The following is a 115343-nucleotide window of genomic DNA, read 5'->3' as shown; positions in this document are numbered from 1 at the left end:
AAACCTGCATCAATTTTTGTAAACGCTGTATATTATCTGGAGTTAAACCAACATAAACTGTTGTTTTAATCTTCTTGAACTCAAGTATATTAAAGTCAGATGATGCAGTAGCTGAGTCGATTAGCGGGTTTGCCCATAATTCTAAAGAAGAGTTCATTGTAGAGATGACACCTGAACGTTCTTTATCTGCTTTTTGTAGAAATGCAGCAATATTCATATAGGCCACAGGATGTATTACCTTGCCTAAAGTATCTAGAACTACTGCCAAGTTGTACACCACGTCATCACTACGCATTGTCCTGACCACTTCGCCAAAGGATTTAGTTTTTGTCGGGTCAGCAATTAAGTATAGTACCACACCAAGAAATAAACTGCGTGCTTCATTATTCCAAAAATCTTTTTCAGGCATAATCAGATTTGAGATTTTTTGTACGTCATCCACCATTTGACCTGGTTTGGTACTTACCCAGTCTATAGGATTGTAACAATGAGTTATCCCATCAGGATTGGAAGGTTCCCAAACAAATACTCGTTGTCCTTGTTTCTGCCGCCAGCCACTTGTAAGACCATGATTTTCTAGCTTAATGTCATGTACTATAATAGAGTGTTCCCAAAATAATAAATTAGGAATTACAAATCCTACACCCTTACCTGAACCAGTTGGGGCAAAAAGCAAAGCGTGCTGAAATCCATCAGCAACAAAATATCCTCCGCTATTGGTACCAAGCAACATACCATGTTTTGAACGTAGACCAGCTTTATCTACATCAGCTTCAGTAGCCCAACTAGCATCACCATAAACTTTTTCCGGTTGAATAAAAAATTGTAAATTCTTTATTCTTTTAAAATTTTTCCAGTAAAATATGATAACTGTAATTGTCGGTATAGTAAGGGATAATATTAACTTAACTTTTAAGTAGTTATATGCTTGAAAAGTTAATTGAGACCATACACTAACTAGCCAATAAGCCCACTTATAAGCTATATCTATGGCTGTTAAGTCAATATTTATAGCTCTAATCTCGTTAGTAGTAAATGCAACTAGTACTCCACTAATCCATATCGTACAAAATACTACCAAAGGATGTATTATAAAATGACCCAAGAGGTTACGGGCAAGGTTTACTATTCTCTCCAATCCCATCATTAGTCTTGCCTATTCTTACTATAATATATTTCTGAGACATATCTCTTCCCACCACTACCACGTTTTAATTGTATCACAATATCGACTACCGCTAATATATATTTTTTCACTTCATCTGGTGGCATGCCTAAACTAGCTTGCATAACCATTAGCTTAAGTTGTTCTATAGCCATTGCTGGTGCATCAGCATGTAAAGTAGATATAGAGCCAGGATGGCCTGTATTAATTGCTCGTAAGAAACTAAATGCTTCAGCTCCTCTAAGTTCACCTACAATAATTCTGTCAGGTCTTAGACGTAAACACGCCTCAATCAAATCCTGAGTAGTAACTTTTGCACGACCTTGCCCCCCTTTTGAAGCGAGGAGATGTAATTTATTAGGGTGATTTGCTAAGATTACCTCCCTAGCATCTTCAACAGTAATTAATCGCTCGCTATCTGGAATTTCTGCTAAAGCAGCGTTAGTAAAGGTTGTTTTACCAGTTGATGTACCACCACTAATAATAATATTTTTTTTAGAAATTACAGCATGTCGAATAAATTCTTTTATTTTATTTTCTTTTAAATAATTGTTTAAGATTTTTGCATTCTCGTCAATTAATTCTCCAGTAGATGTTGAATCAAAAGCTCCCATTTTATCATATTGATCTAATGTAAGATTCATTGCACTACCTTTCCTGATAGCATACCCGACATGACCTGGTTCACAAGCAGGAGGAAACACTATTTGGATACGATAGCCATTTGGTAGGGATGCAGAAAGTAAAGGTTTCTCCTCAGAAATTGTCTGATCAGTTGACTGAGCTACAAGCCTACCAAGCGATATAAGATGTTCAAAATCAAGTTCAGGTACTAATTTACAAAACTGATCTCCTTTCTTCTCAATCCATACTTCTCCTGGTTTATTTACCATGATCTCATTAACACCATCTTCTGCGAACAGTTCTTTAAATGGTAATAGAAAAGTCTCTAATGCAGCAAAATTATCACTCATTTTATCAATCTTGATTTTCTTAGTACAGCTTGAGGAAATTTATAATCTTTATTGACATAAATTTTAATTACCGTACCTTGATCTATGGTAATAGTTGGGTTAAATTCATGTTGCTGAATCATACCTTTCATAGTATCACTGATATCAGTAAAAGCTTGTTTTGAAGCTGTTTGTGCCTGGGTTGGAGTGCTAGCAGTTGCCGTGCTAGTTAGCAAACTAGCTGCTGCATTAGTTACTGCAGTCATTAATGCAATAATCCTTTGACCAGGCTGTGATCCAGTTGGATTTTGTGCAGTATTACAAGCCTGCATCATAGCAGTATAGGCTGTTGAGGTCTTATCGGGAATGGCGTTCATGACAGCAGAACATATCTGTGAAATTTTAACATCCTCAGTACCAGGACCATTATTAATACTTTGTGCTAAATTTTGTATATTAGTAGCGGCAGCAGTATTAGCGGCAGCAGCTTGTGAATTAACTGGCGGAGCTACCACTTTGTCAAGGGCATTGGCAAGTCCAATATTAAATGCCGATAATAATACAGCATTGGTTAATCGTTCTCTATATTTATTATCTACTCTTCCTTGCTCACCTTTCCTTCCAAGATTATCAACAGCTACAGCATCTAAGGTAATGGTATAACCGTTTGACAGATCAATACGATTCCATATTATTGCAATTCGACCATACGCTCCATTAATACCAGTTGTATAAGTACCAAAAATTTTTGATCCTTTAGGAACTAAAATAATCTTCTCCCTTTCAGAAAATACATCTCTGCTAATTATTGCCCTTACTTCCCCACCTAAATCACTATTAATAGCAGTCTCTAGTACCGCTTCAATTATCTTACCACGACCAAGAACAAATGCCATATCTCCACGATCTTGAAAATTTGCTTCTTCGGCAATTTGACTTGGTGTTTTTTTCTCTGGAACTCCTGCAATTAATACTATAGAAGATTTTCTCTTTGCTTCACGGCGTTTCTTTTCCTCGTCACTTTCAGCTCCTCCAGGAAGGGGTGATGATACAACGGAAGGAAGAGAAGCTTTGTCAGCACTATTATTATCTACTGAAGCAGTAGGTAAAGGAAGCTTTGGTACATCAGCAACCTTAGGGGGAGGTGGTGGTGGAGGCGGTGGAAGCTCCACAGGTGTTTCGAGTTTAGGTGCTTCTGGTAATTTTGGAATCTCTGGTAGATTTTGAGAATTATCTTGTGTCGGTTTAATAATATCAGTAGGTGCTGATGGAGCTACCACCTCAGCTGGTTTATTATCAGTAATAAAAAGTTTAAAAAAAATAAATATAAAGACAGCAGAAATGACAAGTAGAATCAGAATGCTTTGCTTAGGATTAGTGGCAACTTTTGATAGTTCATTTTGAACTTCTGGTATGTCTTGTTCCTCTGCACTCTGTGTACTGATTTGAGAAGAGGTATTATTTTGCTTTGCCATAGTTAAATTAATATCATTATTACGCGAAATTATAGAAACAATCAGATTTGAGACGGCTCTGCATCTGATTGTTAAATTAATATTTTTAGCTTTAGAAAGGTTTAAAATGCATTCGCGTTAGCCACTTTAAGAATGCATTTTTCCTTATATTAAAGCCAATTCGGGATAAGAATTAACTAATTCTTATCCCGAACTGGGGTATTATTGTGAAGTACTAAACCTTTTTTTAGGATAATAGAACCTAACTACATACACCAAGTCTTTTTCACGTCCTTCTTCTAATTCTTTGGACACAACATCGAATTGGTAAGTCCTTTTATTAGTTATGATAGTCATATTTGTTCTAATGTTTTTTTCCAATGGTTTAATGAATAATCTATTTGCCAACGGAGTCATTTTCCAAGCGTAGGATTCTCCTAGAACAATATTTTGGATCTCCTCATTTTTGGCGAATTCTATACTTGACTGAAAACCAAAATGCAGAACTAATAAGTAAACTTCATTAGGATTATGTATATAAGTTTTAATTCTGTTATCAGTAGTTATGGCTAGATCATCTATATCATTATCTATATGCATATTACCTGCACAAGCGTTGGCAATAACCGAATGTACTAATATTGCCGCTACGAAAAGAAGTCTAACTATTATCATCATCTACCCTATAATCATTAATTTGAAAACCTACTGGGTTAATATCTCGATCTGCATCTGTTAATTCCATTGGAATATATGCGTAACTTACCACGGCTATTTTATTGAAAACCGTTTTATTGCCTGCTGTTTCATTAATAGAGAACCTAACCATATATTTATTTTTTTCTACTCCTGACCAAGATTTAATTATTAAAAAAGTTGTGTTGTTTTGACCATACATTAAAACTGGATTTACCTCTTTATTTTGTATATATCCGAGATAGTTATAATATACTGAACTTGAAGATAATAATCTAACGCTTTTCCTTGCTTCAGTATCAAAATCAACAGGATTATATGTTTCTCTAGCTATGAGGTATTTTTTAATAAAATACCTTGAAAGTGCCTCATCACCGTTTAGTATCTCCGAAGATATTGGATTTACAATCGTTGCCATCCCCGTACTATCATCAATTTGGATAACAAAAGGACTAAACTCTCTTGAATTTACTACTATAGTTACCGCTGCTATAGATGCCATTATAAGTATTATTAGTAATATAGATAATACCAACAAGATATTACGTTGTACAATTAACCTATCAGATCTTTCTTCGTACCAATTCCTAGTAACTTTAACAAAGTTATTAGACTGAACGCTTTGAGCCTCTACCGCATTAGAAGGTGATTTTAGTATATTTAATATATTAGCTAACTTAAACATTATACATCCCCACTACTTGTAAAACCTAAGACAAGTTAGTGAATAAATTAATTCAAACATTATGATCATAACTTAATTTAACCTCAAGTATTGATGTAATAAATTAATAGTAGGCTCAAGTAATCATCCCTTTTAGGGGTGATGTCACCCCGGCGAAAGTAGCGGGGTCTAAAAATGCTCAACAACCTCGATCTACTTTTTTCAGATCCCAGCTTTCGCTGGGATGACACCCTAGGCTATTAAACCGATGTCTTACATCAATACTTGAGGTTAATTTAATAACAAAAACATTGACAATATAATTCATCAATTCTCAATATTTTTGCAGTATACACTAATTTCGAGCTACACTAATAGGTTATTTGTCATAATTCAAAAATATTACTTACGACCACTACCAAAGGAATAAATTAATTTACCTATTAAGGATTCAATATTAACTGCTGATTGGGTGTATTTTATCTGATCACCTCCAGCCAAATTTTCTTCAGATGAACCGGGAGTTACGGATATGTATCTACTACCAAGTATTCCACTTGTGACTATTGCTACACTAGTGTCTTTAGGTAACTTTATATCATTATTGATGCTAATGGTTAATAAGGCAAAAAAGCTAGTTTTATCTAGAGTTATGTTGGTTACTGATCCGATTTTTATACCAGCTAACATCACGCTACTGCCTTGAACTATCCCTTCTGCATTCTGAAAATTTGCCTTAAGTATATACCCAGATTCAACTTTTGATGAGTTACCAATTTTATAAGCAAAAACAAAAAAGCCTAAAGCAACTAGTATTACTATAAAGCCAACTAAAGTTTCTATAACATTCTGTTTCATTATTTTGATTTATCTAAAGGTTTCCAGCTACTATATTTAGCTTCAGTTGTACTATTTTTTATTAGGTTATGAGATAAGCTAGTGCCAGTGATATTAGGGAGATAATTTTGTTGCCAGTCAAATTTATTATTGTTAGTTGGCACTTCATTAGTCATATAATGTAACCAAGCATGCCACATAGGAGGAACTTTCGATGCTTCCACTTTACCTTTATAAACCACCTGTCTTCTAGCTTGACCTAAATAATTCTGCTTTTTACTTTGATAATATTTGTTACCAAATTGATCTTTTCCAATTTCCTTAGAGAAAATAGGTATAAAAAAATTATCTATGAATGACATTTAAGTATTTTTATAGCAGTTTCTTTTCCTTTCACAGCTAGTCTATCAGCCATTTCATTACCTTCATTATTATTGTGACCTTTAACCCAATTCCAAATAATATAGTGTTTACTTAACTCTTCGTACAATTTTTTCCATAAATCAACATTCTTGACAGGATCATTGTTGTTTTTATGCCAGTTATTTTTTATCCATGTGTTAATCCACTGTGTTATTCCAAGCTGTAAATACTTACTATCTGTGTAAAGTTCTACATAGCATGATTTTTTAAGAACTTTTAATGCTTCAATTACTGCTGTCATTTCCATGCGATTATTAGTGGTATATAGTTCATGACCAAATATGCTCTTCTGCTTTAAAGAAAAGCTATAGTCAATTGATGAGAATTTGGTGACGTCGTCACTCGTCGCTCGCCTATTATCTATAGGCTTCGCTCCATCGTTCCTAGCATCAAATTCTCCTGAATTGACTATATCACAAAACTTCGTGGAGTTCTCACATATATCTAACACGTTTAACTTTTTTTTGCTATACCAATTCTTCAAAGCATTTGGGTCTAGCTCTACACTAGCTCCATGAAACTGTAACAATGCCCCCCAGCCACCTGGTCCAGGATTACCTGAGCAAGCTCCATCAGTGTATATGATAACCTTAGGCAAAGTAGCTTGACTCTTTGAAATATTTGGGTCTTGTAGATTCATTGTAATTTAACCTACGCGAATTCGGGATAAGAATTTGTCAATTCTTATCCCAAATTCGCGTTTTTCGGGTTAGCTATAGCTTCAAACCATATTTGGCTAGTAAAGATGAAAGCTCTAATTTTATACTATTTAGTTTTTCCAAACTATCTGATTCGTATCTAGCAATAATGTTAGCTTCAGTATTCGAAGCTCTTAGTAACCACCATGCATATCCTTGAAATTCATTGGGTATATTATGTGAGTCAACCCTTATACCATCAATATCGTTGAAAGTGATATTTCTGCTGTTTAAATCCTCTTTTATTTGCTGAATAATATCAAATTTAAGGTTATCTGGTACAGAAATCTTAATTTCAGGGGTACTATAACATTTAGGTAACTCATCTATCATATCGTCCAAAGTTTTTTTTGACCTTGATAGTAAATCAACAAACCGTAGGGCGGCATAAATTGCATCATCATATCCATAATATTTATCAGCAAAAAATATATGACCACTAGTTTCACCGCCAAGTAACGCCTTAGTTGTTTGCATCTTATCTTTGATAAAGGAATGACCTGTTTTCCACATTATCACGTTTCCGCCATATGACTTAATCTGATTAAATATGCTACTGCTTGATTTGATATCCATTATAATAGTGGCATTTGGATTTTGATCAATTACATCTTTTGCCAATATACCAAGGATTTGGTCGCCTAAAATTATTCTTCCTTTCTTACTTATAATGCCTATACGATCTCCATCCCCATCGAATGCAATACCAATATCGCAATCCTGAGTCTTAACTATCTCTATTAGTTGTTCTAGATTCTTGGGAATAGTTGGATCTGGATGGTGATTAGGAAAATTACCATCAATTTGTGAATTGATAACGATATTTTTGTTAGGTAACCTTAACGCTAATAAGTCAATAATATTTCCAGCCGCACCATTGGCAGGATCCCATGCGACTTTTATTTGAGGATCTATAGTTATTCCTTGCAAAATCCTATCTAGATATTTATCGGTAACATTTAAATTGCGTATATTACTTAGTGCTAAAAATTTTTTTGGTATAATAAGATTGGTGGACCAATCTTGACTTAGAATATTATTCAGTAAAGCTTGTATTTGTTGGTCGAAAAAAGACTTTCCTTGTGATAACAACTTAAAGCCATTATCATCTTTGTGGTTATGGGATCCTGTTATCATTATGCTAGCTTGTGGCTTAAATATTTTATCAGCAAAATATAAAACAGGGGAGGGGACAATGCCTATTGAGGTAACCTTTCCCTTAGCTGAAATAATGCCATTAACCAAAGCATGGTAAAGGGCAGGGGAGCTTAATCTACCATCACGTCCTATAAATATTTCGTTCCCTTGCTTGGATATATGCATTTTGGTAAAACAAAAGCCAATTTTATAAGCAATAGTTGGATTAATATCTATTAGACTGCTGCCACGAATGTCGTACAGTCTAAAAATTGTTCTATTTATTTCCATTGTCATTATAATTGAGTATACTTACAAAACTTGAAATATTGATTATATTATAAATGAAAATTTTAGCATTTGATACGGCAAATAATAGTGCATCTGTTGCAATTTCTGAAGATCAGATTATTCTAGCCTATATTGAGGAATTAAGGTCTTCTATGCAGGCTGAAACTATAGTGCCAATGATTGAAGAAGCTCTGAAAATAGCAAAGCTTTCTTATCATGACCTAGACTATTTGGTCGTTACAAACGGTCCTGGCAGTTTTACAGGCATTAGAATAGGGTTATCAGTGGCAAAAGGCATTTTGCTAAGTACAGATATAATAGGCACTACTATATCTAATTTTGAGTTTTCCTGGTGGATGGCTAGCAGGCAAGTAAAAAATTATAATAAAATTTTTATTTTTCTCAATGCATATAGAGGGCAATTATATAGCCAAGTTTTTGACCAAAATGAACAAGCTTCTATTCCTTCACTGATAAATTATGACCAAGCTGTGGAGTTATTAAATACAGAAGATGCTACTATTAATGTCTGTGCAGGTAGCGGGGTAGAGATGATATACGACAAGATTAGGGATATAAAAAATTTAACAATTTTACCTCGTTTTACTAGAGTTAAGGCACTGCATATATGTAAATATATAGATGATAAAATAAGGAAGCACAATTTTTCTAACTCCATAGAGCCGTTATATATTAGACCAGCTGATGCGAAGATTAGACTTCTTACATAATTCTACTGCTACAAGAAGTCTATTAAAAAATTTCCTAACTTCTTCCTTTACCTTCCGTTTTTTCATTATGTGGAGGTGGTAACGTTGGTGCTTTAGATGACATATGTGATTTTGCTTTTTGTCCGACAAATTTTGCTTCATTCTTCAATTGTTCAGCCAATGGTAGTTTGCTCTTGTCATCAGAATATCCATGCCATTTATCTTTTAAATATTCACAAATTCTTTTAATAAAATTTTTCCTTGGCATTATCGTCTTCGATAATTTAGCTTGATCATTTACTAATTGCTTAGTAAATTTCTTTACTGTATATTTATTTGGATTATCGATAAACTTATTTAACTGTTCCGCAGCTTTTTTAGCAATGTCATTAATGGACTGTGAACTTAATTTCCCTGTCTTTGTATCTTTTTGAGCTGCGATTGCTTGATCAACTTGCTCTATCAATATGTCAGCTAAAGCCTCTGTAGCACCCTCTGCTTTTTTAAATGTGGGTATTACTTTAGGCTTATTTTCCTCAGAGGATATGATTTCTGAAACTCTTTCTTCCAAATAAGTTTTATATTGTTCATCAGTAAAAGGAGGAGTTAATAATTCTTTTGATAAAGCCTTATTACTATCAATAATTGCTTGAGGGTCTTTTGGCTCACACTTTGTTTGGATTGCTTGTATATCACTAATAAATCGATCAGCAATCTTACCAGTACCAGCCACATCAATTACTACCTGCGTTTTTGGGTCAGGATATCCTACTGTTCCCAACGAAGCGGTAATATTTACAGCCATATAATCTTGGCTATTAAATTTCGTACCCATCATCTTCCTAAGGTCACTATGTGGGGAGAAAGCATCCATACTACAATCAAATATGAAATTTTGTCCGCCGATATATGATACGTTATGATCTTTATCTATAGTGATCTTGGACATACTACCATCTCTTATCCATTCACTCCCAAGATCATATCTATCATTATTAACTGCTTTCACTTTTAGTTCAGTGAATCCAGCCATAGCACCAGCTATACTACCTTGGTGATTTGCAGCTAAAATATATTCTGTTTGTTTTTTTGATAAATGATAATCTTTTGTTAACATATCATGCATATCTTGATAAGTTACCTTATAGTCCGGATCTTTACCTAACTTACACTTAGCTAGTAAGTTTACTAGCTCTCCACCTTGGGTTTCAAGATAAAAGACACCGCGGTTTATATCCTTGTTAACCTGTTTTTCACTAGATCTAGGATTTTCTCGATAATCTTTGTCATGTTTAGGATCAAAGGACTCTGCTATATATTGTAAGACTTTATCTGTATTTTGTATAGCATCATCAGATGTAAAACTATGTGATTTCATAATACTTCCTTAATTAACTCATGTTATGTCACAATAAACTAGTTTTCAATAGTTTTTTCCACATTGACTATGATAATGGGTGATTTATTTATCTCATGTTTCAATGTTTTACGAATAGCCGACCTTACAGCATTCTCAATCTGTTCATTGAGAATGCTACCTTTTGATTTTCTCTGAATTTCTATCGTTTCAGTAATATCATCTTTAATCATATTAATTAGCTGTGCATCATCGTCAGAGTCAAGAAGCCCCGGCATAGATAAAATAGGTTTGCAACTAAGTCTACCATTTTTATTTATTACCAAACTTGCCACTACTATACCAGCATCACGCATACGTCTACGAGTTCTAAAAATTGATGATTCTGCTGGTAAAAGATAATTGCCGTCAACGGCTAAATAGCCTGTTGTTACCTTGGATAAAATATGAGGGTTATGAGGATCAAGTAATAATAAGCTACCATTTTCCACCTCAATAGCGTGTTTTATACCATTTTTACGAGCTAATTTTGCTTGCTCATGTATATGTACTGGTTCACCATGCACTGGCACACAAATCTGAGGTCTAATTAGGGAGTACATGTGTTTGAGTTCGTCAATTGATGGATGCCCAGAAACATGTACAAAGTGATCTCGTTCAGTTATCACTTCAACTCCTGACCTTACAAAAATATTAAACATACGGAAAATTTTCTTTTCATTGCCAGGAATAATTTTTGAAGAAAATATAATTGTATCTTTAGGAGCTAACTTTATACTATGGTGACTATTATTTGCCATTTTTGCAGTAGCTGCTAGAGGTTCACCTTGACATCCAGTAGCAATAACTAAAAGTTCTTGCCTTTTAAATCTTGCTATATCTCGTTCATCGATCAAAGGGGCAATATCTTTCATATAACCACTTTCCTGTGCTGCAAGCAAAATTCTATGCAAACTTCTTCCTGATAGGACAACTTTTCTTTTTGCCATCTGACCTGCGTGAATTAGAGTCTCAAGACGAGCCAAATTTGAGGCAAAAGTTGTTACCACGACCATTTGAGGACAACCTGCTATAATATCTACTAAACTTTTACGTACTTCTCCTTCTGAGCCAGAAGTTCCTTCATTAAATACATTAGTTGAGTCACAGACTAAAGCTAGAACCCCTTCATCACCATAAGATTTTAGTAGATTTTCATCAGCTTTCTTACCAAGTACTGGATCATCATCAAATTTCCAGTCTCCTGTATGGAGAATATTGCCAGCTTCTGTACGTATCATAATTGCTTGCATTTCTGGAGCTGAATGGGTTAATGGTATCATTTCTAGCTGGAATGGATCAAGATTTATTTTTGCCGAAGGTTTTACTTCATGAATTTTTATAGTTTTAGCAAAATCATATTCTGCTAATCTAAGTTTTAGAAAATTGGCTGTAAAGGTAGTGGCATATATTGGGCATTCTAGGCTACTCCACAAATATTGGATTGCCCCCAAATGGTCTTCATGAGCGTGAGTTAACACTAAAGCCAACAAATCTTTTTTGTGTTTTTTAATAAAGCTAATGTCAGCAATTATCATATCAACACCTGGTAAATATTCATCGGGAAAACCACTACCGCAATCAACCATCAACCATTTTCCTTGATAATGATATAGATTGACATTTATGCCTATTTCATTTGCACCACCAAGTGGTAAAAATAGTAAATCATTTTTATGGTTTTTAATGTTGAATGGCATATTAACTTCTATATTATGTAGGGTTTGAGTATACTTTTATAACTTATTTTTGGCTTGTAGTCTATGATTAATACTAATTTAGTTTATACTAGTATATTCACCTTTGGTATAGTTTTATTATTAACTATACTATTTCCTAATTTGGATATAGATTTCTCAAAATTATTCTACGACAGCAATAATGGATTTATCTATCGTAACAATAATATTGTACAATTATTATTTGAAGTTATTCCAATATTAAGTAAACTACTGACTATAGTAATATTATTATACCTACTTTACTTAATTGTTAAGTACAAAACTTTTAATAGGCTTATTATTTCAGGGGGCTTTTATATAATTTTATCTACAGCAATAGGTCCTGGACTACTAGTAAATTATATATTTAAAGAAAATTTTGGTAGGGCTCGTCCGCTGCAGATTAAAGAGTTTAATGGTACAAAAAATTTTACTAGAGCCTTCTCAATCTCTAATGAATGTTTACATAATTGCTCATTTTCATCAGGCCATGCAGCTATGGGGTATAGCTTAACTAGTCTTGCTTATGTTGCTCCTTTGATATTTTTCTCAAGAATTTACAGTATCACATTGATTTTTGGTACATTAGTTGGGCTAAGTCGTATATTAATGGGAGGACATTTTTTAAGTGATGTACTGGCTTCTTGTGTTGTTATATTAACAATTAATCATTTATTGTATTTATGTTGGCAAAAACTAAAATTAATTTAAATAAAATTGCGATTGTTTATAATAGTTCTACAAAATCATTAGAACTAGTTAGACAGCTTGAACTAGTTTATAAGTTTTGTAAGGTAGAAGAAGCAGAAATAATTGTTGTAGTTGGAGGGGACGGAGAATTACTACATGCGATACACCGTTATATGCATCTTGATGTTTCTTTTTATGGAATTAATTCTGGTAATATTGGGTTTTTAATGAATCCAGTTATTGTTGAAAAGTTAATGGATAATTTACAAGAATCTATAATTTCTCATTTATACCCTTTAAAAATGCAAGCAAAAAGCATAGACAATAAAACCTATACTGCCCTAGCTATTAATGAAGTATCAATATTTCGTAAAACCAACCAAGCTGCTAAATTTAGGATCGAAATTGATCAAGTTGAGCGTATGAGTGAATTAGTAGCCGATGGGGCAATGGTTGCAACCCCAGCTGGCAGTAGTGCGTACAACTTATCTGCTGGAGGTCCTATTTTGCCACTTGAGTCAAACGTATTATGCCTAACACCAATTTGTCCTTTCCGTCCAAGACGCTGGCATGGTGCGTTACTACCATTTTCTACTACTATAAAGTTTGAAATCTTAGAAAGTAATAAAAGACCAGTAAATGCAGCTGCAGATTTTCAAGAGTTTGATAATATTAAGTCAGTATTAATTAAATCTGTAAAAAACAAGAAGATAAAGTTACTATTTGATAAAAAAAATAGCCTTGAAAATCGAATTATTAAGGAACAATTTAATGAGTAATAGGGCAAACTCATAGTACCCTACATTTTTCTATAATCGTCATAGCAAGGCTCTTTAGATGCCGTGGCGATCTAGGTAAACAGCGAAGCTGTTTTTTCTAGTACGCTTCGCATATCCTAGATTGCCGCGTCGCCGCTTTCAGCGACTCCTCGCTAATAGACGATCAGTAGACATTTTAATAGTGGTTATATAAAAAATGTAGGGTACTATGGGGCAAACTATACCTATCTTTCACCTGAGTTCTATATATTCTTTAATTACACCACGTCTTTGCTTCCCTAAAAAACCTCAATTCGATGTAAGATATCGGTTTAATAGCCTAGGGTGTCATCCCTGTACCCTCGGATGTCATCGAACTCATACAATATTAAAAATGTGTAGAAAACTTTAGATGAAAAATTTGCTTTTCATCATAAGGTCTCTTTTTAATTGGCCAAGCCCAATCCATTCTGATAGGGGCAAAGCGAGTGACCCATATAAACCCCACCCCAACAGAAGCACGAAGTGACTTATCATTATAAAAACTATCAGATTTATAAATACTTTTAGAATTTAATCCTACACCCCAAAGACTACCAGCATCCATAAAAACAGCTCCAGTCAAATTAAAATCTTCTGGTAAACCAGTTGGAAAGTTGAGTTCTGTTGAAAATGTATAATATTTTTCTCCGCCAAGACCTTCATTTGTTGTTTTTTCTCTAGGACCTATTCCACTAGCAGCAAATCCTCTAAGGCTATAATCACCCAAATTAAACCGATCAGAAATTCTTACAGTTTTACCTCCTACACCCATAATATCACCGACACTACTTGAAAGTTTTAAAGTGAGTTTATTATTGATAAAAGATTTAAAATATTTACCGTCTAGTTCATGTTTTAAATATTTATTATTACCCCCAACCCCAGCAAATTCCTGAGTGCCGCTAATAACATAACCATTTTTAGGAATAATCCTACTATCAAGCTGATCATAAGTGATAGTATGTCCGATGGCGGATGTGATAAATTTTCCCATCTGTTCAGTTAAGAATATAGAACTTGAATTGCCTGGAGAGCTTAATACATCTCTCTTAATAGTATAGTCAATTTCATGACTTAAGTCTTCCGCAATATCATAACCAAGAGAAGTTTTGAGTCCTATAGATTTTAACGTATAATTTTGATCTACTTGTGAAAGAAATGAAGTCCCACGACCGCTATAATTATTGAAAACATTAAAACCTAGCGATAAATCTTTATCAAGAAAATGAGGTTCGGTTATGCCACCATAGTAACTAATACTCTTTTTTCCTACTTGTACTCCAGCATTTAACACTTTTCCAGTACCAATAAAATTGCGTTCTAAAAATGATATACGTCCAAATGGTCCTCCCGCTGTGTTATAGCCAGCATCAAAACTAATTGAAGATGTTGATTTTTCTTCAACATCAATATTAATATCATATTTGTCTTTTCGTGTTGTTGGTGTAACGCTAATAAGTACTTTTTCAAAATAATCCAAATTGCGTAAATTCTGATTACCTTTTTCTATATAAGAACGGTTAAATATATCTCCTTCAGAGATTTTAAATTCTCGTCTAATAACTTTATCTTCAGTTTTTAGATTATTCGTAATATTAATTTGATTAATAAATACTTTTTCTGCCTTATCTATAACGAATTTAATATCGGCAGTATGATCAGGGTTTTTACTACTTATATCAGGGTAAACATTAATTCCTGGATAACCTTTACTTGCAAAATGTGAAGAGATTTTATTTGCTATTTTATTCAAACTATTAATATTAAATGTATCACCCGACTTAACATTAATATATTTTTTAATTTCATTTATATCAATATTAGGTAATTTATTGTCAATAGTAATGTTGCCAAAATTATATTTTGCCCCTTCTTCAATAGAGTAAGTGATGGTAAAATATTCTTTGGTTGGATTGAGTTCTGCTGTAACAGAAATAACACGAAAATCGGCAAATCCTACTGACTGATAGAATTCCTTTAACAATTCTTTATCATACTCTAAGCGGTCTGGATCGTAGGTATCATTTGTTTCTAAAAAGTTAAACCATTTTGACTGTTTTGTTAGGATAACAGATTGTAGTTCTGTACTACGGTAATTATTATTTCCACTGAAATAGATTTGTTTAACAGTTGTTTTAGGTCCTTCTGCAATATCAAAAGTAACTTTTACTCTGTCATTTTCAAGCCTCTCAATTTTTGGCGTTACGGTTGTAGAGAAACGACCTGAACGTTTGTAGAGTTCTTTAATTTTTTCCACATCTAGTTGGATTGATGCTAAACTCATTGATTCACCAGACCTGGTAAGCAATTCTTTCGATAATGAAGATGTTTTGATTTTAGAATTACCTGTAAACACTATTTTAGTAATAAACGGAGTTTCTGATACAGTAACTATCAAATTGCCACCATTGACTAGTGTAATACTTATATTTTCAAACAAAGACGTTGAGTAAAGGTTTTTGATTGCTTCATCTCCTTTGGATGAAGTATATTCTTCTCCTACTTGAAGCTTTAAGTAATTTTCAATAGTCGAGTTTTCGATTATTTTATTACCTTGAATAGTTATTTTTTTAATATACTCAGCCGATAAAGCTGATGTATTATATAAAACAGTTGTTGCCAAAATAGCTAGTTTAATAGTTGATTTGACGTTTGTTTTCACAAGAACCTTCTTTTGTTTGGTTTTATAAGTCATACTGAACAGGAATAAATTACCTATTTCTACTAGACCAAGAAATAAATCTCGGTTAACTTAATTATTTAAAATACTAAGTTTTTTATATCATTTGACAGGGAAATTACAATAAGAAAAATAATTATCCCCATACCTAGTCTTAGTATAACATTTTTTATTGCCCCACTAAGTGTTTTTCCAAAAATTATTTGATATATTATGAACATTAAATGTCCACCATCAAGAACTGGAATCGGTAACAAATTAAGTAAACCTAGATTAATTGATATCATGGCTACAAATAGTGCAAAATTTGCTACCCCTTGTTCTAAAGATTTCCCTGACTCCTTAGCAATAGCAATTGGTCCTCCCATCTCATTTAAAGATCTTGTACCCATCAGCATTTGTCCAAAGTTTCTTAAAATTAAGTTGGAAATATAAATAACATCTTTCGATCCTTGATAGATACTTTGAAAAATATTCATTTTTATAAAAATAGGTTCATTCTTAGCAATAACTCCTATATAAGGTCTTTTTATCTCAGGTTGATTATCCAGTTTTTGACTAATCTCCTTTGGAGTTATAACAATATCAATAATCTCATCATGCCTTTCAACTAAAAGATTGATGGGTTTAGTCCCGCTCATGAATATATTTCTCTGTAAATCGACAAAACTATTAATTTTATTAGTGCCAATCATAATAACTTTATCATTTTCTATAAGCCCAGCTAATTCAGCGGGTGAATTAGCCACCACTTCACCAATTATAGGAGGTATCTCTACTTGACCATGAAAACAATAAATAGTTGTGAATATGATGATGGCTAACAAGTAATTAGCTATAGGTCCAGCAGCTATAATTAAGAATTGAACCCATAGAGGCTTGCTAAGAAAAGCTAGAGGTCTATTATCTTGGGTATTTTTAAGTGTTGCAGAGTCAAATCCATAAATTTTAACGTAACCACCGAAGGGTAGGGTGCAAATTTTCCATTTTACGCCATCTTTGTCTATTTTAGAGAAGAGTTCCTTACCAAAACCTATCGAGAATTCCTCAACCTTTACTCCAAATATTTTAGCTATGTAATAATGACCAAACTCATGAATAAAGACTAATAAGCTGATTGTTAGAATAAATCCGAATATTGATAACATACAACTCATTATTTTTTAAATAGGTTTACTAAGTTATGCTTTTTTGCTATAGCTAATACTCGATAATCAAGTTTTTCCTTAACCGTCATCGCGAGGCATCTTTAGATGCCTCGCGATCCAGGTAAACAGCGAAGCTGTTTTTTCTAGTACGCTTCGCGTATCCTAGATTGCCGCGTCGCCGCTTTCAGCGGCTTCTCGCAATGACGTATTTTTTAATAATTCTAAAAAACTTGATTATCGAGTAATTAGATTAAATTTTGTTACAAATATATCAAAAATTTTTATGACCTCAACCAAGATTAGTACCAAAACGATAGCACGTATTGCTGCGGTACAGGCAATTTATCAGTATAAACCGGAGAGTCCTGATCAAAACATAGACCGGATTATGCAGCAAATTGTTCAATTCTATCAAGATGAACGAGTAGCTAATGATTTAACAACCAATTTCAATAAACCAATAAAAGTGAAGTTAAGTATAAGTTATTTTGAATTGTTAGTAAAGTCTGTAGTTGTAAATTTACCTCAAATTGATAAGATGATATCAAGGCATTTGACATCGGAATGGCAAATTACCAGCTTACCTATTCTGCTTCTTGCTCTCTTGCGTGTGGCAATTTGTGAATTACAATTTCTTCCAAATGTTCCAAGTAAAGTGGTAATTAATGAATTCACCGACATTACAAGTGATATGTTGAATGAGAACGAAGTTGGTTTTGTTAATTCTGTATTGGATAGAATTGCTAAAAAATCTAGCGAGATCATGTGTCATGACATCTAATATATTAGGGTTTAGAGGTAAATTTGTTGCCGTTAAAACTACAAAAAAGCGTAAAAATTCGTCAAAACAGTGGCTCTCGCGTCAATTAAATGATCCATATGTTTCTAAAGCAAAGCTTGACGGTTATAGATCTAGGTCAGCTTATAAGTTGCTGGAAATCCATGAAAAATTTAATCTGTTAAAACCAGGGATGAAATTAGTCGATTTAGGTGCTGCACCAGGTGGATGGAGTCAAGTAGCTAGCAAAATTATTAAATCTGATGAATCGGCTGGCAATAATAGCACGATAATTGCAGTTGATTTGCTTGATATCGAGCCAATTATTGGTGTGCATTGCTTACAAAAAGACTTTTATGCTGAAGATACCAAAGAGATTATTATAAAGATGCTTGATGGTAGTGCTGATGTGGTAATGAGTGATATGGCTGCTAACACGACGGGTCATGCAACAACTGACCATATTCGGACTCTTGACTTATGTGAGCATGCGATTGACTTTGCCTTAAAAGTTTTAAGGCCGGGGGGGCATTTTATTGCTAAAATTTTTCGAGGTGGTACGGAGAATAATGTGCTAAACAGAGTTAAACTTAATTTTCATAAGTTCAAGCATTTTAAACCATCTTCTAGTCGTAAAGAGTCAGTAGAGGTTTATTTAATCGCTTTAAGTAGGAAATCTGTATAACTTTCGTTTAAAAAAATACCAAGAATAATAAAGTACAAAAGTTCCAACAACACTATATGTAGAAAATAGAAAACCCTGCCCATCATAGAGTCCATGGGATATATAAGAAGATAAAGCTCCAGAATAAATACCAATAGCACACATAGTGAAATATATTGCCAGTGCGGTTCTCAAATCTTGTGCTTCAAATTTACCGGATAATATTAATATATTACAAATAAAAATAGCACATAAACATACACCAATTATAGAAAGGAGATAGATGTTACCTATTAAAGTGACTCCATAATATGGTAAAAGAATAAAACTGGCTAGGAGGATAATTATCAATATTAAGTTCGCAAGATATTTATTGATTATTTTTAATGATAAAATAACAGGTGATATCAAGAAAAATATACTTATAAGAGTATAATGACTAATAGTGTCTATCTTTGATACAGGAAAGTTTTTCTCTAAGGCAAATTCTTCATAATACCACAATATATCGAAAGTAATATAAGATACCATAAAGCCTGTTAGGACCTGTAATTCTATATTCTCAATTAAGAATGAAAATCTAGAAACTAAAGTTGTATTTTTATTAATATTCTCTCTTTGTAAGCAAGTTATAATAATGAAGCTATAAAGTAATGTGCATAATAATAACCCATTTATAGCTGATTCTAGAAATACAGTTAGTAAATCAACGGTAAACTGTCCAGCTATCCATAACAAAGAAAAGATAATAAGAGCAAAATATTTATAATATTTATAGTTATTGGTTAACTCTACTATTTTGATGATAGTTGTGGTTATGTAAGTGTAGTAGGCAGATGCCATTACAATAAAATTGATTTTAAGAATGGTGTAATCCTTAATCATAATTAGGTTTAACATGCCTATTATAAGTAAGATTAAGCTAACAATAGTAGTTTTGTTATCGCTGATTTTGTTAATTAATGGGGTTAAGAATAAACCGGCTATTATATAACCTAACATTTCGATTGATTCGATATGGTCTAGTTGCTCCCCTGATAAGCCTTTACTTAGCAGAAAACTTGGCATTATAAGTGCATTGATGTAAGTGATACATGCAAAAAGAAATACGCTAAGAAACAATAGCAAAACTGTTTTTAAATGATTATTTTGGGTCATAAATAATTGTTTGCTAAACTAGATTACATCGTATATAAATTTGTTAGTTGAGAGGCGTTTAAGAGGTTTTTATATAACCAAAAGTACATTATATCACTCATTATGATTTGTCTAATTAATTTATTATTTTGACCATTAATAAAATATTATATAACCAAGTAGGTATAATAGTTATCGATGTCATCCCGCTTCGCTGCAGAATCCAAAAAACAGCCTGAATGACTGTTAGGTATCATGGATTTTCGCTTTTAGCTAGGAATGCCATCAACCCTGATGGGGGTGCTACCTAGATTGGTTAAGTTGACACCGATACGTCTATGGATCACTAGTATGTCATTCCCGCACAGGTAGCGGAATCTATAATATATAATAACCTTTGCAGGTTATTTTTTGGATTCCTGCTTTTAGCTAGGAATGACATCGTTTTTGATCCTGTAAATACCATACTAGTATTATGTTATATCGAATTTAGGTTAAGTAGAGTTTTTTAGTTATTTGTTAGGTTAATGTACTTGTTAAATGTTTTCTCATAAAAACTTAATATTAAGTTTTAAATTTGTTATAATATTCTCTAATATTGCTAATTTACGGAGCTTAGAGATATACCTAGAAATTTACGAGTAAAAAATTAATGAGTAAAAAAATTATAGTTGATGCTAACTTCCCTAATGAAACAAGGGTGGTTTTACTGAATCATAGTAACAATATCGAGGATATTGAATATGAAACAGCCATAAAACAACAAATCAAAGGTAATATATATCTTGCAAAAGTTATAAGAGTTGAGCCAGCGTTGCAGGCTGCCTTTATAGATTATGGTCCGGACAAAAGCGGATTTTTACCTTTCAATGAAATTCATCCATATTATTATAATATACCAGTATCTGATCTTAAATCTTTGACTTCTATAAATAAATTACAAGAAATTTCTCTTTTAGATATTACCCAAGATGATTTTGTAGAATCTGAAACAAAGAGGGATTATAATCCGATAATAGATAGTGAAGAAATTGATTTAAATGCCATAGAAAGATTAGTGGACGAAAAAATTCAGGTGGAATTTAATTTAGATGTCCTAGATAATGACATTGAAACAATAAGTGTAGACAAAAGTGATAGAGAAGAAGACAATAAACAAAAGCAATACAAAATTCAAGAAGTAATAAAAAAAGGACAAGTTATGCTTGTTCAAGTTACAAAGGAGGAAAGAGCTAATAAAGGTGCATCATTTACAACCTTTATATCTCTTGCGGGAAAGTATTGCGTTCTGATGGCTAATACTCCATTGCAGAATGGTGTATCGCGTAAGATATCCAATGCTGATGAGCGAAAAAGGCTTAAGAATATAGTCAGTAACATAACTGCAAATAATAACAGTAGTGGGTCAAGTATCATAATTCGTACAGCTGGTGCTGGCTGTACTACTTTAGACATAAAAAGAGATTATGATTATTTAGCAAGATTATGGAATAAAATTAGGGAGAGTACTCTTAAATCTGTAGCTCCCTGTTTTATACATGAAGAAGATGGCCTAATTCAAAAAGTCATAAGAGATATGTGTGATCATACTGTTAAAGAGTTGATAATACAAGGTAGTGGGGCTTATCAAAATGCTGTGAAATTCATGAAGGATATATTACCTATTGATTTGGCTAAGCTCAAAGAATACAAAAATAAGGTGCCAATTTTTACAAAATTTGCTGTTGAGGAACAACTAGCAAAACTATACCAACCAGTTTTTGCTTTACCTTCTGGTGGTTATATAGTGATAAATCCAACAGAAGCACTTATTTCAATTGATGTTAATTCAGGAAAAGCAACTTCTGAAAAAAATATTGAAGAAACGGCATTAAAGACCAACTTAGAAGCTGCTAGAGAAATTGCTAGGCAAATTAAATTAAGAGATTTATCAGGCTTAGTGGTTATTGATTTTATCGATATGTATGAGGCTAGAAATCGTAGGATTGTCGAGAGGTCTTTTAAGGAATTTCTAAGTAGAGATCGTGCAAGAATTCAAACTGCTCATATTAGCCAATTTGGTTTGCTTGAGATGTCTCGTCAAAGATTAAGACCATCATTTTTGGAATCAAATTCATCGATTTGTTCATATTGTAACGGTAAGGGTCTTGTTAGGGCAGATGAGTCAAATGCTATGTTGATTCTACGCACGGTAGAAAATGAAATTTTTAATGAAAATATTGATTTAGTAAATATTTTTGCTAATATTCATTCAGTTATCTATTTACTGAATAATAAACGTTCAGAAATATCTCTAATTGAAGAAAAATATAATTTAAAGTTAAAATTCCACGTTGATCCTTCTGCCACTTCTGATAATTATTCAATTGAAAAAATAAAATTGCCGAAGAAATCTAGCCATATAGAAGCTGGTAATAAGCCATTAATTCAGAATCAGTCCTCTAATTATCAAGAAGAAAAGAGTACTAAAGAGACTCCTGCTCCTAACAAGAAGAAGCAAAAATGGAAAATACCTGATAAATTAGAAACTAGTAGTGAATCAAATAAAGGTATAGAAAAAATTGATAAAGAGGTAATTGATTCTATTCAAGAAACTAATAAACCAGTAGTGGTAAATGAATCGGATAACGGAGATAATGACCTTGACACCAATAAGTCAAGCCGTAAATATATTGAGAAAAAATCAAATTATTCTCGCCCCTCTAGAGTACGTAACTATAATAAACGTAAGGTAGATGACAATGATAGTGGACAATCTCAGGAGGTAACTAATAGTTGAAAATGGTACGTTCAAATTTATTATTAGCTCTTGCTTACTTATTTTTATGTACCTCTTGTAGTTTAAAACCTGTATATAGTAATAAATATAACACGCAGGAATTAAGCCAATTAAGTAGCATTGAAATTGAGCCAATAGCATCTATTGAAGGTGCAGAATTTTGTTACTATTTATCTAGTATTTTACCAAATTCTACAACAGCTACAACAAAATATTTATTAAAGGTAAAATTTACCAACAAAACTTTACCACTTATTCTTCAAAAGAATTCTGATGTGTTAAGAGAAACAATCAGTCAAACTGTTCAATATAGGTTAGTTGATATTGTTACTAATCAAGAAGTGACAACAGGAACATTTAGTCATATAACCTCTTATAGTACAGCTTCTTTACCATATCATAGCTATATAGATGAAGAGGTAGCATTGAAAGATCTTACAAAACAAGGGGCAGATGAGATCCTAGCGAGATTAATTTTATATTTTAAGAGAGTGCCTACGAACTGAATAATTTTTGAGGAATTTTTAGGAAAAATGTAGCTGAGTACCGCAGCATACTTATATGTCTGTGAGGAACGGAAGCAAATTTTGACGACAAAATTACCAAAAAGAATCAGTTCGTTTTAACAAAATAGAATTAAAGATGAAGCTTTATCTATCACAAATCATTCAGCTACTTGATAAGGTAGAAAATGGACAAATTAAGGCTCTGTTGCTTTATGGTCCAGATAAAGGGTATATTGATAAAGTTTGTAAGAGTTTAGTGAAGAAATTTGACTTATTAAAAACCTCTATAGAATATTCTGAAATTAAAAATCGCTCGCTCGAGACGTTAGTTAATACCCAAAATTTCTTTATGCAAAAACAATTGATTATAGTAAGGTCAGTTGGCGAGTCTATAGATAAATCTTTAAAACTGGCTCTTGGTAAAGACTCATTGCATTTCTTAGTTTTTATTGCTGATGAATTATCAGCTACTTCTAGTATACGTAAGTTTTTTGAAACTGAAACTTATTTGGCTTCTCTAGCTTGCTACCACGATGATGAACACAAAATTACTAAGATAATTTTACAAAAATGTAACAGTGTTGGTAAGGTTATAAGTGAAGATACTGTTAACTATTTAACAGCTCGTTTAAAAGGTGACCATCAAACACTAGTTAATGAAATCAATAAGTTAATATATTTTACATTTGATAAAGATCAAATCACCTTGGATGATGCACTAGCTGTAGTTAGTGATGATTTTACAGGGAATGGGGATAATTTATGCGTTTATTTCTCCTCAGGAAATCTTGATAATTTTTTACAAGAATTCACCAAACTAAAACAACAAAATATTAATGAAGTGCTAATTATCAGAGCATTAATCAGGTATTATCTAAATCTATACACCGTATTGAATAAATTAGCAATGGGTGTTAATATAGATATGGCTATAAAATCACTATCTCCACCAATTTTCTATAAATATGTGCCAAGTTTTAAGCAAGCTCTAAATAAGGTTAACTTAGAAGATTGCATTAAAACATTGAAACATTTAGAGCAAGCAGAAATTGATTATAAGCTAAATCCAGCCGGCTTTGATATATATCAACAAGTTTATGCTAAAACATACTAATTCGGTAAAATTATATAACACTCCATTCAATATGTGATTTTAATTATTAAAATCACATATTGAATGATGAAAAAAGTTAAAATGCATTTGCGTCAGCCGCTTCAAGAGTGCATTTTTCCTTATGACAAAGCCATTTCGATATAAGAATTAATAATTCTTATATCGAAATGAGGTTAATATATTCTCAAAATATGACGATAAATGTATATGAAAACTACCTTACCTAGCCGTTCTATGATAATTCAAGAAAAGCTTGATGAGATTGTAAAAGAAATCTTAGTAGTTGGAAAAGATAAGATAGCGATGATTATTTTATTTGGTTCTTATGCTAGGGGAGATTGGGTACAAGATGAATATAAAAAAGGACACATTACTTATAGTTATCAAAGTGATCTCGATCTTATGTTGGTGATGAAGAAAGGCAAACATGCCCGTCTTGCCGGCTTATCCATAGAAGATAAAATAGAAAAAAGGTTGGAAAAAAAAATCATTAAGAAGTCCTTTTGAGTTATGGGTAACTTTGGTGCTAGAATCAATCAAGACGGTAAATAGTCAGTTAGAGAAGGGGCATTATTTCTTTTCTGATATAAAAAAAGAAGGAATTCTTTTATATGATAGTGGTGAGTTTCAGCTGGTGGAAGCTAAAAACTTACCCTGGGGAGAAAGAAGAGAGATAGCTAAAGAAGATTATGAATACTGGTTTGCAAGAGGCACAGGTTTTTTTATTGAATGTAAATACCCAATAAAAAGGGGGGAATATCCTTTATCAGCCTTTTTAGTTCACCAAGCTACTGAGTGTTTTTATAATGCTATCCTGTTAGTCTTTTCTGGCTATAAACCTAAACTACACGATATAAGAAAATTAGGTAGTATAGCCGGAAATTACAATGAAGAATTATGGCAGATATTTCCTCATTCTAGCGTTGAGCAAAGGCAATGTTTTAGATTACTTGAACAGGCTTATATTGAAGCTCGCTATAACAAAGATTATAAAATAACTAAAGAACAGCTACTTTACCTTATTGATCGAGTAAAGAAGTTAAAAACAGTGACGGAAAAAATTTGCTTGGAAAGGATTAATGGAAAAGAAGTAACGTGATTTGGCTTAATCTTACTATAATAAAAACAAAGCAGTTAAGAGCAGGAGAGCATAATACCCTACATTTTTTGTATAATCGTCATCGCGAGGCCCCTTTAGGTGCCGTGGCGATCTAGTAAAGTGAGGCGTAATACTGCATAAAGATTGCCACGTCGCTGCTGCTCCTCGCAATGACGATTGTGGTGTCTGTAGGTGCGATTACACAAAAAATGTAGGGCACTATGGCAAGAGAGTCTTTAAAGACTAAAAATAACTGAATTATCAGTATTAAGTGAAGAGAATGATAATTTTTATCGATTAAATATTAAATATTGCTTAGTGGGTGTATTAATTGTGATATAACTAGTATACTGCTCGTAAATGAAGAGTTGATAGACGAAGATCAAAATCATGAAGTGCTAGGAGTCGAAGGGTCGAGGAGCGGAGCGTACATATAGTACGTGAGCACCGAAAATCCCTGAAGACGACAACGCAATTCTTGATTTTCATCGAGTATATTAAACAAAAAAACGTGGAAAAGTGATGTATCCAACAGTACGATTAAGAAGAAATAGAAAAACGCGGTGGCTAAGAGAATTAGTAGCGGAGAATAGGCTTGGCGTGGATGATTTGGTGCTAGCATTATTTGTGGTTGAGGGCGAGAACCAGCGTCAAGAGATCAAAACTATGCCTGGCGTATATAGATTATCTATTGATCAAGTAGTGTTGACGGCTAGGCAAGCTTATGAAAATGGCATAAATGCTATAATACTCTTTCCTTGTATAGATGCAAAATTAAAAAGCGATAATGCTGATGAGGCATATAATCTAGACAATTTAATGTGCAGAACTATACGAAGTATAAAAAATGCCAACATCGATATTGGTATAATATGCGATGTTGCCCTAGATCCTTACACTACCCATGCACATGATGGTATTCTACATAATGGGGATGTAGATAATGATAAAACTGTTAAAGCTTTGTGCAACCAAGCTCTAGTTTTAGCAAAAGCTGGGGTAGATATTGTAGCCCCATCTGATATGATGGATGGTAGGATTATGGGCATACGTCAAATATTGGATTCAGAAGGGTTTATTAACGTTAATATACTATCTTATGCGGTAAAATATGCTTCAAGTTTTTATGCCCCATTCAGAGATGCATTGAACAATAATAAGATAGCTTATCTAAATAAAGCGACCTACCAAATGGATATACGTAATAGCAGGGAAGCTATGTTAGAGATAGAACATGATCTTGCCGAAGGTGCAGATATGATTATGATTAAACCTGGTATGATGTTTTTGGACGTCATAGCACAAGCGGCCAATAACTTTAATACTACTATATTTGCCTATCAGGTAAGTGGTGAATATTCTATGTTAAGATTTGCGGCAGATGCCAATGCCTTAAATTGGCAAGCAAGCATAATAGAATCATTATTATGTTTTAAGCGTGCTGGTGCTAGTAGCATTGTTACTTACGCTGCATTAGAAGTAGCACAAATATTGAATGCATAACATATAAGTTTAAGTACTGAAGGTGCAGGGATGAGATCGAGATTATTAAATACTCACCTTACACATGGCATTTAAAAGTCATAGGGAGAATAGCCTAAAGTCATTGCGAGGAGCCACTTTGGTGGCGACGAAGCAATCCAATAAATGTGGATTGCCACTACACTTACGTGGTCTCGCAATGACGTCTTGTACTTTTCTGCAATTTTTAAATTGCCATGGGGATTATGCGTAAAGTTAAATATTTTATACCAAATTGAGCTTATAATAACCCTATAAATGAAGGATCTAATGCAAGAGAGATGTCAGACTAAGAAATGTCAGGCTAATATTATTATAAAAATTATTTTAGCAGTAGGTTTATTGATAACTATTACGTCATTGTATCTTTGGTTATCTTTTGATGTGCCGCAAAAACCCCTTGCTGGAAAGGGAGGAGGGGATAATATTGACGTGCAAATTGGTGGAAATTTTGAGTTAACTGATCAAGATGGTAAGACTTTCAATAGTGATAGTTTGAAAGGAAAATTAAGTTTAATTTATTTTGGTTTTACTTATTGCCCTGATATTTGTCCTACTTCTTTGCAAAAATTAACAGAGGTCATTAATACTCTTGATAAATATAAAATTGATGTTGAATTTGTTTTTATTACTGTAGATCCTCAGCGTGATACTCCAGCAGTGCTTAAAGAATATTTAAAGCATTTTAATCCTAAATTTATTGGTTTAACGGGTAATGAACAACAAATTAAAGAGGTTGCTGATAAATTTAAAGTGTATTATGCTAGAGCAAATGATGGTGAAAATTATATGATTGATCATTCTTCTTTTAGTTATTTAATGGATCAACAAGGGAAATATATAAAGCATTTTTACTTAAATAGTTCAGCTCAAGAGATTATAGATTTTGTTAGAGTGAAGCAGCAAAATCAAAAAAGAGATTAAGATGTTTTATTATCTACTAGCCTCATACCTGTTTGCTCTTGGTGCTCTTGCCTTATTGTTAATAACAAGTTGGCTAGATTATAATAAAATTAAAGTTAGATCAAATAATGCAAAAAAAGGTAAAAAATAGATTAAAGTTTATATTATTTTACCTTTTATGCAGTGCTGGGGGAATATATATGATATTATACAATCTTGAAGATAGTATAGTATTTTTTTACCCTCCGTCAAAAATTAACGAGTCAAAACTTGGCAAAGAATTGAGGGTAGGGGGCTTAGTTAAAGTAGGTTCAATCAGAAAAGTGACTGCTGATAAAGTGCATTTTGTCATTACAGATAACATTAAAGACCTAGAAATATCTTACCAAGGGGTTTTACCCGCCTTATTTCGTGAGAATCAAGGGATAGTAGCTGTAGGTAAGTTATCAGGTAATATATTCATAGCTCGTGAGTTATTAACTAAGCATGATGAGAATTATTCTCCTTAGGCATTAGGGTAATTTAAAAGTCACGCTTTAAAGTTGAAAAACCAAAATAATTTTAGGTGGATATGTGCTTACAAACGTCATTGCGAGGAGGTTGCTTGCTGCAACCGCCGAAGCAATCCAGCAAAAATACGGTAATTTAATTTTTTTTTGTTTCCTGGATTGCTTCGGCGGCACTTCGTGTCTTCTCGCAATGACGTTTGATGTTCTTAATAATTACTTATTTCAACTCTAGAGTGTGACTTTTAAATTACCATAAATAACAGGAGGTATAAAATGGGAACAAATGAAAAAGAAATTGCTTATAGTGTAATTACAAAAATTTTTAATGAGAAAGGTATAATACTTAATGAAGTTAGTGATGGAACATTAAAGGAAATGATTCAGACAGTTGACATTATCAGTAGAAGAACTGACCCTATTAAAGATCAAGATGAATTAATTATCTCAAAGTATGAAAAAGGTCTAAGCCGTATGCTATCAGACTACCCGGAGCTTAAGCCCTCAGTTGCAGATATAGCTGCAGGCTTTGAGCAAATTTGTACTGGAGCAACAGAAGAAAGGTCTAATTTTATAAAAAACGTAACACAAAAAGCTCTGAATGAAAGCATAGCTAAAGACTTCGCGAAAATTAAAGAGATAGTTGATTCAGTTTGTCAGCTAACTATGAATACGGATAATTTTGGCAGCTTATCTATATTAATTGGTAAACAAAATGCAAAAGAGTTACAAGACCATAGTAAGTCAATATACTCTCAATTTCAAAAGTGTAATATCAATAGTGTTGAAAAAGAATTTAAAAAATTAGCTGAATGGTGTGAAAAAAAACAAGAAGTAATAGATGCTCCAGTGTTTAAGAAAATTAAAAGAGTAATTTCTTCTGCTGTTTCAGTCATTTCAGCTGTTATTAGTAATAAACCAAACGCTAGTGAAAAGGTGAATGAATTTAAACAAAATATTAGCTCACTAGTGGACGATAATGAATGGTTTTCTAAATATTTAGCAGATACTAAGTCGATTATCAGAAACAGTATTAATAAAGTTCCTTCCAATGATTCACATCAAGAGACAAAAATAAAAGCAATAACAGGTAAAGCAGATAATGTAACTTCTCCTCAACATCTAAAACCAAATATTAAAGGTGGATTTACCCGTAGTTAACAGGGTAATGTAAAAGTCATAATTAATAGTTGTTATAGATATAAATTACCCTGCTAAAAATATGCCATGAGACAATAATGATTATTCGAATCATCTTAATTTTAACATGTTTTTTTGTAGTTAAAGTACAAGCTTTACCTGTTACTCATGATACAGGTAGCTTACATGATACTGAAATCTCTAGGTACGAAGTTATTCCTAGAGAGGATAGTATTGAGTATATAAAAAAAATAATTAACAAAGCACAAGATAAAAAGACTCATATTACTGTGAAAGGAACGCAGCATAGCCAAGGAGGACACAGCTATAGCCGAGGGGGTATAGTTCTAGACTTATCTAATCTTAATAATATAGAACTTTTAGGAACCAGCTTAGTGAGGATACAAGCTGGAGCAACATGGAAACAAGTGATTGAATACCTAAATCCTCTAGGCTTATCTATTGCTGTTATGCAATCAGATTATGATTTTAGCATAGGGGGTACAGTCTCAACTAATGTTCATGGTTGGCAAGCTAATAAACCACCAATGGTTTCTACCATTCATGGTTTTCATATTTTAACTTCTGAAGGGAAGGTAATTTACTGTAATCGAAGCGAGAATTATGATTTGTTTAAAGCTGCAATAGGTGGTTATGGAATGTTTGGAGTTATCATAGATGTTGATCTTAAAATAGTTCCAAATAGATTATATCGGTTGAAACAAGAGATTTTTAATATAGGTGAATTTCCTAGTTATTTTCAGAGAGAGGTTAAAGATAATTCAAAAGCCCATATGTTCTTCGGTAGGTTTTCTATTAGCAAAAGATACTTTTTAAAGAGGCTTATTGTAAAGATATATGAAGATTATGATTTACCAATTGCTAATTCTTCTCTTTCCGTTTTAAACGGAAGCGATGAATTTGTTAGCTTATTATTTGCCTCCACTTATAATAACCAATTTTTTAAGAAGATTCGTTGGTATATTGAGACAAGTAAAGCGGCTAACAAAGTTTTTAAAACAGCATCACGAAATCAATTATTATACCAGTCTACAAAAGTCTATACTACTAAAGATCCCAAAAAAATAGATCTGTTACAAGAATATTTTATTCCTATAAACCGTTTTAATGAATTTGTCAGTTTCTTGCAGACTCTTCAAAAGGATATTAGCCCTTATCTTATGAATCTTACCTTGAGACATATTGAGGGAGATTCTGAAACCTTGCTAAATTATGCAAAAGAAGAGATGTTATGCTTTGTGATGTTATTACGCGGTCCTAAAACTGAGAAATTTGATCAAGATATAGGCAGAGCGGCAATGAAGATAACTAATAAAGCTTTACAGTTAAACGGCAGTTATTATCTTCCTTATAGGCCTTATCAAACAAGGTCGCAGTTTATACAATCTTACCCAAAATTTCATCAATTTAAAACAATAAAGAATAAATATGATCCAAAGATGATTTTTGTTAATGAATTTTATAAAAACTACTTAGAAGAGTTATAATCAAATTTAGGTTATTTATTATGTAATGATGTAAAAATATGCTTTGCAAGAGTTTGGCTGATACCTTTTACTTTAGATAATTCCTCAATAGTAGCATCGCATATTGCTTTATATGAGCCAAAATAATGTAACAAGGCTTTTTTTCGGATAAGACCAACTGAATTTATGTCATCTAGACTAGAAACTTTAATGGCTTTGGAACGACGTAGCCTATGATTTTTTATAGCAAAATTATGTGCTTCATCACGCAGAATCTGTAAATATTTCATAACTGGCAGGTTTTTGTTGATGGTAAAAGACTCTTTACCAGGCATATGAAATTGTTCGCATCCAGCATTTCTGTCAGGTCCTTTTGACATACAAACAAATGGAATTGCAAGGCCAAATTCTACCATTATTTTTTGTACTACTGATAGATGTCCTTTACCTCCATCAATAATCATTAAACTAACTATACTCTTTAGATGTTCTTTTTTTAATCTTGTAAATCTTCTTGTTAGGACTGTTCTTAGCATTTCGTAATCATCACCTCCTTTGGCATCTCCCTTGGCAATAGCTATATTAAAGATCCTATATTCTTTTTTATCGAATCCGGATTTAGTCGCAACGATCATACTACCTACGGCAAATGTTCCCATAATGTGACTATTATCGTAAACTTCGATTCTATCTGGTAGTAGTGGTAGGTTGAATAATTGTTGTATTTGTTGGAAGATCATTTGATTTTTAGCAAATTGTTTTAAATGCTGATCAAGTGCTAGCTGACCATTCAATTCAGCATTTTCTAATAATTTTACTTTATTACCACGGATAGGGTGTATTATAGACAATTTATTATTAGCACTAAGTTGTTTAATAGCTTTAGTTACTAATTCTATATCAATGATTGGATGATTTATAATTATCTCATCTGGAACTGGATTAGTTTGATAAAACTGATTGATAAATTGTGTTAGAATTTCAGCTTTGCTACTTTCATCCGTTTGAAACGGAAAGTACGCTATATTTCCATAAGATTGACCAAACCTGTATACAAACAGTTGAATACAATAACAATTATTCTTTTCAACAATGGCTATAACGTCAGCATTTTTTATAGGATTACTAGATAAGGTTGATTTTAGTTGGATATAACTCAGTGCCTTTATTCGGTCTCGTATTTCGGCAGCAGCTTCAAAACGTAATTGTAGACTTAATTGTTCCATTTTGTCAGACAGAGTTTTTTGTAGTTCCTTAGTTTTGCCAGTTAAGAAGTCTCTTACTTGGTTAACCAGCTCACTATAATCTTCTTTACCAATTTTGCCAACGCATGGGGCAGAGCATCTACCAATTTGGTATTGTAAACAAGGACGCTTGCGGTTCTTAAAATAATTATCACTACAAGAACGTAGTTTAAAAATTTTTTGTAATTCTTTTAGGGTAGTATCTACTTGCTCTGAAGAAACAAACGGACCAAAGAATTCACCACTAGATAAATTTTTTCCTCTATATTTAATTAATTGTGGGTAATCAGTATCCAAACGTAATTTGACATAGGGAAAAGATTTATCATCTTTAAGTAATATGTTAAATTTTGGCTGAAACTTTTTGATTAATTGTGCTTCAAGTAATAAAGCTTCAATTTCGGAGTTAGTAACATTATACTCTAAATGATGTGTTAGAGATACCATGCGTATTGTTTTATTGTCAAGATCAGTTTTAATATAGTTAGTAAGGCGTTTTTTTAGATTCTTAGCTTTCCCCACATAGATAACTTGCTGATCAGCACTCAGCATTTTATAAACCCCAGGAAGATTAGGAGCATTCTCAAGATGAGATTTTATTAATTCACTACCTATAAGTTTAGATTTTTGTAACATAATTTACCAAACAACCTGAGTTCGACATAACATTAACTGTACGTACGACTGTACCCCTTATTTATCAAGGCTTATAGCTCAACTTTCAAATTCGGGGAATTACCTAGCTTTTTGGTAATTAATCCTATGCAGAAGACTAACAAACTGCACATAGTACCAACAAAGACCCCCTTTAGACGAGAATTATGAGTGAAAAAATATGTCCAAATGAGAAAAAATGTGATCCCGCTTAATCCACATAAAACCATCATTCTTTGTGTTATAGTAATGTTGAAAAGAGCAAATACTAGAGGGACTAATATTAGTGGCCCCCAAAATCCGGTAATAAACATTACTAAATCAATTACATTATTAAATTTTAAGGCAATAATTATTGCAAAGCTGCCAATTACGACATTAGTAATTCTAGCAATTAACAATAATTTCTTTTGATTTTGTATTTTAAAAATAGGATTTAATAAGTCCTTCACTAAGGCTATTGAGGTGACATTTAAATCAGAATCAGCGGTAGACATAACTGCTGCAAGTAAGCCAACTATCACAAAGCCTTGTAACCCTGAGGGTACTATTTGATCAATTAAGTGTGGTAATGCAAGATTAGAAGAATAGTTGGGATAAAGATTATAGGCAATCAGACCATTTAAGGTGATAAATATTAAGAATATAGCATATATAACTGATTTTATATATATAGCGGTACTAGTCTTTTTTGCATTATTATTAATTAGAGCCCTCTGAATAAAATTAGGATATAAGTTCATTACACAAAAACCTAGCATGGCAGTTATCGTATTAATAAATATCTCACTGGCAAAATTATTATTATAGATAAAATACACTTTTTCACTAGGTAGTTGTTGGATAAATTCACTGATGCCAACTTTATTGAGACCACATATGGCAATAACTGGAATAGCCATTATCATTGCAAAGAATTGTAATAAATTAGTAAACATAATCGATTGTAATCCTCCAATAGTTGTGTAGATGATAACAATTCCATAACTTAATATTACTCCTTCTAAATAATTAATCTTTAAAATATATTGAAAAATATAACCACTAACGCTAATTTGGGCAGCAACAAAGCCTATAGATACCATAACAGACGCAGTGCCAGCAATAAAACGGCCTGATGTACTATAATATTTTACCATTATATCGCCGACACTTTCTGCTCCATAATGTTTAGTTATTTGGGGTACAAGATAAATAGCTATGAGTATATCGATTGGTAGAGTGAGTATTAGTCCGTAGCTATACGATAAATCACCGGAAAAGGCTTTTTCAGCAATACCAAAAGTAGCACCTCCCCCAACAGATGAAGCGAAAATAGTTGCAACCAATAATAGTTTACTATTGCTGGTCTTACCTTGAACGGTAGCATAATCTGTAAAACTTATAAGTTTAGATCTGTAGTATGTACCAATAACAAGTATTGATACCAAGTATACTAATACAATAATATTATCAAGGGTCATTCTAATTATTTTTATTGAAAGTGGCAGAGTATAGTACAAAAAACTTTTTTGTATCACTTAAACTACGCTTATATGTTTGGAGTTCTAGGGGTAATATCATCCTTATGACGCGAATTCAGGATAAGAATTATAATGCTTATCCCGAATTATGGTTTATGCATATTTGCGTATTCAATAACTGCAATCATATATATATATCTTTTCTATGTTTTATAGCGACTATGAAAATCGTTTTAATTTCCGCCTCAATTCTATAGACAATACGATAATCGCTAACCCGGAGGCGTCTATGGCCTTTCAGGCTGTAACGTAAAGGTTTTCCAAAACCAATAGGGTCGATCATCAAACGCTCTTCAATAGCTTTTTTAATAAGTGCCTTAGCTTTTGTAGAGAGAGAAGGAATGTGTTTGTTTATTACTTCTTCTAAATAATGTACTTGATATTTTACTTCCATGCATCGTCATGGCTATAAGTTTTGACACCGTCCTTATCAAGTTTCTCTGCTACTTTAGATAGATAGAAGTCCTCACGCATTTCTAAAGCTTCAAGAGCTAATTCACGCACTAAACTCGCAACAGACTTATGCTCCTGATGAGCTAAATGTGAAAGTAAGCCAGCAGTTGTTTCTTCAAAAGTTACATTGATCCTTGGGTTTTTTGTTGCCATGATGTATAGTTTTATTAATGTTTTACTCGATAATCAAGTTTTTCCTTAACCGTCATCGCGAGGCATCTTTAGATGCCGTGGCGATCCAAGTAAACAGCGAAGCTGTTTTTTCTAGTATGCTTCGTGTATCATGGATTGCCGCGTCGCCGCTTTCAGCGGCTTCTCGCAATGACGTATTTTTTAATAATGCTAAAAAACTTGATTATCGAGTTTTAGGATAAGTGTAGTGTAACACTTTTACATCACTTTGTCAAGGGATATCAGAAACAAGCAATGCTACAAGATCGTTTGTTACCTTCAAGTATTTGTAAGTGAATTTTGGTTATAGGTCTAGGTAATATTTTTTCAATTAGTTCTGGCCATTCAATTAGACAAAGATTACCTTGGAAGGCTTCTTCTATACCTAGTTCATAAATTTCTTCTAAGTAGTTTAAACGATAAAGATCAAAATGATAAATCGTGAATTTTGATGTCGTATAAATTTGTAGCAAATTAAAAGTAGGGCTGATGATATGAGTAGCAGGACCACAAAAATACTTTATAATCTCTCGACATATAAATGTTTTTCCGCAGCCTAAATCACCGGAAAAAGTTATAATTTCACTAGATTCTAAATTTTTAGCAATAGTTTGCGCAAACGATATAGAGTCTTGTTCATTGTTTAAAATAATAGACTCTTGTTGAAACTTCATTGGATCTTCAAATTTGGGGGTGAGGTGAATCAATAGAAGCTAGGAAACTGGCTGTTTCTCCTCTTCTAGGCGATCAGCCTTAGTTAAGAACCAATCTGTATTTTTAGATATAAGGCTTCTAGAAAACGTCCATTCTTCTTGCATATATTCTATACTACTAGTTATTTTTTCACCTGTGAATAATACTTTTATGAAAATATTATTAGCGAATGTATAAGCTTCAGAAATTTTGGCATCTAGTACACTGCCATTGACAAATTCTCCATAGGTTTCAGAAAAAATATGGAATTCTTGTATATATCTTTTATCCACCAATGTAAGTAAATCTTCAATATCATCATCATTAGAGGCTTCAATGATCAGTTCCAAGGCTGCTTTTGCACTATGTAAAAATTTTCTTGCTTTAAATGATGGAAGTTTAGCCGATACAGCTGCAAGACCGGCTATTATAGCAGTGGAATTCTCTTCAACTATTAACCCATCAAGCTCCATAGGGTTAATAGGATGGATTTTTACCACGCTATGAGGCAAATTATTCTTAAAAATATTACCAGCAGCAGTTTTTGCTGTATAAGTAACGTCTTTGATTCCTGTTTCACCGAAAAAGGAAGATTTGCGTTTAGCTGGATCATCCTCTGATGTAGAGCCAAGAGTAGCAATTAGCCTATTTATAATAATAAAAGCGACTCCAGCAAAAATTAACAACTCTATTATTTGAGCAGACATTAATATAACTCTATTAGTTTGAATTCTTTATACTATTACCTCAGCGTCATTCTGAACTTATTACTCGATAATCAAGTTTTTCCTTAACCGTCGCGAGGAGGCATAATACCCACAACTGTTGAAAGTTAAAAGATCGTCATTGCAAAGTGCTGTTGTAAGTCTTAAACCATCATTGCGAGCGAACGTACGTGAGCGTGGCAATCCATAAAGCTTGTCATATAGATTGCTTCGTCGACCTACGGTCTCCTCGCTAATAGACGATTTTTTAACTTTCAACAGTTGTGGCGTCATTGCAAGGAAGCCGCTGAAAGCGGCGACGCGGCAATCCAAGATACGCGAAGCGTTACTCTAAAAAAACAGCTTCGCTGTTTATCTAGATCGCCACGGCGTCTGTCGACGCCTCGCGATGACGATTTTTTAACTTTTAACAGTTGTGATCCTAATTACACCATTTTCAACAGATTCTGAAATAAATTCAGGATGACATTCCATGATAATAGTATTCTATTGTAAAATTTAAAGATTTGGAAGTTATTTATGCACCAAAATACTTAGTGCAAGTACAAAATATGTTATAAGTGTTAAAAAGCGTGCAATAATGACCCACTAAATGGGTTAATGTGCGTTGAAAAATGACCCACCTAAGAAGTGGGAAAAGTAGTACGTTATTAATCCATTATTATCAACCTATACTTCTATTATTTTCAGAATAAATAATAGGAGTATAAAATCAGAGATGTTAATAATGGAAAGTAAGAGAAAGATATTAGGACGTTATCGTCGTGGAGAAGGTATACGTTCAATAAGTAGAGAATTAAATATATCACGTAATACAGTTAGAAGTATCATTCGTACGCAAGGAGAGATTAAATCTGATTATATACGAATAATTCAACCTATACCTAAACTCGGGAAATATATTGAGAGTCTTGAGAGGATGTTGCGGGATAATAAGAATTCAAAGCCTAAAAAAACAGGGAAAGCTTTATTTGAGGAGTTAAAGATTTATGGGTATCAAGGCAGTTACTCTGCTGTTAGTCGTTATATTAACACTTGGAATGATAGAAATTTTGAGATTAATATAAAAGCTTGCGTACCTTTATCCTTTGCTCCTGGGGAAGCTTACCAATTTGACTGGAGTAGTGAGCAAGTAATATTAGCTGGAGAAATAATAAATGTTAAAGTAGCTCACTTTGTTTTGTGTTATAGCCGTAAAAAATTTATCTATATTTATCCTACTGAAGCTCAAGAGATGGTATTTGATGCACATGTTAGAGCCTTTACTTTTTTTGGTGGTAGTCCAACTAAAGGGATTTATGATAATATGAAGACTGCTGTCAGTAAGGTTTTAAAAGGCTCTAATAATAGAGAATGGAATCCAAAGTTTGAAAAGCTCTGCGCACATTATCTCATTGAACCGATAGCATGTTCTCCAGCTCGAGGTAATGAAAAAGGTAGGGTTGAGCGACAAGTACAGATTGACCGGGAACAGTTCTTTACTCCTATGCCAAAAGCTTTAACCTTGCAAGAATTAAACGATATATTAACCAGCAGATTAGTTACTTATAATAGCTCTCATAAACACCCCGAATATAAAGATAAGACTATAGATGAAGCATATCAACTAGAACGTAATTTTTTAGTATCCGTGCCTGTATTATTTAACGGTTGCAAAGAAATAGATATCAAGGTTTCTATTACTTGTTTGGCTAGATATGAAAGCAATAATTATAGCGTTCACTGTAGTTGTGCTGGGAAAATAGTACAATGTAAGATATATGCTGAACATCTAGTATTTATTTATAATGGTCAAGAGGTAGGTCGTCATAAACGGAAATTTACTAAGGGAGAAACTTGTTATGACGTCAATCATTATCTGCCAATATTAAGGTATAAACCCGGAGCATTAAGAAATGGTGAACCATTCCTTAATATGAATTTACCAGAAGAGCTCATAGAAGTTAGAAGACGTCTTGAGAGCAGCCCAGCAGGTACAAGAGATTTTGCTCATATATTATCGTATATAGCAATGGAATCCATAGAAGCAGTAGTATCAGCATGCACCCAAGCACTAAAAATAGGAACTGTTAGTAAGGAGGTAATTTTAAATATTATATTACGTAATAAAGATGAGTTAAAAGTAACAGAGCCAAGTAATTACCAAGAATATCATACTTTAAAACATATCCCGAAAGCTAATTGTGAGATATACGATAATTTTCTCAAGTTAGGAGGTAAGTAATGAACAATGTATATCAAGAATCTACTAGAGAAGATATTATAAATGTTATGAGAAAGCTAAAATTTACAGGGATGCTTGAGTCTTATGATGAAATTATATCTGATGCCATAAGGCGTAAAGAAGCCTCGAATTATATTTTACATAATTTATTAAAATCTGAACTAACAACACGAACTCTTAGGTCTATTCAAAGTAGGATTAGCGCAGCAAAGTTTCCTGAGAAAAAAGATATAGATAATTTCATATTTATCGATACCCCAATAAACCAAGAACAAATTATGCATCTATATAGTTGCGAGTTTATTAAAACATCTAGAAATATAATCCTAGTTGGTGGTACTGGTAGCGGTAAAACTCACCTAGCTATTGCATTAAGTACAAAAGCAGTACGAAAAGGTTATAAATCAAGATTTTTTAATCTTGTAGATCTTGCTAATCAATTAGAATATGAAAAGAACTCTGCTCAGGTAGGAAAACTAGCAGCTTCCTTGCAAAAAATAGATGTACTAGTCCTAGATGAGCTTGGTTATCTACCATTTTCTAAGAATGGCGGTCAACTTATCTTTCATCTATTATCTAAAATACATTCCAACACTTCAATTATTATTACTACTAATCTTATATTCTCAGAATGGTCACAAATATTTGGTTGTAATAAAATGACTTCAGCGCTACTTGATAGAGTTTGTCATAATTGTGATATCATTGAAACGGGAAATGAAAGTTATCGTATGAAAAAAAAACAATAGTTCTAGACTTATGTGGGTCATTTTTCAACGCTCTTCCTGGGTCATTTTTCAACGCTTATTGACAATGTCACCCCTGCGAAAGCAGGGGGCTAAAATATCTAATAGTCTTCTTGGCTATTTTTGGATTCCCTCCGCAACTCGGATGACATCTATAGTGGTTATGCTTGTATTTATATCAACTATTGATATGACTTTTGAATTACCATACTAATCTCACGACCATAAGTTTTTCATTTTATTAAAAAAACTAGCATCATCCTCATCTTTGTCGCTTGTAAATTCTTTATCCAGCAATTCTAGTAATTCTTTTTGTTTTTTAGTAAGATTTTTTGGTATCTCAATATGTATGTGGGCAAACATATCACCTCTAATGCTTGATCTAACCTTAGACATACCTTTGCCTTTTAACCTAAGTTGTTCGCCATTTTGTGTACCAGCGGGTATTTGTAATTTTACCTTACCACCTTCTATATCTGGGACTTCTACTTCTCCACCTAAAACAGCTTTAATAAAGCTAATTGGTAGTCTGCAATGCAAATTAATTCCATCAACTTTATAGAGGTCATGCGGTTTAATAGTAACAAAAATATACAAATCCCCGTTATTGCCTCCTCGTACTCCGGCATCTCCTTCACCAGTAAGCCTTATTCTAGTACCTTCTTCAATACCAGCTGGAATATTTACTAATAAATTTCTATGTTGTGAGTAACGCCCCTGACCATGACATTTTTTGCATGGATTTTTAATGATTTGTCCTGCACCTTGGCATTTTCCACAAGTTTGTTCTAATGTAAAGAAGCCTTGTTGTCTTCTTGTAACCCCTTGTCCTGCACAAGCGTCACATTTGGTCATTCCGGCATTACTTTCTGACCCGTTGCCATTACATGTTTGGCATTTTACTTCACTGGTAAAACTAATATTTTTGTCGATACCACGAAATGCTTCTTGCAGAGTAACTGTGATATCATATTTTAGATCTGAACCTCTAATAGTAGTTGATGGTCGTTGTCTTCTTGCCCCGCCACCCATAAAATCATTAAAAAACTCACCAAATATATCATTTATATCAGGTCCACTATTGTTATGTCTTCCAGTTGACGATGCTGCACCTGAATTCTGAAAAGCATCATGTCCAAAACGATCATAGGCAACTCTTTTTTGTTCATCTTTTAGGATATCATAAGCACTGCTTATTTCCTTGAACTTTTTTTCTGCTTGTTTATCCTGTGTATTACGGTCAGGATGATATTGCATCGCCAATTTATGATAAGCTTTTTTTAGCTCTTCCTGGGTAGCAGTTTTACTAACCCCAAGTATTTGGTAATAATCTTTTGTCGACATAATAAGAATATCTGATTTTAAATTTAGTTAAATTATCCTTTTAAGCAGCATCACCATGATGGTTGGTGTCCATAGTACCCTACATTTTTTGTATAATCGTCATCGCGAGGCATCTTTAGATGCCGTGGCGATCTAGTAAAGTGAGGCATAATACTGCATAAAGATTGCCACGTCGCTGCTGTCGCAGCTCCTCGCAATGACGATTGCAGTGTCTGTAGGTACGATTACACAAAAAATGTAGGGTACTATGGTTGGTATCACCCTTGCCGTCACCCCGCAACTGTCGAAAGTTTACAAACACCTATACCACAGCGTCATTGCGAGCGTAAGCGAAGCAATCTAGGAAACAATCTATAGCTTAAATGATGTTACTGGATTGCTTCGTCGCCCTTACAGCCTCCTCGCTAATAGACGTATAGGGAAGCTGTATTTACTAACTTTCAACAGTTATGCGATCATCACCCCTGCCGCCATTATGTCTCCCTGCTAGGGTTAATGTTATTCCCGCGTAGGGCGGGGAATCTAGATCCCGCACCGAAGCTGGGATGACATCTCAGAGCCTAAAATTCCTACTTGTTGCTGACATCTTCGTAGTTAGCATCAACTACTTTGTCATCATTCGTCCCAGGTTTTTCCTCACTATGATCATCTGGCTGAGATTTATACATAGCTTCTCCTATTTTCATACTACTAGCCATAAGAGCATCAGTTTTTGCTTTAATTTGTTCAAGATTATCAGACTCTAAAGCTGCTTTTAACTCTGTTATGCTATTTTCTACTTCTTGTTTATCACTAGCTGATATTTTACTATCATGTTCTTTTAGAGTTTTTTCGGTTGAATAAATTAAGCTATCAGCACCATTTCTAGCCTCAATTAATTCACGACGCTTTTTATCATCCTCAGCGTTTTTTTCTGCATCTTTTACCATTTGTTCAATTTCCGCATCACTAAGACCTCCAGAAGCTTGAATAGTTACTTTTTGTTCCTTACCACTAGCTTTATCCTTGGCAGAAACATGAACTATACCATTAACATCTATATCAAAAGTTACTTCAATTTGCGGTAATCCTCGTGGTGCAGGTGGTATCCCATCAAGATTAAATTGACCAAGTATTTTATTATCAGATGCCATTTCCCGTTCACCTTGGAATACCCTAATCGTTACAGCATGCTGGTTATCGTCAGCAGTAGAGAATACCTGACTCTTTTTAGTCGGAATAGTAGTATTACGATCAATCAGCCTAGTAAATACCCCACCAAGAGTTTCAATACCTAAAGATAAAGGGGTAACGTCTAGCAATAATATATCAGTAACTTCTTTATTTAACACTCCTCCCTGAATAGCAGCACCTAGAGCCACGACTTCATCAGGGTTGACTCCTCTATGTGGTTCACGACCAAAGAATTCCTTTACTTTCTCAATAACTTTTGGCATTCTAGTCATACCGCCAACAAGTACTACTTCTTGAATATCCGAAGCTTTTAGCCCAGCATCTTTTAAAGCTTTCTTACATGGTTCTATTGTATCATCAATTAACGTTGCCACTAAGGATTCTAATTTCGCCCTAGTAAATTTTATATTTAAATGCTTAGGGCCTGAGCTATCAGCCGTAATATATGGCAAATTAACATCAGTTTGAGGTACAGATGATAATTCTTTTTTAGCTTTTTCAGCAGCTTCTTTCAGACGTTGCAAAGCTAAAGGATCTTTGCGTAAATCTATACCACTTTCTTTCTTAAATTCATCAATTAAATAATCTAGAATTCTAGAATCAAAATCTTCGCCACCAAGGAAAGTATTACCGTTGGTAGATTTAACTTCAAATACACCGTTACCTATCTCTAAAATTGATACATCGAACGTACCACCACCAAGATCATAAACAGCAATTATTTTGCTCTCAGCTTTATCGAAACCATATGCTAAAGCGGCTGCTGTTGGTTCATTGATTATCCTTAATACTTCCAAACCAGCAATTTTGCCAGCATCTTTGGTTGCTTGACGTTGTGCATCATTAAAATATGCTGGTACAGTAATGACTGCTTGTGTTACCTTCTCACCAAGATAATTCTCGGCTGTTTCTTTCATTTTTTGTAAAATGAAAGAACTAATTTGGCTTGGAGAATATTTTTCGCCCTTAACTTCAACCCAAGCATCGTTATTAGCAGCTTTTACTATCTTGTATGGTACAAGATCTTGGTCTTTTTTTACCATAGGATCAGAGAAACCTCTACCTATCAATCTTTTAATGCCGTATAAAGTATTCTCTGGATTGGTTACAGCTTGACGTTTAGCTGGTTCGCCAATTAATTTTTCACCGTCATTACCAAATCCTACCATTGAAGGAGTAGTCCTAACTCCTTCAGCATTTGCTATGACTCTTGGCTCTTTTCCTTCCATTACCGCAACGCAAGAATTTGTTGTTCCTAAATCTATACCTATGATCTTTGCCATATACACTCCTAATCCCAATTTAATAAATCAACTTGATAAGTTTTGATATAGTGTCTTCTCGTCCATTTTACAAGAGGTAGATGTGAAAAAAAGTTATATCATATCCTTATGCTTAATTAGTTTTATAATGATGATTTATAGCCTTGTTTATAATTGACACCGGAGCAGAACACTTGGACGAGTCACCTATTTCACTTTGCACATTTCTGCGATTTTGAATTCCTCTAATTCTCTCTTTATTAGAATTTTCTCTTACTTCGATTAATCCTTGTGCTAAATATTTTAACTTAGAACTTTCAGTATAAAGAACCATATGCTTAAAAAACTTGGTAAACTTACCCACTAGCTTATTACCACCATTCCAATACAGATCCTCAATCATCAGCATCTCATTAGGTTTTAACTTATCCCAAGACTTGCCATAAATATTTTTTAGCTCTAGGCGATTAACAGCACTCTTACAGTCATATATCATTCGAGATTGTTGTATTGTAATAGCTTTATCGCCATTATAAACTTTGTCAAATGATATCAACCCCTGAAATATTGTCTGCCACACAATTTTTGCTTTTGGATTATCCATGTTAAAGCCTATCCCTATAGTGTTGTACCCCTTAATGTCTTTATATACTTGTAATATTTCATTTTCATTACCTTTAATAAAAATAAATACCATTTCTTGGTAAAATTGTAGATGTTTTGGGTCAGAAAGATTTAATCCATATAATTTATCCCGTAATTCAGCGGCAAATTTTATACTCACTACCATAAATTTAACTATTATTATATTGAAAAGATCAATAATAGCAGGTTTTTAACTAGCACTAAGTGATCTAATAAAAAAAATCATTGACGAGACAACTATATTAAAACATAATCACTTCGATGGTCGTGCAGTTGCGTAAAGATCTATACTAGAATTTACGAGGAAAGTCCGGACTCTACAGAGATATGGTGCTGGTTAACGTCCAGCGGAAGAGTAATCTTTTAGGGAAAGTGCCGCAGAAAATATACCGCCAAACTTTGTTATCAAATTTTGGTAAGGGTGAAATGGTGTGGTAAGAGCATACCGGTAGGTTGGCAACAAGCTACGCATGGAAAACCCCACCAAGAGCAAGATCAAATAGGCATTACAGAACTTACGTGTTCCTAGGCATCTCTGACTAGCAGTAATGTGGGTGGATCGCTTGAGATAAATGGTAATATTTATCCTAGATAAATAACTGCAGTAGGTAATAGAAATATTATTTATACAAAATCCGGCTTATAGACCATCATATTTGCAACCTCAGTTTTGGATTAAAATTTTTAATTTTAATCCAAAATGAAATTAATCCGAAATTGAGTTTTTGAAATAATAAATTGTGAACATGAATTGCTATACAGAGTTTTTGCGTAAATATTACCCTGTCATTTTGTGTTTATTCTTAATGTCTTTACATTTTGCCTCTGCCTATCCTGGGGGGATGTCGTTTGATAGTTTCGATCAATATGGACAAAGCGTTAGTGGGAGCTATTCTACACATCATCCACCTTTAATGTCAATGGTATGGTCGTTACTCAATTATATCTATCAAGGTCCACAGATAATGCTATTATTGCATTTAGTGTTTTTGTGGGGAGGTATATTATTGCTTTTTTATGCTGACTCACAAAATAAATATAGATATCTTTATTTTGTAATACCATTTCTACCTAATGTATTATCCCAATCTGGAACAATTTGGAAAGATGTAGCTTTTACCTTTGGTAATTTTTTTATAGTAGCTACTTGTATTTTTTATACTTATCGCCAAAAACCTGCTCCTTTATTGGTAGTTATTGGATTATTGTCAATTGTTTTTTATATTGTTGGTGTTAAATTTCAAGCACAATTTATAGCTCCAATTCTGATTTTGTTTGTATTGTCAATTTATCTTAAAACTAGCTTGTTAATAAGAATAATACTAACCTGCATCATTTCGCTATCAATAATGTATGGTAATGCTAAACTTACTAAGCATTTTTCCGCTGAAAGTCATGCAGAGCAATTACGTCAATTATTTGATATTGCTGGAGTAAGTGTTGCTATCAATAATGATGATTTAGTGCCAAAATATGTTAAAGAAGACCTAGATTTATATAGTTTTGAAAAGCTTAAAGTTCATTATACTCCTAGGTGGGTTGATCCATTAATTTTTGGTGATACTAGGATTTATGCCTCTACAACAGATCCTATAAAGTTACAAGAAATGGAATCTGCTTATAAACAAACCATTACTTACTATCCACTAGATTTTCTTAAACATCGTACAATGAATTTTGTTATGTTAATGAAAAACTGGGGATTCCATCATTACGCCTTTATTGAACTTAACGAAGCTCAAAAACATGGTATGGATATTAAAAAGAATTACTTAAAAAATTGGACAATTAAATATTTAAAATTATATCCAAAGATTTTAACAATAAATCTTATTAGTTTTATACTAACATTTGTGTATTTAATATCTATTCTAACAAATAAACAATCTAATAATCCAGAGAAAGTTATTTTGGCATATATCGTAGCAATATCTATTGTTTTTTCAATAGTACTATTTTTTGCTACTATGGCATCCGATTATCGTTATTATTATGTTATAAGGGTTCTAACGCTATTTAGCCTGCCAATTTATCTGAAATTCAGGCAATCTAAAAAAAGATGTTATGTATAGCTAACCAGATTAGTATTTAGCCATAGTAAAATTGCGTCATTGCGAGGAGCTGCGACGCAGCGACGAAGCAATCTAATGAATGTGGATTGCCACTACACTCACGTGGTCTCGCTAATAGACGTCTTGTACTTTTCTGCAATTTTTAAATGCTATACGTAAGGTGAATTATTAAATACTTACAATAAAATCTCAACCAACATTACGTCAAATTCACAAACGTCTATAGTTAATCGGGTTATAGCTACTACTTGGAAAAAAATAGCTTTTCCAGCTAGTCTACGCTCATTCAGCAATAGATTTTTTTCGGAATATGTAATATACTTAAACTACTCTAATATTACTTTAATAAATGTAGGTTCTAACTGTGACTAATTTAGATCGTCAAAACTTAATATCTATTAGCATTGAAGATGAGATGAAAGGCTCTTACTTAGATTATGCTATGAGTGTAATTGTTAGTAGGGCAATTCCAGATGTACGTGATGGTCTAAAGCCAGTGCATCGCAGAATCCTTTATGCAATGTATGAAGCATCTAATTACTTTAACAAACCTTATCGTAAGTCAGCAAGAACTGTCGGTGATGTGATGGGTAAATACCATCCGCATAGTGATGCTGCAATTTATGACTCATTAGTGAGGATGGCACAGGACTTTTCTTTAAGAGTACTGCTCGTTGATGGGCAGGGTAATTTTGGTTCACGAGATGGTGATGCTGCTGCTGCTATGAGGTATACAGAGTCAAGACTTGCTAAAGTTACTCATACATTGCTCGAAGATATTGATAAAGAAACCGTTGATTTTACGCCAAATTATGATGGCTCTGAGAGGGAGCCTACGGTATTGCCGTCAATGTTTCCCAATCTCTTGGTGAACGGAACTAATGGTATTGCTGTTGGCATGGCTACCAATATTCCTCCTCATAATCTTGGAGAAATAATTGATGCTTGCTGCCTATATGTTGATAATAATGATGTAGAAATATTAGAACTTATGACCGTAGTTAAAGGACCTGATTTTCCTACTGCTGGTATAGTACTTGGTACAAGCGGTATTAGGTCGGCTTATTTAACGGGTAGGGGGAGTATTCTAATTAGAGGACGCAGCGAAATTGAAGAGATTGCTAATAATAGGCAGGCTATTATTATTACAGAAATACCATATATGGTTAATAAAGCGAAATTGGTTGAGAAAATTGCCGAACTAGTCAAGGAAAAACGTATTGAAGGTATCAGTGATCTTAGAGATGAATCAAATAAGGATGGTATTCGAGTAGTAATTGAAATAAAGAAAGATGCTGTAACAGAAGTGGTGCTGAATCAAATATATTCCTATACCCAGCTACAAACTAGTTTTGGTGTGATTATGTTAGCTCTAAGAGATGGGCTACCAGAAGTTATGAACTTAAAAGAAGTGATAGCTGCTTTTGTCAATTTTAGAGAAATAGTAATAACTCGCAGGACGATATATTTGTTAAATAAGGCTCGTGATAAGGCTCATATTTTATTGGGACTAATGATTGCGGTTAGTAACATTGATGAGGTTATTAGAATAATTAAATCTTCCAATGATCCGGCAAGTGCTAAAGAGCAACTAATGCAAAGAACTTGGGATGCGTCATCTATAATAGATCTAGTAAAACTTGTTGATGATAGAGCAATGATAGCAGATGATGGTAAATGTTATTTTACTGAAACACAAACAAAAGCAATTCTTGAAATGCGATTGCAACGTTTAACTGCTATGGAGAAGAATAAATTAGAAAATGATCTTGCGGAACTAGCTACGGAGATTAGGGGTTATACTGACATTCTAGCATCACGTGAGAAACTTCTAGAGATCCTAAAAAATGAGTTAATTAGAATCAAAGATGAATTCGCTACCCCCCGCCTTACTAGCATTGAATTAGGTGATTTTGATCAAGATATTGAGGATCTTATCCAAAGAGAAGAAATGGTTGTGACCGTGACATTGGGCGGTTATATTAAACGTGTACCTCTTGCTACCTATAGAGCACAGAAACGAGGAGGGAAGGGGAGGTCAGGGCTGTCAATGAGGGACGAAGATATTACCACTCAAATATTTGTTGGCAGTACTCATACACCTATGTTGTTTTTCTCAAATACCGGGCAGGTATACAGCTTAAAATTATATAAACTGCCACTTGGTAATCCTCAGAGTAAAGGAAGACCAATAGTCAACATTTTACCTTTAAAAGAAGGAGAACGTATAAATAATATTATGCCATTGCCTGAAAATCAGGATGAGTGGGACAGTTTGAATATTATTTTTGCTACAAGCCAAGGTAATATTAGAAGGAATGATTTATCAGACTTTAAACGTATTCAATCAAATGGTAAAATTGCTATTAGGCTTGATGATAATGACCATTTAATAGATGTTAAAGTTTGTAAGGATGAAGACCATGTTTTACTGGCAACCAAAGCTGGTAAAGCTATAAGATTCCCAGCTAGTTCAGTTAGGGTATTTAAAAGCCGTACTTCTGATGGTGTAAGAGGTATGAGGATTGCTTCTAGCGACTACGTTATTTCTATGACAATATTAAAAGGAATATCGTGTACAATGGAAGAAAGGGAAGCCTATTTATCAATTCCTATAGAGAATAGGTTGCTAATAGCGGGTGGCAAGGAATTTACCCCGGAAGAATTTGATGTACAGTTAAATAAAGAACAGATTTTAGAAATGGCTGTTTCAGAAGAATTTATTCTTACTGTTAGTGAAAATGGTTTCGGAAAAAGAAGTTCCGCATACGAATATAGGATTACTAACCGTGGTGGTAGCGGTATTGTTAATATGGATGTGTCTGACAAAACTGGATTAGTTGTTGGAGTAATGCCGGTTGATATGTCTGATGAGTTGATGTTAATTACTAATAATGGCAAACTAATTAGGTGTAAACTTGAATCTGTACGTATAACTGGTCGTAATACTAGTGGTGTAATATTATTCAAAACCGAACAAGAAGAAAAAGTAGTTTCTACCGCATTGATTGCTGATAGCCCTGAGGAAGAGGTAGATGTGGATATACTCGAATGATAATATATAAATATAACCTGAGTTCGGTTTAACAAGTTATCAGTATCATCCCTGTTATGGTTGATGTTACCCCTGATTCCCCTTCGATGTCACCCCTGCGTAGGCAGGGGTCTAGAAAAGTTTAAATAGTTTTCTTGGCTATTTTTTTAGACCCCGCTACCTTCACAGGGGTGACATCGAAGGTGCTTAGAATAATAATTATTTTTATAATGACATCAACCCTCACGATATAAGAGCCTAGAACGATAATTTTAATTTAAGTGAACCTTGATGGCTTGAATATTTATTATTAGACGCTAAATAGTTATATACTGCCATGATTTCTGTTGATCCATGTTTTATAGTGATAGTTCCGCCAATTTTATAGTTGTATTTAGCAGGTTTTTCAAGCAGCAATATTTCCTCTTTACTGCTTGGGTCGGACATGACCTGCATATGAAGCTTCTGCTGCTTATTATGTAAAAACTTTTCGACTTCCATATACAATCTAGGAATCACTTGGGTAGTATCACTAATCTTCATTGGCATAATTGCTTCAAATCCTATAAGCCCCGAATATCTTCGGCTGTTAGTAGCAGCTACCGATAGACTTTGTGTTTCAAAGCTTGCCTCATATCCAGCAATATCCTGTCCCCCATATTTAAGCCCAATATGGGGAATAATTAAAGCTTTACCAACCTTTGATTTGTAAGCAACTACTATCTTACTACTATATGAGCTATTAGCAAATTTAGCTTTAGCTAGCTGGTTTTGTACTGGTAATTTTGCAGAAACATTAGCAAAAGCACGGGAAAGAAATCCTTGTAATATTAGTTTCTCAGACAAGTTAGTTTGACCATATATAGATATTACGTGGGTGTGGGCAGCAACTTTGTCAGTATGATTCTTGTATTTAAAGTGAGAGAGAACATAATTATAAGCCCCTCCAATAATGTTGCCATTAGGTAACTCTAAATCACCCCCAATAGTTGTGGTACTAGTTCTGCTAGTATAGCTACTTAACAAGCCTTTCCCATTATATTTGGTTATACCTATCGTACCACTAACCCACATATTTTTAGGAACAATATTATCTTCATCACCAGCAGCGGGAGGGGAAAGATTGTTTAGATGTTTTAAATCGCTTAATCTTAAATCAATAGATGAGTTTGCGAATTCATGAGACAAGATAATTATTTCATTCAGTGCTAAGGCAATATTTCTTACTGTTTCTTTTTGTTTTTGTAATAATTCTTCCGCTAATGCTGCTGTTACCCTTGCTACCTGTGCAACTTTTTCTTGTGGTGCTATAGCTTCTGCTGGCGATGTAGGTACTTCTTCTTTTAGCGGTACTCCAACAGCTCCATCTCCCCCTGCTGGCGGTACATGTTCTTCTTCTACTTCTTCTGCTGGCGGTGCAGGTGGTGGTGCATGTACTCTTCCTGCTGGCGGTACATATTCTTCTTCTGCTTCTTCTACTGGTGGTACAGGTAGCGGTGCAGGTACTCTTCCTGCTGGCGGTACATGTTCTTCTTCTGGTTCTTCTACTGGTGGTACAGGTAGCGGCACAGGTACTCTTCCTGCTGGTGGTGCATGTTCTTCTTCTACTTCTTCTACTGGTGGTACAGGTAGCGGCGCAGGTACTCTTCCTGCTGGTGGTACATGTTCTTCTTCTGCTTCTTCTACTGGTGGCACAGGTAGCGGTGCAGGTACTCTTCCTGCTGGCGGTACATGTTCTTCTTCTGGTTCTTCTACTGGTGGTACAGGTAGCGGTGCAGGTACTCTTCCTGCTGGCGGTACATGTTCTTCTTCTGGTTCTTCTACTGGTGGTACAGGTAGCGGCGTAGGTACTCTTCCTGCTGGCGGTACATGTTCTTCTTCTGGTTCTTCTACTGGTGGTACAGGTAGCGGCGTAGGTACTCTTCCTGCTGGCGGTACATGTTCTTCTATATCTACTTGCAAATGATCTTGTTGTTCTTGATGATCTTGTGGTACATATACGTGTATTGGTGGTCTTCTAACTTCGTCTCCATCTTCTCTTTGTTGTTGTACATTATTAGGAAATAGAAGTGGGGCAGGATTATATCCTGCTCCAACTCCTTCTAATCCTGCTTGTTGTGGTACATTAGCTACTGGCATTATTGGTTGTTGTCCATCGGTTGTATCCTCCTGATTTTTTTTTTGTTTTTTCTATATTCACATAAGGTTCATCAGGGGCTATATCATCATAAAGTTCAGAAGAAGTAAGTTCAATATTCAGCTCTCCTAGTGGGAATTCATTTTGTCCTTGTTTTTTATAGAAAAAACTAGCCACCTTAGTTAGGTAAGAGTTGGGTCGGTTAACACCCAACTGTTTTTTAAACTGTTCAAATGCTCGTTTTTCATTAATAACCAATGGAGTATTAAAAAGTGCTACTGCCTCATGCCTAGATGAATCACCAGTTCCATATACCGTAACTGGTATAATAATTACAGTCCCCAATGCAGATATTACAAATAGCACCTTTGCTATAAGTATTTTAACCTTAGATAAGCACATAGAACCTGTTTTAAATAGCTAATTTATTACAGTAACACAAGGGATCAGTAACACAAGGGATTTGTGAAATAATCATTGACGGAGTGATTATATTTAAACATAATCGTCCAAACTCTTTGAAGATATCTAATGAAATTATCTGATTTTGATTTTACCTTACCGACTGAGTTAATAGCTCAGAAACCAGAAAAAAAACGAGATGAGTCTAATTTGTTGATAGCTGTACCAAATAATCACTTAGTGCAGACCAAGTTTTATGATATAATTGACTATCTATGCCCTAGTGATTTAATGGTGTTTAATGATAGTAAAGTTATTAAAGCCAAATTGCTATTGAATAAAGATGGGAAAAAGATCGATTTATACCTAAATAAGCCAATAAATAATAATTATTGGCATGGTTTTGCCAGGCCTTCAAAAAGACTTAATGAAGGAGATCAATTTGATTTTGGTTGTAATAAGATTATTATAAGTAAAAAACTTGTAATGGGGCAGGTTGAGGTCGAATTTTTTCTAGATAATATTTCAGTTTTTGAATTTTTAGAGAAATATGGTGAAATTCCGTTACCTCCTTATATAAAGAGGCACGAAAATTTACTAGAGGATAATAATAGATACCAAACAGTTTATAGTAAGAACCTTGGAGCAGTAGCCGCTCCAACTGCAGGGCTACATTTTTCTGATGAATTACTTGCATTAATTAAAGCAAAAAATATTGAAACTGCTTTTATTACTTTGCATGTTGGGGCAGGGACGTTCCTACCAGTTAAAACTGAGGATTTGGATCAACATAAAATGCATTCAGAATATTATCATATAGATAAAAAAACTGTAGATATCATTAATAAGGCAAAAAAAGAAAACCGACGGATAATAGCCGTGGGAACGACGTCCTTACGGGCGTTAGAAAGCAGTATCATTGATGGACAAATACAAGACGGAGAATTTGAAACAACCATTTTTATTAGACCAGGATTTAAATTTCAAATTGTGGATATGTTAGTTACCAACTTCCATTTGCCAAAGTCTACATTATTCATGTTAGTTTGTGCGTTTGCTGGTTATCAGGAAATAACTAATATCTACAAATATGCTATAGATAAGAGAATGCGGTTTTTTAGTTATGGTGATGCAATGCTTCTTTATAAAAAGCTATAAGAAAGATAAGAATTATTATTTCTTATCTTTCTTACAAAGAGCTCTTAATGCTTTGAAAGCATTAAGAAATATCCATGGTAAAAATACAAAATATGCAGCTTTTCTATTCATATAGCAATATTCAGACCAACTGCTTAAAGGTTTGTTATCGTAAATATCTACGATAATAAATATAATTGTTATTCCTAACCAGCTACATAACGCAAAAGTGCTTATAATCAGGAAATCTAAAATAATATAGATTTTTCCACTCTTATTTTTAAGATAATATTCATTAGCCAAAATCAATAATATAAACGAACAAATAGTTAGTAATATACTAAGCCCCTGAAAAAGAGGGGAAGCTTTAGCAGCATAGTGAAGCAAAATAAGCTCACCTATACAAACCATAAATATTATTGCTACATATTTTTTAATCATATTTAATAAACGTATAAAAAACATTTTAGAACCTTTGAATAATAATATACTGCTATGATTTCAAGAGTTGGGTAGACGTGAGCAGCACATATCTTTGGTTGCGGGAACGCCAACTCTTGAAGTTAACTGAGTATATGCCAATCAATTCCTATAGTTCAGCATAAGATCATCATGCCAATCATAGATAGTTGCACCCGCTGTCTCTACAGAAGAATGATTCGTACAGGTAGCTTGATAATTGTCTACAGCATAGAATCATTCTATATTTAACAATAGAGTAATTTATTATATATAACAAATCAATATTTTTTATAAAGAATTTTATTTTCCATAATATATATTATAGAACATTCATGTATCTGACGTCATTTAGATTGCTTCGTCGCCACCAAAGTGGCTTCTCGCAATGACTCTAGGCTATTCTCCCTATGACTTAAGATAAGCAATTTACTATCACCATATATTTTTTCTTTAATTAGCTGTAAAGAATCATCAAAGAAATCATCGATTTTAGCAAGTTCGACTACAATAATGCTACCATCTTTTAACCATTGACCTTTTTTTAAAGCATTTACTGCTTTTGGGGCAAGATTATGACCGTATGGCGGATCAATAAAAATTAAATCAAAGCTGTGATAAGCCGAAGGTAGAGCTACTGCATTAATATTTAGGAAAGTCATTTTATCCAGCTCACCTATTTTACTAGCAAACTCTTTTGCTACCCGCAAATAATCACTATTTATATCAATTAGTGTAATAGCCCCAGCACCTCTAGAACAGCTTTCAAAAGCTAGACTACCTGTGCCGGCAAATAAATCGAGAACTTTAGACTCCTTGCTAAATAATCTGCCATCACTAAATTCTCCTGAAGTTAGTATACTAAAGATGGCCTCTCGTATTTTCCCTGTGGAAGGACGATAGTTAGAGTTTTTTAAGGTAGGTATGATCCGATTTTTATGTTTGCCTGCTATAATTCTAATCATAAAAATTTTTTAAATTTTTCGAATGGCTGTTCTTTATACTGATTTGGTTGCAAATTACCTAATAAAAAATCTCCATAGCTAATTCTAATTAACCGGTTAACAGTCAAGCCAAAATGTTCAAATATCTTTCTAATTTCACGATTTTTACCTTCAGTCAAAACTACTTCAAACCAACAATTTGTCCTGCCTGATTTTATTAATTTAATTGATTTGGGATCATAACGTATTTGATCAATTTCTATATTTCTATAATTTTTTAGCAAAAGATTTGGGTTACCATATGCTCTGACTTTATATACACGTTCTATTTTACTTGATGGTAGCTCAAACTTTCTTGCTAAATCACCATTATTGGTTAGTAATAATAGCCCTTCACTATTGATATCCAGTCGCCCTATTGAGATTACTCTAGGCAGATTCAGCTTTGCAAGACTGGCAAATACCGTTTCTCTACCATTTGTATCTTTATGCGAAGTAATGAGTCCAATAGGTTTGTAATATACCCATAAACGTGGGATATGTTGTTGATTTATTAGTTTTCCCGACACCTCAATAATACTAGTTTCATCAATATTGGTTGCTGGTGAATCAATAATAACACCATTTACTTTTACTTGATTATTTTTAATAAGCAGTTCTGCATCACGTCTTGAACATATCCCTGCGTTACTAATCGCTTTTGCTAGTCTTTGCATACTATCCTGTCTCAAATAAACATCCTATATTTTTTACTTACTAGATATGTCATTGCACATAGGCGTCAACTTAAGGAGTCATAAATTGGCTACAACCGTCATCACGAGGCGTCGCAGACGCCGTGGTGATCCAGGTAAACAGCGAAGCTGTTTTTTTAGAGTAACGCTTCGCGTATCCTAGTTTGCCGCGTCGGCGATTCCATCGCCTCCTCGCAATGACGAACAACAGCCATTTTATTTGTTTCATAGCAATGTATAACTACAATAATAGTCTTAATTTTGATAATATAACATTTATGAGTATTTTGTCTAATGTAAGAATTTTAGTTGTTGTGCGGGCTTTCCAATCCATAGATCGTACTTGATCGCATAATACTGCTCCCTTTATTTGTTCAAAGTTTATTATCACTTCAAAAGGATAGCCCTTAATTTGACTAGTGATAGGTACAAATAGAGCAAGACCACTCTTAAGGTTATATTTATAAGGAGTAAGAACTACCGCTGGTCGTGTTTTTTGAATCTCTTTGCCTTTTTGAGGTTCAAAATTAAGCCAAACTACATCCCCTCTTTCAGGTATGAATGTTACCACGATTCATTACCTACAGCAATGTCATCATTTAATATTTCATGATGACAGTTAGAATCTGTAATATTATCCAATAATATATCTAATTCTGATGTTTCTGTACTGATAATCAAATAGTTATTAGCTGTTTCTAAATTAACAAATGTACCTTGTTGAAAATGTAACTTATCAGCTAGATGTTTAGGAATTCTAATTCCCAAGCTATTTCCCCATTTTTGGATTTGAGTTTGCATAATATCATTAATATTGTTACTGTATAAACAAGTATATACAATAAACCTACATTCTGCAAGTTAAAAATTCTTTTTCGTCATTGCTTGGAGCTATATCACCCCCCTACCCAGGGTAATTTAAAAGTCGCGATCATTAGTTGTTATAGATACAAATTCAACCACTACCGATGTCATCCCAGCGTAGGCTGGGATATATATTACTTAATAGTCTTTCAGACTATTTTTTTAGATTCCCGCCTACGCGGGAATGACACCGAGTACATATCAAGCACTTTTTCCCTTATCTATTAGGCTTACAATCCGACTTTTAAATTACCCTGCCCCTTCCCTATTTACTTCGTATTTGCAACATCCCCAAAAGGAGTAAAAAATAGGCAAACATCTGTATAAAAGATACCATGCCACTCAATTCTGGTAAAAATATAACGATAATAGGTTGTAATAAAATGGCTACTCCACTTGAAAATAATACTATCCTAGTACATGTTTGCCAAGAAGATTTAGGACCAAAATAGTTAGTTAACAAATATACTAATGTGATAATAAAGCTTTTTTCGAATAAAATTGTTACAAAACGAACAACTATCATTATCGGCATTAAAATGTAAATAAATACCTTCGGTACTTGTGTAAGGATTCCGGAAAAATGCTTTTTAATGACGTCTTCAGTTAGAATTTTTTGATCAGAAGTAAATAATTTAGAATATCCAATACTAAATGCACTCTTTTTTTTATCAGTTATTTCAATCGTAGTAAGGGTTATATTATTGCTACTAAAGAGGATAGGAACTTTAATTTTCTCGCTATAAGGTAGTTGATTCTTTGAGTCTATAACAGCAATTTTATTACCATTTTCATCGAGTAAATATATAGGTTCATCTTGATTAACTAAAATTTTACTACCATCATAATAGATTTCCGGTAACTGTTTTAATATATATTCAATAGTTGTGGTGCTTTTTGTAGTGCGGTTTTCAGTAAAATAATCCGTCAAAGCCAACAAATAATTAAATATAAAAAGACAAAAAATCAATGATGATATAAAAGATACCGTAAATATGTACTTAATTCCATACCCTGTATATGATCTATAAACATCTTGGTAAAAATTTATTGAACTAATTGATAACCGTAATTGATGAAATAAAGTAGCAAACCACGAGAAAACGGATAATAGTTTTGTTGTCATAATATCTATTTTGATGTAGATTCGTAAAAAAATTTTATCAATGTATTCCAATTCTTGAAACTAGGAAAGTAACCAAGTGTGTGAGTTTAAGTAAGTATAATAGTTTTTAAGGGTTGATGTTATTCTTAGCAACGGCAGGAATCTAAAAAAATAGCATAGATAATATTGTTATTTTAGATCCCGCACCGAAGCAGGGATGACACCGAGGTTACTTAAGTTAATAAAACTTGCACACTTGGTAAAGTATATATCTTTTAACATAAAATTAATATTTATTATAATGAAGTTTAATAAAATACCAAAATATTCAGAAAAATATTATAAATTAAGTGACTGTATTAGAGTTTTAGCAAGTGATAGCATAGAACATGCCAAGTCAGGGCATCCGGGTATGGTACTTGGTATGGCAGATGTGATGACAGTTTTAGTGTTTGATTTTCTTAAATTCAATCCTAATGATCCAACTTGGTTTGACCGTGATCGCCTAGTTCTATCAGCTGGGCATGGATCTATGTTGCTTTATAGTTTTTATTATTTAACAAATTATAAAAATTTTCACTTAGAAGATTTAAAACAATTTCGAAAATTACATTCAAAAACTCCTGGACATCCAGAATATGGGGCATATGAAGCTATTGAGGCTACTACAGGGCCTTTAGGTCAGGGATTTGCTACTTCAGTGGGTATGGCGATTGGTCAAAAAAAATATCAACAAAAATTGGGCAAAGATCTTAGTGATCATAAGATTTATTGTATAATTGGAGATGGATGCCTAATGGAAGGTATAAGCTACGAGGCTGCTTCTTTAGCTGGGCATTTATGCCTTAATAACCTAATAGTTTTATTTGATGATAATAAAATTTCCATCGATGGCCCTAGCAACCTTACCGTATCTGAAGACCATTTGCTTAAATTTGCTGCCATGGGTTGGATTACCGAATCTATTGATGGACATGATTTTGAGCAAATTAATGCCAGCTTAACTAGGGCAAAAAATTCTGATAAACCCTACTTCATTGCCTGTCGTACTTTAATTGCCAAAGGTTCTATTAACAAGGTAAATTCAAATGCAGCCCATGGTTCGCCCCTTGGCAAAGACGAAGTTAAACTGCTAAAAGAAAATTTAGGTTTTAAGGATGAAGAGTTTGACCTGCCAAAAGAATTACAAGACCTATGGGGCATCGCTTGGCTAAGAAATCAAGTGAGTTATAATAATTGGCAGGAAAACTTTGTTGATATAAGTCAAGAACAAAAAGCGTATTTTGCTAGACCTAATATCGATTGTTCTTTTCTTGATAATATCCCTATCCCGGTAAAAGATGAAGCAACTCGTAGTTCATCCGGTAGAATTGTAGAAGAATTAAGCAAACTATCTGATAAAATTATTTTTGGGTCAGCTGATTTATCATTATCCAATAATATCAAAAATAATCATAGTAAGGTAATCAGTAAAGATGATTTTAGCGGCAACTACATCCATTATGGTGTTCGTGAGAATGCTATGGGTTCTATCATGAACGGACTGTCATTATCAGGATTTTTGCCTGTAGGTGCTACTTTTCTAGTCTTTTCTGATTATATGAAGCCAAGTATGCGACTTTCTGCTATTATGCAACAACAAGTAATCTATATAATGACTCACGATTCAATCGGTGTAGGAGAAGACGGTCCTACTCACCAACCAGTTGAACATCTAGCAGCCCTCCGAAGCTTACCAAATATGATGGTACTACGCCCTGCAGACTATATAGAAACAGCCGAGTCTTGGCGAATTGCACTATCTAATAAACAAGGTCCTTCTGTTCTTGCTTTAACAAGACAAGCTGTTCCTCAAATTACTAAGATTCAAGATCAGGAAAATCAAATAGTTAGCCACATCAGTTCACAAAATTTATGCTCTAAAGGTGGGTATATATTGTCAGGTTTTATATCATTCCCGCGACTACATTCACTGTCATCCCTGCGAAGGCAGGTATCTAAAGAAAACCATGAAAGGTTATTAGACATTATGGATTCCCGCCTTCGCGGGAATGACATCGGGAACAGGGATGACAATGAGTGTAGTGACGAGGATGACATAAGCAATAGGGATGACGGTCAAACTATTACTATATTTGCCACAGGTTCTGAATTATCAATTGCTTTAAAAGTACAAGAGATGCTAACTAACCATGGTTTTAAATCTGAGGTCATATCAATATTATGTTTTGAGCTGTTTTTTAAACAAAAACCTAGCTATATCCAAAATATTTTATCTAGGGGTAACTTAAAAGTTGCTATAGAAGCTGCAAGTAGTTTCGGCTGGCATCGAATCATCGGAGAAAACGGGCTGTTCTTTGGAGTCGACCAATTTGGTCTATCTAGCTGTTCTGAAGATGTATACTCATATTTTGGTCTTACTCCTTCAAATATCCTAGAAAAGATTATGGCAAAAATTAAGGAAATGAAAGAGACTATTTTTATTAGCAATATGTAACAATTTCCTTTCAAACAGTAGCTGAATATACGCGAATTCGGGATAAGAATTAACTAATTCTTATCCCGAATTCATACATAATACCATTTCCCATTATTAACTACGATAATATACTCGATGAAAATCAACAATTGCGTTGTCGTTGTCCAAGACCTGCGGTACTCACGTACTAATGTACGCTGCACTCCTCGGCTTAGACACTCCTAGCACTTGTTGATTTTGATTCTATCGTCTACCAACTCTTCATTTACGAGCAGTATACTACAGTTGTAGTTACTACCCAGAGCTGTCATATATTCGGCCTCTAGTGCCATAATAGTTTTCGCATTCCACGCAATCCTTGGAGTTATCCACTCATTCTTACGGCTTCTAGAGCCTTGACATAAAATCTCGGACTTGTTTTTGGAATGCCCATTTATTATCTCCAATCACTTTCGCTTATATCGTACCTCTTAAATCCTATTTACTTACTTCTTCTTTTATATAGATAAAATACAGATAAATCTATATATACTGCTCGTAAATGAAGAGTTGGTAGACGAAGATCAAAATCAACAAGTGCTAGGAGTGTCTAAGCCGAGGAACACAGCGTACATTAGTACGTGAGTACCGCAGGTCTTGGACAACGACAACGCAATTGTTGATTTTCATCGAGTATACACCACCAACTATCAAGCATATGCACATTTTCTTGTAACACATACATACGCTATTCTAGCTAATTTGTTTGCTATTGCCACAGCAGCCTTATTAAAGCTCATCCTTCCCAACAATTTTTTTGCCCATAGCACTAAATGATCAGTGGGGTCCTTTTGTATTTTTGCTCTGATTGCAATAGACCTTGCTCCTTGTATCAGCATAGTTCTAACATATCTATCTCCTTTCTTAGTGATAGATCCAAGACTTGTTTTACCACCTGTGCTATTTTGCTTAGGCACTAATCCCAAACTTGCAGCAAAACTTCGACAATCATCATAATTTTCATAAGCTGCTATGCTTAGTATATTAGCATTAATTTCTCCAATACCTGGTATTGTTTTTAATAAAGTAGCTGTTTCAGATTCTTTATTTATTGCTATTAGCTGTTTATCTATTGCTGATTCTTGTATTAATAACGTAGCAATTTCTTCAGCTATTACCTTCATTTCCTTATACATTCTCTCTGAAATCACACCAGCATTTTTGGCATCTTCTACTATATTTAATGCCTCACGGGCAAATTTAGATTTACTCATTTTTATGTAATAACCAAATTCAAGTAAATCACTCATTAAACCATTACTATATTGTACTCTTTGTCTAATAATATGTTGCCGACGTTTATGTAACCAACTAATCTCTTGTTGTGATATATTTTTTATACGAACCGATTTTAACTCCGGATCTTTTCCTGCTCTTGCTATTGCCAAAGCATCATTTGTATCATTTTTTTGCCGAGTTTTTGCAAAAGCTTTTACATCACATGGTTTAAGTAATTTTACTGTAAAACCTGATTCCATAAACTTATTGCTCCAATAATGACAACTGCCACATGCTTCCATTACCAATAAACTATTCTTGGGAATGTTTGTTAAAATGTAGTCTTCAAATTCTTCTCTGTGTAATTTTTTAGCTAATATTTTTTCACCATCTTTATTTAATGCAACAATATGAAAAATTGTTTTTGCTAAATCAATGCCTAGTATGTTAATATCTTTCATGGTATGGACTCCTTTTTAATTATTAAATAGTATAATTATGTGACCGAATTATATTCGTGATCACGGTAGTAAGTAAAGTTTCTTTTACTTACTCGTCCATACCATCATTCTTAGCAACGGCGGGAATCTAAAAAAATAGCCTAAAAGACTATTAAACATTATTAGATCCCAGCGAAAGCTGGGATGACATCGTTTTGACATTAGTACTACACTGTAGTGCTAAATAGCGTAGTTAATAATGGGAAATGGTATTAAACATAAATCGGGAAATTATCTACTAATTTTTTAACTTGCTTGCGAGTTTCTTGCTCATAATCACTATTATCTTGCGTAGCTTTCAATCCATCTAATACGTTGCAAATCATCTCGCCAACTTCTATAAACTCCTTTTCTTTGAAACCTCTAGTGGTGCATGCTGGAGTACCAAGCCTAATACCAGAAGTAATGAACGGTGAAGTTGTATCAAATGGTATAGCATTTTTATTACAGGTTATGCCGGCTCTTTCAAGCGAATCTGCGGCCATCTTACCAGTTATACCATATTTTCGCAGGTCCACTAATACTATATGATTATCAGTGCCATTAGTTAAAATATCATAGCCTCTTGCCATTAAACTACTAGCAAGAGCTTTTGCATTACTCATAACCTGTTTTATATAAAGATGATAGTCTGGTTTTAAGGCTTCCAAAAATGCTACTGCTTTTGCTGCAACAATATGCATTAACGGTCCACCTTGCATGCCAGGAAATAAAGCAGAATTTATCTTTTTGCCCAATTCCTCATCGTTTGAAAGAATAATACCACCACGTGGACCACGCAGAGTTTTATGAGTAGTAGAGGTAACAGCATGAGCATAAGGTAAGGGACTTGGATGTTCCTCTGTAGCAACAAGTCCGGCAATATGAGCAATATCTGCTAGCAAATATGCCCCTACTCTATCAGCAATTTCCCTAAATTTGCTAAAATCTAATTGACGTGAGTAAGCAGAATAGCCAGCTATAATCAATTTAGGTTTATGCTGCACGGCCATTTGCTCTATTTGTGAATAATCAATTAAGAAAGTTTCTTTATTCACCAAATAGGACACAGAGTTAAACCATTTGCCAGACAAGTTAGGGGAAGCACCATGAGTCAAATGCCCCCCTGTATCTAGCGACATACCAAGTATGGTGTCATGTGGTTTTAATAGGGCTAAAAATACTGCCTGATTAGCCTGAGAGCCGGAATGAGGCTGAACGTTAGCATAGTTACAATTAAATAGTTTTTTCACTCGTTCTATTGCTAAAAGCTCAGCTTTATCAACCTCTTCACAACCATTATAATAGCGTTTTCCAAAATATCCTTCAGCATATTTATTGGTAAGAACTGACCCTTGTGCTTCTAATACTGCCGGGCTTACAAAATTTTCAGAAGCAATCAATTCGATAAAATCATGCTGACGCTTTTTTTCAGCATTAATAATTTGGTATATTTCATTATCTGTTTCAGATAATTTATTAGGACAAATACTCATTGGGCTAACTTACTATTTTAGTTGTAAAGTTATTTTTAACTTCAGGAGGAGGTATGTCATCCACTCACCCACTCGATGTCATTTGGGAATGGCATCGAGAGTACGGTAACATTATATCGAACTCATGCGAATTTGGGATAAGAATTAACTAATTCTTATCTCGAATTGGGGTGAACTCAGGTTACTTTAACGCTTTCAAGCCTTCTTCAAGACCTTTCGTAGAAAGTGGAAGATTTACTTGTTGACCAGCTGAATTCATTATCCCCACGATAGGATTAGCATCTTTTGATAAAATATCTTTAAGATCTTTATCTGATATTTCAGCAACAGCCTGACAAGAATCTTTTGTACAAGTAACGTACTTACCTGGAGCAACTAATTTTTGAGAACTAATAATTGACGTACCTGGAGCAACAGAAACATCAGTAGGAACTATTTGTATCATTTTTAAACTTTTTGCCTTACCACTACCCAAATAACCTACTTGATACACAGCTAACACTTGTTGTTTACCATCTTTATTGGTAGAGTTAATTGCTTGACTTAAATAACAGACCTGTCTTTTTTCAGCATCTGTGGTGCAGTTAACTACCCAATCTGAAAATTTTTGCCCCTCTTTAACCGCAGCATCAACTCTACTAGGATTACCAAGAAATAGTCCCAAACCCATTACAGCAAGACCAGCTGTAACAAACAATGATTTTTTAATACAGTTTGTCATAATTCTACTTATTTAATTATTTATATTATTAGTGGGCAATGACAGATTCGAATTGCCGCCCTTTCGTAAGCGAGGATGACGCCTAATTTCTCTTTTTCAGTCCTTAAAACCTAGTCCTTAAGATTTCTTCGCTTACTCGAATTTAAGGACTAGAGGATATCTGAATTTAATATATTTGTCAATCTGTTAAAATTAAGTCATCTATTTATAAACCTCAAGTATCGATGTAATAAATTAATAGTAGGCTCAAGTAATCATCGCCATTAGAGGTACATCCGAAGGGGCAGGGATTGACATTGCTTTTTATTTAAGATAACATTAAATGTAGCTAAAACCTTCTCAGGTTAGCTATAAGGTTTAAGCATAGAAAAGAATATGATAGATACTACTAAACCTAAAATTTGGGTACTGGCTGACAGCAGCGTAGGTAACGCCAATCAAGCCATAGCTCTAGCAGAAAAGATCAAGCTTGGTTACGAATTAAAACCCATTGAATATAATTTTTGGGGTAATTTGCCAAATTTCTTACTCCGATTAAGCCCTATCCATGTAAAAAAGGAACTATTACAATCGTGGGAATTTATTACAGACAGGCAAGGATTCCCAGACTTAATAATTTCTGCCGGGAGAAGAACTGCTTCTTTAGCAAGTTATTTAAAACATAAGTCTAATGGTAGAATAAAAATTGTTCAAATTATGCACCCTAACCTACCGTTCAAGCAATTTGATCTAATTATTTTACCACACCATGATAAAGTTAGTAAGGAAGAACTAAATGTGTACTCAAGTGATTTGAGTATATTGAGAATTACTGGGGGTCTGAACAATGTCCAAGCAAAAATACAGGATGGCGGTATTGAATTACGTAAAAATTATCCAAAACTTGGGAAATTTATCTCAGTAATTATCGGTGGTAATAGTAAAAATTATACTTTTACCGATGATAATGCTCGCCAAATTGCAACAATATTATCTAATCTTATACAAAAAAGCAAAGAATATAGCTTGTTTATTAGTTTTAGTAGACGCACCCCCAATTCAGCAAAAGAAATTATTAAAAACAATATATCTTCCTTTGCCATTATTTATGATCCAACAGAGGAAAACACTAAACCTAACCCTTATTTTGGTATGTTATCACAGGCAGATTACATAATTTCCACTGCTGATTCGATTTCAATGTGTAGTGAGGCAGCCTCCACTGGCAAGCCTCTTTACATATTTTGTCCTAATAATTTTAAATCACCTAAACATCTATCGTTTACACAAAAATTGGTAGAATTAGCAATAGCGAGAATATTAGACGAATCTGTAACTCAGCTTGAACAGTATAATTATCTCCCGCTTAATGAAGTAGAAAAAATTGCTAATATAATAGTCTCAAAAAATTGGATACGCTCATGATATTAATTGACTCTCATTGCCATTTAAACATGTTGAAAGAAGATTTATCAACAATAATAGCTCGGGCTAAGGATAATGGTGTTCAGTACATGCAGACTATCTGTACTACCCTTGAGGAATTACCGGCTATTTTAGAAATAGCCGTAAAATACGGCAATATATTTGCCTCATGTGGCGTACATCCTAATGAAGTCAAAGAAATCGCTATGTGCGAAACTATTGTGGATTATTCTAATCACCCTAAAATTATTGGTATTGGTGAAACTGGTCTTGATTATTATTACCAAACATCTGACAAAAATAAACAGATTGGTTCTTTTGGGCAACATATACAAGCATCTCAAAGTACCGGGTTACCAATTATAGTACATACAAGAGAAGCAGAAGAAGATACTATTGATATTTTAAGCAGTGAAATACAAAACGCACCATTTACCGGTCTTATTCATTGCTTTACATCCTCAAAACATTTGGCAAAGAAAATGCTTGACCTTGGTATGTATATATCGGTTGCTGGAATTGTAACTTTTAAAAATGCAGCTAGTTTACAGGATATAGTACGTTATATTCCACTAGATAGATTATTAATTGAAACAGATTCTCCTTACCTAGCCCCCGTTCCAATGCGTGGAAAGCAAAATGAGCCAGCCTTTGTTAAATATGTAGCAGAAAAAATAGCTGAAATAAAGGAAACAAACCTAGAAACAATAGCAAGTGCCACTTCCAAAAATTTTATGTCTTTATTTACTAAAACACATCTTATGTATTCAACTACTGTTTGAAAGGAAATTGTCACATATACTACTCGTAAATGAAGAGTTGATAGACGAAGATCAAAATTATGAAGTGCTAGGAGTCGAAGGGTCGAGGAGCGGAGCGTACATTTAGTACGTGAGCACCGAAGATCCCTGAAGACGACAACGCAATTCTTGATTTTCATCGAGTATATTGCTAATAAAAATAATATATCTTTAAATCAGATTTATTTACATAATAGACTAATGCATATGATGCTGCTAATAGTTAATAATCAACTTTAATTAATGAGTTAGATATGTTTATCACCTTATTAAACTTCAATTCGATGTAAGACATCGGTTTAATAGCCTAGGGTGTCCCCTGCCCCTTCGGATGTCACCCCTAATGGCGATGATTACTTGAGCCTATTATTAATTTATTACATAGATACTTGAGGTTAATATATATACCCATACCGCTAACAATTATTGATAATTTGTCTCATTTTACTGTTTTATAAATTTTTTTCATAAAACACTTAGTGCTAGAGATTTATAATATATATTACCATTAGTTGTTGCAATTATAAGGTAATATGTATACTCAAAACTTACAGCAGAATCAAGTGATTCAAAATTTAATCATAAAATCTAGTGCAGACAATAGCGTAGTTATTTCAGGTTATGCTAGTGTTTATAATATTTCTGATCAGCATAATGACTTAATTGTTAAAGGAGCTTTTGCCTCAGCTAATCATTCGCATATCAAGTTTCTTTGGCAACATGATTGGCAAAAACCAATAGGTGTAATTAAGTCTTTGATAGAGGATGATTACGGCTTAAAAGTTGAAGCTGTAATTAATAATAAAATTGAAAAAGGCAAAGAGGCTATAGAACTTGTCCGTCAAGGGGCAGTTGATAGTCTTTCCATCGGTTTTAATATAAAAATAGCAAACTACAATAACTTAAACCAAAGAATTATCACTGAAGCTGAATTAATTGAGGTTAGTATAGTAACTTTCCCAGCCAATTATCAGGCTAAGATTTCACATATCACAAAACAAATATATTCAAATGATACAATTTTAATGGAGAATAACATGGATACAGAATTAATGACCAAACAAAACAGTAATGAGATGAAAATCAATGAGTTACAGGAGAAAATATATAATCTAGAAAATTTTCTATCTCGTCCAGAAATAGGGGGGATGCAAGATATTGAGTATAAAACAGCTTTTGATAGTTATATTCGTAAAGGTAGCCAAAGTGAATTAATCCAAAAATCCTTAAATAGTGGGGAGCAGGAAGGTGGGGTATTATTAGTACCAACTTTATATAATAGTATAATCACTGAGATTAACGCTAGATCACCTATGAGGCAATTAGCATCAATTGAAATAATTTCTAGTAATGCCCTTGATATAGTAATTGAAGATGGCAATTTTGCTAGTGGTTGGGTTGGCGATCTAGAGGCAAGAGATGAAACAACTGCTTCTAAGTTAAAGCAACAGAGAATTTTTGTACATGAGCTTTACGCTCAGCCAAAAGCCAGCCAAACTTTGATAGATGATTCAGCTATTAGGATAGAGAACTGGCTGATAGAGCGTTTAAGAGATAGTTTTGTAAAAGCCGAAAATGATGCATTTATTAATGGAGATGGTAAGAAGAGACCACAGGGTATTTTATCTGGATATCATGATAAAATAGAACATTTTGATATGGGTGAGCAAGTTACCGCAGAAAAATTACTGGATTTTATCAATTTACTTGATGAAGAATATTTGGCAAATGCTAGTTTTTTAATGAACCGTACTACCTTGTCATTCATTCAAAAACTGCAAGATAATAATGGTCGTTTTATTTGGCAGCAGTCGCTCTCGGACTCTTTAAAGCAAACAATTTTTGGAGTGCCTGTGGTTTGTTGTTCTGAGATGCCCGTGATAAGGAAAGATAATATTGCAATTGCCATAGGTGATTTTAAATCAGCATATAAAATTATAGATCGTGGTGGTATTAATATCATGAGAGACCCTTATACCGATAAGCCATTTGTAAAATTTTATGCAGTAAAAAGAGTAGGAGGCGATGTAGTAAATCAGAGCGCTATTAAATTGGCGATATTTAGCTGAATCAGAAATAAAACGTCTATTAGCGAGAAGATGCTTGCACCGACGAAGCAATCCAAAAAACCTAGATAGGCAAAATATGAAACAACCTACAGTCTATATTATGACAAACAAAAAGAATGGTACTCATATATGTAGGCGTTACTTCAAATTTGGTTAAAAGAGTTTATGATCATAAGAATTCTATGATCAAAGGTTTTACTTCACGGTATAATTGTATACTATTAGTCTTTTATGAAATCTTAGATACAATGACTGCTGCTATTGTTAGAGAAAAACAAATTAAAGCTGGAAGCAGAGCTAAAAAGTTACAATTAATTGAGATAATGAATCCAGGATGGCATGACTTATATGAAGATATTGTTTAACTCGATAATCAAGTTTTTCCTTAACCGTCATTGCGAGAAGTCGCGAAAAAGCGGCGACGTGGCAATCCAAGATACGCGAAGCGTAGTAGAAAAAACAGCTTCGCTGTTTACCTAGATCGCCACGGCATCTAAAGAGCCTTGCTATGACGATTATAAAAAAATGTAGGGTATTATAGCAATGCTTATTCGGGGATGACATCCTTTTTTACTAGGTATTATATGCATAAAAAAAATATATTTAAGGTTATTGAATTAATTCCTCAGACTATTTGGACTTTGGTAGAAGTTAAAAACTATATGAGGATAGAAGGTAATTATGATGATGATTTAATTAATAGTTTAATAGATGCGGCAATTATGGTCGCTGAGAATTTTACTAAACTTACGATAATAACAAGGAGGATAGAATTTGTTTGCAATATTAAAAATCAGCAAAATTTTCAGTTAAAATATCAACCGATAAAGGAGCTAGTAAAAATTACTCTAACAAGTAGTGATGGATCAGCGATTGAGTTGCAATCTAGGCAATATTACCTAGATATGGCTAGATCATTATTATGCTTAAATAAAAAATTAGAAAATTGCCAACTAATGATTGAATATTTTGCTGGTTATGATAGAATTAATATCCCAGCATCAATAAGACATGGCATATTAATGCATATAGCAGAAATGTATGACAGAGAAAGGCAAAATGCTACTTCTTTGTCAACGGAAGTTAAGAATTTGTATTTAGCATATAGACAATTAAAAATATAGTTAAAAATGAAAAAATCAGTAGCACGCAGTCTGCAGCATCAGGTAAAAATTTTAGAAAACTTTTCTACAAGTGAAATAGAGCAAGAAAAATGGCAAGAGAAATTATCTGTTTATGCTGAAATAAAACCTATTTGTGATAATCGATTTACATCGATAGAACCTGTGAATTTTGGTCATATTATGACGGAAGGGTTTTATCTGTTTAAAATAAGATTTATCAAAGGCATTACCACCAAGATGCGTATATCATTTAGAGATAGGCAATTTGAGATTAAGCGGATTATTAACGTGGCAGAACAAAGTAAATTCTTGAATATCATAGGGTTAGAGATATATGTCTGTTAATTTTATTCATGATTTTCACATGACAATATATAAATTATTATCTAGTGACCAAGATATTAGACTTAGCGTTGACCGAATTTATATATCGGTAGTTCAGGATGCAAAATATCCGTTCTTACTAATAAATATTTTGAAAGTTGAAAATATATCAAGATTAGAGCAAAATATTTACGAGGTAGAATTTGAGATAAGTGCTTTTGCTAGGGATAAAAACCAAGGCCTGTTGACTTTACTTGCTGAAAAAATTACTAATAAATTAACAGCTAATGCATGTATTCTTCAAGATTATATTGTTGCTAGTATGAAAGCATGTAATATAAATTTTCAGCGTAGTTCTGACCTTATAACTACTAAGCTTACGATAGATTATAAAGCTTTATTGAAGGGGAATAGTTGATGAAAATCAACTATTCCATATACTCAAAGATCAGAAAATGATAGAGTTAATAATATTGAAGGAAAAGGGAGTAATTGATATGGAAAAATATTTAGACCCAACAAATGATAGTTTGTTTAAGAAAATCTTCCGTGATAAGGAGAATTTAAAAGAATTTCTTAATAGTGTTCTTGATTTATCTGAAATGTACAGAATTAAGGAAATTGAATTTATTCCAGTAGAAGAATTAGCGGGGATTCATAAGGGTAGGAGAAGTGTATTTGATTTAAAAGTTAAAGATGAATCAGGAAACTGGTACATTATCGAAATGCAGAAAAGAAATGAAACCGATTATTTAAAAAGAGTACAATATTATTCTGCCCATTCATATGTTGGGCAACTTATAGAAGGTTTAACTCACTTGGATTTATTGCCAGTAATAGTGATTTCATTGGTAAAAACTAGAATATTTGACAAAGAAGTGCCTTATATAAGTATTCATAAAAATGTTGAGACTACTACTAATAAACAATATTTATTTGACCTCTCTTATATATTTATAGAGCTTGGAAAATTTAAAAAAACACAATTAACGAGTGTTGCTGATGAGTGGTTACATCTATTCAAATGTGCAACACAAGAGACAGAACCACCTAAAGATATTAAGAGCAGTAAGGTATTAGATGCTTACCATATGATTGAACGGTATAAGCTTACCCCAGCAGAATACGACTTATATATTAGAACCAAATTGCAGGAAGATGCAGAAGAAATTGCTCTAGAAGAAAATTTTAATAAAGGTAAAGCTGAAGAAAAAATAGCAATGGCAAAAAAAATGCTAGCTGATAATGAGCCGATAGAAAAAATAGTTAAATATACAGAACTATCCATAGAAGAAATAGAAAAGCTAAAGAAATAAGCTTTGTATACTCAAATGATTTGGAGAAATTAAATGATTAATCTTGAACAAGAAGATTTTTTATTATTGAAATCTATCTTAAAAAAATATCCGTATACATTTCAAGCATATGGCTCTCGCAGTAAAGGTAGCAATAGGAAATTTTCTGATCTTGACCTCTGCATTATGGAGCTAATAAGTGATGAAGAATTACTTAACTTGCAAGAGGAATTAGCAGAATCTGATTTGCCAATTAAAGTAGATGTTAAAAGATGGCTTGTTGATATGAATGAGGATTTTAGGTCGCTGATAGAAAAAGATCTGATACCATTTCCTATTATTAACTACGCTAATACTACAGTTGTAGTTACTACCCAAAGCTGTCATTCTTAGCAACGGCGGGAATCTAAAAAAATAGCCTAAAAGACTATTAAACATTATTAGATCTCAGCTTTCGCTGGGATGACATCGTTTTGACATTAGTACTACAACTGTAGCACTAAATAGCGTAGTTAATAATGGGAAATGGTATGACACATTTACAGGAGAAATTATGAATTTTCATGATATACGTATGCCAAAATTTATTGAAACTTTTGCTGTTGGCAGACCAGAATTTGCTACTTCTTGTGCTATGACATTATCGGGCAGAGAAGTGAGAAATTTAGATAGAGAATATGCTAAACAAAAATATTTGATTAAAAATTGTCGTCTGAGTAGTCTCGAATTTGAACAGTTTAGTTCTTTCTTTAGAGCGAGAAGAGGAGGGAATTTTGCCTTTCGTTTTAGAGATAATGTTGATTATCAAGTATCAAGGCAAATTATTGGCAAAGGTGATGGGGAATTAACTCAATTCCAACTGGTTAAACTATATGAAGACCCAATTTTGCCCTATGCTAGGACAATTAGTAAACCGGTATTTGGTAGTGGAGAATTCTATGTTAATGATATCAATACAGAAATTCAAGTTGATTATAATACTGGAGTAGTAACCTTGCCAAAACCATTAGATAAAGATCAAATTTTGACAGGTAATTTTATTTTTGATGTAGCTGTGCGATTTGCTAGTGATAGTTTTGAATATTTTTATTCTTCTGACGGGTCAATAGAATTATCTCCCATAGAATTATTGGAGGTTATATGACAGTAGCTTTAGCAGAAAATATTGATAATCCCATAGCTGAATTACAGGGGTTTACTTATTGTTTCCATATAAAACTACAAGATAGTCTTGATCTGTATCTTACCGAGTCTGATAGATCATTATCAATTGATAATGTAATATTTGTTCCGAATTCTGGAGTGACTTTAAAGGAAGGAGGATTTAATGATTCTGCCCAGAATTACATTATCTTAGAAGGAGTTTTTGAGAATGAGGGAGTAAAGCAACATCATGATTTAGCACAAGCTATGGTCAAGATATATGTTTGTTTTGCTAACTCTTGTAGGCATTTTGTTACTTATCGCTGCATCACTTATACCAAAAGAGATTTGGATTTTACTTTACGTTTAGAGCCAAATATAGATGTATATAATCAGTCGTTACTGCAATCTTTTAGTAAGAATTGTCGTGCTAATTTTGGTGATTTGAAATGCAAAATAGATAAAACAGTTTATAGTCAGATATATAATATTAAGGAAATGTTTGGTAGAACTATGGTTATCTCAAACCTTGATAAAGAAAATGGTTATTTCAATTACGGGGATGCTAGTTTAGCTGATGGTCAGGGTAATGCTCAGTTTTATAGTAAAATCCTTAATCATTCTGAGAATTTAATTACATTGGATAAAACAATTCCCGATAATATGAAGCATAATAAAATTGTTTTACTTACTGTAGGTTGTGATAAAAAATTTATAACTTGTTGCAATAAGTTCAACAATGCAGTAAATTTCAGAGGAGAGCCATTGATTCCTGATGATAACTTTATCAAAGTGATTTAGGTAAGGCAGGCTAGATGTCCATAATACCCTACTTTTTTCTATAATCGTCATCGCGAGGCATCTTTAGATGCCGTGGCGATCTAGTGAGGTAAGGCGTAATACTGCATAAAGATTGCCATGTCGCTGCTGTCGCAGCTCCTCGCAATGACGATTGTGGGGTCTGTAGGTGCGATTACACAAAAAATGTAGGGTACTATGGTAATGGTACTTACAGAACCAAAAACGATGTCATTCCTGCGAAAGCAGGAATCCAAAAAATAACCTGTAAAGGCTATTGGATATTATGGATTCCGCTACCTGCACGGGAATGACATAAAGGGAAGCAGGGATGAACGAAGTAGGGACATATACGATTCAGTATAGTTAATGGCAATTACTAGAAGCTTTACCCATCCCTACTGTAGTGTTATAGCCACAATCTACATAATGTATTTCACCAGTAACTCCTTCTGCTAAGTTACTCAGCAAGTATAATGTAGCCCCTGCAACATCACGCTGAGAAGTGTTTCTGCGTAACGGCGATGCAGCTTCATGGAGAGCTAACATAGTTTTGAAATCATTAATACCACTAGATGCTAGAGTTTTTATAGGACCAGCTGATATGGCATTTACTCGGATGTTATTTGATCCCATATCAGTTGCAAGATATTTTACACTAGATTCTAACGCAGCTTTAGCAGGCCCCATGACATTATAATTACGGACTACTTTTTGTGAACCATAATAAGTTAGGGTAAGGATACTGCCACCATCTTGCATCAAAGGTTCTGCACGTTTTGCCAAGGCAATTAGAGAATAACATGATATATTCATGGTATTAAGAAAGTTAGACAATGAGGTATCTATGTATCTGCCTTGTAATTCATTCCTATCAGAAAAAGCAATAGAATGAACCAAGAAATCGAGTTTGCCCCACTTCTGCTCAATAATTTTAAACAAATTATCAAGTGATTCTGCATCTGTTACATCACACGGAACAACGAAATCACACTTAATTTCTTCAGCAAGTGGTATAACGCGTTTTGCAAGCACTTCTCCTTGATAGGTAAAGGCTAAGTTTGCACCATGTTCTTTGGCCATTTGAGCAATAGCCCAAGATATTGATAAATTATTAGCGACACCTGTAATTAATCCCTTCTTACCATCAAGCAAACCAGTGACTTTAACTTGCATATATATTCTTTTATTTTTATTAAAACCTTGCCCAAACAATAGCATGATGTATATTTTTGTAAACAACTTTTATCAAAATAACATTATATGTTCTCATCCAAAATATTCACCCTGATTTCAGGTATGATTAGTGGTTTAGTTTTTGCTCCAATTTTCTTTATACCTGGATTATTTGCCTTGGCACTGCTATGTTATCAAGTACAAATTGCTAATAGCTGGAAAGAAGCTTCTATATTAGGTTTTATATTTGGCTATGGGCATTTTTTAGTCAGTATATACTGGATTAGTATAGGGGTTACTGTTTATATTGATGAATTTTGGTGGGCAGTGCCACTGGCATTATTTGGTCTACCAATTATTTTGGCTTGTTTCATTGCTACAATCTGTGGTTTCGGATTCCTAGCCAAGAATCATCATTTTTATCAGTTTATTTTTTGCCTTTATTGGGTATTTTTTGAATGGGTAAGATCATGGATATTTACCGGGTTACCATGGAATTTGCTTGGATATGCTTTTTCATTTTCTGATATTCTAATTCAGTCTTCTAGTATCATAGGAATATATGGTTTAAGTTTTATTGTAATATATATATCAACTAGTTTTTATCATATCTTTACTAAACAATATAATCTATTAAAAATATTATTAGCAAATTCATTGGTAATAATCGTTCTAATAACTTCCTACGGTTTATTAAAGCTACATAACAATCCTACCAGCTTCTCAAATATAAAAGTCCGACTAGTTCAGCCAAGTATTCCACAAATTGCTAAGTGGGACGTTGAAGAATTTTGGAAAAATTTTAATCTTCATATCGCATTGTCTAAAGAGCCGGGCAACGTAGACCTAATTATATGGTCGGAAGCTGCTATGGTAGCACCGCATGATTACCAACCAATCAAAATAAAAATATTAAAGATGCTGGAAAGTAAAAAGGCAATTTTAATTACTGGTGGTATAACAAATAATGGTAAGAACGGGGAGGATTTTGAAATTTATACGAGTTTATACGCTTTAACAGAAGTGGGAAATAAATTATTTGAGTATCATAAATCTCATTTAGTACCATTTGGTGAGTATATGCCTCTCAAATGGCTATTCCCATTTAAGAAACTAACCCCTGGGTTGTTAGATTATACCGCAGGAGATGGACAGATCGTTAGTCTTGATAAACCTAATATAACCATAAAACCACTTATTTGCTATGAATCAATTTTTCCAAATTTTGTTCGAACGAGTAATAAACTCTCAGATGTGATCATTAATGTCACTAACGATGCATGGTATGGAAACTCCACTGGTCCATACCAACATTTACAGATCAGTCGTATGCGTAGTGTAGAAAACGGTCTTCCTATGCTTAGAGCGGCTAATAATGGTATATCGGCTGTAATAGATCCCGTAGGCAGAATTATTCAACAACGTAGCATCAATGAAGTAGGTTATATAGATAACTTACTTCCCGACAAGCTAAAATTTGAAACTTTATACTCACAATTTGGAGATATATGTGCCTTGTTAGCAATAATAACTATCCTTATTAGTTACATTTTAATAAAAAATCTTATCAATATCAATAAAAAATTACTTGATTAAGTTAGAATACTATACTATCATTAGTTGTAATAGATAGGGAAATATTAAATTATTATAACAATGAATAAATCTAATGAATCAAAAGAAAGAATAAATATAATTGTAGGTATGCGTTTAAAAAAGCGTCGTATAATGCTCGGCATAAGCCAACAAGAATTGAGTGAAGCTATTAATTGTCAATAAGCGTTGAAAAATGACCCACATAAGTCTAGAACTATTGTTTTTTTTTCATACGATAACTTTCATTTCCCGTTTCAATGATATCACAATTATGACAAACTCTATCAAGTAGCGCTGAAGTCATTTTATTACAACCAAATATTTGTGACCATTCTGAGAATATAAGATTAGTAGTAATAATAATTGAAGTGTTGGAATGTATTTTAGATAATAGATGAAAGATAAGTTGACCGCCATTCTTAGAAAATGGTAGATAACCAAGCTCATCTAGGACTAGTACATCTATTTTTTGCAAGGAAGCTGCTAGTTTTCCTACCTGAGCAGAGTTCTTTTCATATTCTAATTGATTAGCAAGATCTACAAGATTAAAAAATCTTGATTTATAACCTTTTCGTACTGCTTTTGTACTTAATGCAATAGCTAGGTGAGTTTTACCGCTACCAGTACCACCAACTAGGATTATATTTCTAGATGTTTTAATAAACTCGCAACTATATAGATGCATAATTTGTTCTTGGTTTATTGGGGTATCGATAAATATGAAATTATCTATATCTTTTTTCTCAGGAAACTTTGCTGCGCTAATCCTACTTTGAATAGACCTAAGAGTTCGTGTTGTTAGTTCAGATTTTAATAAATTATGTAAAATATAATTCGAGGCTTCTTTACGCCTTATGGCATCAGATATAATTTCATCATAAGACTCAAGCATCCCTGTAAATTTTAGCTTTCTCATAACATTTATAATATCTTCTCTAGTAGATTCTTGATATACATTGTTCATTACTTACCTCCTAACTTGAGAAAATTATCGTATATCTCACAATTAGCTTTCGGGATATGTTTTAAAGTATGATATTCTTGGTAATTACTTGGCTCTGTTACTTTTAACTCATCTTTATTACGTAATATAATATTTAAAATTACCTCCTTACTAACAGTTCCTATTTTTAGTGCTTGGGTGCATGCTGATACTACTGCTTCTATGGATTCCATTGCTATATACGATAATATATGAGCAAAATCTCTTGTACCTGCTGGGCTGCTCTCAAGACGTCTTCTAACTTCTATGAGCTCTTCTGGTAAATTCATATTAAGGAATGGTTCACCATTTCTTAATGCTCCGGGTTTATACCTTAATATTGGCAGATAATGATTGACGTCATAACAAGTTTCTCCCTTAGTAAATTTCCGTTTATGACGACCTACCTCTTGACCATTATAAATAAATACTAGATGTTCAGCATATATCTTACATTGTACTATTTTCCCAGCACAACTACAGTGAACGCTATAATTATTGCTTTCATATCTAGCCAAACAAGTAATAGAAACCTTGATATCTATTTCTTTGCAACCGTTAAATAATACAGGCACGGATACTAAAAAATTACGTTCTAGTTGATATGCTTCATCTATAGTCTTATCTTTATATTCGGGGTGTTTATGAGAGCTATTATAAGTAACTAATCTGCTGGTTAATATATCGTTTAATTCTTGCAAGGTTAAAGCTTTTGGCATAGGAGTAAAGAACTGTTCCCGGTCAATCTGTACTTGTCGCTCAACCCTACCTTTTTCATTACCTCGAGCTGGAGAACATGCTATCGGTTCAATGAGATAATGTGCGCAGAGCTTTTCAAACTTTGGATTCCATTCTCTATTATTAGAGCCTTTTAAAACCTTACTGACAGCAGTCTTCATATTATCATAAATCCCTTTAGTTGGACTACCACCAAAAAAAGTAAAGGCTCTAACATGTGCATCAAATACCATCTCTTGAGCTTCAGTAGGATAAATATAGATAAATTTTTTACGGCTATAACACAAAACAAAGTGAGCTACTTTAACATTTATTATTTCTCCAGCTAATATTACTTGCTCACTACTCCAGTCAAATTGGTAAGCTTCCCCAGGAGCAAAGGATAAAGGTACGCAAGCTTTTATATTAATCTCAAAATTTCTATCATTCCAAGTGTTAATATAACGACTAACAGCAGAGTAACTGCCTTGATACCCATAAATCTTTAACTCCTCAAATAAAGCTTTCCCTGTTTTTTTAGGCTTTGAATTCTTATTATCCCGCAACATCCTCTCAAGACTCTCAATATATTTCCCGAGTTTAGGTATAGGTTGAATTATTCGTATATAATCAGATTTAATCTCTCCTTGCGTACGAATGATACTTCTAACTGTATTACGTGATATATTTAATTCTCTACTTATTGAACGTATACCTTCTCCACGACGATAACGTCCTAATATCTTTCTCTTACTTTCCATTATTAACATCTCTGATTTTATACTCCTATTATTTATTCTGAAAATAATAGAAGTATAGGTTGATAATAATGGATTAATAACGTACTACTTTTCCCACTTCTTAGGTGGGTCATTTTTCAACGCACATTAACCCATTTAGTGGGTCATTATTGCACGCTTTTTAACAAATGACATCTTCTCGGCTTCTTTTCATGACTTTTAAACTGTCCTGAATTATATAACTCAATAAAAACTTGATTATCGAGTAAAAGATAAATTTTATAAATTAATATCAGTTTGCAACTTAATTTTGTTTTTATAATCTTTCTCAAAACATTTTGCCATAAAATATGCTAATATTGCAAAGAACATAAGATATATGATTGGGAATAATTGAAAATTTAGGTATCTCATTAATATTAAACAGACAGAATTAGCTGTACCAGACATCAACATTGACCCAATATTATGACCAAGACTTACTGCACGATAACGATCATTTACAGCAAAAGCTTTTGTCATGATACCATGAGAAAGAGCATTGAAAGGAGCAACAAAACATGCTAGCATTAAACAAGAACCCAAAGCTAAATTAACCATCTGATAGTTAACAGATATAATAAATAATAGACTAGATACAATAGTACCAAATAAGCTAAACTTAAATACTAGCATTTGACTAAGCCGATCTGCTAACAAGCCAGCAATAGGCATAGGAATGGCAAAACATATGATTATTAAAACTGAAAATGTGCTAATAATGAAACTAGTCTGCGGTAGGATCAAAGACAAATATTGTTTCATAAATATAATAGATATTTGATAAGTTGCACCAAATCCACCAGCAAGAAACACTGCCATCAAAATAACTCGCCACTGTTTCTTAATTAAAATAGCCAAGCTTTGCGTCTTCGCTTTACTGTCTTGATTCTTTTTAAATTCAGGTGTTTCATCAAGTTTTTGGCGAAAATATAAAACGATTAAAGCTAAAGGTAAACTAAGTAAAAAAGGAATACGCCAACTCCAATCTGGAAAAATATGGGCATTAAAAAAATTGGTTGCCCCATTCCCTAGTAATAAACCTACAACCCCAGTACAACGAGTTATTGCTGAAGCTGTATATCGGTATTTCTCCCCTAAATGTTCGATAACATAAATAGCCGCTCCATCATATTCTCCACCTATAAAAAAACCTTGCATAAAGCGACACAAAGCTAAAATTATTGCACCCCACACACCAATAGACGAGTATTCTGGCAAACAACCTATAACCAGCGTAGGCACTACAATACCTATGATGGTTATACTTAATGCAACTTTACGCCCATACAAGTCTCCGATACGACCAAAAATCAGTGATCCCATAGGTTTTGATAAATATGCTATCGCATAAATAGCAAAAACATTTATTAGAGTAGTTAGATAATCAGTATTTGGAAAGAATTTTGCTGCCATAATACCAGCAGACAAACCATACAAACCATAATCATAATATTCAACTATTGTACCTAGAAATGCTCCGACAATTTTATTTCTTGTTTTTTTTTTCACTATATATTGCTCATAATTTAGTACTTAAGAGCCTTCAGTTAACAATTTATTTCTGACTGAAGGTGCTAAGCTAATATTAAGATCTTTTAAAGCTTTTTCATCAATATAATCAGGAGCATTCATCAATAAATCTTCTGCTTGCTGATTTAGTGGAAAAGCTATTACCTCTCTAACATTAGTTGAATCAGTTAATAACATAACCATCCTATCTATTCCAGGGGCTATCCCGCCATGTGGAGGGGCTCCAAATTTAAAAGCCCTGATCATACCACCAAATTTTTTATCAACAACTTCCAGGGAGTATCCAGCAATCTCAAAAGCTTTATACATTATTTCCGGTTTATGATTTCTAATTGCTCCGCTAGATAATTCGATACCATTACAAACAATATCATATTGATAAGCTTTAATGGCTAGTAGATCATTTACTGTTTTGGCTGATTCTAGTACCTCCATACCACCTTGTGGCATCGAAAATGGGTTATGGCTAAAATCTATTTTTTTGGTTTGTTCATTTAATTCATAAAATGGGAAATCTGTTATCCAACAAAACTCAAAACAATCTTTTTTAAGTAAATCTAATTCTTCCCCTAATTTAGTTCGTAGCTTGCCAGCAAGTTTAGATGCTTTATCAACTTTATCACTAGAGAAGAAGACAGCATCGCCATTTTGTAGATTCGCTAAAGACTTTAAATTCAATAATTGCTCATCTGTTAGAAATTTAACAATAGGTCCTTTAGCTTTTCCATCTTCTAGGAACTGGATGTAACCAAGCCCACTTGCCCCCTCAGAAGTCGCAAATTCTGCCATTTTGTCAAAGAAGCTTCTAGGTAAAGCAGAAGCTTTAGGAGCTGGCACGGCTCTAACAACAGAACCATTTTTTATATTTTCTTTAAAAATAGCAAAGTTAGAATCTCTAAATAATTCTGTAACATCTGCAATGATCAGTGGATTCCTAAGATCCGGCTTATCAGAACCATATTTTAGCATCGCTTGTTCATATGGAATTTGTACAAAAGGTGTATTTGATACTTTTTTATCAGAAAATTTGCTGAATATCTCATACATTACCGGCTCAATGGTATTAAATACCTCTTCCTGCGTGACAAAAGACATCTCCACATCCAATTGATAGAATTCGCCTGGTGACCTATCAGCCCTAGCATCTTCATCTCTAAAACAAGGGGCTATTTGAAAATAACGATCAAATCCTGACACCATCAGTAATTGTTTAAATTGCTGAGGAGCTTGCGGCAGTGCATAAAATTTACCAGGGTGCAATCTGCTTGGAACTAAGAAGTCCCTAGCTCCTTCTGGTGAACTAGCCGTTAGAATCGGTGTTTGAAACTCCGTAAACCCTTTTTGCGTCATCAGATGGCGCACGTGAGCAATAACTTGCGATCTTAGTATAATGTTATTATGTAATTTCTCACGTCTAAGATCTAGGAAACGATATTTTAACCTAGTTTCTTCGGGAGCGAGTTGATCAGAATGAACCATCAAAGGCAGTGCTTCTGCATTAGATTCAACTATAAACTCACTTGCCAATATTTCAATTTTACCAGTCATTAACGAGTCGTTTATTGTTTCATCACTCCTTGCTACCACTCTACCTACAACAGTTATAACTGATTCATACCTTAACCGACTAGCATCATCCATTAAACTTGGATTTTGATCAGTAAACACCAACTGGCTTATACCAAAATGATCTCTAAGATCAATAAAGACTAAATTACCGTGGTCTCGTCTCCTATGTACCCAACCGGATAATTTTACCCTTTGCCCAGCATCCTTTAATCGCAATTCATTACAATTATGCGTCCTATATTTATGCATTTTACTCAATATATTTATTTTGCTTGTATAGATATATAAAAAATATCCATATTAGGCAATAGCAATTATTTTTTTACATGAATTCAATATAAATTCTAGCATATCATAAAAATTAACTACACTAATACCATTTATGAAATAATTTTATAAAGGTTGAAAAGAAACTTTGTGTTTTGTACCTAAATAATTAAGTTGTTTGGTTGAAGAAGTTCTAATACAAACATTATCTGGTATTTCTCCAAGAAACCTAGAAGGAGAGGATCTTATTATTTCATAAAACATAAAACGACTTTCTGCATAAGTAATATACAGGTCTTTCTTAGCTCTAGTAATACCAACATAGGCAATTCTCCTCTCTTCTTCTAGACCTTTTTCGCCCTCTTTTAGTGATCGCTGATGTGGAAACACCCCCTCTTCCCAACCTGGTAGAAAAACTAAATCAAATTCAAGACCTTTAGCAGCATGGAGGGTCATAATGCTAACAGAACCACCAAAATTTGATTCTAATTCCTCATTTTCCATTACTAAACTAGAATGTTCTATAAAATCTTGAATATTATCGAATTCCGCGATTGCTCTAAGCATTTCGTTAATATTTTCAATTCTACCAGTTGCTTCATCTGTTTTTTCTTCTTGTAGCATCTCAAGATAACCTGATTCTTCTAGTAAAGATTTAGTGACATTAATAGCTGGGTCATTTCTATATCGTAAACTCCAATTATCGATATTACTAATAAATTTGTTTAGACTATCTTTGACTTTATTTTTAAAAGTTTCTGCTTGTAACATCTGACGAATGGCAGGAATAATAGGTATATTATGTTCAACCGCATGATCTTTTATTTGCTTTAATGTGGTATTACCAATTGCTCTCCTTGGAACATTTATTATGCGTTCAAGAGCAAGATTGTCACTATGATTTAAAGTGATACGTATATAGGCAAGTAAGTCACGTATCTCCATTCGTTCATAAAACTTAAGACCACCGATAATTTTGTATGGTAATGCATTACTAATAAACACTTCTTCAAATGCTCTAGTTTGGAAACCTGCTCTAACTAATATCGCAACTAATCCTGCATTATACTTTCCCTCTGTAACTAACTTACTAATTTCAGATACAACGAATCTTGCTTCTTCTTTATCATTCCAACAAGATATAATTTTAATTTTTTCTCCATCATTTTTATCAGTCCATAATGTTTTACCGTGACGATTCTTATTATGGTCAATTACACTTGATGCAGCTAATAAGATTTTTGAGCTAGATCTATAATTTTGTTCTAATTTTATTACTGTAGCATTTGGAAAATCCTTTTCAAAACGTAATATATTACCGACTTCTGCACCCCGCCAACTATATATAGATTGATCATCATCACCAACACAGCAGATATTTTTTGAGCTACTTGCCAGCATCCTCGCCCAAAGATACTGAACAGCATTAGTGTCTTGATACTCATCAATCAGAATATATTTATATTGTTCCTGATAATACTTTAATATTATAGGGTTTTTTATAAACAATTCATTATTGTAAAGTAGTAAATCCCCGAAATCTACTACATTAGATGCTAGTAAATTTTGCTGATATTCGTCATAGACAAATTTAGCCACTTTATGAATTGGTAGCTTAATATCAGATTCAGAAAGTTTATACGGCAATAATCCCTGATCTTTCCAACACGAAATAATAATATGTAAAAGTTTGGGGACATATTTTTTGGGATCTATATTTTTCTGCTTAACTATATCTTTAACCAATTTAAGCTGATCATCAGGGCTAATAATAGTAAACCTACTATTCAAGCTAAAATTCAAATGTTCTGCTTGCTGACGCAAAATTTTTGCCGCTATAGAATGAAATGTACCTATATTTAGCCCATAACAATCAATCATCTTGTTGATTCGATCTTGCATTTCTCTAGCAGCTTTATTAGTAAAAGTAACTGCTAGAATATTTTGAGGTAGAATTAACCCTTGCTGGATTATGTTGGCTATTCTAGTCGTTAACACTTTAGTTTTGCCAGTCCCTGCTCCAGCAAGCACAAGAATAGGACCATGTACATGTGACACTGCTAACAATTGTTGAGGGTTTAATGAGTTTAGGAAACTTTGTTGTGTCATGATCTAGTACTACAGTTGTAGATTAGTGGAGTTATATCAGATAGTTTGATATTTTGTTTATACCCCAATTCGGGATAAGAATTAGTTAATTCTTATCCCGAATTGGCTTTAATATAAGGAAAAATGCATTCTTAAAGCGGTTTTGTGAATGCATTTTAAACCTTTCCAAAGCTAAAAACATGATTTTAAAAGATTAAAATCATGTTTTTAGCAAAATATTAATTTAACAATCAGATGCAGAGCCGTCTCAAATCTGATTGTTTCTATAATTTCACCGAATTTGGGATAAGAATTGACAAATTCTTATCCCGAATCCGCGTTTTATGGTTAATTAACCTAAATTTGATGTAACAAGTTATCAATATCATCCTGTTAGGGTTGATGTTACTCCTGATTCCCCTTCGATGTCATCCCTGCGTATGCAGGGATCTAACACTATATAACATACCTCTCTATGCTATTTTTTTAGACCCCTGCATACGCAGGGGTGACATCAAGCTTGTTCAAGTTGAGATTCATTAGCTATAAGAGTTAATTTTTGGATTTCCTCTATACTCAAACCAGTAGACTCAGCAATGACATCAATTGATAATCCAGCTTTAAGTAAATTTTTAGCTATAACAATTTTTTCTCTAGCTTCGCCTCTAGCTTCACCTCTAGCTTCAGCAGCTTGCAATTCATCTCTATCGTTATAAAGTTTTTTTTGGTAATAGGAGTAGTTTTCCCTCTCTTCTTTTGTCATTTTGAGAATGTTAAGCTTGTCCGCTACTTGGCTCATATAAGGCGAATGATAGTGTGGTGGTACTTCATCATATTTCATGACATGTAGCCAATCATCAATCTCTTTCTCTAAACGATCATTAAATAAAGGCACTGATATATAAAAATATTCTGGTAGGATGTCAGTAGCATCAAAAACCTCAGAAGTCTCCATATTCTTAATATGCACATTTAATCTTTCATTAGTTTCTATCTCATGAATAATAGTTTTACCATGGTAAATAACTCCATTACCATTTCCTATAGGAAAATAGAGTAGGGATATATGAAATATCTTTATTATTTGGGTATAATCTTCCCTTTGGGCAAGGTTATCAACGATAAGTCTTGAGGTGTTAAAGCAGGCCTTATGAATAAAAGAATCCTTAACATTACGCTCGATTTCAATAATATATTTATGGTGATCTTCGTCTTCTACAATTACATCAGCTAGACTTCTTTTACTTTTACTATCTTCTTTGTTACTCTCGGTCTCAAGTAAGGCTACTATTTTAACGTCCTTATAACCCTTGGTCTTAAGAAGAGCTGAGATAAAACCTTCTACTATAGCATAATCGCCTTTATCTTTCAGAAGGTACTTAATAGCATAGTCAAAGGAAATTAACGGTTTGTCGTTACTCATGATAATTATTTATGTTATTAGTAGTGATCAGTTATTAAAACTAATATAGCATAAAATCAATAGTACTACTAGCTTCATAATTAAATTAACCAGTGTACGCGAATTTGGGATAAGAATTAGTTAATTCTTATCCCGAATGGGGGTAGTGTGGTTGAAGTTAAGTAGTAAGATCTATAAATCTACACGGTAGTATTATGATTATCTTTTATAACTGTCAGCAAAGAGTTTTTTAAAGCAAGAGCTTTTTCATTATATTTTTTAATGAAGTCAGGTAGCTTAGAACAGATTATATCAATATTTTGTTGAACCTTTTCTACGGCATTAAATATAGTTAACGGACAGTCAACACGGTTAACCGTTAACATATCACGTAAAAATTCATCATCATAAATATCCGCTGTAGGACCAACTAAGCAAGGCACTCCTAAACCTAGACTTTCCAAAACTATCATAGGGGAACATTCCGAATTAGTAATGTATAAAGTTAAATTAGTATTTGCCATCAATTTTATTAATTCTTTATGGGGTAAATTCTCAGGAAAAGCTTTAAGTTCTACATCTTCCATCATCCAAGAAGCATATTTATTGTTATCAAAAGAGAAATTAGTATAACAACAAACCCGATCTTTAAACATACTTATCGCCGCAAATTGAGGGTAGAGATTCTTGATCCATCTGTTTGATGTACTCCATATACCAATTTTAAATTTACCAGTTTCTAGGGAAATTATCTTTTTTTCTAGCAGCAATGGTATGAAGTTTTGTAATAGATAAGATTGTACACCATTGGCTATAAGAAATTGTTCTAGACCATTTTTCAGAGTGATAATGGATTTAATTTTATGCTGCTTATATAAATTCAACCATCTGTAAAAAGTTTGGCAATGACCAATACCTACCCATTGAGCAGGGGAACCATGCCATAAGTAGTAGATATTTAAACAATTATCCCCTTTCATTTCATGCAGCTTCTCTACTAATTGAATATGAACATCAAGCCCTCCAGATATAATTAAGTTTTTAATGCCTGTTTTTATAAGTAATTTTGCTATTGGAGTAATAACTTTGTCAGGTAAATACGAGTTAATATAACTTATCAAAACATTGAATTTCCCCATAGGAAAAGGAATTATTTTATCAAATAATCCTTTAGTGGAATTAGCAACTCCAGGAAAAATGCTAGGATAAATTACATAAATATCATCAATATCTTTTTGTCCTAGAGGCATTTGAACTTCTCCGATGTCATCCCTGCTTTCTTCAATGTTATTCCCGCATAGGCAGGAATAACATTGATCTTGTTTTTGTCCCTGATATTTGATTATAAAATTTTTAAAATTATCATAGTCATTTTTTGAAAAAAAAGAATAGAACATAGTAATTATTCGTCTAACAGACAACTTAATCCAAGAATATTTTAGAAGAAATCGTGCTATTTCTTTAAGAAATGGGAGAAAAAGGATTTTTGAGAGCAGTCTATACGTTACAAAGGAAGAATTCTTATTATTAACAAGCTCTATATTTCTTAAAATTTGTTGCTTTGTTTGTAATATCTGTTTTTTGGTATGATTGTTTACTGAGTCTTCTATAAATGAATACCATAAGTTTTGCATTTGAGTTTTATTTGCAAAGATTTCCTGATAAGACAGACAGTTTTGTTGTTTAATCTTTGCTAATAGTTCCCTTTCAACATTTAATTTTTTTAGTGCATTTATAAATCCTGTATGATTCCTGTTAATTATAAATTCATGTTGCACCTCAGGTAACACCTCCCTAGCAATACCTACATCCGTAGTGATAATTGCACAACCAAATGCCATAGCTTCAATGATGGTTAGCGGCGTTCCTTCTTGCACAGATGCTATTAGCAAAATGTCTGTTTTTTTTAAAATCTCCCAAATTTCTTGTTTAGAACGTATTCGCTCATTTTTATCCACTATACATCTTTTGATATGAATTCCATCTTTATCAAGCTGTTCTAGTACTGGTATAATTACTGTTTTTAGACCTTTATAATCAGGAGTACTACTATACCAACTTCCCCAAGAACTATTACCAATCCATGTTACAACTAAACTTGCATGATCTTCATCATGACTTGATTCCGCATCCTGAATTAGTACATTATCATAAATTACTTGCCAAGGTTTTGGATAATCTATGATATTTGCATAAATATCATATAATCTTTTAGAAGTAGTGTAGTAGTTATCAATAAATTGGAAAGTTGCTAAATTTTTTAATATTTCACTTTCACTTTCAATAAATAGATGATCAGGTATGCTAGTGGTAATGGTAGTATTTAATAATATTCCTCCTGTAGCCTTACTATTACTAGAATTATCTGCTATGCTTCTTAGTAATTCTGTCAGATAGCCACGATAGAAAAAATGTATTAATTTAATAGAAGTATATTGGTTTAATTTGATTAAAAAATCCTTATATGTTTTGTAATCACAGCTATAAATAATATGACAATCATATTGGTCGCTTAGCAAAGATTGAACATATTGAGCGACGTTATCAAAAGCCCAGCCCCTAACATCAGATACTAAAATCAGGGTCTCTTTTGAATTCATAAATTTACACTAAATAACTCTAATAATCCAGCTTCTAACTCATATACTGGCATATAATTTAAAAGCTGCTGAGCCAATTCTGTGCTGCCAACAGAACTATTTATACTCCCAGCCTGACTTGGTAGATATTTTATCCCTTTGACAATAGCAATCTTATTAATTAGTTGAATAAGTTCATTTATAGAGTAGGTACGTCCCGTACAAACATTTAGTACAGGGGCTGAGATACTCGCAATAGACAAGGCTCTAACGCACATATTGGTAACATCTGAAACATGTATAAAATCACGACTTTGATTACCATCACCAAAAACAACCAGCTCCTTACCCTCTTCTACTTTCTGTTTAAATATTGATATTACACCAGAGTAATCAGAACCTCTAAGTTGCCCTTTACCATAAACATTAAAAAGACGTAAACCACAGGTTTTAAGAGATTTAAGCTCACCAAAAACCTTAGCTTGCAGCTCACAGGCTAATTTATCCACTGCATAAGGAGAAAGCGGATTTACCTTACCATTCTCTTGTAAAGGGAAGTCACTTACTGTGCCATAAACGGCAGCAGATGATGCATATACAACTGGTATATTCTGTTTACTTGCCTGAAGGAATATATTAATAGTTCCCGTTAAATTCACTTGATGATTATGATACCAATTATCAATTGATTCCTGTACATTTGCTATCGCTGCAAGATGGAAGCAACCATCAATATTTCTAAATAGTTTTTCTAAAATATCTTGATCTAAGATATTCCCTTGAACAAATTCAACATTTTTATTAAACGAATTATTGAAATTACCTGTTGAAAGATCATCTAATATTACAACCTGACTACCTTCTTTTACTAGTAAGTTAACAAGATGTGAACCGATGAAACCAGCACCTCCAGTGACTAAATAATTTGACATATGGTATTAGTGTAGTTAATTTTTATGATATAGTTAAGTGGGTATTTGCTATATGGTATTATTTATAGAATTATTATTAAGAAAAGCAAATGAAAAAAATTATCATTTTCACAAATACAGATTGGCACTTTTATGCCCATCTTCTGCCAATTGCTTTAACCGCTAAAATGCAAGGCTATGAAGTTAAAGTATTAACAAATATTAGTGAATTTAAAGATAAGATAGAACAGCATGGTTTACAAGTAATTCCAATTTCAATAAAGCGTGGAAGTATCAACCCTTTTACTGATTTAGTATTATTAAGCAAGTTAATTAGCATATTAAATAAGGAGAAACCGGATATATTGCATAATTTTACTATAAAACCAATTTTTTATGGGAGTATAACTGCCTTCTTGTGCAGTATATGCTCAAAAAAGAAGAGTTTACCGCAAGTTATTAACACTTTTGTTGGTATGGGTTTAGTTTTTATAAGCAACAATTTTTTGCTAAGACTAGTTAGAAGCATTATAGTTAGAATAATATCCATAATAGGATATTATAAAAGCATGTTATTTGTCGTACAAAACGATGATGATTTAGCCTTACTGGTAAAATTAGCTATAGCACCCAGAAATTTAATTGTTAAACAATGCAGCGTTGGTATAGAAACTGAAAAGTTTCTTTCTCTTCCAGAACCACTAGGTAGTAAAATAGTGGTGGCATTGATAGCTAGAATGATTATTGATAAAGGTATATATGAATTTATATATGCTGCAAAAATATTAAAACAAAAAGGTATAGATGCTGAGTTTTGGTTAGTCGGCGAGCCTGACAAAGATAATAAGCAATCAATAGCACAATCAATATTAGAAGACTATCAAAATCTAGGATATATCAAATATCTTGGTTATCAGAAAAATATAGAAGAAATATGGAAAAAAGCACATATTGCAGTATTACCTTCCTACCGTGAAGGGCTAAGCCGTAGTCTTTTAGAGGCTGGGGCATATGGTAGAGCCATTATTACTACTGATGCCCCAGGTGGTAAAGAATTAATACAAGACCAAATAAACGGATTATTAGTTAAACCGCAAAATACAGAAGATTTAGCAAGAGCTATGGAGCTATTAATCACTATGCCTCTACTTAGAAAACACCTAGGTAAAAAAATTCGACAAGATATTTTAGAAAAATACGACTCTAAATTAATTTCCGAGAAAATGACTAATTTTTATATAAACTAATTTTTGGCTTTGGTATCATCCCCCCTTAGCCTGCCCTACTCCCTTTCCTCCACTACTAATTCGAAATGCCTCACTTTTATTTTTACCTAGAAAATCATTAAAATCTTCTTTTGTAAACTTAAATTCAGTAATATTCTTTGCTGGACTTTTACTTGTATCAAATCTCTGATCTTGTTTTTTATCAATAGCTAATAATTCTACAAAATCATTTTTAATTTTACTCGGTGTTGTTGGGTTATTTAAGGTCTTAATCAGCGATTCTATAGACTTGGTATCATTTCTGACTTCATTATTGCGTGCAGTTGCTGCAACTATTACATACTCTTTTAATACAGTATTGTTATCTTTTCTCTGCCAGCGTTCTTCCGTACAAAAAGATAACAATGTGTCAGCTTTTTCTTGATGATTTCGCATAACATCACGATCTTGCCAAGAGTTTTTTTTCTTAGTTTCTTCCGGTGGGGCTATATGATCTAATAGCTTATTAAAAAAAGTTTTATTCAAATTTTCATTATCATAAACTTCATAAACATTTAGAAGAAATTTTTGTTGTTCAAACGCTTTATCTACTCCTTTACCAAGTTCAAAATTATCTAAATACTCCAAAGTCTGAAAACGACCTTTAATATGTAAGTAACCTGCATATTTTTCAGCATCATCAAAGCTGAGAGTAGATATACCTTGAGTATCTAATGTAACCGTATTTAATGCATTCTCACGTAAATCATCAAAAGTCTTTTCATTAGTTTTTGTGTATATAAAATTTCCACCAACTTTAGCTAGCATTTTATATACTACATCAAGTAAAAATTTCACTAGGACATTTGGACCTTCAAAATTCTTGGCACTATATATAGCAATATTTGCTGAATCATCCATGCCACTACCGAAGGCAAGAGCCAAAACCCTACCTTGCTTTTTTGCTAGGGTAACATTCTCAAAACCATCCAACTCTTCCGCAATATCGACTTTACTGTCATTTTCAGGGAAATAGCCTATAGGAGTATTGTCTCTATACCCCCCATCGACATATTCGACACCATCAATTTTCACAGGTTGAAAAACTAAAGGAAGAGAAGCGGAAGCATGGCAAGCTCTAGCAATTGGAACATTAGGAGTATTTTCAGCACTAAAAATTTGTAAAGTACTATCATCTCGCCTTACTGCAGTAATTAATAAGTCTTTAAATTGCACTGGATCAAGAAGTCTTAAAAGAGCTAAATCCTTAAAAAGGATTTCACCACCCTTTTGACATTTGTCTGTTAATTCAATGAATTCTTTACCATTAGATTCTATTATAGCTTGAATTTTCTTGGATTGTTTTTTAAAATCTTGTTCCTGAAAATCTAAACCTCGAATATTTTCATTTATATCAGCAATCTGCTGACTATTATTATCATCTTGTTGTTTTAATGTTTCAATCGTATTTAAAAGACATTGCCTTTTTTTGTCTAACTCTCCTAGTTCTTCTGAAATCCTTTCATGTCTCGCTGTAGCAAGCTCCCCAAAGTTCTTGCCCTTTAAAAAATTATAAGCACTTTTTCTTATAGTCTTATCTACAAGTTCGTATAATGGAGTACCATCTTTGCTAAGCGGCACCGGACCAATTGAAAATCCTTGAGTCCCAAGTAAATCTTTGAAGTTTGTATTTTTTGAAATAGCTTCATATTCTTTAGGTGGTGTACCAAATGCGGTCACTGCTGCAGCTATTGCACCTGCCGATGATCCTGCAACTGCTTCTACCCCTTCAATTACTTTAGATTCATTCAAGCCCTCATAAACACCAGAATATCCAGCACCCTTAGCTCCACCACCACTAAAAACCACATACTTAAAAGGACTTTGCTGCCTTTCTTGCATTTCTTTTTGTAATTTACTCATAATCTTTACTCAATTATTTGTATTAGATATTAATTATATCTTATAGGGTATAATTTCACCTTCTAGTATAGTCTCTCCGCTTAGTAAATTTAGCAGAAGATAAGAATATTCCAGTTCCTATGCCTACCAATACTGAAACAGTGAAAATACTGGCAATCATAAAATGCCCCAACACAGCCAAAACTACAATAGTAATACAGACCATTATCATGAATATAATGCTACTTATTCTACCTTTTTTTGTTACGCTTTCATAAACCTCAATACTTTTAATATCCATCTGATGTCTATGTGCTTGCTCTTTTTCTGCCATGACCATTAGTTTTGTCAATGTTCCTGGATAAATATCTTCATATTCTGCCATTAAATCTATAGGTGGCAAAACATGTGCAAACTTCTTACTATAGAAGCTATTATCAGACTCCTTAGGATTACTAACTTTTAAATATCCTTTATTCAACCTATTGTTATTAGCAAAAAAACTTTTACTATCTTTCATATTCTTTTTTTATTTCTTGAAATGTTGAATTAATATCTTTTTCTATTTTAATAAAGTACTCAAGCAAATCTGTTTCTGGCTTTTTTCTTATTGTCGTTTGAGATATTTTAAATACACTAAAAAAGCCTATTAGGAAATGTCTTACAAATTCTTTATTCATTTATTCTCATATTAAATTATAAGATTTAAGTATACTAACCTCAACTATCGATGTAATAAATTAATAGTAGGCTCAAGTAATCATCGCCATTATGGGTTATGTCAACCCCTGCCGCCATTATGTCATCCCCGCTTCCCTTTATGTCATTCCCGCGTAGGCGGAAATCTAGAATATCTACACCTTTCCTATCTATTTCTTTAGATTCCTGCTTTCGCAGGAATGACATCAACCCTCACGGGGATGATTACTTGAGCCTATTATTAACTTATTACTATCAAATTCAGGTTAACTAAGAGTGATTATAACAAAGCTTTAAGAAAAAGGGGAGAAATAATCTTTAGTTTTGATGAAAATTATTTTCTAACCTCAAGTATCGATGTAATAAATTAATAGTAGGATTAAGTAATCATCGCCATTAGGGGTGATGTCACCCCTGCCGCCATTATATCATTCCTGCGAAAGCTGGGATATAGAAAATCAAGTAGTTAGCATTAATTATCGTAAGTAACCTAAATTCGATGTAACTTGTTACATCGAACTTTCGTGTTATATATAGAAACAATCAGGTTTGAAGAGGTTCTACACCTGATTGTTAAAATATAACACTCCATTCAATATATGATTTTAATAATTAAAATCACATATTGAATGATGAAAAAAGTTAAAATGCACTCGCATAACCGCTTCAAGAGTGCATTTTTCCTTATAACAAAGCCAGTTCGATATAAGAATTATTTCTTATATCGAACTGAGGTTAAGTAAGATTGACAAATCATCCTTATGATAATTTGAAGCCCTTCGATCCCGGATCGAGCGTTCGCACCGAAGGATATCACTTGCTTAAGATGACGCCGCCAACTTAAACCGGACACTAGTACGCTTCGATGAGGAATCCATAATATCTAATAGCCTTTGCAGGCTATTTTTTGGATTCCAGCTTTTAGCTAGGAATGACATCGAAGCCTATTGAGCTGGATTGCACTGTTTTATCGGTTACCTAGTAGGTGCATCTGTTTTTTGTTTAAGCTTTACTCCAAAACTTGCTGTAGGTGCTTCTGTTTCTTTTTGAGGAGAAGTGACTGCTTTCCTCAACCCTGCTAGTGCATTTGTGATATCTGCTGAGCCGACAGCAAACCCAAGTCTATTTTGATCAGTCTGTGGCTTGGTTATTGGGGATTCTTTTACAGCTGTTTCTAATTTTCTAATATTAGCTAGTGGGTTTGTACTAGGCGAAAGAAGTGGCGGAGGAGGTGGTGGTGGAATTTCTCCAAACTTAGATTGAACCTTAGGAGGAGATAGTATCTTTTCAGCTGCTGCCTTCTTTTCCGCCTCTTCCTTTAGTGCTGCTGCTATTCTTGGAGCATCTATCTCCTCTTGTCTTTTTTGGCGTGCTTCTTCTTCTCTTCCCAGCCTTTCAAATTCAGCAGCGTCTTTAGCATATGTTGGAGATAGCTTCTTATCGCCTTGCCCCTCAGATCCTCGACGTGCTGCCAACTTTTTCTGCAACTCATTCATAAAGGAATTATCTACTTGGTCTGCAGGTAATTCATTTAATGTTCGGTCTTCTACTTTGTTTAACTTAAAGCTACCTCCTGTTATAGCCGCCAACAAATCAGCTTGAGATATCTGTTGCAGCACTACATCAGAATGAGAAGGTGAAGGCGGAGGAGGCGGTGGTGGCGGTGGCGTAACTGGATCGTTAGGTGGAGTAACTGTTGCTTGCACTGAGATAGTAAAGTGTGCAGTTTCATGTACTACTACCGGTGCTGTGGTCTTACTATTACCCACAAAATAACAATGGTGAAAAAGAAGTAAAAATAATATACTGATTTGCAATTAAAATATTACATTGTAGAGGTATAGTATGAGTCAAGAAATAATAAATAATTATTTGACCGAGGAATTTAGTGGAGCTATTTTGGGTGATAAAAGGCTGACAGATAGGTTAATAAAGATAGCTGATAATTTTGCGAATATACCTGAAAGCTCAATTAATCAAGCATGTGGAAATTGGGCAGAAACAAAAGCAGCATATCGTTTTTAAAAAAACGATAATGTTAAGGAATCAAAAATATTAGAATCCCATATTGCTAAAACAGTAGAAAGAATCAAAGAGCATGATAAAGTTCTTGTTATACAAGATACTAGTTATATCACATATACTAGTCATAAAAAAACTACTGGATTGGGTGTGTTATCAAGAAAAGAGGGAAAGAATGTTAAAAATATTGAATGTAAAGGTCTGATAATGCATACTGCCTTTGCGGTTGCTAGCAATGGGTTAGCACTTGGGTTGTTGGATCAAAAGATTCACAATAGACCAGCAGTGCCTGAAGAAATACAACAGTTAAAAAAAACTAGTCATGGTAATACGGTACATATTAAAGATAAAGAAAGTATAAAGTGGCTTAATGCATTACAGAACACTATTAATGCAACGAATAATGGTAATACCCAAATTATAACTGTTTGTGATAGAGAAGCTGATATATATGATTTTTTTGAATTGGCACAAGCTCAGAAATCTAAAGTTTTAGTTAGAGCTGCACAGGATAGAGAAATAAATAAAAAGTCAAAATATTCCAAAAAAGATAGACAATATTTGTGGAAGGTAGTATCGGGTTTCCAGTGTGCTGGAGAAATAGCAGTTAAAGATACTAGTCAAGAAAATAAAGCTAATAGGATTAGACATTTGGAAGTTAGATTTGGAAAATTTATAATGAATCCTCCTGTAAACAATGTAAGACATAAAACAGAAACATTGCCAAATTTACCAGTATATGCCATCAATGTTATTGAGCGTCGTCCCCCTAGTGGAACAACACCATTAGAATGGATGTTACTAACCAATATAGTTATCAATAATTTTGAAGAAGCTATAGAGAAAGTAAGATGGTATTGTTTAAGATGGAGAATTGAAATTTTTCATAAAATTTTAAAATCTGGATTTAGGGTTGAACAATGTAGACTTGCAACAGGAGAAAGATTAATAAAATACTTGACAATCATGAGCATAATTGCTTGGAGAATTTTTTTTATTACTTTAATTGGCAGAACTAATCCTAATCTACCATGTAGTGTAATATTAGCTGAAGAAGAATGGCGAGTTTTGTATGTAAAGATACACAAAGCAGCTCCCCCTAATAATACAATTCCTACAATAAAAAATGCTATAATATGGGTTGCTAAATTGGGTGGGTATTTAGCAAGAAAAAATGATCCAGAGCCTAGTCCTATTGTATTGTGGAGAGGATGGCAACGGTTATTTGATCTAGTTCAAGGTTATCAATTAGCTAACTATAATATTTGTGGGTAATAGTAAGGTGCTGTGGTAGCCGTCGTTACATGAGGTTTTTGCTGAGTTTCTACCAAAGATGGGGGCAAAAGCCCGGTTTCTTTTGCTGGAATGCTTGTAGATATTTGTTCCTGCACAGGGGAAATACCCTTATCGTAACTTTTTTTTATAAGTTCAAGTTCTTTAATAAAATCTGCTTCTACGTGTTTTAACTCTTCTTTATGTTGTTTACTAAATGGAAATTTTAAAAACTTAATAAGAGAACGAGCCCATTCCTTTACTTTAATAACAATTAGGGAACTATTTTTACTGTTTTCGACCTTTTTGCTTAATGCTTCTAGATTTTTCTGTGAGTTACTTCCATCCGCAACATTTATCGTACTAGTTATAATCTCAGCAACATCTTCTAAATTTTTCTTATCAGGAGAAGATGGCGGCAAGCTAACATAAGCTGCAATTGCAGCCTCAGCTAGCTTATTCACAGATTCATTGGCAAAATTTAAGTTTTCATTACCACTTGTCATACAACTACTCCTACTTAATTAATATTTCTTAAGTGTACTTAATAACGTTATTAATTTAACGAAGTCAAGGACTGTAACTAAAAAAAACAAATTTCGATGTAATAAATTATCAGTATCATCCCTATTAGGGGTGAACCCTTGATTCCCTTTCGATGTCCCTGCTAGCCACTATGTCACCCCTACTCGCCATTATGGCATCCCAGCGAAAGCTTTGCCCACGTGGATCACTAGTATGTCATTCGAGCTGCGGCGGGAATCCAAAAAATAACCTTAAAGGCTATTAGATATTATAGATTTCCGCCTACGCGGGAATGACATAAAGGGAAGCAGGGATGAACAAAGTAGGGACATATACGATGAAATGATGTCTTATACCATTTCCCATTATTAACTACGCTAATACTACAGTTGTAGTTACTACCTAGAGCTGTCATTCCCGCGTAGGCGGGAATCTAAAAAATAGCCTAAAAGACTATTAAACATTATTAGATCCCAGCTTTCGCTGGGATGACATCGTTTTGACATTAGTACTACAACTGTAGTGCTAAATAGCGTAGTTAATAATGGGAAATAGTATAATTAGTCTGAAAGTAGAAGTTTATTCTCTTAACTTACCTTGAAATTTCTCATAAACAATTCTAACAATTTCTTGACTCAATAAATTTAGGTCTGCTTCATTTAGCGTACGATCATCTGCTTGGAATTGCACTTTAATTGCTACTGATTTTTTGCTAGATGGTAGTTTATCCCCTACATAAACATCAAATAGATCAACTGATTTTATTATTTTTTTATTAGAATTCTTTATATAAATCATCATCTCGCCAACCGGCTGTTCTAGATCAACTACAAAAGAATAATCTCTAAAAGTTGGCTGGAAGTCGGAAACAATAAACTCGTCTCTTTTAGCAAACTTTGCTTTAGCAAATGGTATATTGGCAATATTTATTTCAAAGGCAAATATCTCACAATCAATATCAAAATGCTTTAATATAGATGGATGAATTTGTCCAAAATATGCTATGACATTCTTACCAAGTTTTATCAGAGCTGATTTTGTCGGATGGTAATAAGGTAACTCAGTTGGACAAAATTGGCACTTATCAATCGATAAGCCAGTATAATTTAAAACATTTTCTAGGTCAGATTTAATATCAAAAACATCTACTAAGCGAGCTTCAGAATGACAATCTTTCACATGATATTGTCCACATCTTACTGCAGAAGCAAAAACCAACTCACCATCAGATGTACAAGAGTTAAAGATTGGTCCTACTTCCACCAAAGCAATTTCTCTAATTGATCTTGCTAAATTTTTTTGAACTAATTTAAGTAAATTTGCAATGAGGTTAGGTCGCATATAATTATTATCTACACTAATAGGATTTAGTAGAAATAATTCCTCTTTTATTGGAGCAAATAATTTTGCAACTTCACTATCCATGAATGAGTTTCTTACGACTTCATCATACCCGCAAGTGGCTAAAATTCTTTTAATATCAGAAATTCTTCTTTGCTCTCTAGGTATAATCCTTGTTAATTGCATTTCTGGTAATTTAATCGAGTCTAACTTGTCATAACCATAAATACGAACAATTTCTTCAACAATATCTTCTTTGATTGCTATGTCATGTCGCCAAGAAGGTATAGTAAGTTTTAGAGTATCACCTATATCTACTATAGCAAAGCCAAGTTTCTCTAAAATATTACAAATCTCTATCTTATTTAAACTCAGACCAGTTATTTTATCTAGACAATCTACAGGGAATTCCACGAATCTTTGAGCAAGGGTGAGATCCCCATTATACACTATATCAGAAATTTCACCTCCACAAATAGATAAAATCATTTTACTCGCAATATTTAAAGCTTTTAAGGTAAATGCCTGATCAATATTACGTTCAAAGCGATATCTAGAATCAGTATCAATCTGTAGAGATCTACCAGTTTTAGTAATATATTTAGCAGAAAAACACGCCGCTTCTAGCAGGATATTTTGTGTTTCAATCCCACAACTACTATTATCCCCCCCTATAATACCAGCAAGAGCAGCTACTCGCCTATTATCTTGAATTACCAAAGATCCTTCATCTAAATCATATTCTTTGCCATTTAAAGCTAGAAATTTAGTTTTTTCTTTAAGTAGTGTAATGTGCAGGTGATCTGATAATTTACTTCTATCGTAAGCATGCATTGGTTGCCCGAAGCTATAAGATATGTAGTTAGTAACATCCACTACAGCCGAAACTGGTTTTACTCCAATATTTTGTAATAATTGTTTCAACCAATCAGGGCTTGTCTTGTTTTGTAAATTTCTTATTTCCCGAAAGCAGAATAATGGGCATGCTTCTTTATTTTCTATCTTTAAAGCCACAGTAGATTTAAATTCTCCGGCAATTGATGGTATTTCTAATTCTTTAAGCGTACCAATACCCTTGCTAGCTAGATCTCTAGCTATACCATAGACGCCAAGAGCATCACCACGATTTGGGGTAACGTTAATATCAAAAACTGGGTCATCATACCCATAATATTGTATAAATGGCTCTCCTATTTTAGCATCAGGCATCAGTTCTATTATACCATCAGAATTAGTACCCACTAATAGTTCTGCTTCAGAACATAACATTCCGCAACTTTTTTCTCCTCGTATTACCGACTCTTTAATTTTAAATTTACCATTAGGTATTTCACAACCTATTTTTGCCAGTACTACTTTAATATTTTCCCTAGCATTACTTGCTCCGCAAACTATCTGTAAAATACCTTCCCTAGTTTGGACATCACATATTTTTAGCTTGTCCGCCGATGGATGAGGTTTAGTAGCTAGTATATGAGCTACTTCAAAATCCTTTAGCTCCGTCCTTCTATCTATTACTTCTTCCACTTCAAGGCCAAGCATAGTTAAATATTCAGCAATTTCCTCAACAGAACTCTCGGTATCTAGGAATTTTTTTAACCAAGATAAAGTAAATTTCATCTTGTTAATCCTCCAGCTAGAGTTGGCCAGTCAAAAGCAGAGAAATTATAGTGCTTTAACCATCTTATATCTCCTTCAAAAAATTGCCTGAGATCCTTGATACCGTATTTTAACATAGCAAAACGCTCAACACCCAGACCAAAGGCAAACCCTTGATAGCACTCACTATCTATATTAACATTTTTAAGAACATTTGGATGGGTCATACCACAGCCAAGTACCTCAAGCCATTTATTGCTACCTTGCATCTTAATATCCACTTCTGCACTCGGCTCAGTAAAGGGAAAAAAACTTGGTCTAAAACGTATGTCAATATTTGTTTGTTCAAAAAAATCTTTGATAAACTCTGTAATAATGTATTTTAAATGTCCCATATTGATATTTTTATCGATCACCAGCCCCTCAATCTGATGAAACATTGGTGTATGAGTCATATCTGAATCAGATCTATAAGTTCTACCAGGAGCAATAATCCTAAAAGGCGGTTTACCCTTTTCCATTGTCCTGATTTCCATCGTTGAAGTATGGGTACGCAACAATAAAGGCTGTTCTCCTTCTTTTGCTTTTAGATAGAAAGTATCGTGCATCTGCCTTGCAGGGTGATCTTCATAAAAATTTAGGGCAGTAAAATTATACCAATCATTTTCAATAGTTGGACCATACTCGATTGTTAACCCAAATTTTGCAAATATTTGAATTAATTCTTCGGTAGCTTGGGTAATGGGGTGTATGCTCCCCTTCTTATACTGCCGGGCTGGAATTGTTAAATCTGTCTTTTCTTCAGCAAATCGTTTATTTAATTCAATTTCCTCCAAGACTGCTTGTTTTGCTTCTAGCAAATTACTAATCTGTCCTTTAAGCAGATTAACTGCCTCGCCTAACTTTCTGCGATCATTTTGCTCAAGACTACCAAGCTTTCTCATTTCTTGGTTAAGTAAGCTTTGTTTCCCAAGAAACTCCACCCTAATTTGTTGCAACTCTGATAGAGTTTGAGTTGATTCTATTCTGTTTTGTGCAGATTTTAGTATTTGGTTTAGATGATCCATAACAAGTTAATAATAATATCGAGCCATAAAGATTAGAGTAAATTTTATTATATGTCTAGATTAATTAGAAACAAATGTCAATAATATGGTATTGACAATGACTTAGAAAAAACTTGATTATCGAGTACTATTACTGATATAGTTATTATATTAACCTCAATTCGATGTAAGATATCGGTTTAGTGTCATCCCTGCCCCTTCAGATGTCACCCCTGCGAACGCAGGGGTCTAAAAATAGCATAGTAAGGTATGTTATATAGTTTTAGATCCCAGCTTTTGCTGGGATGACATAATGGCGATGATTACTTGAGCCTACTATTAATTTATTACATCAATAGTTGAGATTATATTATACATGTATGATACTAGTGGTGTTTTATAATAGCTCTTCATTCACTTTTGGTTGTAAAATCATCCACTACGGCCACCAATTTTTATTTTAAAATGATTAATTTTAAAACTCTTTCAATTTACCTGCTCAGGCTATATTGTGGCTATTTCATCGGTATATTGCTTCTGCTTATCGGGGTTTTAATTCTTTCAAATATCTTTGACCTTTTGCAGAAATTTAAAGCTGTATATATTCCAACACATTTTTTTTGGAAACTTGTATTATACAAAATACCTTATTTAGTTAATGAAGTAGCTTCTCTTCTTAGCTTCATTGCGATGTTATTTTTTCTAAAAAGACTAACTAAACATAACGAACTAATAACTATTTTATGTAATGGTATACATATTTGGAGGGTTATTGCTGTGCCAGTTTTTGCAGCGGTGATTTTTGGTATAATACTAATAACTATATGTAACCCTATTGGTACATTTGGTTTACAAAAATATGAATCTTTAGAAGCAAAATTGAGTAAAAAGACATCTAATAATTTTATAATATCAAAATCTGGTTTACTATTTTTTGAGAATTATCAAGGCAATAAAAGAATTATTCAGGCTGGGTCTATTGATGTAGTGAACAATAAGTTAAATAAGATTATTATATTATTTTTAGATGACAAAAATAATTTCTTAAAAAGAATTGATGGGGAACATGCTATTTTAGTTGATAATAATTTAAAACTAACTTCTGTAAAAATTTCGGATAACTATAATGTCAAACAATATGAGCATTTTACCGTTCCAACAAATTTATCAATAAGTAACTTACTAAATAGTTTTATAAATCCTGAGATGATTGCTATTTGGGATTTACCAGATACAATTAAACATTTAGTAGAATTTGGTTTACCAATAACTAACTACCAAATTTATTTCTATAAACAGTTATTTAAGCCTATAATTATGGCTACCACAGTGATTTTAGCAGCCTGCTTTTTTAGTCTTAAGCAACGTGATAATTCTCAAGAAAAAATCTTAGTAATTGGCTTATTTCTAGGTTTTATTATTTATTTTCTATTAGAGATTTTGTTTAAAATACTCGCATATAATGCAACCCCTCCTTTCTTAGCTATTTTATTGCCAAATATATGTATATTATTTTTCAGTAATTTTGTTATTATGCATTCTAAAGAAACCTGATGCACGCGAATTCGGGATAATAATTTATTAATTCTTATCCCAAATTCGGTGAAGTTATAGATTGCTTCGTCGACCTACGGTCTCCTCGCAATGACGTTTTATAGACGTATATGTCATTGCGAGCGAACATACGTGAGCGTGGCAATCCATTTTGCTAAAAACATGATTTTAAAAGATTAAAATCATGTTTTTAGCTTTAGAAAGGTTTAAAATGCATTCGCAAAACCGCTTTAAGAATGCATTTTTCCTTATATTAAAGCCAATTCGGGATAAGAATCAACTAATTCTTATCCCGAATTAGGGTGATACGTTAAAATGATTTGATTTTGGAGAAATAAAAATGCTAACAAAATTTTTCAGGAAATTTGTATGTGATATGGCCATAGATCTTGGTACGGCTAATACTTTAGTGTACGTCAAAGGTAAAGGAATCGTACTTAACGAACCTTCTGTAGTTGCATTGATTAAAGTGGACGGAGCATTTAAGCCATACGCATTTGGTCAGGAAGCAAAAAATATGTTAGGACGTACCCCCACAGACATTGAAGCAAAAAGACCACTAAAAGATGGTGTTATAGCCGACTTTAAGGGAGCTGAAGAAATGATAAAATATTTCATCAGAACAGTACATAATCGTAGATCATTTACTGGTCCAATGATTATAATTTGTGTGCCATCAGGTTCTACACCAGTTGAGCGTAGAGCTATTCAAGAAGCAGCAGAGAGTGCAGGAGGTAGAGATGTATACCTTATAGAAGAACCTATGGCAGCAGCAATTGGTGCTGGCTTACCAGTAACAGAAGCAACTGGTTCAATGATTGTTGATGTAGGAGGAGGAACAACAGAAGTAGCCGTCCTATCATTAGGTGGTATTGTGTATGCTAGATCAGTACGGGTAGGTGGTGATAAAATGGATGAGTCTATTATTTCTTATATTAGAAGGCATTATAATTTACTAATCGGTGAAGCTACAGCAGAAAAAATCAAAAAACAGATTGGGGCTGCTTACGTAGATGATAGTTTAGAACCAAGAGTAATGGAAATTAAAGGACGGGATTTAATCCATGGTATCCCTAAAGAAATGCTACTAAACGAAAGACAAATTGCTGACAGTTTAATTGAACCAGTTAGTCAAATTGTCGAAGCAGTAAAAGTGGCGTTGGAATGTACTCCTCCAGAGCTTTCATCTGATATTGTAGATACGGGAATTGTTATGACTGGTGGTGGGGCATTACTCCGAAACCTAGATTATGTCCTAAAAGAAGCAACTAAACTACCGGTAATTATTGCTGATCAACCACTATCATGTGTAGCTCTTGGCACAGGAAAAGTACTAGAAGATTTTCAAAAATTCAAGCATGTGTTATTTAAACAAGATTAACCGATGGCATTACTTGCAAACAGAATAAAGCGTTCTAGTAAAATAGTAGAGTTTGCTAGATTTATACTTGTTACTTTGAGACGTGTTTTCGTTTTATTTTTTGTTATCGCCTCACTTTACTTATTTATTGCTGCTCCAAAAAGATTTTCTTCTATTTCTCTTGAAGTCGTTGGACATGTTATTTTTGGTGGATTGCTAATTCATGAAAACATATTTAAGCAAATTAATTTAATAACCCAAAATTTTATTTATTTACGAGACTTAGCAAGAGAAAATATCGAACTACAATTAGAAGTGGCAAGACTAAGAAACTTACAGAGCAATATATATTTGATCCAATCTGAGAATAAAGAGCTAAAAAAACTACTATCAGTTGTAGAAGAAGAGCAATATAACTATGTCAGTGCTAAATTACTAAGTGTTTCATTAAATCCCTTCAGTAAAACTGCTTTAGTGTCAGCTGGAGTGAGACATGGTGTGGAAGTTGATCAGATAGTTACCAACAGTGAAGGATTAGTTGGGCGAGTAATACAAGTAAGCAACAATTACTCTAAAATAATTTTAGTTAATGACGTAAACTCTCGAATCCCCATCACTACAGTATCTTCAAAAGAAAAAGGTATCATGAGCGGCTATGAGAACGGTAGCAAAATACTCTATTTACCAAAAACTCATCTTGTGCAAAAAGGCGAAAAAGTTATAACATCTGGTTATGGTAATATTTACCCTTACGGCATAACAGTGGGTTACGTAAAAAAAGCAAATGCAGAGAATGTTCTTGTAAAGCCTGTAGTTGACTTATCAAAAACTGAGTTTGTCAGTATATTGCTACCACAATAAGCCCATAGTACCCTACATTTTTTATATAACCACTATTAAAATGGCTGCTGATCGTCTATTAGCGAGGAGTCGCTGAAAGCGGCGACGCGGCAATCCAGGATACGCGAAGCGTTACTCTAAAAAAACAGCTTCGCTGTTTACCTAGATCGCCACGGCATCTTTAAATGCCTCGCGATGACGATTATAGAAAAATGTAGGGTACTATGCAATAAGCCCCACAACTTTCGACAGTTGTGGGCTATTAACCTTCACGAAACCTAATAAAGTCTAGCATTCTACAAACATGGGATTAACAGAAGCAATAAGCGGGACGTCATTCTCTTGATTATGTTCTTGAGTAATGTCTTGCTCTACAGAATGACTATCTTTTGTTTCAAGTGCTACTGCTAGTAAGCTGTTTGTAATATCAACTAACTCTGCAATTTCCCCTTCTTTTTCTAGTAAACTTTTTAATTTTAATCCTTGTGGACTATTAAAAAAATCCTGCTTACGAGTTACTGGCCCTTCATTTCTCCACTCGTTCTTAAGATTACTCAATTCATAATCCTCCAGTACACTAAGTAAATTTGAATCATTAGCTCCCCACCTGCAGGAACTATATATTTTTCCACCTGCACCATAACTGTTTTGTGTTGCATAAATGTAATATTTATCAACATTTTCTTTACCAATAGTTGTCATTAATTCTTTTTCGCAAGCTTCTACAGGCCAATCTTTTGGAATATTTACTGGTGTCTTGTTGTCATTAACATACCATCCACCAACTGTTACACTCTTAATTTGCTTGATTATGTCAACGGAAAAAAGCTTATATCCTCTTATTTCTTGACCATCTAGGTCTTTCGTTAAATAATTTAATGGCTTTAAACCTAGCATATCTTCATGTGTATAATCAGCCCCTTTAGACTTTAATAGTTTAATAAGTTTAACTATTTCAGTATTTTTTTCTTCTGATACTAACCCTAAATGAAAACATAGCACACTCAAAGATGTTAGCCCATATTCATCAGTACCATTTGGATCAGCACCTTCATTTAGTAATTTTTGAGCTAATTGATATTGATTATGCTTGGTAGCTAAAGTTAATGCCGTATTGGTATACCAGCTTCTTTCCTGACCAGTTACATCTACATATTGATAATTCAAGAAATCTTTGTATTCCTCATCTGACAACTTACTTTTTGCATCATCAATTAACCTTTCAGCTAGTGGATATAATTTCAAGGCAATCGCAAAAAGTAAACAATTATTACCTGCTGGGTCCTGATGGTATACATCCTTAACATCACCATCTTCACTGTAAAATGTTTTATAACAACTACCTTCTATATCTTGTTCAAGAATATTATCTATCCCACATAATGATACATTGCTATCAAGCCCCTTATTTGTGCCTAGCAAAATAATTTCTTTCCTAATAGCATCAATAAAATTATTTTTTAAATATTCACTGTCACTTCTCATGTTTTTACCACCATAATTATTAAACCTTTTCATATAAAAAGCTATTTATATGTTGAGTAGTTAATATAAATTATATATTATAGTTATATTTTGAATAACTAATTTTTATAGTTGAGCATTATATACTAAAATATTAATTATACTACTCCAATCTTATTAGCCTTTCCGTTTTAAAATTAACAATATTTTTATACTAATACATTATGTTTGGACAAAACCCTAAAAGGCCAGCCATATTTAATGATGGAACTAGTCTAGAAATCAAAAGTATTTTTAAGACTATTCAGGGAGAAGGACCTTTTGTAGGTATGCCTGCTGTTTTTATTAGGCTTGGTGGATGCAATCTTGCTTGTAATTTCTGTGATACCGACTTTGAAGATTTTAATATATTAACTATTAACAATATTATCGAAGAAGTTGTAAAACTGGCAACTAATATCAAGCTAGTGGTTATAACTGGTGGTGAGCCTTTTCGTCAACCTATAGAATTATTGTGCTATAAATTAGTAGATTTGGATTATATAGTGCAAATTGAAACTAATGGCACATTATATCGTGATCTTCCAGATAAAGTCCATATAGTTTGCTCACCAAAAGCTGGGAAAAATGGTTATGCACTATTGAGAGATGACTTACTATCTCATATTAATGCCCTGAAATTTTTGGTGGCTAAAAATATACCCAAATACTCTAACATACCAGAAGTAGGACAAAGCAAGTATAATATACCAGTATTTATTCAGCCTATGGATCAAAATAATCCGTTACTAAATAAAGAAAATGAACGGTTAGCTATTGATTTGGCCATTAAGTATGGTCATCGCCTTTCCTTGCAAACTCATAAGATTTTGGGTATTGAGTGATTATATATTTATTCACCTAAAATTATCCCCCCTACCATAACTTCATTAAAAATTTCATTCCAACGTATTTTATGCTCGTATTTAATAGCTCTATCAACCTCTACTAACGAAACATATTTGTCTACAAAATTTGATGTATCTTGTAATAAACGTAAATAATATTTTATTGTGTCAATAATACCATTAACGATAACCTGACAGCCATGTAAGATTTTAATTTTTTGAATTATGTCATTAATAGCATCAAATTCTGATGCGGTTAACTTTAAATTTGATAAAATGTAATATCTTTGAATTTTAGTAATCCGAAATTTGTCAAATGCAATTTGCACGGTCTCTTTAGTGATTAGCCTATTCCACTTAACCTCTATACCTTCAAGAACTTGATTGTTTTTATCAAATACTTCAATATCCCCTATAGCACCACTTCGTAGATCAGATGATGTATGACTTTCAAGTTGAGCCAATTTACATGAATTAAATCTTTTAACCTCATCAATAAAACATTTATATATTGCATAAATTGCTAATACTGGCAACCTACTTGCTCCAAAACCATCTTTGTATTTATACGAAAAATGCTTTTCAAGAATATAAATTGCATTAGCAATCGTTATCTCCGTTGGACGAACTAGATTAACCCGCTTCTTTTCCCTTTGAATTAAAAGTTGCTTAAAAATATACTTAAGAGTTACTTCTGCTGAATATTTATTAACTTCTAATTCATTAAGAATTAATAAAAAGGCTTCGGCGACTTCTTTTGGTGATATTCTTCCCTTGTAGTCTAATATATATGGATAAGGTTGCTCAAGAGAACGAGTTAGCCAACCACTTTCAGACATTGATGGAAATTCATATTTTCTTAAAAATGGAGTAACATATTTTGTATCAAAGCTTCTACCAAAATATCCATTTTGCATACTTGATTGATGGTATCTAACATCCTGAGAAGGATGAAAATATTTGTATACTACACAGCACCCCCTTACTACGCTCTGAATTATCTAATATAATATCCAATCTACTTTTAATACTATCTTCTATAAAGAAATCAGACTCAACTGAAACTTTTTCCAAGATAGCAGCTAATTCTTTTCCATATTCCATAATAAACTCAATAAATCACAGTAATTGTTCAACTATAGCTTCTCCTATAATTCTTACCTTTGGAATACATACAGAATTTCCAACTTGTTTATATAACGCAGATATTGGAGATTTTAGTTTATAGTCCTCAGGAAATCCCATAATTTTAAAACACTCATTTATTGTTAGTTTTCTTACACGTCCATTATCGAGTAATATCCAATAACGCCCCGAAGTTTCTTGCGATGATAACGTTGGGTGCGTACCTTCAATTGAATATATTCTGTTTGGTTGTTTGTGAACTCTAGATAAATGCTCAGTTCCCTCCCTAACTCCTTTAATTCTTATCTTTTTATTCCTATATCCACAAAATATTAAACCACTTTGTTGTCTAGTTGGATTCTCTATAATTTTATATTCATCTGATTCTAGAAATTCAAAATCCCCTTCTTGATCCAAAATATCATGAATTTTTATACTTTTTTGTTTTTGAAGCTTAGAAAAATTAAACTTACCGTTTAAACTTGCAATAATAATTAATCTTTCTCTATTTTGCGGGACTCCAAAATTTTTTGCATTTAGTATATTGTAAGAAATATTATAGCCTATCTTATTAAGGTTTGATATGATATGTTGCAATGTCTCACCATTGTTATGATGTAATAAATGCTTCACATTCTCTAGCATTACAACTTTAGGCTTTAAATGACTTACGATATTAAATATTGATTCAATTACACTTGCACGTTCATCTTTTAATCCCATTTTTTTACCTGAAATACTAAAGGGTTGACAAGGAAATCCTGCACATAAAACATCACACTCCGGTATATCATTTGGATCTATTGTTTTGATATCTCCAGCTGGAATTTCTCCAAAATTTTCTTTATACATTTTTTGGCAATGTTCATTTATTTCGCATGAAAAAAGACACTTTCCACCTATTGACTGCAACGCAATCCTAAACCCTCCAATCCCAGCAAATAAATCAATGAAAGAAAATTTGTACATTTGTAAATCAGTTTTTATAAACTTTATATTAAACAACTTAACCACAGCCTCAATATATAATTTTTATATTCTATCGTCTATCAACTCTTGAAATCATAGCAGTATATTTATTTTTCCATATTAACTTCATCACTTATCCCCCTCCTCTAATTCCTTATTATATAATTTATAATATTCCGCTTTATTGTCCATAAGTTGTGAGTGAGTTCCTTGTTCAAATATCATGCCAGATTTCATAACAACTATATGATCAACATCCTTAATGCTCGATAAACGATGTGTTATAATTAGGGTGGTTTTATTCTCACGAATATTTACTAAAGAATTTAGAATTAATCGCTCAGAATTTTGGTCTAACGAGCTTGTTGCTTCATCCCAAACTAAAATTGCCGCTGATTTCAAAAAAGCTCTAGCTATGGCTAAACGCTGACGTTGTCCACCTGAAAGTGTTGAACCTTGATTACCAATTATCGTGTCGTACTCTGCTGGAAGGTGTGAAATAAATTCATGAGCATCAGCATATTTTGCCGCTATAATAATCTGATCACGAGTTGCATTTGGATTACCATAAGCAATATTTTCTGCAACACTAGTGTCAAATAATGTAGTATCTTGAGTTACTAAAGAAATTTGCTGCCTTAAAGAGTCAATCCTTATATCTTTAATATCATAATTATCAATTAAAATTTGTCCGCTAGTTGGGTTATAAAATCTTACTAATAAATTAGATAACGAAGTTTTGCCACTGCCAGAACGTCCAACAAAAGCTGTAGTTTTCCCTGGCATTATTTTTAGATTAACGAGCTTTAAAGCTACTTTATTATTAAATTTTAGCTCGACATTGTTAAAAATTATTTGTGGATTAACTAACTGAACATTTTGAGCATTTACACTATCTTTAATAATAGGCTCAGTATCTAGAATACTAAAGACTCTTCTTGTTGCAGCAATCCCCTCTTGTAAGTTTACATTTAAAGAAACTAAGCTTTTAAAAGGCCTATAAGCTGCAAGAAAGGCAGTAATAAAAGCAAAAAATGCTCCTGGTGTAGTTTCTCCTTTTATGACTAACAACCCACCATACCAAATAAGCCCTCCAACTGTGATACCACTTAATACTTCCATGATTGGTGAGACCAATGCATCCAATTTTGCAGTCTTCTTTAGAAAACGTAAAATATTACTAGAGAGCAATAAAGCTCGATTGCTTTCAATCTTCTCTCCTAAAAAGGACTTAACAATTTTAATTGACTGAAAAGTTTCATCTAACCTAGAAGTATAATTAGCTAATTCCTCTTGAGCTTGCCCTGATATTCTACGAATTTTTTTTCCTAATTTCTGTATTGGATAAATTGCTAGGGGAAATGCTAGGAATACAATACAAGACAACCCAGGTTCTAACTTAAACATCACTATGATAAGGCCTACTACTGTCAAAAAATGTTTGGCACATCCTACTAGTAAATTTGACACAGCACTACGCATCATGGAAATATCGTTAGTAAAACGTGATATTAAACGCCCCGATGATTGAGATTGAATAAAGAGAATGTCGGCAAACAATAAATGCTCATACATCTTAATTTGTAGATCAGTTAAAATCCTCTGACCAACAAATTTAATTAAATAATTTGAATAATATTCAGCAATACCTCTAACAGAAAAAGTTATTATTACCATTAAAGGCACAAAGAGTAACATTTGACGATTGCCTGTTAAAAATATTTGATCAATAGTTGGTTGCACTAAATTAACGCTATAAGCACCACACACAGCCGAAATTACCATACAAAATACTGCTATGCCGATCTGTTTGAGATATGGCTTTATATAATCAACTATTAACCTTCTTAAAGTATTATAGGCACTATAGTCATAATTTATTAGATTATGTTTTTTTTGCAAAATTCTCTCCTTCAGTTTGGTAATTTGTTATAACGTTTGTACTATACAGATAAATTACTGTACTGAACAATATTAATAACAATAGCAGAAAAAATCCTAGCACTAAGAATATTGAATTAAAATATTGCCACAATAACATACAAAAAAATGGTGTTGTTGACGAAACTATCATGCCACCAAGTGAATGCGATAGGCTACACATTCTAGCCCTAATATTAGTAATGAATAGAGATTGGACAATAACTTGTAATGGTACTACATAAAATGGAGCGAGTGCTATAAGAATGATAGGGAAGTAAATCACAAAGATTTCTTTATATAATAGAAACTGTACAATAATTATAACTAACAAACTTAATGATAACGATGTAATAATTTGTTTTTTAGGATAAATCCTATCGGATAAAAAACCAGAAAACACTGACATAATAGCATAAATGGTTATTAAGACTATATTGATAATTTGAGCTTGATTGCTATTCATAAGTAACGCACTTTTTGCTGCAAAGACTCCCCAAAAAATAATTAAAAAATGGTAAATACCTCCTATGCAACCACTTATTAATATTGCTATGATAAATCTGCCAAATGAATTTTTTATAATCTTTCCTAAATCAAAAAAGTTATAATCTATAGATTTATGATCCTTTTTAGACTTTAAAAACTCCTCACTTTCACGAAAATAGTGCCTTAGACTTATGATAAATAAACCAAAGATTCCACCAATAATAAAATTTGCCCGCCATAAATGAGACATTTGTTCAAACTTTGTCGAAAAATGATAAATTGCTGCAGCAAGCAATGCCCCAACCTGAGTACAAAATGACACGATACCATAAGTATAATTTTTATGCCTACTTCCCACCTTTTCTACAACATAAATTTTTATTGCATCACCCTCCCCTGCCAAACTCATTAAAAATGTCATACGACAAAATATTAAAATTATTGTAGCATACATACCAATTTTATCAAAATTAGGGGTTAATCCTATAAGAATTGTAGAGATAGTAGCCAAAAATACTGAAATTTTAACTGATACAACTCTACCATATTTATCACTGATAAAACCAAAAATGATCGAGCCTATGGGACGAGCTATTACAGCTATGCTGAATATAGCAAAAAATAATAATATCTGCCTATCATTTGATCCTAGAGGTAAAAAATTCTTGGATAGAGCTGCTGCCGAGAGACCAAAAAGAGCATAATCATAATAACGCACAATTGTTGTAAAAAAAGCAATTAGGAATGCCGGTCTTGTCATACATCTAGACCTATTATTTTTGTCATAGTATAATTTTTATGGATATTCAAAGACTATACTGATTTTTCTTCAAAATACAATCAACAGCCATTGAAGAGTGCAAGGTATACTCAGCTACTTTAAACCATATTCTGCTATTATTATATTAATTACAAGAGTTTTTATCGTCTTAAAGTTAAGTAAATGGTACTTATTTTTTAGGAATCACTCTTAAAAGGCATAATTTTCTAATTATTTCCTGCTACTCAGAAAAAACTTGATCATCGAGTGTAAAATTATATAATAAGCAAAATGTGGATATTGAGTTTTTTCTAGAACAATGTGAAAGGTGATACAAAGATAATCCTAGCAATATCCAATTAGTGGAGATAGAAAAAATGTCTAAGCAAATTAACACTTTACAGGAGGCACTTACCCATTATCAACAAACTTGCGGTACATTCAATGTGACTCTTGGTGAAGAGGATGAAAATGGCGTATTAAAAAGTTATATATATACAGAGAGATTTCGTGCTGAGTCTTTATATACCACAGAAAATGATTTTGCAAATTTCCCGGATAAAATTAAACAATTATTTAATTTTATGTCTGCAGATCCTGTTATAATGGAACGTTCTGCAACAGGAAAAGTAAGCGTAGAAGAATTTGTAGAAAGAGTTCATGAGCAAAGCTTTTTGTGGAACAATGGTTATTCATTTGCCACTTTTATAATTACAGATGAATCTAACGATGCAGTTGTTGGATCTGAAGTGATAAGTGATGGCAGTAAAGATCATGCAGGGGAAATTGCTTATTCGTTTAATCAAGAATATCGCAGGAGTAATACAAAAAAATATGTAGGATATGAGAATGTTGGTGCGTTAATTTTGGGATATGGTCAAGAGTTAGCAAAAAAACAAGCTTACGTAAATAAAACTTATGATGAACAATTAAAAAAATTTGTTGGAGGTGAAATTTTTACTACAGTTGAGGCCACAACGTCAATAACTAATATCGCTTCTAAAACAATACTAGAACGTTTAGCTTTTAAACCATTTGGTGAGCATAAAGACGAGGTATGTAAATTTGAATTACACTACACTAGTGAAATGGACGCACCTTTAACTGGTGATACAGAGGTAGTTTTGGAATGGCAGCAATGACATACGACGAGTAGGTATTTATCCCATAACTGTTGAAATTATGCATAATTTTTGGTTACAATGTATTATATTTTTTCACTTTCAACAGTTATGGAAGCAATCCAAGAAAGTGATTTTTGCTTAGTTGTGTTTATGCACTCCTTGCTAATAGACGAAGTAATGATAGTCGGGTATAGTCAATTGATAAGAATTTGGTAACGTCGTCTTCGATCGCTCGCCTATTATCTATAGGCTTCGCTCCATCGTTCCTGCTATCCAATTCTCCTGAATTGACTATAGTTATAGCTTTCATGTTAATTTTCTATTCTTGAGTATATACATTAATGCAAAAAAAGAAAATGTTAGTTATATGTGGACCTACCGCTAGCGGCAAGTCTTATTTGGCACATTATTTAGCTAAAATATATAATGCTGAGATAGTTAACTGTGATTCTATGCAGATATATAGGCAGATTCCTATTATTACTGCCTCGCCATCACAAACATACCGCAATGAGATTCCTTATCATCTTTATAATTTTTTATCTATAGATCAAAAATTTTCAGTAATACAATATATAAATTATGCTCTTGAAAAAATTACAAACATTCGTAGTAGAGGCAAGCTACCAATAATTGTTGGCGGTACTGGGTTATATATTAATTCATTACTTTTTGGTTATAATGAAATACCATCAATATCTCCTAAAATTAGGCAATATGTTAGAGAGCTACACTCTAAGATTGGTTCGACCCAGTTTTTTAATAAACTAAAAGAGCTAGATAGACTGGCTAGCCAAAAGTTACACGAATACGACACTCAAAGGGTTATAAGAGCCTATGAAGTATTTATGGAAACCGGACAATCTATATTTGCTTTCCAAAGCTTACAAAATAAATCTATTCTTCCAGCATTTGATTTTAAGGTAATTTTTCTACATCCAAAGAGAGAATTTCTTTATCAAACATGTAATACTAGGTTAGAAAAATTATTTAATGAAGGAGCAATTGAAGAAGTAGCACAAATTAAAAAAGATTTTCCTGATATATATTCTTCTGCAATAAAAACCATTGGTCTACAGGAAATATTATGCTATTTAGATAATGAAATTACTTTGCAACATGCCATAAATTTAGCACAAATTAAAACTAGGCAATATGCAAAAAGGCAAATTACTTGGTTCAAAAACCAAATAAAAGACAAGATAACTCTAGAATATTCTAATAATCAGCAATTTGAAGAGTTGATTATTGATTTGGAGATATTATAAATTTTAACCTAAGTTTGATATAATACCATTTCCCATTATTAACTACGCTAATACTACAGTTGTAGTTACTACCTAGAGCTGTCATTCTTAGCAACGGCGGGAATCTAAAAAAATAGCCTAAAAGACTATTAAACATTATTAGATCCCAGCTTTCGCTGGGATGACATCGTTTTGACATTAGTACTACAACTGTAGTGCTAAATAGCGTAGTTAATAATGGGAAATAGTATAAGACACCTGTTTAATAGTCTTAATTTCCTTATGTTATTGTTACTGCATTATGACACATATAACAACTATTGATTATAATTTTAAATTATTTTATAATTTACGATTAAACTGTTGTTGATTATTTAAATATTTGGTATATAGTTGATCTAGGATAAAAAAATAGCTTTATGAAAACTACCTTACCTGACCGCTCACTAGTGATTAAAGAAAAGCTAGATAATATTGTTAAAGAAATCCTATATGTAGGCAAATCAAAAATAGCAATGATTATCTTATTTGGCTCTTATGCTAGAGGAGATTGGGTAGAGGATATAGAGAAGGTAGGGGATATTAGTTATTATAAGTATCAAAGTGATTTTGATCTTTTGTTGATTTTAAAGAACGGAGAATATGCTGGCTATCCAGCTATAAACCTACAACATAAGATAGAGAACAGGCTAGGTAAAAAATTCTCATTAGATGAAAAACCACCAATTACTCTGATACTTGAACCTATTAAGCTGGTAAATAAGCAACTGGAAAAAGGGCAGTATTTCTTTAGTGATATCAAGAAAGAGGGAATTCTTTTATATGATAGTGGTGAATTTATACTGTCTGAAGCTAAGGAACTATCATGGCAGGAACGTAAACCAATAGCTGAAAAAGATTATAAACATTGGTTTAAAAAAGCTAAGGACTTTCTATTACTCACTCATTTGTGTTTGGATATAGAACAATTGAATAATGCAGCCTTTGTGCTTCACCAAGCTACCGAGAGCTTTTATAATGCTATCTTGTTAGTTTTTACTGGTTACAAGGCCAAGTCACATGATATACTGGGACTTGGCGATAGGGCTAGAAGTCATCATTACGATCTCTACAAGATATTTCCACATGAGACTCCTGAGCAAGAAGAGTGCTTTACGTTACTGCGAAATGCTTATGTTGACGCAAGGTATGATCAAGATTATACAATTAGTAAAGAACAATTACTTTACCTTATTAACCGGGTAGAGGAATTAAAGATAGTGACTGAAAATATCTGCCTAGAAAGGATTAATAAAATAGAACTATACTCGAATGATCCTACGAATTACCCCAATTCGGGATAAGAATTAGTTAATTCTTAATCCCGAATTCGCATGAATTAGATTTGAAAATGAGGGACGAGTAAGCGGAGTGTACATTTAGTACATGAGTATGCGAGTTCCTGATATTTTCAAAAAATAATTCTTCAAAGCAGAAGAGTATAATCAAAAATTAAATTATAATATGCGTATACCATCAATATTTAAGAAAATATTACTAATTATTCGCCAAAGTAGTCGTATAATTGTTAAATTAGTAATTATAGATCAATTAGTAAAATGGTATTTTATAAATTATCTAAGAGGTAAAGTTGGTCTAACACTAGAAGTAACCAGCTTTTTAGATATGGTTTATATTTGGAATTATGGAATTAGTTTTGGGATGCTTCGAAATTATTATCAGTATAGTAATATGCTTTTTATAGTCGTTAACTCTGCCCTTATAGCATATTTGTGGTATATCTTATTAAAATGTAAGACGATGCCAAGCTTTGTTGGTTGTAGTTTTGTCATTGGTGGTGCTATTGGTAATTTGATCGACCGTTTTGTTCATGGGGCGGTATTTGATTTTATTTATTTTCACTATAAAGATTTTGGTTTTCCGGTATTTAATCTAGCAGATAGTTTCATTTCATTAGGTACAATATTCTTATTGCATGATTATTATAAGACCAAGAAAATTGTTGAACAACAACAAGATGTTGAATATAATCACGCTCGATTGCAAACTGAAGCGGATAGGATTCGTGAACTTGATTTTAAGAAAAATATAAATTTATAAAGAGGATTGATATGTACTCAAATGATTTGAAGCATGGGGGAAACAAACAAGGGGTGAGTGAAC

General features: G+C 33.2%; 101 protein-coding genes, 1 other RNA gene and 4 pseudogenes (2 of these 106 running past the window's edge). 47 read left to right on the top strand and 59 right to left on the bottom strand.

Going from position 1 to position 115343, the window contains the following annotated elements:
• From AB3211_RS06930 to AB3211_RS06885, 10 genes and pseudogenes are all read right to left on the bottom strand, one after another.
• Positions 1-1144, bottom strand: the 5' portion of a protein-coding gene (locus tag AB3211_RS06930) for a type IV secretory system conjugative DNA transfer family protein (protein ID WP_367364840.1). It extends 626 nt beyond the left edge of the window; the window shows 1144 of its 1770 coding nt (coding positions 1-1144); the start codon lies at positions 1142-1144; its stop codon lies beyond the left edge, outside the window.
• 2 nt (positions 1145-1146) lie between these two features.
• Positions 1147-2139, bottom strand: coding sequence for a P-type DNA transfer ATPase VirB11 (gene virB11 / locus AB3211_RS06925; RefSeq protein WP_341758157.1), 993 nt, complete (start codon positions 2137-2139; stop codon positions 1147-1149).
• The gene (locus AB3211_RS06920) at positions 2136-3593 is read right to left on the bottom strand and encodes a TrbI/VirB10 family protein (protein ID WP_367364094.1); all 1458 of its coding nucleotides are present in this window, start codon (positions 3591-3593) and stop codon (positions 2136-2138) included. Before AB3211_RS06920 ends, virB11 begins: the two co-directional genes overlap by 4 nt.
• A 201-nt stretch (positions 3594-3794) precedes the next feature.
• A complete protein-coding gene (locus AB3211_RS06915; protein WP_410521219.1) occupies positions 3795-4172 on the bottom strand; it encodes a TrbG/VirB9 family P-type conjugative transfer protein in 378 nt (125 codons plus the stop codon).
• A gap of 61 nt (positions 4173-4233) precedes the next feature.
• A complete protein-coding gene (locus tag AB3211_RS06910; protein WP_367364092.1) occupies positions 4234-4953 on the bottom strand; it encodes a virB8 family protein in 720 nt (239 codons plus the stop codon).
• Between the two features lie 381 nt (positions 4954-5334).
• Entirely contained in the window at positions 5335-5790 is a 456-nt protein-coding gene (mlaD, locus tag AB3211_RS06905) for an outer membrane lipid asymmetry maintenance protein MlaD (protein WP_367364091.1), read from the bottom strand.
• The gene (locus AB3211_RS06900) at positions 5790-6131 is read right to left on the bottom strand and encodes a complex I NDUFA12 subunit family protein (RefSeq protein ID WP_341748339.1); all 342 of its coding nucleotides are present in this window, start codon (positions 6129-6131) and stop codon (positions 5790-5792) included. The genes mlaD and AB3211_RS06900 overlap by 1 nt, the downstream gene beginning before the upstream one ends.
• Positions 6119-6481: pseudogene (locus AB3211_RS06895) on the bottom strand (RNase H family protein); the annotation flags it as partial. The pseudogene AB3211_RS06895 and the gene AB3211_RS06900, both read right to left, overlap by 13 nt.
• Before the next feature lie 216 nt (positions 6482-6697).
• A pseudogene (locus AB3211_RS06890) lies at positions 6698-6832 on the bottom strand (RNase H family protein); the annotation flags it as partial.
• A gap of 73 nt (positions 6833-6905) precedes the next feature.
• Entirely contained in the window at positions 6906-8318 is a 1413-nt protein-coding gene (locus AB3211_RS06885; protein ID WP_367364839.1) for a phosphomannomutase/phosphoglucomutase, read from the bottom strand.
• Between the two features lie 53 nt (positions 8319-8371).
• On the opposite strand from AB3211_RS06885, the gene tsaB reads away from it, so the two are divergent.
• Positions 8372-9049 carry a tRNA (adenosine(37)-N6)-threonylcarbamoyltransferase complex dimerization subunit type 1 TsaB gene (gene tsaB, locus AB3211_RS06880; protein WP_367364090.1) on the top strand — a complete coding sequence of 226 codons (678 nt, stop codon included), beginning with the start codon at positions 8372-8374 and terminating at the stop codon, positions 9047-9049.
• A 34-nt stretch (positions 9050-9083) separates the two neighbouring features.
• Here tsaB and AB3211_RS06875 read toward each other — a convergent pair whose 3' ends face one another.
• The gene (locus AB3211_RS06875; protein ID WP_367364089.1) at positions 9084-10406 is read right to left on the bottom strand and encodes a hypothetical protein; all 1323 of its coding nucleotides are present in this window, start codon (positions 10404-10406) and stop codon (positions 9084-9086) included.
• 38 nt (positions 10407-10444) lie between these two features.
• The gene (locus tag AB3211_RS06870) at positions 10445-12124 is read right to left on the bottom strand and encodes a ribonuclease J (RefSeq protein ID WP_367364088.1); all 1680 of its coding nucleotides are present in this window, start codon (positions 12122-12124) and stop codon (positions 10445-10447) included.
• Between the two features lie 63 nt (positions 12125-12187).
• On the opposite strand from AB3211_RS06870, the gene AB3211_RS06865 reads away from it, so the two are divergent.
• Positions 12188-12856, top strand: a complete 669-nt coding sequence (locus AB3211_RS06865) for a phosphatase PAP2 family protein (protein ID WP_367364087.1) — start codon at positions 12188-12190, stop codon at positions 12854-12856.
• Positions 12847-13614 carry an NAD kinase gene (locus AB3211_RS06860; protein WP_367364838.1) on the top strand — a complete coding sequence of 256 codons (768 nt, stop codon included), beginning with the start codon at positions 12847-12849 and terminating at the stop codon, positions 13612-13614. The genes AB3211_RS06865 and AB3211_RS06860 overlap by 10 nt, the downstream gene beginning before the upstream one ends.
• Positions 13615-13981: 367 nt before the next feature.
• On the opposite strand, the gene bamA is transcribed toward AB3211_RS06860, so the two are convergent.
• Positions 13982-16330: an outer membrane protein assembly factor BamA gene (bamA, locus tag AB3211_RS06855; RefSeq protein ID WP_367364086.1), complete on the bottom strand. Its 2349-nt coding sequence runs from the start codon at positions 16328-16330 to the stop codon at positions 13982-13984.
• Between the two features lie 65 nt (positions 16331-16395).
• Positions 16396-17463: an RIP metalloprotease RseP gene (gene rseP / locus AB3211_RS06850; protein ID WP_367364085.1), complete on the bottom strand. Its 1068-nt coding sequence runs from the start codon at positions 17461-17463 to the stop codon at positions 16396-16398.
• A gap of 283 nt (positions 17464-17746) precedes the next feature.
• On the opposite strand from rseP, the gene nusB reads away from it, so the two are divergent.
• A complete protein-coding gene (nusB, locus tag AB3211_RS06845) occupies positions 17747-18244 on the top strand; it encodes a transcription antitermination factor NusB (protein ID WP_367364084.1) in 498 nt (165 codons plus the stop codon).
• Positions 18234-18926 (top strand): RlmE family RNA methyltransferase, encoded by a 693-nt coding sequence (locus AB3211_RS06840; RefSeq protein WP_367364083.1) that lies wholly within the window; start codon positions 18234-18236, stop codon positions 18924-18926. The genes nusB and AB3211_RS06840 overlap by 11 nt, the downstream gene beginning before the upstream one ends.
• Here the strand turns inward: AB3211_RS06840 and AB3211_RS06835 are convergent.
• Positions 18906-20063, bottom strand: coding sequence for a hypothetical protein (locus tag AB3211_RS06835; RefSeq protein ID WP_367364082.1), 1158 nt, complete (start codon positions 20061-20063; stop codon positions 18906-18908). The two genes, AB3211_RS06840 and AB3211_RS06835, sit on opposite strands and share 21 nt — an antisense overlap.
• Positions 20064-20694: 631 nt before the next feature.
• Here AB3211_RS06835 and AB3211_RS06830 point away from each other — a divergent pair.
• The 11 genes from AB3211_RS06830 (at position 20695) to AB3211_RS06780 (ending at position 31118) form a co-directional block, all read left to right on the top strand.
• On the top strand, positions 20695-22821 hold the full coding sequence (locus AB3211_RS06830) for a ribonuclease E/G (protein ID WP_367364081.1): 2127 nt from the start codon (positions 20695-20697) through the stop codon (positions 22819-22821).
• A gap of 2 nt (positions 22822-22823) precedes the next feature.
• Positions 22824-23327, top strand: a complete 504-nt coding sequence (locus AB3211_RS06825; RefSeq protein ID WP_367364080.1) for a hypothetical protein — start codon at positions 22824-22826, stop codon at positions 23325-23327.
• A gap of 136 nt (positions 23328-23463) precedes the next feature.
• Positions 23464-24441 carry a DNA polymerase III subunit delta gene (gene holA, locus AB3211_RS06820; RefSeq protein WP_367364079.1) on the top strand — a complete coding sequence of 326 codons (978 nt, stop codon included), beginning with the start codon at positions 23464-23466 and terminating at the stop codon, positions 24439-24441.
• 201 nt (positions 24442-24642) lie between these two features.
• Entirely contained in the window at positions 24643-24948 is a 306-nt protein-coding gene (locus AB3211_RS06815; RefSeq protein ID WP_367364078.1) for a hypothetical protein, read from the top strand.
• A 16-nt stretch (positions 24949-24964) separates the two neighbouring features.
• Complete coding sequence (locus AB3211_RS06810) at positions 24965-25540, top strand: HEPN domain-containing protein (RefSeq protein ID WP_367364077.1); 576 nt, start codon at positions 24965-24967, stop codon at positions 25538-25540.
• 522 nt (positions 25541-26062) lie between these two features.
• Positions 26063-27043 carry a porphobilinogen synthase gene (gene hemB, locus AB3211_RS06805; protein ID WP_367364076.1) on the top strand — a complete coding sequence of 327 codons (981 nt, stop codon included), beginning with the start codon at positions 26063-26065 and terminating at the stop codon, positions 27041-27043.
• A 288-nt stretch (positions 27044-27331) separates the two neighbouring features.
• The gene (locus tag AB3211_RS06800) at positions 27332-27985 is read left to right on the top strand and encodes an SCO family protein (RefSeq protein WP_367364075.1); all 654 of its coding nucleotides are present in this window, start codon (positions 27332-27334) and stop codon (positions 27983-27985) included.
• 1 nt (position 27986) lies between these two features.
• A complete protein-coding gene (locus AB3211_RS06795; RefSeq protein ID WP_367364074.1) occupies positions 27987-28115 on the top strand; it encodes a hypothetical protein in 129 nt (42 codons plus the stop codon).
• Positions 28093-28473 (top strand): cytochrome c maturation protein CcmE, encoded by a 381-nt coding sequence (gene ccmE, locus AB3211_RS06790; RefSeq protein WP_341753758.1) that lies wholly within the window; start codon positions 28093-28095, stop codon positions 28471-28473. Before AB3211_RS06795 ends, ccmE begins: the two co-directional genes overlap by 23 nt.
• 273 nt (positions 28474-28746) lie before the next feature.
• A complete protein-coding gene (locus AB3211_RS06785) occupies positions 28747-29631 on the top strand; it encodes a hypothetical protein (protein ID WP_367364073.1) in 885 nt (294 codons plus the stop codon).
• Positions 29632-29708: 77 nt separating this feature from the next.
• Positions 29709-31118: an FAD-dependent oxidoreductase gene (locus AB3211_RS06780; protein WP_367364072.1), complete on the top strand. Its 1410-nt coding sequence runs from the start codon at positions 29709-29711 to the stop codon at positions 31116-31118.
• An 11-nt stretch (positions 31119-31129) separates the two neighbouring features.
• On the opposite strand, the gene uvrC is transcribed toward AB3211_RS06780, so the two are convergent.
• From uvrC to AB3211_RS06750, 6 genes are all read right to left on the bottom strand, one after another.
• Positions 31130-32977 (bottom strand): excinuclease ABC subunit UvrC, encoded by a 1848-nt coding sequence (uvrC, locus tag AB3211_RS06775; RefSeq protein WP_367364071.1) that lies wholly within the window; start codon positions 32975-32977, stop codon positions 31130-31132.
• A 71-nt stretch (positions 32978-33048) separates the two neighbouring features.
• A complete protein-coding gene (locus AB3211_RS06770) occupies positions 33049-34467 on the bottom strand; it encodes a sodium:solute symporter (protein ID WP_367364837.1) in 1419 nt (472 codons plus the stop codon).
• Between the two features lie 175 nt (positions 34468-34642).
• Positions 34643-34912, bottom strand: coding sequence for a type II toxin-antitoxin system RelE family toxin (locus AB3211_RS06765; protein ID WP_367364070.1), 270 nt, complete (start codon positions 34910-34912; stop codon positions 34643-34645).
• Positions 34903-35124, bottom strand: coding sequence for a DUF6290 family protein (locus tag AB3211_RS06760; RefSeq protein ID WP_341754689.1), 222 nt, complete (start codon positions 35122-35124; stop codon positions 34903-34905). Before AB3211_RS06760 ends, AB3211_RS06765 begins: the two co-directional genes overlap by 10 nt.
• 260 nt (positions 35125-35384) lie before the next feature.
• Positions 35385-35816 carry a tRNA (adenosine(37)-N6)-threonylcarbamoyltransferase complex ATPase subunit type 1 TsaE gene (gene tsaE, locus AB3211_RS06755; protein WP_367364069.1) on the bottom strand — a complete coding sequence of 144 codons (432 nt, stop codon included), beginning with the start codon at positions 35814-35816 and terminating at the stop codon, positions 35385-35387.
• Between the two features lie 39 nt (positions 35817-35855).
• The gene (locus tag AB3211_RS06750; RefSeq protein WP_367364068.1) at positions 35856-36542 is read right to left on the bottom strand and encodes a hypothetical protein; all 687 of its coding nucleotides are present in this window, start codon (positions 36540-36542) and stop codon (positions 35856-35858) included.
• A gap of 745 nt (positions 36543-37287) precedes the next feature.
• Here AB3211_RS06750 and istA (AB3211_RS06745) point away from each other — a divergent pair.
• Together istA (AB3211_RS06745) and istB (AB3211_RS06740) are read left to right on the top strand one after the other, a co-directional pair.
• Positions 37288-38784 (top strand): IS21 family transposase, encoded by a 1497-nt coding sequence (gene istA, locus AB3211_RS06745; RefSeq protein ID WP_367363704.1) that lies wholly within the window; start codon positions 37288-37290, stop codon positions 38782-38784.
• The gene (gene istB, locus AB3211_RS06740) at positions 38784-39533 is read left to right on the top strand and encodes an IS21-like element helper ATPase IstB (RefSeq protein WP_367363705.1); all 750 of its coding nucleotides are present in this window, start codon (positions 38784-38786) and stop codon (positions 39531-39533) included. Before istA (AB3211_RS06745) ends, istB (AB3211_RS06740) begins: the two co-directional genes overlap by 1 nt.
• Before the next feature lie 213 nt (positions 39534-39746).
• On the opposite strand, the gene dnaJ is transcribed toward istB (AB3211_RS06740), so the two are convergent.
• From dnaJ to AB3211_RS06725, 3 genes are all read right to left on the bottom strand, one after another.
• The gene (gene dnaJ / locus AB3211_RS06735; protein WP_367364067.1) at positions 39747-40874 is read right to left on the bottom strand and encodes a molecular chaperone DnaJ; all 1128 of its coding nucleotides are present in this window, start codon (positions 40872-40874) and stop codon (positions 39747-39749) included.
• A gap of 569 nt (positions 40875-41443) precedes the next feature.
• Positions 41444-43330 (bottom strand): molecular chaperone DnaK, encoded by a 1887-nt coding sequence (gene dnaK / locus AB3211_RS06730; RefSeq protein ID WP_367364066.1) that lies wholly within the window; start codon positions 43328-43330, stop codon positions 41444-41446.
• 112 nt (positions 43331-43442) lie between these two features.
• Positions 43443-44099: a hypothetical protein gene (locus tag AB3211_RS06725; RefSeq protein WP_367364065.1), complete on the bottom strand. Its 657-nt coding sequence runs from the start codon at positions 44097-44099 to the stop codon at positions 43443-43445.
• Positions 44100-44211: 112 nt separating this feature from the next.
• On the opposite strand from AB3211_RS06725, the gene rnpB reads away from it, so the two are divergent.
• The 3 genes from rnpB (at position 44212) to gyrA (ending at position 49081) form a co-directional block, all read left to right on the top strand.
• An RNA gene (rnpB, locus tag AB3211_RS06720) (RNase P RNA component class A) lies at positions 44212-44613 on the top strand.
• 81 nt (positions 44614-44694) lie between these two features.
• Positions 44695-46026, top strand: a complete 1332-nt coding sequence (locus tag AB3211_RS06715; protein ID WP_367364064.1) for a hypothetical protein — start codon at positions 44695-44697, stop codon at positions 46024-46026.
• Positions 46027-46441: 415 nt separating this feature from the next.
• Positions 46442-49081 (top strand): DNA topoisomerase (ATP-hydrolyzing) subunit A, encoded by a 2640-nt coding sequence (gene gyrA / locus AB3211_RS06710; protein ID WP_410521618.1) that lies wholly within the window; start codon positions 46442-46444, stop codon positions 49079-49081.
• Positions 49082-49318: 237 nt separating this feature from the next.
• Here the strand turns inward: gyrA and AB3211_RS06705 are convergent, their stop codons facing one another.
• On the bottom strand, positions 49319-51199 hold the full coding sequence (locus tag AB3211_RS06705; RefSeq protein WP_367364062.1) for an autotransporter domain-containing protein: 1881 nt from the start codon (positions 51197-51199) through the stop codon (positions 49319-49321).
• Positions 51186-51599, bottom strand: coding sequence for a hypothetical protein (locus AB3211_RS06700; RefSeq protein WP_367364061.1), 414 nt, complete (start codon positions 51597-51599; stop codon positions 51186-51188). Before AB3211_RS06700 ends, AB3211_RS06705 begins: the two co-directional genes overlap by 14 nt.
• Positions 51600-51728: 129 nt before the next feature.
• On the opposite strand from AB3211_RS06700, the gene queA reads away from it, so the two are divergent.
• Positions 51729-52757 carry a tRNA preQ1(34) S-adenosylmethionine ribosyltransferase-isomerase QueA gene (gene queA / locus AB3211_RS06695; RefSeq protein WP_367364060.1) on the top strand — a complete coding sequence of 343 codons (1029 nt, stop codon included), beginning with the start codon at positions 51729-51731 and terminating at the stop codon, positions 52755-52757.
• 15 nt (positions 52758-52772) lie between these two features.
• On the opposite strand, the gene AB3211_RS06690 is transcribed toward queA, so the two are convergent.
• From AB3211_RS06690 to AB3211_RS06665, 6 genes are all read right to left on the bottom strand, one after another.
• The gene (locus AB3211_RS06690; RefSeq protein ID WP_367364059.1) at positions 52773-53177 is read right to left on the bottom strand and encodes a hypothetical protein; all 405 of its coding nucleotides are present in this window, start codon (positions 53175-53177) and stop codon (positions 52773-52775) included.
• 365 nt (positions 53178-53542) lie between these two features.
• Positions 53543-54160 (bottom strand): RsmD family RNA methyltransferase, encoded by a 618-nt coding sequence (locus tag AB3211_RS06685; protein ID WP_367364058.1) that lies wholly within the window; start codon positions 54158-54160, stop codon positions 53543-53545.
• A complete protein-coding gene (locus AB3211_RS06680; RefSeq protein ID WP_367364057.1) occupies positions 54157-54855 on the bottom strand; it encodes a pseudouridine synthase in 699 nt (232 codons plus the stop codon). Before AB3211_RS06680 ends, AB3211_RS06685 begins: the two co-directional genes overlap by 4 nt.
• Before the next feature lie 259 nt (positions 54856-55114).
• The gene (gene mazF / locus AB3211_RS06675) at positions 55115-55444 is read right to left on the bottom strand and encodes an endoribonuclease MazF (protein WP_341758363.1); all 330 of its coding nucleotides are present in this window, start codon (positions 55442-55444) and stop codon (positions 55115-55117) included.
• On the bottom strand, positions 55438-55674 hold the full coding sequence (locus AB3211_RS06670) for an AbrB/MazE/SpoVT family DNA-binding domain-containing protein (protein ID WP_367364056.1): 237 nt from the start codon (positions 55672-55674) through the stop codon (positions 55438-55440). Before AB3211_RS06670 ends, mazF begins: the two co-directional genes overlap by 7 nt.
• A gap of 328 nt (positions 55675-56002) precedes the next feature.
• The gene (locus AB3211_RS06665) at positions 56003-56863 is read right to left on the bottom strand and encodes a DUF1189 family protein (RefSeq protein WP_367364055.1); all 861 of its coding nucleotides are present in this window, start codon (positions 56861-56863) and stop codon (positions 56003-56005) included.
• Between the two features lie 280 nt (positions 56864-57143).
• Here AB3211_RS06665 and AB3211_RS06660 point away from each other — a divergent pair, with 280 nt between their 5' ends.
• Entirely contained in the window at positions 57144-59339 is a 2196-nt protein-coding gene (locus AB3211_RS06660; protein WP_367364054.1) for a transketolase family protein, read from the top strand.
• 671 nt (positions 59340-60010) lie between these two features.
• On the opposite strand, the gene AB3211_RS06655 is transcribed toward AB3211_RS06660, so the two are convergent.
• From AB3211_RS06655 to AB3211_RS06645, 3 genes are all read right to left on the bottom strand, one after another.
• Entirely contained in the window at positions 60011-61039 is a 1029-nt protein-coding gene (locus AB3211_RS06655; protein WP_367363657.1) for an IS110 family transposase, read from the bottom strand.
• Between the two features lie 251 nt (positions 61040-61290).
• The gene (gene glyA / locus AB3211_RS06650; protein WP_367364053.1) at positions 61291-62553 is read right to left on the bottom strand and encodes a serine hydroxymethyltransferase; all 1263 of its coding nucleotides are present in this window, start codon (positions 62551-62553) and stop codon (positions 61291-61293) included.
• A 181-nt stretch (positions 62554-62734) separates the two neighbouring features.
• Entirely contained in the window at positions 62735-63274 is a 540-nt protein-coding gene (locus AB3211_RS06645; protein ID WP_341758368.1) for an invasion associated locus B family protein, read from the bottom strand.
• Between the two features lie 375 nt (positions 63275-63649).
• Here AB3211_RS06645 and AB3211_RS06640 point away from each other — a divergent pair, with 375 nt between their 5' ends.
• The 11 genes from AB3211_RS06640 (at position 63650) to AB3211_RS06590 (ending at position 72234) form a co-directional block, all read left to right on the top strand.
• Positions 63650-64678 carry a mitochondrial fission ELM1 family protein gene (locus tag AB3211_RS06640; RefSeq protein WP_367364052.1) on the top strand — a complete coding sequence of 343 codons (1029 nt, stop codon included), beginning with the start codon at positions 63650-63652 and terminating at the stop codon, positions 64676-64678.
• Positions 64675-65460, top strand: coding sequence for a TatD family hydrolase (locus AB3211_RS06635; protein WP_410521590.1), 786 nt, complete (start codon positions 64675-64677; stop codon positions 65458-65460). Before AB3211_RS06640 ends, AB3211_RS06635 begins: the two co-directional genes overlap by 4 nt.
• Positions 65461-66011: 551 nt before the next feature.
• Positions 66012-67547, top strand: a complete 1536-nt coding sequence (locus AB3211_RS06630; protein WP_367364051.1) for a phage major capsid protein — start codon at positions 66012-66014, stop codon at positions 67545-67547.
• A gap of 116 nt (positions 67548-67663) precedes the next feature.
• A complete protein-coding gene (locus AB3211_RS06625; protein WP_367364050.1) occupies positions 67664-67912 on the top strand; it encodes a GIY-YIG nuclease family protein in 249 nt (82 codons plus the stop codon).
• A 219-nt stretch (positions 67913-68131) separates the two neighbouring features.
• Complete coding sequence (locus AB3211_RS06620; protein ID WP_367364049.1) at positions 68132-68671, top strand: head-tail connector protein; 540 nt, start codon at positions 68132-68134, stop codon at positions 68669-68671.
• Positions 68672-68677: 6 nt separating this feature from the next.
• Positions 68678-69016 carry a phage head closure protein gene (locus AB3211_RS06615; RefSeq protein ID WP_341754754.1) on the top strand — a complete coding sequence of 113 codons (339 nt, stop codon included), beginning with the start codon at positions 68678-68680 and terminating at the stop codon, positions 69014-69016.
• Positions 69006-69413, top strand: coding sequence for a hypothetical protein (locus tag AB3211_RS06610; RefSeq protein WP_367364048.1), 408 nt, complete (start codon positions 69006-69008; stop codon positions 69411-69413). The genes AB3211_RS06615 and AB3211_RS06610 overlap by 11 nt, the downstream gene beginning before the upstream one ends.
• Before the next feature lie 37 nt (positions 69414-69450).
• Positions 69451-70311 (top strand): Rpn family recombination-promoting nuclease/putative transposase, encoded by an 861-nt coding sequence (locus tag AB3211_RS06605; RefSeq protein ID WP_367364047.1) that lies wholly within the window; start codon positions 69451-69453, stop codon positions 70309-70311.
• Positions 70312-70344: 33 nt separating this feature from the next.
• Positions 70345-70683 (top strand): nucleotidyltransferase domain-containing protein, encoded by a 339-nt coding sequence (locus AB3211_RS06600; protein WP_367364046.1) that lies wholly within the window; start codon positions 70345-70347, stop codon positions 70681-70683.
• Between the two features lie 160 nt (positions 70684-70843).
• Positions 70844-71434, top strand: coding sequence for a TIGR02217 family protein (locus tag AB3211_RS06595; RefSeq protein WP_367364045.1), 591 nt, complete (start codon positions 70844-70846; stop codon positions 71432-71434).
• Positions 71431-72234, top strand: a complete 804-nt coding sequence (locus AB3211_RS06590; protein WP_367364044.1) for a DUF2163 domain-containing protein — start codon at positions 71431-71433, stop codon at positions 72232-72234. Before AB3211_RS06595 ends, AB3211_RS06590 begins: the two co-directional genes overlap by 4 nt.
• A gap of 363 nt (positions 72235-72597) precedes the next feature.
• Here the strand turns inward: AB3211_RS06590 and AB3211_RS06585 are convergent, their stop codons facing one another.
• Entirely contained in the window at positions 72598-73407 is an 810-nt protein-coding gene (locus tag AB3211_RS06585; protein ID WP_367364043.1) for an enoyl-ACP reductase, read from the bottom strand.
• A gap of 87 nt (positions 73408-73494) precedes the next feature.
• On the opposite strand from AB3211_RS06585, the gene lnt reads away from it, so the two are divergent.
• Positions 73495-75003, top strand: coding sequence for an apolipoprotein N-acyltransferase (gene lnt / locus AB3211_RS06580; protein WP_367364042.1), 1509 nt, complete (start codon positions 73495-73497; stop codon positions 75001-75003).
• Positions 75004-75063: 60 nt separating this feature from the next.
• Entirely contained in the window at positions 75064-75186 is a 123-nt protein-coding gene (locus AB3211_RS06575; RefSeq protein ID WP_367364041.1) for a hypothetical protein, read from the top strand.
• 31 nt (positions 75187-75217) lie between these two features.
• Here AB3211_RS06575 and istB (AB3211_RS06570) read toward each other — a convergent pair whose 3' ends face one another.
• From istB (AB3211_RS06570) to AB3211_RS06535, 8 genes are all read right to left on the bottom strand, one after another.
• On the bottom strand, positions 75218-75967 hold the full coding sequence (gene istB, locus AB3211_RS06570; protein WP_367363705.1) for an IS21-like element helper ATPase IstB: 750 nt from the start codon (positions 75965-75967) through the stop codon (positions 75218-75220).
• Positions 75967-77463 (bottom strand): IS21 family transposase, encoded by a 1497-nt coding sequence (istA, locus tag AB3211_RS06565; RefSeq protein WP_367363704.1) that lies wholly within the window; start codon positions 77461-77463, stop codon positions 75967-75969. Before istA (AB3211_RS06565) ends, istB (AB3211_RS06570) begins: the two co-directional genes overlap by 1 nt.
• A 258-nt stretch (positions 77464-77721) precedes the next feature.
• Positions 77722-78996 carry an MFS transporter gene (locus tag AB3211_RS06560; protein WP_367364835.1) on the bottom strand — a complete coding sequence of 425 codons (1275 nt, stop codon included), beginning with the start codon at positions 78994-78996 and terminating at the stop codon, positions 77722-77724.
• Positions 78997-79017: 21 nt separating this feature from the next.
• Positions 79018-80832: an aspartate--tRNA ligase gene (gene aspS / locus AB3211_RS06555; RefSeq protein WP_367364040.1), complete on the bottom strand. Its 1815-nt coding sequence runs from the start codon at positions 80830-80832 to the stop codon at positions 79018-79020.
• Positions 80833-80976: 144 nt separating this feature from the next.
• Positions 80977-82959, bottom strand: a complete 1983-nt coding sequence (locus tag AB3211_RS06550; RefSeq protein WP_367364039.1) for a UvrD-helicase domain-containing protein — start codon at positions 82957-82959, stop codon at positions 80977-80979.
• Between the two features lie 493 nt (positions 82960-83452).
• Entirely contained in the window at positions 83453-84361 is a 909-nt protein-coding gene (locus AB3211_RS06545; protein WP_367364038.1) for an Rpn family recombination-promoting nuclease/putative transposase, read from the bottom strand.
• Positions 84362-84540: 179 nt separating this feature from the next.
• Complete coding sequence (locus AB3211_RS06540) at positions 84541-86940, bottom strand: glycosyltransferase (protein ID WP_367364037.1); 2400 nt, start codon at positions 86938-86940, stop codon at positions 84541-84543.
• Positions 86937-87851, bottom strand: coding sequence for an NAD-dependent epimerase/dehydratase family protein (locus tag AB3211_RS06535; protein WP_367364036.1), 915 nt, complete (start codon positions 87849-87851; stop codon positions 86937-86939). Before AB3211_RS06535 ends, AB3211_RS06540 begins: the two co-directional genes overlap by 4 nt.
• Positions 87852-87940: 89 nt before the next feature.
• Here AB3211_RS06535 and AB3211_RS06530 point away from each other — a divergent pair, with 89 nt between their 5' ends.
• Positions 87941-89077, top strand: a complete 1137-nt coding sequence (locus AB3211_RS06530) for a glycosyltransferase family 4 protein (protein WP_367364035.1) — start codon at positions 87941-87943, stop codon at positions 89075-89077.
• Between the two features lie 15 nt (positions 89078-89092).
• On the opposite strand, the gene AB3211_RS06525 is transcribed toward AB3211_RS06530, so the two are convergent.
• The 5 genes and pseudogenes from AB3211_RS06525 to AB3211_RS06505 form a co-directional block, all read right to left on the bottom strand.
• Complete coding sequence (locus AB3211_RS06525) at positions 89093-90958, bottom strand: patatin-like phospholipase family protein (protein ID WP_367364034.1); 1866 nt, start codon at positions 90956-90958, stop codon at positions 89093-89095.
• 187 nt (positions 90959-91145) lie between these two features.
• A pseudogene (locus AB3211_RS06520) lies at positions 91146-91457 on the bottom strand (DUF2335 domain-containing protein); the annotation flags it as partial.
• Positions 91447-91617, bottom strand: a complete 171-nt coding sequence (locus AB3211_RS06515) for a hypothetical protein (RefSeq protein WP_341758338.1) — start codon at positions 91615-91617, stop codon at positions 91447-91449. The pseudogene AB3211_RS06520 and the gene AB3211_RS06515, both read right to left, overlap by 11 nt.
• 40 nt (positions 91618-91657) lie before the next feature.
• Positions 91658-91843 (bottom strand): hypothetical protein, encoded by a 186-nt coding sequence (locus tag AB3211_RS06510; protein ID WP_367364033.1) that lies wholly within the window; start codon positions 91841-91843, stop codon positions 91658-91660.
• A 767-nt stretch (positions 91844-92610) separates the two neighbouring features.
• On the bottom strand, positions 92611-93453 hold the full coding sequence (locus AB3211_RS06505; RefSeq protein ID WP_367364032.1) for a hypothetical protein: 843 nt from the start codon (positions 93451-93453) through the stop codon (positions 92611-92613).
• A gap of 28 nt (positions 93454-93481) precedes the next feature.
• Here AB3211_RS06505 and AB3211_RS06500 point away from each other — a divergent pair.
• Positions 93482-94933 (top strand): annotated as a pseudogene (locus AB3211_RS06500) (IS4 family transposase).
• Here AB3211_RS06500 and AB3211_RS06495 read toward each other — a convergent pair.
• The 3 genes from AB3211_RS06495 to pheS all read right to left on the bottom strand — a co-directional run bounded on the left by AB3211_RS06495 (position 94915) and on the right by pheS (position 99462).
• Positions 94915-95436, bottom strand: coding sequence for a hypothetical protein (locus tag AB3211_RS06495; RefSeq protein WP_367364031.1), 522 nt, complete (start codon positions 95434-95436; stop codon positions 94915-94917). The pseudogene AB3211_RS06500 and the gene AB3211_RS06495 sit on opposite strands and share 19 nt — an antisense overlap.
• A 598-nt stretch (positions 95437-96034) precedes the next feature.
• Positions 96035-98416, bottom strand: coding sequence for a phenylalanine--tRNA ligase subunit beta (gene pheT / locus AB3211_RS06490; RefSeq protein WP_367364030.1), 2382 nt, complete (start codon positions 98414-98416; stop codon positions 96035-96037).
• Positions 98413-99462, bottom strand: coding sequence for a phenylalanine--tRNA ligase subunit alpha (pheS, locus tag AB3211_RS06485; protein WP_367364029.1), 1050 nt, complete (start codon positions 99460-99462; stop codon positions 98413-98415). Before pheS ends, pheT begins: the two co-directional genes overlap by 4 nt.
• A gap of 444 nt (positions 99463-99906) precedes the next feature.
• Here pheS and AB3211_RS06480 point away from each other — a divergent pair, with 444 nt between their 5' ends.
• From AB3211_RS06480 to mreC, 3 genes are all read left to right on the top strand, one after another.
• Entirely contained in the window at positions 99907-100995 is a 1089-nt protein-coding gene (locus AB3211_RS06480; protein WP_367364028.1) for an LptF/LptG family permease, read from the top strand.
• 340 nt (positions 100996-101335) lie between these two features.
• Positions 101336-102376, top strand: coding sequence for a rod shape-determining protein (locus AB3211_RS06475; protein ID WP_367364027.1), 1041 nt, complete (start codon positions 101336-101338; stop codon positions 102374-102376).
• Positions 102377-102379: 3 nt separating this feature from the next.
• On the top strand, positions 102380-103216 hold the full coding sequence (mreC, locus tag AB3211_RS06470; RefSeq protein ID WP_341758330.1) for a rod shape-determining protein MreC: 837 nt from the start codon (positions 102380-102382) through the stop codon (positions 103214-103216).
• Positions 103217-103483: 267 nt separating this feature from the next.
• On the opposite strand, the gene AB3211_RS06465 is transcribed toward mreC, so the two are convergent.
• Entirely contained in the window at positions 103484-104713 is a 1230-nt protein-coding gene (locus AB3211_RS06465) for a hypothetical protein (RefSeq protein WP_367364026.1), read from the bottom strand.
• A gap of 170 nt (positions 104714-104883) precedes the next feature.
• Here AB3211_RS06465 and AB3211_RS06460 point away from each other — a divergent pair, with 170 nt between their 5' ends.
• Complete coding sequence (locus tag AB3211_RS06460) at positions 104884-105543, top strand: 7-carboxy-7-deazaguanine synthase QueE (RefSeq protein WP_367364025.1); 660 nt, start codon at positions 104884-104886, stop codon at positions 105541-105543.
• A gap of 8 nt (positions 105544-105551) precedes the next feature.
• Here AB3211_RS06460 and AB3211_RS06455 read toward each other — a convergent pair whose 3' ends face one another.
• The 5 genes from AB3211_RS06455 to AB3211_RS06435 all read right to left on the bottom strand — a co-directional run bounded on the left by AB3211_RS06455 (position 105552) and on the right by AB3211_RS06435 (position 110809).
• Positions 105552-106463, bottom strand: a complete 912-nt coding sequence (locus tag AB3211_RS06455; RefSeq protein ID WP_367364024.1) for a hypothetical protein — start codon at positions 106461-106463, stop codon at positions 105552-105554.
• Between the two features lie 16 nt (positions 106464-106479).
• Positions 106480-106650, bottom strand: a complete 171-nt coding sequence (locus tag AB3211_RS06450; protein WP_367364023.1) for a hypothetical protein — start codon at positions 106648-106650, stop codon at positions 106480-106482.
• Between the two features lie 15 nt (positions 106651-106665).
• The gene (locus AB3211_RS06445; RefSeq protein WP_367364022.1) at positions 106666-107640 is read right to left on the bottom strand and encodes a DNA cytosine methyltransferase; all 975 of its coding nucleotides are present in this window, start codon (positions 107638-107640) and stop codon (positions 106666-106668) included.
• Positions 107641-107769: 129 nt separating this feature from the next.
• Positions 107770-109542, bottom strand: a complete 1773-nt coding sequence (locus AB3211_RS06440; RefSeq protein WP_367364021.1) for an ABC transporter ATP-binding protein — start codon at positions 109540-109542, stop codon at positions 107770-107772.
• On the bottom strand, positions 109526-110809 hold the full coding sequence (locus AB3211_RS06435) for an MFS transporter (RefSeq protein ID WP_367364020.1): 1284 nt from the start codon (positions 110807-110809) through the stop codon (positions 109526-109528). Before AB3211_RS06435 ends, AB3211_RS06440 begins: the two co-directional genes overlap by 17 nt.
• A 377-nt stretch (positions 110810-111186) precedes the next feature.
• On the opposite strand from AB3211_RS06435, the gene AB3211_RS06430 reads away from it, so the two are divergent.
• Positions 111187-111951, top strand: a complete 765-nt coding sequence (locus AB3211_RS06430) for a GNAT family N-acetyltransferase (RefSeq protein WP_367364019.1) — start codon at positions 111187-111189, stop codon at positions 111949-111951.
• A gap of 130 nt (positions 111952-112081) precedes the next feature.
• Here the strand turns inward: AB3211_RS06430 and AB3211_RS06425 are convergent, their stop codons facing one another.
• The gene (locus AB3211_RS06425; RefSeq protein WP_367364018.1) at positions 112082-112243 is read right to left on the bottom strand and encodes a palindromic element RPE2 domain-containing protein; all 162 of its coding nucleotides are present in this window, start codon (positions 112241-112243) and stop codon (positions 112082-112084) included.
• Between the two features lie 31 nt (positions 112244-112274).
• Between AB3211_RS06425 and miaA the strand changes: the two genes are divergently transcribed.
• The 4 genes from miaA to AB3211_RS06405 form a co-directional block, all read left to right on the top strand.
• A complete protein-coding gene (gene miaA, locus AB3211_RS06420; RefSeq protein ID WP_367364017.1) occupies positions 112275-113201 on the top strand; it encodes a tRNA (adenosine(37)-N6)-dimethylallyltransferase MiaA in 927 nt (308 codons plus the stop codon).
• A gap of 398 nt (positions 113202-113599) precedes the next feature.
• Complete coding sequence (locus AB3211_RS06415; RefSeq protein WP_367364016.1) at positions 113600-114523, top strand: HEPN domain-containing protein; 924 nt, start codon at positions 113600-113602, stop codon at positions 114521-114523.
• 166 nt (positions 114524-114689) lie between these two features.
• Positions 114690-115280, top strand: coding sequence for a signal peptidase II (gene lspA, locus AB3211_RS06410; RefSeq protein WP_367364834.1), 591 nt, complete (start codon positions 114690-114692; stop codon positions 115278-115280).
• A gap of 11 nt (positions 115281-115291) precedes the next feature.
• On the top strand, positions 115292-115343 hold the start of the coding sequence (locus AB3211_RS06405) for a hypothetical protein (RefSeq protein ID WP_410521589.1). The gene runs 329 nt beyond the window's last position; 52 of the gene's 381 nt are visible here — the first part of the coding sequence; the start codon lies at positions 115292-115294; its stop codon lies off the right edge, out of view.

Origin of the sequence: Candidatus Tisiphia endosymbiont of Nedyus quadrimaculatus (assembly GCF_964059235.1) — a bacterium.
GTDB lineage: Bacteria > Pseudomonadota > Alphaproteobacteria > Rickettsiales > Rickettsiaceae > Tisiphia.
This window is presented reverse-complemented; position numbering and strand designations above follow the sequence as displayed.

What these genes read in the sequence shown, in the direction of transcription:
- virB11 (WP_341758157.1), bottom strand. Translation starts at nt 2,139, where the DNA reads ATGAGTGATAATTTTGCTGCATTAGAGACTTTTCTATTACCATTTAAA.
- AB3211_RS06920 (WP_367364094.1), bottom strand. Translation starts at nt 3,593, where the DNA reads ATGGCAAAGCAAAATAATACCTCTTCTCAAATCAGTACACAGAGTGCA.
- AB3211_RS06915 (WP_410521219.1), bottom strand. Translation starts at nt 4,172, where the DNA reads ATGCATATAGATAATGATATAGATGATCTAGCCATAACTACTGATAAC.
- AB3211_RS06910 (WP_367364092.1), bottom strand. Translation starts at nt 4,953, where the DNA reads ATGTTTAAGTTAGCTAATATATTAAATATACTAAAATCACCTTCTAAT.
- mlaD (WP_367364091.1), bottom strand. Translation starts at nt 5,790, where the DNA reads ATGAAACAGAATGTTATAGAAACTTTAGTTGGCTTTATAGTAATACTA.
- AB3211_RS06900 (WP_341748339.1), bottom strand. Translation starts at nt 6,131, where the DNA reads ATGTCATTCATAGATAATTTTTTTATACCTATTTTCTCTAAGGAAATT.
- AB3211_RS06885 (WP_367364839.1), bottom strand. Translation starts at nt 8,318, where the DNA reads ATGGAAATAAATAGAACAATTTTTAGACTGTACGACATTCGTGGCAGC.
- tsaB (WP_367364090.1), top strand. Translation starts at nt 8,372, where the DNA reads ATGAAAATTTTAGCATTTGATACGGCAAATAATAGTGCATCTGTTGCA.
- AB3211_RS06875 (WP_367364089.1), bottom strand. Translation starts at nt 10,406, where the DNA reads ATGAAATCACATAGTTTTACATCTGATGATGCTATACAAAATACAGAT.
- AB3211_RS06870 (WP_367364088.1), bottom strand. Translation starts at nt 12,124, where the DNA reads ATGCCATTCAACATTAAAAACCATAAAAATGATTTACTATTTTTACCA.
- AB3211_RS06865 (WP_367364087.1), top strand. Translation starts at nt 12,188, where the DNA reads ATGATTAATACTAATTTAGTTTATACTAGTATATTCACCTTTGGTATA.
- bamA (WP_367364086.1), bottom strand. Translation starts at nt 16,330, where the DNA reads ATGACTTATAAAACCAAACAAAAGAAGGTTCTTGTGAAAACAAACGTC.
- rseP (WP_367364085.1), bottom strand. Translation starts at nt 17,463, where the DNA reads ATGTTATCAATATTCGGATTTATTCTAACAATCAGCTTATTAGTCTTT.
- nusB (WP_367364084.1), top strand. Translation starts at nt 17,747, where the DNA reads ATGACCTCAACCAAGATTAGTACCAAAACGATAGCACGTATTGCTGCG.
- AB3211_RS06840 (WP_367364083.1), top strand. Translation starts at nt 18,234, where the DNA reads ATGACATCTAATATATTAGGGTTTAGAGGTAAATTTGTTGCCGTTAAA.
- AB3211_RS06835 (WP_367364082.1), bottom strand. Translation starts at nt 20,063, where the DNA reads ATGACCCAAAATAATCATTTAAAAACAGTTTTGCTATTGTTTCTTAGC.
- AB3211_RS06830 (WP_367364081.1), top strand. Translation starts at nt 20,695, where the DNA reads ATGAGTAAAAAAATTATAGTTGATGCTAACTTCCCTAATGAAACAAGG.
- AB3211_RS06825 (WP_367364080.1), top strand. Translation starts at nt 22,824, where the DNA reads ATGGTACGTTCAAATTTATTATTAGCTCTTGCTTACTTATTTTTATGT.
- holA (WP_367364079.1), top strand. Translation starts at nt 23,464, where the DNA reads ATGAAGCTTTATCTATCACAAATCATTCAGCTACTTGATAAGGTAGAA.
- AB3211_RS06815 (WP_367364078.1), top strand. Translation starts at nt 24,643, where the DNA reads ATGTATATGAAAACTACCTTACCTAGCCGTTCTATGATAATTCAAGAA.
- hemB (WP_367364076.1), top strand. Translation starts at nt 26,063, where the DNA reads ATGTATCCAACAGTACGATTAAGAAGAAATAGAAAAACGCGGTGGCTA.
- AB3211_RS06800 (WP_367364075.1), top strand. Translation starts at nt 27,332, where the DNA reads ATGCAAGAGAGATGTCAGACTAAGAAATGTCAGGCTAATATTATTATA.
- AB3211_RS06795 (WP_367364074.1), top strand. Translation starts at nt 27,987, where the DNA reads ATGTTTTATTATCTACTAGCCTCATACCTGTTTGCTCTTGGTGCTCTT.
- ccmE (WP_341753758.1), top strand. Translation starts at nt 28,093, where the DNA reads ATGCAAAAAAAGGTAAAAAATAGATTAAAGTTTATATTATTTTACCTT.
- AB3211_RS06785 (WP_367364073.1), top strand. Translation starts at nt 28,747, where the DNA reads ATGGGAACAAATGAAAAAGAAATTGCTTATAGTGTAATTACAAAAATT.
- AB3211_RS06780 (WP_367364072.1), top strand. Translation starts at nt 29,709, where the DNA reads ATGATTATTCGAATCATCTTAATTTTAACATGTTTTTTTGTAGTTAAA.
- uvrC (WP_367364071.1), bottom strand. Translation starts at nt 32,977, where the DNA reads ATGTTACAAAAATCTAAACTTATAGGTAGTGAATTAATAAAATCTCAT.
- AB3211_RS06765 (WP_367364070.1), bottom strand. Translation starts at nt 34,912, where the DNA reads ATGGAAGTAAAATATCAAGTACATTATTTAGAAGAAGTAATAAACAAA.
- AB3211_RS06760 (WP_341754689.1), bottom strand. Translation starts at nt 35,124, where the DNA reads ATGGCAACAAAAAACCCAAGGATCAATGTAACTTTTGAAGAAACAACT.
- tsaE (WP_367364069.1), bottom strand. Translation starts at nt 35,816, where the DNA reads ATGAAGTTTCAACAAGAGTCTATTATTTTAAACAATGAACAAGACTCT.
- AB3211_RS06750 (WP_367364068.1), bottom strand. Translation starts at nt 36,542, where the DNA reads ATGTCTGCTCAAATAATAGAGTTGTTAATTTTTGCTGGAGTCGCTTTT.
- istA (WP_367363704.1), top strand. Translation starts at nt 37,288, where the DNA reads ATGGAAAGTAAGAGAAAGATATTAGGACGTTATCGTCGTGGAGAAGGT.
- istB (WP_367363705.1), top strand. Translation starts at nt 38,784, where the DNA reads ATGAACAATGTATATCAAGAATCTACTAGAGAAGATATTATAAATGTT.
- dnaJ (WP_367364067.1), bottom strand. Translation starts at nt 40,874, where the DNA reads ATGTCGACAAAAGATTATTACCAAATACTTGGGGTTAGTAAAACTGCT.
- dnaK (WP_367364066.1), bottom strand. Translation starts at nt 43,330, where the DNA reads ATGGCAAAGATCATAGGTATAGATTTAGGAACAACAAATTCTTGCGTT.
- AB3211_RS06725 (WP_367364065.1), bottom strand. Translation starts at nt 44,099, where the DNA reads ATGGTAGTGAGTATAAAATTTGCCGCTGAATTACGGGATAAATTATAT.
- gyrA (WP_410521618.1), top strand. Translation starts at nt 46,442, where the DNA reads ATGAAAGGCTCTTACTTAGATTATGCTATGAGTGTAATTGTTAGTAGG.
- AB3211_RS06705 (WP_367364062.1), bottom strand. Translation starts at nt 51,199, where the DNA reads ATGCCAGTAGCTAATGTACCACAACAAGCAGGATTAGAAGGAGTTGGA.
- AB3211_RS06700 (WP_367364061.1), bottom strand. Translation starts at nt 51,599, where the DNA reads ATGTGCTTATCTAAGGTTAAAATACTTATAGCAAAGGTGCTATTTGTA.
- queA (WP_367364060.1), top strand. Translation starts at nt 51,729, where the DNA reads ATGAAATTATCTGATTTTGATTTTACCTTACCGACTGAGTTAATAGCT.
- AB3211_RS06690 (WP_367364059.1), bottom strand. Translation starts at nt 53,177, where the DNA reads ATGATTAAAAAATATGTAGCAATAATATTTATGGTTTGTATAGGTGAG.
- AB3211_RS06685 (WP_367364058.1), bottom strand. Translation starts at nt 54,160, where the DNA reads ATGATTAGAATTATAGCAGGCAAACATAAAAATCGGATCATACCTACC.
- AB3211_RS06680 (WP_367364057.1), bottom strand. Translation starts at nt 54,855, where the DNA reads ATGCAAAGACTAGCAAAAGCGATTAGTAACGCAGGGATATGTTCAAGA.
- AB3211_RS06670 (WP_367364056.1), bottom strand. Translation starts at nt 55,674, where the DNA reads ATGCAAACTCAAATCCAAAAATGGGGAAATAGCTTGGGAATTAGAATT.
- AB3211_RS06665 (WP_367364055.1), bottom strand. Translation starts at nt 56,863, where the DNA reads ATGACAACAAAACTATTATCCGTTTTCTCGTGGTTTGCTACTTTATTT.
- AB3211_RS06660 (WP_367364054.1), top strand. Translation starts at nt 57,144, where the DNA reads ATGAAGTTTAATAAAATACCAAAATATTCAGAAAAATATTATAAATTA.
- AB3211_RS06655 (WP_367363657.1), bottom strand. Translation starts at nt 61,039, where the DNA reads ATGAAAGATATTAACATACTAGGCATTGATTTAGCAAAAACAATTTTT.
- glyA (WP_367364053.1), bottom strand. Translation starts at nt 62,553, where the DNA reads ATGAGTATTTGTCCTAATAAATTATCTGAAACAGATAATGAAATATAC.
- AB3211_RS06645 (WP_341758368.1), bottom strand. Translation starts at nt 63,274, where the DNA reads ATGACAAACTGTATTAAAAAATCATTGTTTGTTACAGCTGGTCTTGCT.
- AB3211_RS06640 (WP_367364052.1), top strand. Translation starts at nt 63,650, where the DNA reads ATGATAGATACTACTAAACCTAAAATTTGGGTACTGGCTGACAGCAGC.
- AB3211_RS06635 (WP_410521590.1), top strand. Translation starts at nt 64,675, where the DNA reads ATGATATTAATTGACTCTCATTGCCATTTAAACATGTTGAAAGAAGAT.
- AB3211_RS06630 (WP_367364051.1), top strand. Translation starts at nt 66,012, where the DNA reads ATGTATACTCAAAACTTACAGCAGAATCAAGTGATTCAAAATTTAATC.
- AB3211_RS06625 (WP_367364050.1), top strand. Translation starts at nt 67,664, where the DNA reads ATGGTACTCATATATGTAGGCGTTACTTCAAATTTGGTTAAAAGAGTT.
- AB3211_RS06620 (WP_367364049.1), top strand. Translation starts at nt 68,132, where the DNA reads ATGCATAAAAAAAATATATTTAAGGTTATTGAATTAATTCCTCAGACT.
- AB3211_RS06615 (WP_341754754.1), top strand. Translation starts at nt 68,678, where the DNA reads ATGAAAAAATCAGTAGCACGCAGTCTGCAGCATCAGGTAAAAATTTTA.
- AB3211_RS06610 (WP_367364048.1), top strand. Translation starts at nt 69,006, where the DNA reads ATGTCTGTTAATTTTATTCATGATTTTCACATGACAATATATAAATTA.
- AB3211_RS06605 (WP_367364047.1), top strand. Translation starts at nt 69,451, where the DNA reads ATGATAGAGTTAATAATATTGAAGGAAAAGGGAGTAATTGATATGGAA.
- AB3211_RS06600 (WP_367364046.1), top strand. Translation starts at nt 70,345, where the DNA reads ATGATTAATCTTGAACAAGAAGATTTTTTATTATTGAAATCTATCTTA.
- AB3211_RS06595 (WP_367364045.1), top strand. Translation starts at nt 70,844, where the DNA reads ATGAATTTTCATGATATACGTATGCCAAAATTTATTGAAACTTTTGCT.
- AB3211_RS06590 (WP_367364044.1), top strand. Translation starts at nt 71,431, where the DNA reads ATGACAGTAGCTTTAGCAGAAAATATTGATAATCCCATAGCTGAATTA.
- AB3211_RS06585 (WP_367364043.1), bottom strand. Translation starts at nt 73,407, where the DNA reads ATGCAAGTTAAAGTCACTGGTTTGCTTGATGGTAAGAAGGGATTAATT.
- lnt (WP_367364042.1), top strand. Translation starts at nt 73,495, where the DNA reads ATGTTCTCATCCAAAATATTCACCCTGATTTCAGGTATGATTAGTGGT.
- AB3211_RS06575 (WP_367364041.1), top strand. Translation starts at nt 75,064, where the DNA reads ATGAATAAATCTAATGAATCAAAAGAAAGAATAAATATAATTGTAGGT.
- istB (WP_367363705.1), bottom strand. Translation starts at nt 75,967, where the DNA reads ATGAACAATGTATATCAAGAATCTACTAGAGAAGATATTATAAATGTT.
- istA (WP_367363704.1), bottom strand. Translation starts at nt 77,463, where the DNA reads ATGGAAAGTAAGAGAAAGATATTAGGACGTTATCGTCGTGGAGAAGGT.
- aspS (WP_367364040.1), bottom strand. Translation starts at nt 80,832, where the DNA reads ATGCATAAATATAGGACGCATAATTGTAATGAATTGCGATTAAAGGAT.
- AB3211_RS06550 (WP_367364039.1), bottom strand. Translation starts at nt 82,959, where the DNA reads ATGACACAACAAAGTTTCCTAAACTCATTAAACCCTCAACAATTGTTA.
- AB3211_RS06545 (WP_367364038.1), bottom strand. Translation starts at nt 84,361, where the DNA reads ATGAGTAACGACAAACCGTTAATTTCCTTTGACTATGCTATTAAGTAC.
- AB3211_RS06540 (WP_367364037.1), bottom strand. Translation starts at nt 86,940, where the DNA reads ATGAATTCAAAAGAGACCCTGATTTTAGTATCTGATGTTAGGGGCTGG.
- AB3211_RS06535 (WP_367364036.1), bottom strand. Translation starts at nt 87,851, where the DNA reads ATGTCAAATTATTTAGTCACTGGAGGTGCTGGTTTCATCGGTTCACAT.
- AB3211_RS06530 (WP_367364035.1), top strand. Translation starts at nt 87,941, where the DNA reads ATGAAAAAAATTATCATTTTCACAAATACAGATTGGCACTTTTATGCC.
- AB3211_RS06525 (WP_367364034.1), bottom strand. Translation starts at nt 90,958, where the DNA reads ATGAGTAAATTACAAAAAGAAATGCAAGAAAGGCAGCAAAGTCCTTTT.
- AB3211_RS06515 (WP_341758338.1), bottom strand. Translation starts at nt 91,617, where the DNA reads ATGAATAAAGAATTTGTAAGACATTTCCTAATAGGCTTTTTTAGTGTA.
- AB3211_RS06510 (WP_367364033.1), bottom strand. Translation starts at nt 91,843, where the DNA reads ATGTCATTCCTGCGAAAGCAGGAATCTAAAGAAATAGATAGGAAAGGT.
- AB3211_RS06495 (WP_367364031.1), bottom strand. Translation starts at nt 95,436, where the DNA reads ATGACAAGTGGTAATGAAAACTTAAATTTTGCCAATGAATCTGTGAAT.
- pheT (WP_367364030.1), bottom strand. Translation starts at nt 98,416, where the DNA reads ATGAAATTTACTTTATCTTGGTTAAAAAAATTCCTAGATACCGAGAGT.
- pheS (WP_367364029.1), bottom strand. Translation starts at nt 99,462, where the DNA reads ATGGATCATCTAAACCAAATACTAAAATCTGCACAAAACAGAATAGAA.
- AB3211_RS06480 (WP_367364028.1), top strand. Translation starts at nt 99,907, where the DNA reads ATGATTAATTTTAAAACTCTTTCAATTTACCTGCTCAGGCTATATTGT.
- AB3211_RS06475 (WP_367364027.1), top strand. Translation starts at nt 101,336, where the DNA reads ATGCTAACAAAATTTTTCAGGAAATTTGTATGTGATATGGCCATAGAT.
- mreC (WP_341758330.1), top strand. Translation starts at nt 102,380, where the DNA reads ATGGCATTACTTGCAAACAGAATAAAGCGTTCTAGTAAAATAGTAGAG.
- AB3211_RS06465 (WP_367364026.1), bottom strand. Translation starts at nt 104,713, where the DNA reads ATGAAAAGGTTTAATAATTATGGTGGTAAAAACATGAGAAGTGACAGT.
- AB3211_RS06460 (WP_367364025.1), top strand. Translation starts at nt 104,884, where the DNA reads ATGTTTGGACAAAACCCTAAAAGGCCAGCCATATTTAATGATGGAACT.
- AB3211_RS06455 (WP_367364024.1), bottom strand. Translation starts at nt 106,463, where the DNA reads ATGCAAAATGGATATTTTGGTAGAAGCTTTGATACAAAATATGTTACT.
- AB3211_RS06450 (WP_367364023.1), bottom strand. Translation starts at nt 106,650, where the DNA reads ATGGAATATGGAAAAGAATTAGCTGCTATCTTGGAAAAAGTTTCAGTT.
- AB3211_RS06445 (WP_367364022.1), bottom strand. Translation starts at nt 107,640, where the DNA reads ATGTACAAATTTTCTTTCATTGATTTATTTGCTGGGATTGGAGGGTTT.
- AB3211_RS06435 (WP_367364020.1), bottom strand. Translation starts at nt 110,809, where the DNA reads ATGACAAGACCGGCATTCCTAATTGCTTTTTTTACAACAATTGTGCGT.
- AB3211_RS06430 (WP_367364019.1), top strand. Translation starts at nt 111,187, where the DNA reads ATGTCTAAGCAAATTAACACTTTACAGGAGGCACTTACCCATTATCAA.
- AB3211_RS06425 (WP_367364018.1), bottom strand. Translation starts at nt 112,243, where the DNA reads ATGAAAGCTATAACTATAGTCAATTCAGGAGAATTGGATAGCAGGAAC.
- miaA (WP_367364017.1), top strand. Translation starts at nt 112,275, where the DNA reads ATGCAAAAAAAGAAAATGTTAGTTATATGTGGACCTACCGCTAGCGGC.
- AB3211_RS06415 (WP_367364016.1), top strand. Translation starts at nt 113,600, where the DNA reads ATGAAAACTACCTTACCTGACCGCTCACTAGTGATTAAAGAAAAGCTA.